The sequence below is a fragment of the Natranaerovirga pectinivora genome (assembly GCF_004342165.1).
In the GTDB taxonomy this organism is placed as follows: Bacteria; Bacillota; Clostridia; order Lachnospirales; family DSM-24629; genus Natranaerovirga; species Natranaerovirga pectinivora.
The window spans coordinates 57672-173014 of the sequence record NZ_SMAL01000003.1 but is presented as its reverse complement, the minus strand read 5'-3'; the positions used below and the strand labels follow the sequence as shown (position 1 = coordinate 173014).

Genomic DNA, 115343 nt, shown 5'->3' with positions numbered 1-115343 from the left:
TTTAGACATTATTAACTCCTTTATATAAGTTAGTGATAATAGTTAGTGTTAACAATTAATCAGTAATTATTACTTGTTTTGAGAAGAAAAAACTCTGCTTTTTAATTTGTAAGCAGCTAAACTTCCTAATAATCCAAGGAAGTATATAATAAATAAAAGAATTATTAATACTTTATAAGATATATAGCCAAACATATTTGATCCAGCTGTTAAATAGGTTGTAACATAAAAAGAAGTCAAAGTTGCATACACAGGATAAATAGAGGATGTTATCACAATTGTATATTCTTTATTTAGTTTTTTAAAGAGGACAAATCCAGTTAAATCAGTTAACAAACCAGATGAGATTATTGCTAATCCCATAAAAATACTTATATAAGACAATACTAAAGCGAAGACAACATTAATCTTAGTAAGCAATCCAAATTTCCTAATTTTTGCTAAAGGAAAATAAAAAACAAAAGATAAAAAGGGCGCAAGTAAAACAAATCGATTCCCAGGAATGGCTAATGCACTACTCAAAGAATAGAGGACAAAACCGCCAACAAATAGTATAGAAACAGTAATAGCTGAATAAGTAAGTGCAATAATTTTTTGGTTCATTTTTCACCTCTTAAATTTAGTTATGTATATTTAAAATACCATGGCATAATAAAGCTGTCAAAAGTAAATCTTTGTTACACAGATATAATATTAAGATAAGACATAAATTGTTCATTTGACAATAATTCTTTACAGGGGGATAATATACATGAAAGAAATGTAAAATTGTTGCCTTTAAGGAAAGAGTGGTAAGATGTCTTTAGGTATAGATAAAAATAATGTTAAAAAAGAACTTATAAAGGAATTGGGATTTGATAATTTAGAAGAAATTATAGAAGTGATTTTTGATATTTCTAATGTAGGAATATGTGTGACAAATGAAATAGGCATGTATGAACTTGTAAATGATCACTATCTTAATATATATGGTTATACTAGAGAAGAAATCATAGGGAAGTCTTTTACAATTGTAGCACCTTCAACTGAAAAAGAAAGACTTTTGATGGACCACAGAAAATTTATTAATGGATATGACATTAAAGAATCAGAGCTTAGATGTATCAAAAAAGATGGCACTTATGTAGATACTTTTATTAAATCAAAACGAGTGATACAAAAAAATGGGAAGAGATATAGAATTACAACTGTTACTGATATTACAACCAGCAAAAAGATTGAAGAAAGACTGGCTTTAGTTTCTAGTGTTTTAGAAAATGCAACAGAAGGGATTATTGTAACGGATAGAGACTATACAGAAATATTATATGTTAACGATGCCTATCTTAACATTACAGGATATACAAAAGATGAAGTTATAGGAAACAAGTCTACTTTACTCAAATCAGGAATGCAAGATGTACACTTTTATAAAAAAATGTGGGAACATATAAAAAAAGAAGGTTTCTGGCAAGGAGAGTTATGGGATAAAAAGAAAAACGGTGAATTAATAGCAGTTTCCCTTGTCATACTAGAAATAAAAGGTAAGGAAGATATTATTCATAATTATGTAGGGATATTAACTGAATTAACAGAACAAAAAAAGATTGAAGAAAGGGTTCAATATTTATCTTCACACAATATTTTAACCAATTTACCGAACAGATTTATATTTATTCAAAAAGTTAATGAAACAATCCAAGCAGTTAATTCAGGAGAAACATCAAAAGAGATTATTATAATCACTCTTGATATTGATAAACTCAAGTATGTAAACGATACCTATGGTTACAGTATGGGGGATGAATTATTAAAAGAAGTTGCCTATAGATTAAAGAAGAACTTAGATCAAAGGGTTCTAATTTCTCATTTTAATGAAGATACTTTTGGCTTGTTAGTTGTTCAAGAAAAAAATAATTGTGTAGAAATTTTGGTGAATAAAATTAAAGAAGTATTTACTAGACCCTACATTATTAATGGAAATGAAATAATTATCAGTTGTGGTATAGGCATTAATATATACCCTAAAACAAATCAAATGCCTAGGGATGTAGTAAATAATGCAGAAAAAGCTATGTTAGAAGGAAAAAAGCTTGGAAGGAATGGAAGTTGCTTTTTTACTAAAGAACTCAATGATAAACTTTCTAGAAGAATACAATTAGAAAATGATTTAAGATACTGTGTGGAAAAAAAAGAATTATTTCTTGAGTACCAGCCTCAAATAGATTTAACAACGGAAAAAATCGTTTCTGCAGAGGCATTAATTAGATGGAATCATCCTGTTTTTGGTCGTGTATCACCTGGAGAATTTATTCCGTTAGCTGAAAACACAGGAGATATTATAAAAATTGGTGAATGGATTTTTCAAGATGTCTCTAATACATTTCAAAAACATAAAAATGTACTAAAGGATTTGGTTATTGCCATTAATTTAAGTACACATCAGTTAAGAAAAAAAAGTTTGCTTACATTTATTGACCAGTTAATACTAGAAGAAAAAATTAACCCAACAAATATTGAACTAGAAATTACAGAAAGTGCTATGATGGATAATATGGAAGATAATATTAATAGACTTGAGAAAATACGACAGAGAGGTATTAAAGTTTCAGTAGATGACTTTGGAACAGGTTATTCTTCTCTAAGTTACTTATTAAAACTTCCCATTCATAAAATTAAAATAGATCGATCATTTATTAATGCATTGGATACGACACCGGAAAGTGGGATCATTATAAAAACAATTATTGATATGTCTCATAACTTAGGGTATAAAGTTATAGCAGAAGGTGTAGAAACGAAAGAACAAATTGAGTTTTTAAAGAAAAATAATTGTAATGAAGTTCAAGGATACTATTATAGCAAACCTATAAAAATAGAAGAATTAATGGGTCGTTTAACTTAGTTTAAAGATTTATTAACTTAATGAAGCTTATGCCTCTTGCTTTATCAGTGGCATAAGCTTCATTGAAAGTATGATTTTCAAATCCTTGCAAGCAAGTTTGAAAATCATACTTTCAAATGAACAACTGGATATCTGAGTCTAAGGCATCTTTTAAATAAGTGGTGGAGTCAGCTATAATTGCTTCTTCTATTAATTCATCTTGTGTTAATCCCATAACTTCTACAGATAATTTACAAGCATAGAATTTTACATCTTTTTTTCGGGCACCTTTTAAGAAAGCACTTAAAGGGGGTGCATCATCCTCCTCCATCATTTCTGTTAGCATTTTTTTACCAATGCCTGCAAAGTTCATTTTAGACAGTGGCAACTCATCAGGACCTTTTGGTGTCATTATGCCAAACATTTTTTCGTATAAAGACTTTTCTTCAACCTTTATTGAATCAGGTTTTCTAATTAGACATAATCCCCAAAAAGCGCAAAAAATGGTTACATCTAAGTTCAAATCTTTAGCACTATTGGCTAAGATAAGGGCAGCCAGTGCTTTATCATAATCCCCACTAAATAACAATAGATTCATTCTTTTTTTCAATTTTAATCAGCTCCATATATAGTCTGTTTGTTGTAAACAAAAACCTTATAACTTATAATGGTTGTATAAAGGTAAAAAAATACAAATAATAGGAGGTAAAATTATGGAAAAAAACAAAGAGTTACATCTAATAATCTATAATAAATTTGAACAAGACCCTATAATAAAGAAACTTATAACCTTAAGAAATGACGAATTAGATTATGAAAGTATTAAAATAACTTATTTTGAACTCTGCAGGGGGCTAATTGAAGAAGGTAATAAGAATAAATGGAATGGTAATCTATTGTATAAATATATAGCTTGGTGCTTATTAAATGAAGAAAATGTCTTCTCCCTAATGTATGAAAAGACGGAGAGAAAAGAAAAGGAACCTATTTTGGAGATGGTTCAAAATGATATAAATACCATAAAGGAATTGCTGAAGATAGATTATGTTGGGATAGATAAAAAATTAAATACAAACTTATTAAGTAGTTTGTTTCATTATAATTATAATGCAGAGATAAAAGAAGAAGATTATTTCAATAAAGTATATGAAGAATTGAAAAACGGTACAACTAAGTCAGTGGTACAGTCAATAATTGAATTTTATTATAATGTTGGTGTAGGTCAATTTGCTTGGTACAAAGGATTTAGATGGAGTGAAGAGGGCATTAGTCCAATTGAAGCAATAGAAGAACATAAATTTATTGATCTAATTGGTGTGGATCCTCAGAAAAAGAAGGTAATGAAAAACACTGAATCTTTTCTAGAAGGCAACAAAGGGAATAATGTATTATTATATGGAGATAGTGGAACAGGAAAATCTTCAATGATTAAAGCAGTCCTTAATGAATACCATGATAAAGGTCTAAGAATGATAGAAGTTTATAAATATCAGTTTAAAGAACTTCCAAATATTATACGTACAATTAGAGAAAGACCATATAAATGGATATTGTTTTTTGATGATTTATCTTTTGAAGATTTTGAAATTGAATACAAATATTTAAAAGCAATAATCGAAGGAAGTTTAGAAAAAAAATCCAATAACATTCTTATATATGCCACTTCAAATAGAAGACATCTTATAACAGAAAGTTGGAAAGACAGAGTAATGGGTGAAGATGAGGTTCATACGAATGATACTATGGAAGAAAAACTATCTTTATCTGAGAGATTCGGGTTATCCATTATGTTTTTGACAACAAACCAAAAACAGTATTTAGAGATTGTTAAAGCAAAGGCTTTGAAAGAAAAAATAGATATTGACGATGAAAAATTATTAAGATTAGCCCTGCAATGGGAATTACAACACGGCAGTTTTTCAGGTAGGGTTGCAGAGCAATTTATATATACCCTAAAAGGTAAAGAACATATTAATTATAAATATTAGAAAACATCTTAGTATAACGCCATCTGGAAATGAGGATAATAAATGTGATTCATAAAGAATATAAGGTTCAGTTTTAAGGTGAATTGCATAAATTGAGATTTTAGAGTAAGAAAAAAATTTGAATGGAGTATTAAAAGTTTAAGAATTACAAGAGGTATATAGGGATTCTTGTGTGTGGATATTCTTGCAAGTTTAATGAGCAGAAGTTTCAAATGAAAGATTTGAAAACTTATAAATTAATTTTTGCATAATTTGATAAAATATGGTAAAATGAATTTGTTATATTTAAATGGAGGAGGAACACAAATGAGCAAAATTAAAATTGGAATTGTTGGTTACGGTAATTTAGGTAAAGGCGTTGAAATGGCTATAAATCAAAATGATGATATGGAATTAGTAGCTATTTTCACAAGAAGACAACCAGAAGAAGTTAATGCAAGTTGTAAAGTTGAACATATGTCCGATATCAGAAAATATAAAGATGTTATCGATGTAATGTTACTTTGTGGTGGGTCTGCGACAGATTTACCAGAGCAAGGACCAGAATTAGCATCGGTATTTAATACCATTGATAGTTTTGATACACATGCCAAAATCCCAGAATACTTTGCAAGTGTTGACGATGCAGCTTCTAAAGCTGGTACATTAAGTCTTATTTCAACAGGTTGGGATCCAGGATTATTCTCTTTAAGTAGAGTATTAGCAGAGTCTATTTTGCCGGAAGGTAATGAATATACATTCTGGGGTAAAGGAGTTAGTCAAGGACACTCTGATGCCATCAGAAGAGTTGAAGGCGTTAAAAACGGTGTACAATACACAGTACCAATTGATAGTGCATTAGAAAAAGTAAGATCTGGATCAAACCCAGAGTTTACAACTAGAGAAAAGCATTTAAGAGTGTGCTATGTGGTTGCAGAGGATGGTGCAGATAAGGCTAAGATTGAAAATGAAATCAAAACTATGCCAAACTACTTCGCAGATTATGATACAGAAGTTAACTTCATTACAGAAGAAGAGTTAAAAGCAAATCATTCAGGAATTCCTCATGGTGGATTCGTTATTAGAACAGGAAAAACTGGAGAAAATACAAAACAAAAAATTGAATTCAGTTTAGAATTAGGAAGTAATCCAGAATTCACAGCAAGTGTTTTAGTTTGCTATGCAAGAGCAATCTATAGATTAGCAAAAGAAGGCAAAACTGGAGCTGTAACTGTATTTGATATTCCTTATGGATTATTATCACCAAAAAGTCCGGAAGAATTAAGAAAGCATTATCTATAATAAAGATACAGTCCTTTTGAATAAATCCTATATTCAAAAGGACTTTTTCATATACTAGGAAATTACTACTTTCCTAGTATATGAAAAAATTATGATTAGAAGGGCTGCATTTTTCTCACTTGTGAGAAAAAGCTTGATGCCCAAGAACAAATTGACTTCACTAAGTTGTAATCGGTTTTAGATGTGACGAAGTCACTTTGTTTTACCTTAGAATTAGCATATTTTTAATGTAGAATATAAAAAAATCATTCAACAATTTAAAGTATTTATTAAAAATGCACAGCTATTATATATTTTTAAGAAATGCATTAAAATCAAATGCTGAAATTAATCAAAAATGATTATCTAAATAACAAAAGAGTAGAAAGATCATTATAAGGTAAACATTGTTTTACAATATGTAGAGATAATACACAATTAGTTATTGAATATTTAGGGGATTAAAATTATGAAACTTATACTTGTGATTTTGTGATAATAATATTTAAAACCTATTGAAAAGACAATCTATTTATGATAGTTTAAAATTACAGGGAGATAATAATTTAGAGGAGTGATTATTATGAAAAAAGGCTTTTTTAGTTTTGTCCTAAGTTTAATTTTAATACTTAGTTTGAGTTTTTCTTCTTATGCATCTACAAATACAGAAAATGTAATTGATGATAATAGTTCTATCGTTCAGATTTATGAAGAAGGAATGGAAATAACTGAATTAGAAGAAGGTATATTTGAAGTTAAATTCCCATTAATAAAAACGGAAAAATCAGAAGATATTGTTAATCAAAGTGTTGCAGTTGGTTCGATAACATTTACATTATATGGATATACTAACAATATTCAGAATTTATATAATGTTGTTTATGTGATAAGAGCTAGTGAACCAGTTAATGGGATAATGGGAAATCTTACGATAACTAATACGAGTATTTTATTTCCTACAACTTATTTTCAACAGTCTATTAATAGATCTTTTCCAGCGACAACATTATATTATGGAGACGCAGGCAATGTAGTCATACCATATGAAGTTAAACAAGTACGATTAAATTTTAGAAATTCAAGAATGTATTTTTTATCTTATGGATGGACATCTGGAATTAATCTTTCAAGTTTGCACAATGTAAATTAGTTAATCAGATCTCCCTGTTTAATAGAAAGGATAGAAAAATGAAAGAAAGAAAAAAAAATGAGTATGAAGTATATTTGCTAAATAAGTATAAAAATAAGATTTCAAGCAATAAAAAAGGTATCTCTGAAATACTAAAATATTTGGAGTTGAAATTTTCCTTAAAAGAAATTGATAACCATTCTACAAAGTACAAAAGAATAGTAGAGAATACAAAAATGAATGCATTAAATTGTGAAAAAAACAAAATAAAAAAGAAATCATATAGTGAATTAAATATTATACCTTATGAAGTTATTCAAGATATTTCAAGTGAAAAGTATTATCAATCAATGATAAGCAACTCTAATAATGAACTTATATATATTATAATAGAAACACATACAGAATACATATATTGTAATTGTGATATGTTATTAAAAGAATTGTATGTTTATCAAGGGATTACAAATTTTGATATAGAAAATGCTACTACAAATTTATTTTTTTATTTACGTTTAGTAGATGAATTAAAAAAAGAAAGTTTCTAGTTAAAATGCACTGGTAGATTTATTCACTTCTATTTCATAAAAATATCTTCCTATCAGTAAGGAAAATACCAAATATGAGAAAATTGGAAGAGTACGGTTGTAAAAAATAGGAAGATTGTATATAATAATGTGAAGAATATAGTAAAATAGGAGTGTTTATATGAGCAAAACAGTTAGAACTCGATTTGCACCCAGTCCAACAGGAAAAATGCATGTAGGTAATCTAAGAACGGCTCTTTATGCCTACTTAATTGCCAAACATGAAGCGGGGGATTTTCTTCTTAGAATTGAAGATACAGATCAAGAAAGATATGTAGAAGGCGCAATTGATATTATTTATAACACATTAAAAAGAACTGGGTTAGTCCATGACGAAGGTCCAGACAAAGATGGTGGTGTAGGGCCTTACATTCAAAGTGACAGGCAAAAAGCTGGAATCTATACGGACTATGCCAATAAATTAATAGAAAAAAAAGAAGCCTATTACTGTTTTTGTACAAAAGAGCGTCTTGATGCCTTAAGAGAAGAAAAAGATGTAAAAAAAGAAACCTTTAGATACGATAAAAAATGTGTTGAATTAACAGCAGAAGAAGTACAAGAGAATATCAAAAAGGGTATACCATATGTTATTAGACAAGATAATCCTACAGATGGAACAACCACCTTTGAAGATGAAATTTATGGAAGGATTAAAGTAGATAATTCCGAATTAGATGATATGGTATTAATTAAATCAGATGGATTTCCAACATATAACTTTGCCAATGTAGTAGATGACTATTTAATGGGCATAACCCATATTGTTAGAGGGAATGAGTATTTGTCTTCATCCCCAAAGTACAATAGATTGTATGAAGCTTTTGGTTGGGAAGTGCCAACATATGTTCATTGTCCTTTAATTACCAATGAAGAACATCAAAAATTAAGTAAGAGAAGTGGACATTCTTCATATGAAGACTTATTAGAACAAGGATTCCTAACAGAAACCATTGTAAATTTTGTTGCATTATTAGGATGGAGCCCAGAAGGCAATGAAGAATTATTTTCATTAGTAGAACTTGTGAAAAGATTTGATTATAAAAAAATCAATAAGTCGCCTGCTGTTTTTGATATGAAAAAATTAAGATGGATGAATGGTGAATACATCAAAAAAATGGATTGTGAAGACTTTTATAAAATCGCATTGCCATATGTCAAATCAGTAGTTAAAAAAGATCTTAATTGTAGAGAAATATGTGATCTTGTTAAAATGAGAGTAGAAGTTTTAACTGAGATACCTGAGCTTTTAGATTTCTTAGATGAGTTACCAGATTATGAAATTGATTTATACATTCATAAAAAAATGAAAACAACACCGGAGTTATCCTTACAAGTGTTAAATGTCACCATTAATCTTTTAAAGGCTCAAGAATATTGGACAAAAGATTCCTTACATGATTTAATTATGGATTTTGCAAAAGAATCAGGAATGAAAAATGGACAAGTTCTTTGGCCACTTAGAACAGCCTTATCAGGAAAGCCAACATCACCAGGTGGCGCATTCGATTTAATGGAGATTCTTGGCAAAGAAGAATCTTTGTGTAGATTAGAAGTGGGTATAAAAAAATTACAAGCTGCAGTGGCGCAATAAAATAAGTATTTTGAGACAAAGTGTGCCTTGCACACTTTTCTTGAATTATAATATTTTTTCTTGTATAATGAATTAAGATTAAAACTTGTGATAGAAAAGGTGAAGAATAATGCCAATTAAAATACCTAATAACTTGCCTGCAAAAAAAATATTGCAGAATGAAAATATTTTTATAATGGATGAAAATAGAGCAATTCATCAAGATATTCGTGAATTACAAATCCTTATATTAAACCTTATGCCTTTAAAGCAGGAAACAGAATGTCAGTTATTAAGAGTTCTCTCTAATTCTCCATTACAAACAGAAGTTACTTTTATGAGTCCAAAAACATATACATCAAAAAATACATCACAAGAGCATTTATTTAGTTTCTATACTACTTTTGATAAAGTGTGTCATAAAAAATTTGATGGTATGATTATAACAGGGGCGCCAATTGAACATTTAGAATTTGAAGAAGTGAGTTATTGGGATGAATTAAAAGCCATTATGAAATGGTCAGAGCATAATGTAACTTCAACACTACATATTTGTTGGGGTGCTCAAGCAGGGTTATACTATCATTATGGCATAAAAAAACATTCAATAGATAAAAAAATGTTTGGCGTTTTTAATCACCAAGTATTAGATCCTCATACCCCTCTTGTTAGAGGATTTGATGAGGAATTTTTCGCACCTCATTCGAGACATACGACAGTAAAAAGAGAAGACATAATAAAGAATGAGAAGTTAGAAATAATAGCTGAATCTGAAGAAGCGGGCGTTCATATGGTTATAGGGGATGACGGTAAAAATATTTTTATCACAGGACATTCAGAGTATGATGCTCATACCCTTAAAAATGAATATCTTAGAGACGTTTCCAAAGGATTAGAAATTGAGATACCATTTAATTACTTTGATGGTGATGATGTTGAAATGAGGCCAAGAAATACTTGGAAAGCCCATGCCCATTTGTTGTTTAGCAATTGGCTAAATTACTATGTGTACCAAATGACGCCATACAAAATTGAAGAAGTTGGTGAATTTGAGTGAAATTGTTTATAAGTGCAGATATAGAAGGGGTAACAGGTGTTACAAGTTGGTCTGAAACGACTCTTGGAAAGTCTGATGCCACACCTTTTATAAAACAAATGGAAAAAGAAGTTAGTGCTGTAATAGAAAGTGCTTATGAAAAAGGATTTACTGAAGTGGTTATAAAAGATGCCCATGATACAGGTAGAAATTTAGATATCAATCTATTCCCTGAACATGTAAATGTAATAAGAGGATGGAGTGGACACCCGTTAAGTATGATTGAAGGTATCGATAACTCATTTGATGCAATTGCTTTTATAGGGTATCACTCAGCTGCATCGAAAGGTACTTCTCCATTATCCCATACATTACATGTAAGTAAATTAAATAGCATTATAATTAATGGTGAACTTGCAAGTGAATTTTTGATTTTTTATTATGCTGGTTTATATTTAGGAATTCCAACTGTTTTTGTATCTGGTGATAAAGGGTTGTGTGAAGAAGTAAATAGAGTTAATGACAATATCATTACTGTTTCCACAAAGGAAGGAATGGGTAAGGCAACAATTAATGAAAATCCAAAGAAAGTACTTAATAATGTGAAAGATGCTTTTGGAGGATTGGTATTTTCCAAGGATAGATTTATGGGTAAATTGCCAGAGTTTTTTGATGTTGAAATTAGCTTTAAGAATCCTTCACTTGCGTATTGGGCAGGATTTTATCCAGGTGCAGAACAAATAAATGATACGACTATAAAATATAATACAAAAAATTATATGGATGTACTAACATTATTTAGTTTTTTGGTTAAAGAGTAATTTTTCATTTTTTAATGGGATCCGTTACATGTATTTTAAATATATGTAGGGATCCTATTTGTTTTTTTATGTAAGTAATCTGTAATAGTAGAGGAAGGGTTATAAAGAATTGATGTTTGACGGCAAAAGGAACAAATGCTAGAATATTATTATAAATATTATTATTTGAATCAATTAATACATAATAATCAAGATGAAAAAACAATTCTAGTATTAGAAGATGTGAATATATTAAGGGGAGAGGATAAGGGATTTAAAATTAGAAAGCGGTCAAAATTTTAATTCGAACTCGATGATTGTATAAAGGAGGATTTTTATGGAAAACTTACGTACAATTAATAAGGTAGTAACAGGAAAGAATCAAGTAGATGGTGCAGGTGTAAAATTGGTTAGGGTTTTTGGTTATAACGATGTTAAGGACTTTGATCCTTTTTTAATGCTTGATGGTTTTGATTCTAATAATTTTCAAGATTATATCAAAGGGTTTCCTTGGCATCCACATCGAGGAATAGAAACAGTTACATATCTAATCGAAGGAAAAATAGAGCATGGAGATAGTTTAGGGAATGAAGGGGTTATCTATAGTGGCGATTGCCAGTGGATGACTGCTGGAAGTGGCATAATTCATCAAGAAATGCCACAACCAAGTGAGAGAATGCTAGGTGTGCAGTTATGGTTAAATTTGCCTAAAAAGGATAAGATGACCCAGCCTGAGTATAGAGACATTACTGCTGATCAAATTCCAGTTCTCGAAGAAGAGGGAAGTACTGTTCGAATCATATCTGGAGAATACAAGAAAACAGAAGGTGCCATTCAAGGAGACTATGTAAAAACACTATTTCTACACATTGATATTGATAGTAATAAAGAATGGTCTATAAATATCTCTAAAGATAATACTGTTTTTATTTATATTGTAGAAGGGGAATGTTCTTTTGATAAAGATAATAATTTTATAGATGAAAAAAGTGCAGTTCTACTTAATTATGATAGTGAAAAACTTTATATAAAAGCAGGAGAAAAAGGGGCAAGAGTACTAGTTTTATCAGCAAAACCATTAAATGAACCTATTGCATGGGGCGGTCCCATAGTGATGAATACAAAAGAGGAATTAAAACAGGCATTTAAAGAGATAGATGAAGGAACTTTTATTAAAAAGTAAGAAAATAAGGGGATAGTATATGAAGCGGAAACTTGTTATTTTTTTGATATTAATTTTAACCATTACATCATTTTCAGCTACCTTTGCTCATAAGGGTACCACAGAGATAAATATTAGCATTGATGGCAAAACAGTTCTATTTCCTGATGAAAAACCTTTTATTAATGCAGATTCAAGGGTCTTAACACCAGTAAGATTTGTTGCAGAAGCATTAGGTGGAGAGGTAAAGTGGTTAGAAGATACAAGCACAGTAGTATTAACCATAGGTTCAACAGAAATACGGTTTAATATTGGAGAAAGTATAGCAACAGTGAATGATGTAGAAATATCTTTTGATACATCAGCACAAATTATTAATAGAAGGACTTATGTACCTGTCAGATTCATAAGTGAAGTATTAGGAAATGAAGTAGAGTGGGAGCCTAGTACTGATACTGTGTTAATTTTTACTAAAGAACATAAGACATTCCTTAGTGATAGTGAACTTGAAATATATCATAATTTAAATGAGTATCTGCGAGCATTAGAGAGCAATAGAAACTTTAATGGTTCTGTTTTAGTTGCACAGAATGACAATATCATTTTATCCAAAGGGTATGGAAAATCAAACATTGAAAAGAACATAAGCAATACATCAACTACCAAACATCCAATTGGCTCTATCACTAAACAATTTACTGCTTTTGCAATAATGCAATTGTATGAAGAAGGTAAGATAGGGTTAGATGATACACTTTCAATGTACTTTCCTGAGTATGGAAGGGGAGATGAAATAACGATAGAACATTTATTGGTGCATTCTTCTGGAATAATCAATTACACAGATTATCCAAGTTTTTATTCTTTGAAGCCTGAAGAGATGGACATAGAAAACATTATGGCTCTTTTTGAATTAGCACCATTAAAATTCGAACCAGGTACAAATTGGAGTTATAGTAATTCTGGGTATTTATTACTTGGGTATATTGTTGAAATGGTAAGTGGAATGTCTTTGGATATTTATTTTGATGAAAAAATATTTAAACCATTAAATATGGCAAATACAGGTATTGCATATAAAAACAGTGAGAAAATGTTTGATTCTATTGGTTATACAGGTAATTTAACATTATCACCAATTAGTGATCGTGGTGTTTTATCAGGGGCTTATGGGGCAGGTTATCTAATTTCAACAGTAGAGGACCTTTATCTATGGGATAGATCTCTAAATACAGAGGAACTTATTAGTAATGAAATTAATGAGATGATTTTTCATTCCTATATGCCTATACAAAATGATATAGGATATGGTTTAGGATGGTTTATTCAAGATCATAATGAATTAGGAAAAGTAGCTTTTCACGGTGGTAATGTTCCAGGTTTTTCAGCTTTTATTAGCAGATTTTTTGATATAGACTTGGTAATTATTATTACAACGAATCAGAATGCATATGAGGTTGAAGCTCTTTTTAATCAATTGTTTCTTATTGTTTCTGGGGTAGAAGTTCCATTGCCAGAAAAAAAACAAAATTTGCTAATAGAACCCACAAAAATCTTTGAGCGCCTATAGGTTTTAAAAGGCTCATTTGAAAATGTTATAAAAGTGAATTGGTTTAATAAAGTTGGCATATTTTTTTATAATTTACAAGAAAATTGTATTGACAAAAAGAGATGTCAGTTGTAATCTATAATTAGTATTACAATGGTAATATTAAATTAAGGAGGTCAATTATGAAAGCAATACCACAGATTTCAGAATCTGAATTAGAAGTTATGAAAATATTATGGGAAGTTGGGGATAGTACTAGCGCTAACATAGTAGAAGTACTAACAAATCGAACAGATTGGAAAGACAAAACAGTTTATACACTGATCAATAGGTTGGTTGCAAAAGGAGCTATAAAAGCAGAAAAGACAGATGGAAAAGCTTATATATATTCTCCTAGTATATCAGAAATTGACTATCAAGAATTTGCTAACAACTCATTTATACAAAAAGTTTATAATGGTTCGGTAAAGATGATGCTAACAAGTTTTGTGAAAGAGCATAAGATAACAAAAGAAGATATAGATAACTTAAAAAGGATCCTTGACGAGGAGGATTAATATTGGTAAATATATTAAACAATATATTTAATTTAGTCATAACAACGTCCCTATATGCAACAGTTGTAGGTATAGTAATAATTTTATCTAAGACCATCCTCAAAGACAAATTAAGTGGTAGATGGCATTATTTCCTATGGGCAATTTTAATATTTAAAATAATTATCCCATATGGACCAGAGAGCCAATTGAGTATTTTTAATCATCTCAATTGGCCTAATATAGAAAATAGCATAAATATTACATTGCTAGATAATGAAAAAGTCCAACAAAGGAATCCTATTCAAATCACAAATCTTGAAAATAGCATACAAAACAATTCGACAGTAGATCTCTTACAAGAACATAATAAATCGGATGATATCTTAAAGGAACCTATAGTTTTTAATAATATTAATAATACATATGATGGAGGTACGGATGTATATTATGTACCTGATGCGAAAAGTATTTTTATTTTTATTTGGTTATTAGGAGTCTTTTCTTTTATATTGTGGATTATTTATACTTACTTTGCATTGCACAAAAAGATTTCAATGGGTTATGTATTAGAAGACGATAGAGTAAATGTAATTCTTGAACATTGCAAGAAAAAAGTAAGAATTAAAAAAAATATAAATATATTTATACAAGATGTAGTGAATACGCCATCTTTATTTGGTGTATTTAAACCTAGAATACTATTAAAATTAGATGTGCTAACATTATCAGATAAAGAAATTGAATATATTTTCCTACATGAATTGGCACATTATAAAAGAAAAGATTTACTAGTTAATTATATATTGTTAATACTTCAAAGTTTACATTGGTTTAATCCTATTATTTGGCATTGTTTTAAGTTAATAAGACAAGATATGGAAATAGCTACAGATGATAATGTTATTGATGTTCTTACAAACAATGAGTATAGGGATTATGGGAAAACCCTTCTAGTAGTCCTTGAAAAATTCTCAATGGATAAATTTATTCCTAATGTAGTAGGGGTAGTTGACAATAGAAGAAGTATTAAAAGAAGAATTAAGATGATTAAGGCATCGGAAATCTCTAAGAGAAAAAAAGGGCTCTGTTTTATTGTAGGGATAATTTGTATTACCCTCTTAGGAAGTGTTTTATTAACTAGTCCAATTTCTAGTTTTAGTGTAGATAAAGAGCGTAATTGGTCACTGGATATTGAGCAAATAATGGAATTTGTAGATTCAAATAATTATGATTTAGTAGCCCTTGTAGAATCATTATATTATGGTGAAAATGTTCAATCATTAGAAGTCAATGAGGAGAGCATACGAATAGATTACTATTTTGAAGAAAACATTGAGTTAGATATAATTAATATAAAAGAAACGCTCAAAAAAAATGCGACGATTTTATATGCATTTCCATTAATAAAAAACCAAGAAGTTATATTTTTTAACATACTTACAAATGATGAAGACATTGCTTTGAATTATCATGTAGAAGATATAGCTCAAGATTTTGATATTCAATTAAGTGAGTATTTAAAAAGTGAAGATACACTAAAAGAGCTGTTAAAATTAATGAATGAAGATTTTATTATTAATTATCACAGCAATTACCCATTAGAGTACCAAACAGGAATAGTATTGTCTTCACAATACAATGGTGAGCTAGATAGAGTTATATATTCTACGGACTATGGTTTTTTTTCAATAATTGATAATCATACAGAAAAAGCAAATTTTATTGGTAAAAAAGCTGAAGTATCAACAGACACTATATTATGTTGGAAACCTTATAATGATGAGAACATAATAATTGAAGAGCAAAAAGTCAAGATAAATGTAAGTATATTAGATTCTGATAATGTTGTATTTAAAGAAAGAGAATTCTATATTTATATTAGTGATTCACAAGTGAAATTATCTAAGATGCCTTTTATTAAATCCAGCCCAATATATCCAAGTGTAGAAGTGTATGATTCTTTACTTGACATGGAAAGGAAATCACCAAGTAGAGTTTTTTTAGCTGAGGAAAAAATAAGTATTGTAGATGGATTAATAGAAAATGCAACAAAATTAGATCCTAATGTGTTTATGGTAGAAAGACCTAGTTATTATTTTAAAATTAATGATGTAAATGGAGAAAGCATAACAGTTATATTATGGAAAGATATCGTTGGTGCCCTTGTATTTGAAAATAGTAATGAGCCAGTGCATTATGTAACCTATAATGATATAAAAAAACTAAACAGTATATTATATTCATCTACTAATTAATCAAAATAATAACTTCCATTTTTTGATCAACCTATAAAAGATTATAGGTTGATTTTTTTTATGAAAAAAATAAATTCATTTTTGTAAACATTGCAAAAAAACCTTGACAATATAATATTACGATTGTAATATATAGATAAGTATTACATATGTAATAATTTATTTGTATTCAAAGCATCTCAATTATTGCTAAAAATACTTTTAAAAATATCAAATAATGCTAATGAATACAGTCCATTTTTATGAGTTAAATTAAACTACAATGGGCAATGAAAAGGCAAGGAAATTCACTGAATCAATACTGTTAAGTATTATAATTTTTGTAATAACAATTAATGGAGGGGTTATACATGAAAGAGATTAAAAATGGCAGAAAAGTAAAGAAGAAGCAATCTATTAGAAAAATTTTTTTGATCGTAATAAGTATAATTATAGTACCAATATTAATGTTCGTTGGACTGTTTCATAATGAAATTGCAACCATTGCATCTATTAAAAAAGTAGGAAACTTGCCATTTTATGAGATGAAGTATTATGGTGGGTATTCTTTTGATAAATACATTGAGAAAGGGGCATCTAGTGAAGAAGAATTAGAAAGCTTTATAAAAAATAACCTAGCTTATGGATTATTAGATGGTTGGGATGAAATTTATGATTTTCAAGGCTGTGCTGTTTTTACAGCAACTACTCCCGAAGGGGATAGAATTTTTGCAAAAAACTTTGATTATCCTTATACCATTCCAGTGGTAATTGAAACAAACCCTAAAAATAGCTATCAATCTATTGCAATGGGAAGTTATGCTTTTTTTGGTTGGAATAATGATACAGATGATACTAAAATGAAGTCAAAACTTACGACATTGGCTGCACCATACCTAATCGTTGACGGTATGAATGAAAAAGGTTTAGCAGTGTCTACATTAACATTAGAGGGTTCAAAAGCCCCTGTTGATAAAGATAAAAAAACATTTTTTGATATAACAATTTTACGATATATTTTAGATAAAGCTGGAACCGTTGAAGAAGCACTTGAAATCATATCTCAATATAATATTGCATTATATAAAAATTATCCATCCCACTTTATATTTGCTGATGCGACAGGAGATTCCATAATTATAGAATTTGTTAATAAGGAAATGAAAGTTATTGATCAAGAAAAAGATTATCAAATAATAACCAATCATCAACTGTATAATAACCCGAACCCAAGGAGAGGGTGCAAACGTTATAGTTATTTTGAAAGAACTTTAACTGCATCAAATGGTATATTAACTGTCGAAGAGGCACTTGAATTACTACATTCCCAAGCAAATCGTCAATTCTGGTCTGTCGTATACAATTTAACCCAAAGAACCGTTGCAGTAACTTTTCATAACGACTTAGAAACAGTGTACTATTATGAAATTTAATACAGATAAGACTGAAAGTTATTGCAACAACAAGTGATTAAAGAAGGAGAGGCTTGGTCTGTAGTTTATAATCTAACTAAAAAAACTATGTCCCTTACAGTTTACGGAGACTACAATACAGTGCATTTATATAAAAGTAATTAATAAAGGAAAGAATTTTTAACCAAGCTTTGTGTAATTTATTTATACAAAGCTTTTTCCTTTTCATTTATTTACAAAATAACTGAAAAATTGCATGCTTTATTTATTGACTAGAATGTAGTATAATTATAATACGATAGTGTAAATATATAAAGCTATACATATCTCTAAATACATTTTCGTATCACGTGTTTTTTGACACGTCTTATGGGAACTGGGATTTTTGTTTCTTTCTATTAACAACTCTGTACTTAAAACAAAGCCTTATACCTACGATTAAATTAGATATGTTTTTGTATATATAAAGTAAAAAAGGAAAATAAAAAGATAAAAGATAAGATAATTAGGAGGGATTATTATGAGCAAAAAGAAATTTCTCGATCAAATTGAGAGTCCAAGATTAAATGAATTAAGCGATCTAGCAGAAAAATGTAGCTATATAAATCCAGAATTGTATACAAAATATGAAGTAAAAAGAGGCCTTAGAGATATAAACGGCAGAGGTGTCATGGCTGGATTAACAGAAATTGGTGAAGTACACTCATACATTATAGATGAAAATGAAACCATACCAGTACCAGGTAGATTAAGATATAGAGGAATAGACATAAATGATTTGGTAAATGGGTTTGTTTCAGATAATCGTTATGGATTTGAAGAAACAACGTATCTACTAATGTTTGGCAAGCTTCCAAACAGAAATGAATTAATAGAATTTCAACAAATGTTAGGAACTTTTAGAGAATTACCAGGTTCTTTTGTTAGAGATATAATAATGAAAGCACCGAGTAAAAATATGATGAATGTGCTTGCACGAAGTGTTCTTTCTATGTACAGTTATGATGAAAAAGCTGATGATAATAGTGTTCAAAATGTAGTAAGACAATCTTTAAGAATGATAGCCTATTTTCCATTAATTGCGGTATATGGGTATCAAGCTTATGACCATTATTATAATAAAAACAGTTTAATTATCCATAGTCCAAAACCTGAATTAAGTACAGCGGAGAACATTCTCCATATGCTTAGGCCAGATAGTAAGTATACTGAGCTAGAAGCAACTTTATTAGATTTAGCTTTGGTATTACATGCAGAACATGGTGGTGGTAATAATTCAACTTTCACAACCCATGTTGTTACATCTTCTGGAACAGATACTTACTCAGCTATTGCAGCTGCATTAGGTTCCTTAAAAGGTTTTAGGCATGGAGGCGCTAATATAAAAGTTGTTCAAATGTTTGATGATATTAAAGAGAACATCAAAGATTGGAAAGACGAAGATGAGATATTTGCTTATTTAGAAAAAATATTAACAAAACAAGCATTTGATAAATCAGGACTTGTATATGGAATAGGACATGCAGTTTATTCCGTTTCAGATCCTAGAGCAGTAATATTCAAAGAATATGTTGAAAAACTTGCTAAAGATAAAGGATTAGAAGATGAGTTTTTACTATATTCTAAAGTAGAAGAAGTTGCGCCACAAGTAATTGCACATTTAAGAAAAATGTATAAAGGCGTAAGTGCTAATGTAGATTTTTACTCTGGATTTGTGTATAGAATGTTAGGAATACCAGAAGAATTATATACGCCATTATTTGCAATTTCAAGAATTGTTGGATGGAGTGCTCATAGAATTGAAGAGATTGTTAATAACGGAAAGATTATAAGACCAGCATACAAGAGTATATCAAAAAAACAAGAGTATGAAGAACTAGATAATAGATAGTAAGTTAAAAAACGCATAATGATAATTTATCATTATGTGTTTTTTAATGTGTAAAATTAAACACAATAAGTAGAAAGATGATATTGACATTCATTATCAATATTTGGTAAAATATACAAGGTGGTAAAAGTATAAATATTATTATAAAAGGAGGATATTTATGAAAATTATAACAATAATTTATTGGAGTGGTACTGGTAATACTAAAATTATGGCAGATGCAATTGCAGAAGGTGCAAAAGAAGGTGGCACAATTGTTGAAGTATTAGATGTTAATAAAGCTTCTGTTGATAAAGTTTTAAACTCTGATGTTGTTGCTTTTGGATGCCCATCTATGGGAGATGAAGTTTTAGAAGAATATGAGATGGAGCCTTTTATGGAATCATTAGAGAAAGTAGATTTAAATGAAAAAGCAGTAGCCCTATTCGGCTCATATGATTGGGGCGATGGTCAGTGGATGAGAGATTGGGAAGAGCGTATCAAAAATATGGGTGTTAATTTGTTATCAGAAGGGTTGATTATTCAAAACACACCTGATGATGATGGTTTAGAAGAATGTAGAGTTTTTGGAAGGAATCTTAAGTAAAAAGGATGTGGCTATATTGGATAATACAATGAAATTAAAATATTACACTTTACTTAAAAATTTAGAAGGAAAAGAATTTTTGTCATCTTTAATCGCATATAACGCTGCACCAACAATTGAAGATGAAAAACCTTCATCTCTGATTAGCTTTAATGCCAGTAAAAAAAATCTTTTAACATTATGGCAAAAGTATAAATTTCAAGTATGCGATGAATTAGGTTTGAATTTTTATGAAATTAAAGGCGATCACAATAAAAAACTTGTTCTATTCTTTAAAGAAGATTTTTTAGAAGAACATTTGTATAAAAGGGACTCTTTAAAGTTTTTAAAAAACATTGGATATAAAGAAAAAATGTCTTTAATAGAGATGTTAAATATATTAAGGAACAGATTTGAAGTTGAAAGTTGCCCACATGAGGTTGGTATTTTTTTAGGAATCCCAATAGAAGATGTTGAGGCTTTTATTGAGAATAAGGGTGAAGGATATTTATTTTATAAATACTGGAAAGTATATCACAATCCAGAAGAAGCATCAGAGATATTTAATCGATATGATAACTCAAAAGAAGTTATAATTAATTTCATTGAAAGAGAATATTGTCCAATATAAACAAAAGGGATACTTAGTTGAATTAAGTATCCTTATTTTTACCCTTTTTTACTATAGCATAGAACTTCGATATTTCTTTGGAGACATATTGGTATGTTTTTTGAATTGTGAAGAAAAATAGCTTTGGCTACTAAAACCGAGGGAAATGGCTATATCCAAAATGCTTTTATCAGAATGTTTTAAGAGGAATTTACTTCTTTCAATTCTTATATGGGTTAAGTAATTAGAAAAAGTCATTTTTGTTTCTTTTTTAAACTGGCTGCAAAAATAACATTTACTTAAACAAACTTCATTAGCAACCTCATCAAGAGTTATATCCTCTCCTAAGTGATTATGTATATAATTAAGTGCTTTTTTTATACATTCATCTTCTACTTTAACGAGGGAAGAGACTTGTTTGCTATAGGCTGTTATGATATCTTTTCCTATAGCAGTTAATTCTATAATAGAGGAAGTTTTTTCAACAAGACTTATAAAAGCTTTTGTTTTCGCTTTAGCTGTATATGGTGAAACACCCCTCACAATTACATTATGACATAATAAAGAACAAAGACCAATCATATGGTTTTTTAATGAGCGTATGGTGTCTTTGTTACCTGATATATCATAAAAAAACCCTTTATTTATCAGGTCGTCCCATATATTTAAAGCCTCGTCTAATTCATTTGTACATATCTTATTTATAAGTGATATTTCCATCTTATAATTCTTATAATACTCATCTATATTTTCTCTAGGATAATGTATATTAATATCCATAACACACCCCTCTTTTTAAAATGATAATCATTATCAATAATAACATTTTATTTTAAAAGTGTAAATACAAATTAACATTAAACAGAAGTTCAAAAGATATTATAAAAAATCAAAATATAGTGATGTAAAGAAAAGGAAAAATAGTGTATTATTTGAGATGCAAGTTCAATTGAGAAACATTATCATTTAGGGGGATTGAAATGAGTTCTGTAATTATTTATTCATCAGCTACAGGTAATACAAAAAAGGTAGCCTATGAAATACTAAAAACTATGCCTGAAGATACTAAAATATATGATCTACAAGAGTTTCAAGGTGATGTAATAGAAGAAAATTTAATTCTTGGTTACTGGGTTGATAGGGCAAAACCAAATAAAGAAATGTTACACTTTATGGAAACCTTATCAGATAAAAAAGTAATCACCTTTGGAACATTAGGTGCTTATCCAGATTCAGAGCATGGAGAAACAACTAAGAAAAATGTAACAGAAATTCTAGAAAAACACAATACAGTCTTAGGTAATTTCTTATGTCAGGGGAAAATTAATCCTAGAATTACTGAAATGTTTAAACAAGCCAGTACTGATTCACCTCATCAAATGACTGAGGAAAGATTAAAAAGACATCAAGAAGCTGCCTTACATCCAAATGAAGAGGATTTTGAAGCAGCTAGAGCCTTTATTAACGGTATACTAGAAATTTAAGTGAGGAGTTTGTAATGAAAAAGATAGCAATATACGGAAAAGGTGGTATAGGTAAATCTACCACTGTATCTAACTTATCAGCAGCTTTATCAACCTTAGGGTATAAAGTCATGCAAGTAGGTTGTGACCCTAAAGCAGATTCCACAAAGAATTTAATGAAAGGTGCGTTTATCCCAACAGTACTTGATGTATTGAAAGGAAAAGAAGATATTGAGTTAGAAGATATCATATTTGAGGGATACAATGGTGTTCTTTGTGCAGAAGCAGGAGGTCCAACGCCTGGAATAGGATGTGCAGGTAGAGGTATTATCACTGCTTTTGAAAAACTAGAAGAACTAGAAGCCTTTGAAAATTACAATCCTGATATCGTTATTTATGATGTATTAGGAGATGTTGTTTGTGGGGGGTTTGCAATGCCAATTAGAAATCAATATGCTAACGAAGTTTACATTGTTACATCAGGAGAAATGATGTCAATGTATGCAGCATCTAACATATCAAGTGCTGTAAAGCAATTTAAATCTAAAGGCTATGCAAAGTTAAAAGGATTAATCCTAAATGCTAAAAATGTAGAAAATGAAGTGAACTTAGTAGAGAGATTATGTACAGAAATAGATACAAATATATTTCATTACATACCAAGAAATCCTTTAGTACAAGAAGCAGAAAATGATGGAAAAACAGTAGTGGAAGCTTTTAAAGAAAGTGAAATGAGCAATATTTATATTGATTTAGCTAAGAAAATAATGGAGGAATAAGAAAGATGAAAAAAATATTAAGTGTTTTATTAATCATAAGTTTAGGGTTATTAGTAATAGGTTGTTCAAAAAAAGATGAAGTTGCTCCAACAATTGTTGTAAGCGATGGGATTCAAGAAGTTGTAACTAATGAGGAACCTGAAGAAGTAGAAACATTAAGAGTAATAGCTGGAACTGTTGCATCAGCAGAGTTTTTAGACTTATTAGATATTACACCTATTGGTGTTGTTTCTACAGCTCATAAATTACCAAGTAGATATGATAACATCCCACAAATAGGAACGGCAATGAGTCCTGATTTAGAATTCATTGTATCGTTAAATGCAGATCTTTATATTTCAGATAATGGTTTAAAAGAAAACATTGAAGCATTATTAGAAGGTCAAAACTTAGAAACTATGTTTTTAATAAACAATTCTTTTGATGATGTTATGAGAAACTTTGAAGAGTTAGGTTCTTTTTTTAGAAAAGAAGATAGAGCTGGTGAATTGGTTAAGGAAATGAAAGACAAAGAAGAAGAAATTTTAGCATCTATAAAAAATAAAGAAGTTTCAAGGGTAATGATAATATTTGGTACACCTGAAAGCTTTATGTTAGCAACAGAAAGATCTTATGCAGGAGGTATCGTAAAAAAACTTGGCGGGATTAATGTGACAGACGACATAAAAAATGCACCACCTAGTCCATATATTCCATTTAGCTTAGAAACAGTAGCAGATCTTAATCCAGATGTAATATTAAGATTATCTCATGCTGCACCAGAAGCAACTAGAGCCGCATTTGAAAGAGAGTTCGCACAAGGATTCTGGGTGAATTTAGATGCAGTTAAAAACAATAGAGTATACGATTTAGATAATAATTATTTTGGTGTTACAGCAAATGTTAGAGCGAAAGACTCTTTAGAAAAGATGGCAGAAATTCTTTATAAATAGGAGAAGTTAAATGTTTGATAAAATAAGGGAAAAAAAACACTATGTTATTATAGCTTCAATGCTTCTTCTCATATTTTTTATACTACTATCTATTAGAATGGGAAGTGTACAGTATAGTTACAATAGAATATTTCAAGCATTTATAAATAGTGATATGACTTCCGATAGAAACATTCTTATAAACATTAGGCTACCAAGAATACTAGTAGCTATAATGGTTGGTGCCAATCTTGCTGTTGCAGGTGCATTGCTCCAAGCCGTTATGCAAAATCCTTTAGCAGACCCTGGTTTAACTGGGGTCTCTGCAGGAGCAAGCTTAGTAGCCATTATCATATTGCTTTTATTTCCCCAATACAGCTATTTGGTTCCTATTGCAGCATTTGTTGGTGGAGGGATTGCTTGTTTTGCAGTTTACATATTGGCTTGGAAAGATGGAATAAAGCCTTTAAGAATCATCTTAGCAGGGGTTGCTATAAATGCTATCTTAGGAGGTGGAACTTCACTATTATCTATTTTATATAGTGATAGAATTCAAGGGGTTTTACTTTGGGTCAATGGTAGTATGGCAGGAAAAAAATGGGGAGATGTAAAGGTATTAGCCATCTATAGTTTTATTGGGCTAATTTTATCTCTTTTTTGTATTAGAAAGGCAAATATTTTGCAATTAGGAGATGAAATGTCATCTAATCTAGGGGTAGATACCAATAAATATAGAGTACTTTTGTCATTAGTGGCGGTATTTTTAGCAGGGATTTCTACTGCTGTTGTTGGTATTATTGGATTTGTTGGTTTGATTGTTCCCCATATAGCAAGATTGCTTATTGGTTCGGATTATAAATATTTATTGCCTTTTAGTATTTTGCTAGGAAGCTCCATCCTTTTAATGGGGGATACCTTTGCAAGAACAGTTATGAAACCTATTGAATTACCAGTTGGTGTGATTATGGCCGTTATTGGAGGACCGTTTTTCTTGTATTTATTAAGGAGGGGTAGAGCATAATGATAGAAACAAAAAATTTATGTATAGGATATGATCATAAAATTATAGTGAATGATTTTTCTTTTGGTGTAGAAGAAGGGAACATTGTATCCATTATTGGACCAAATGGCTCAGGAAAATCCACTATATTAAAAACAATTTCTAGATTTCTTAAACAAAGGGACGGTGCTGTTTTCTTAGATAAGGAAGATATGAGTCTTTTGAATGTGAAAAAAGTAGCTAAAAAAATGGCTTCGCTTTCTCAATACAATAGAACACCTGAAGATGTAACGGTAGAAGATTTAATTTATTATGGAAGAATGCCACATAAAAAATGGTATGAAACCAGGAACAAAGAAGATCAAGAGATTATCCAATGGGCTATGGATCAAACCTCCATTAATAAATTTAGAAATAAAAGAGTTGTAGAATTATCAGGTGGAGAAAAACAAAGGGTATGGGTTGCAATGGCACTAGCTCAGCAACCTAAAATACTTTTATTAGATGAGCCTACAACATATTTAGATATCTGTCATCAATTAGAGGTTATGGAACTGGTTAAGAAATTAAATAAAGAGTTAAAGCTTACTGTTATTATGGTTTTACATGATTTAAGCCAAGCAGCAAAATATAGTGATAAAGTAGTGGTCCTTAAAGATGGGAACTTAGTTGTAGAAGGTGAACCATCAAAGGTTCTAACAAGGGAACTCATTAGAGATGTTTATAATGTGGATGTTTTTATAAAAAAAGATGTAACAGATGAATTTATCATTCATCCTGTTGGTGTTTGTAAAGAATGTGAAATGAGGTGTATTAATAATGAACACAAAATTGCAGTTGTCTAAAATCTCAACATTAAATGATATTAATAAAACAGAAGATATAAGCGCATTGTCCCATGCTATTTTTCCAGGGACACACTGTCCATTATTCGGGGTGGCAATGATTGCTTCTTTTATAGAGGATTTAGTCGTTTTAGTAGCAGGTACACAAGAATGTACTTATTATGTTAAGAATTTTGCCCATCATAGACAAAAAGGAAAAGATAATTTTTACTCAGTAGTGACCAATAAACACGATATTACATTTGGTTGTGAGAAAAAACTAAGAGAAGTGATAAAAGAAATAGATACAAAGATCAAACCCAATGCCATAATGGTTGTAACAACCTGTGTTTTAGAATTAATTGGTGAAGATGTTGAAGGTTTAGGAAGAGAACTAGAGAATGAAGTGAATGCAAAAATTCTAGTAGTGCCAACAGAACATTTTAAATGTAATAGCCATATTCCAGGTATGGAAAGAAGTTTAGAGAAGTTGATTACATTAATGGAAAAATGTGAGATAGATAAAAAAGCCATTAATATATTAGGACATAGACAATCAGGGGTAGAAGATACAGAATTAATGAAAGTTTTACTAGAAGAAGGCATAACCATTAATTCAGTTATTCCTTCAAAGTGTACAATTGAGGAATTAAAAACAGTACCAAAAGCAGGTTTAAATATTGTGACTGATTTTATTGCCTTATCATTGGCTAGAAAGATGGAAGAGACATTTGGTACACCATATGTTTTCTTTGGTAAGCACTTATCTGTTGAGAGAATTAGAGAGAAGTACTCTAAGATTGAAGAAATTTTAGGTATATCCATTTTAGATCAATTGGTAGAGAAGGAAAATGAATTAAATGGATTAATTGAAACAGTAAAAGAGGAACTAGAAGGCAAAACATTTATTTATGGAAATACACCAATGATGGCTTTTGAGGTATCTAGTTTTCTATGTGATTTAGGGTTAGAGCCAGCATTAATTCAAGTAAGAGAATTATATGAAAATGATGACATCTTTATAGATGAAATAAAGGCACATCATTACAATCCATACATAAGTAAAATAGCCAATATTGCGCCTATGGGAAAAGTCTATGATACATTAAAGCCTAATTTTTATATAGGTCATGAAAACCCTATGAATTTAATGAAAAGAGATATTGTTCAAGTAACATTAGATGACTCTACAAAACAAATAGGATATGAAGTACCAATTTATACTCTGAATAAAATATTAGTATCTTATAGACAACAAGAAGAATTGAAAAGAAAAATGACAGCAATGATGTCAGGACGAGGAGGTGCAGCCCATGGAGCTGTATAAATATTTTCCTACCCCATCAGATAGAATGGGTACATTATGGACGTTAACCTCTATAGAGGATGTGTATATCATAGAGTTTGGTCCTGCTGGAACAACTCACTTTGCTATTGAAGGGACTATGGGCCTTAATGGGGAACATAATGCCAATGTTTTTACAACACATATCAATGAAACAGATATCTCTTTTGGGGATCAAGAACGATTAGAAAAAGCAATAGAAGAAATAGATGCTGGACATAATCCAAAGTACATCTTTATAATGGCTTCTTCAATATCTGCCATTATAGGAACGGATATAGAAAGTGTTTGCTTTGAAATGCAGCCTAAAATAAATGCAAAACTCATTCCTGTAACTACAGGTGGTTTTAGCGGAGATTATGCTTTAGGTGTAGAGAATACAATGCATTTATTATGCAAAGAAATAGTTCAAGAAACAGAAGTTAAGAAATTAAGAAGTTATAACATTATTGGTAACAATATAGACAGCTATAACTTTTTATCAGATGTAGAAGAAATAAAAAGCATCATGAAGGAGGCTTTTGGATTCGAATCCAATACTATTTTTACAGCTTATACTTCAGTTGATGATATTGAGAATACTGCCTGTAGCGAATTCAACCTAGTATTAAGAGGAGAAGGCATAAAAGCAGCTGATTATCTTGAAAAAGAACATAACTTGCCTTATTACTACGGTAAGCCATATGGTTTAGAAGGCACTATGGAATGGATTAACCAAATTAAAGAAAAATTCCAATTAAAATTAGACCAACAATATATTGGAAAGCAGATGACACTCCTTAGAAAATATTTAATGAATTATAAATTTATGACTAGAGCTTTGGATAATAAAAAAGTGGTTTTAGTTGGAGATTATGATATCGTTGTAGGTTTAGCATCCCTAGTAGAAGAATTGGGATTAGAAGTTGAAAAGATTATTGTAAAACATAAAATGTGTAAAAAAATTAAAGATCTAATACCACCAAGGTATGCTACTAGAATAGACTTTGACAAAAGTGAAGCTGAAATAGAAGAATACCTTAGTGAAACACCAGTTTACTTAATATTAGCAGATGGGTCTACTTTAGAATTAGCAAATCAAAGTGAAATCAGCCTTCAAATAGGTAATCCTAATATCGTAAAACGCAATATATATCCATATACACCTTTTGTAGGGTTTAAAGGCTTATTATTTATGATACAAAACTTAATAGAACTAGAAAACAAAAAAGGGATAGCTTAGGCTATCCCTTTTCTAATCAGTAGGGACGGCTCTTCTTGATTAATTCTTGTATAATAAATAATGGTTTGTTATGATAAGGTTAAGATGAAATAGAATGATAATGAATGATGATAATCAAAAGGACCGTCTCTTTTGATTGAAGATGGAGGAGAAATGGCTGAGAACTTATTATGGAAAGCAGATTTAGGAAATGGTAAATATAGAAATCCAATACTTTTTACGGATTATTCTGATCCAGATGTCATAAGAGTAGAGGATACTTTTTATATGACAGCATCTAGTTTTAATTGTGTACCTGGATTACCTATCCTTGTATCAAAAGACTTAGTGAATTGGGAAATAAAAAATTATGCAGTAAAAGAATTACCCTTTGATACATATAACCAACCTGCATATGGTAAGGGGATATGGGCACCTAGTATTCGTTATCACAATAATATGTTTTGGATTTTTGTTGGAATGCCAGATGAAGGCATATTTATGACTAGTACAAAAGATCCTTTAGGAGAATGGTCGTCTTTAACATGTGTATGGTCTGGAAAAGGTTTTATTGATCCTTGTCCTTTTTGGGATGACGATGGAAAGGCTTATATCATCCATGGTTATGCGAAGAGTAGAATTGGTTTTAATAGTAAACTTGGGATATTTCCTATGTCAATGGACGGAACGATTTGTTTAGGTGAAGATATAATCATTTTTGATGGAACAATCACACAACCTACTATTGAAGGGCCTAAAGTATATAAAAGAGAAGGTTACTATTATATCTTTGCACCAGCTGGTGGAGTGGAAGATGGATGGCAAACGGTTTTAAGGTCAACTCATATTTTAGGGCCTTACGAAGAAAAAATAGTCATGCATCAAGGAAGTACAAATATTAATGGACCTCATCAAGGTGGTTTGGTGGATACGCCAAGTCATGAAGAATGGTTTATACATTTTCAAGACAAAGGGGTATATGGAAGAATTGTTCATTTGCAACCTGTGACTTGGGAAAATCATTGGCCAATAATAGGGGTGAATCCTAATGAAGAAGGTGTTGGAGAACCTGTATTAAAATATAGAAAACCATCAGGTTGTCCTGATGTAATGCCTACAGAACCAGAATCAAGTGATTATTTTAGCAATGGCAGATTAGGATTATCTTGGCAATGGATTGGGAATGTAAAAGAAGGGTTTTACTCTACATCAGAAAGACCAGGACATCTAAGACTATTCCCTATTAATCCAACGAAAAAACCTAATGAGATTCTTTGGAACTGTGCCAATATACTGACTCAGAAAATACCAGTACCAGAATTTATAATGGAAGTAAAAATGGATGTTTTTGGTCTAGAAGAAGGGCAAAAGACAGGTGTCATTGCTTTGGGAGGAAAATACGCATATCTAGGAATAAAAAAGATAAAAGAAGAGCTATATCTTCAATATGTTATGTCAAAAGTAATTGATGGTGTATTACAAGAAGAAGTACAATGGGAGAAACATCTAAATGTAAAGGATAATGAAAAAATTGTTTGGTTACAAATTCAATTCTATGATACAGGTGAGTGCAAGTTTAGTATTAGTTTAGATGGAGAAGAAGATGAAGTGGTAACAGAGTATTTTTCACCAGAAAAGGCAATGTGGGTAGGTGCAAAAGTAGGCATATTTGCAATAGATGAGGAAGTTCCTGGAGCTAAAGGTTATGTGGATATAGAATATGTAGAATTTAAAAAGTAATATATAAAACTTCCAAGGTTTTAAAGTTGCAGTTGAGTTAACATAATAAAAGGTGAGGAGGATTTTATGAAAAAAACGATTATTATTTGTATACTTATTACAATGGTTGGAACGGTTACGGGATGTGGCAATAATGAACCTATTGCTTTACAAGAAAGAGACAATAGTCAGGCAAAAGAAATGTCTCTAAGTGAGGGAGAAGGTTATATAGTAGGTGTAGCAATCCCAGCAGGCAGATATGAAATCACCGGAGATGGGATTGGTACATTTACAATCATTGATACAAGTTTTGGATTGGCTGTATTTGATGAAACTTTTGATGATATGGAAGGTATTGAATCAATAACAACAGACTTAGAAGAGGGGAATGAAATAAGAATTACAGGACTCTCAAAGGTGAATTTTATTCCTATTGAAACGTATATAAGAAGTGAGTTAACAACGGGTACTTGGATTGTAGGTTTAGATATTGAAAAAGGTGATTATGTTTTCCAACCAGCTGAAGGTAAAGGAGATTTTCTCCTTTATAGAGAAGGCAGATTAATCGTTAATGAAAGAATGGATGCGAATAGTGAAGATGGGGTAAAGGAGATTATATTTAATCCAGAATTGGGAGATGAAATACACATTAAAGGTTTAAAAAGAGTAGGCTTTACTTATAATTCATAATAAATAGATATATAGAATTTATAAAAATATTGATTTATAAGTAAATATACGGTATAATACACAAGGATTTAAGTAGTAAATTAAACTAATAAATAGTATAAGAGAGGTTTTTGAGTAAAAATCAAAAACCTTGAAGACAGTTCGAAACCATCCTGTCTATAAACAAAACTAGGACTAATAATATAGTATTTAACAGTAAAGCATTATGTTTTATTGTTAAATGCTATGTTTTCCTAGTCTAGTTATGTTTAAGGACAAAAGTGTCCTTTTTTTTGTGTTTAATTTTAGGATAGTAAGGAGTCATTATGAAAAAAATAGGGATTACAACAACAGTTCCTGTGGAAGTACTTATTGCAGCAGGGTATGAGCCAGTGGATTTGAATAATATTTTTGTAACTTCAACTGAGTATGAAAATTATATAGATATTGCTGAAAGAGATGGATTTCCTAAAAGTTCTTGTGCTTGGATAAAAGGTATTTATGGGGTTTGTATTCAAGAGGGCATTGATGAAATCATTGGTGTTGTTGAAGGAGATTGTTCTAATACAAAGTCATTATTAGAAGTTTTAAGCCTTCATAATATAAAAATACATTCTTTTTCTTTTCCTCATAGTCATAGGTTAGAAGATGTTAAAAAAGAGATACAAAAATTTATGAATATCTTTAATGTCTCCGAAAAAGTGGTTGAAGAAGTAAGAATTCAATTAAATACTATTCGAGAAAAAGTGAAAGAAATAGATGAATTAACCTACATAGATGGTAAAATTACAGGCTTTGAAAACCATCTGTATCAAGTTAGTCTAAGCGATTTTAATGGGTCTCCAGAGGCCTTTAGTAATGAATTGGATAATGTAATTGCTTCTGGGAAGAATAGAGAATCCGTTAATAAAGCTATTCGGTTGGGGTATATTGGTGTGCCACCAATGACAGGGGATATTTATGACTATGTAGAAAACCATAACGCCCATTTTGTTTATAATGAAGTTCAGAGGGAGTTTGCTTTTCCTAGATATAAGAAAGCAGCTAATATTTATGAGCAATATTATGATTATACTTATCCTTATGATAATGAGTATAGATTGAAAGAATTAAAAAAACAGATTGAAGATCGTCAATTAGATGCGTTAGTTCATTATACACAAGCTTTTTGTCATAGGGCTATTGAAGACATTTATCTAAAAAGTCAGTTGGATATTCCTATTTTGCATATTGAAGGGGATAAGATTAATCGGTTGGATGCTCGGACGAAGCTTCGCATTGAGGCGTTTTTGGATATGGTTTATGATCGCTGCCCCTCAAACATTTAAGGCTTTTTACGGAATATTAACCTAACCTTCACTAAGAATTTCTAGTAAGATATTTAAGAGGGTACATAATCACAAAGATATTATCATACTTTGACGTTGTTTAGTAAGTTGCTTACTTAGCTTATTATAGTTTTTTCGTGGTTTCTTTGAAACCTACTTTTACTTTAATGATTGTTTGGTTTTGTGAGGAGAATTATTTATGCGTGTTTTAGGGATTGATTTAGGGAGTCGTGAAGTTAAGATTGCTATGTTTGATGGGGATGGGCTTGTTTTTAAGGACAAGATGAGTACCATGTCCTTTTATAAAGAATGCTGTTCGTTTGATGGTATTTTGAAGGTGGATGTTTCGAAGATTGGGATTGATGGCTTCGATGTTGGGATCTCCACTGGATATGGTCGTAATAATACGGATTTGAGTAGGTTTAAGGCCATTAATGAGATTAAGGCCCATGTTTATGGGGCGCGCTTTCAGACTGGATTGGATGATTTTATTCTTTTGGATATTGGTGGGCAGGATATTAAGGTTGTCAAAGTTGAAAAGGGGATTATGACAGATCTTGAGTTGAATGAGAAATGTGCGGCTTCTTGTGGTCGTTATTTAGAGAATATGGCTAGTGTATTGGAAGTTTCTCTTGATGAGATGAGTGGGTTTTATGAGAATCCTGTGACTTTAAATTCTACTTGTGCCGTTTTTTCTGAGTCTGAATTGATTGGGAAGATTGCAGAAGGGGTTTCTTTAGAGGCGATGTGTGCTGGGATCAATTTTTCCCTTTATCAGAGGTTAAGGCCTATGCTTACTAAGTTTAAGGGGAAGAAGTTGGTTGTTTCTGGTGGTGTTGCTAATAATAAGGCAATTCATAAGTTTTTAAAGAGGGATTATGAAGAGGTTGTAACTCTTGCTGAGCCACAGTGGAATGGGGCTATAGGGTGTTGTTATTATGGGTTGAAGTTTTTTTAATTTGTGTTCGTGGGAGTTTCCGTATGAGAATGCTTATGTAAAACAGTTCCGTTAAATATTTTAATAAAATCTAAGTTCGTTACAATCATTATTCCTAAGCCTTAAAAACTTCCTTCGGTCAAACAGTTAAGGCTTTTTACGGAATATTGATTTTCTCTTCACTAAGATTTTATGGAAAATATTTAAAAGTCACTTTATTTCCATAAGTATTCTCATACTGATGTCGTGGAAGTCACTTAAACCCATATTGTATTTAGTGGTGAAGTAAGTTAAGTAAATTATTTTTTTTGATAGGAGATTGGTTATGTATTTATTGAAGACATTGCATAGTTTTGATAGTGCTCATTTTCTTGCAGGGTATGATGGGAAGTGCAAGAATATTCATGGGCATCGATGGACTGTTGAGGTTGAGGTTCAGTCTGAGACTTTGATAGAGGAAGGTCAACGTAAAGGGATGGTTGTTGATTTTTCTGATTTGAAGAAGGATTTGAAGGTTTTGTTGGATGGTTTTGACCATGCTCTTATTATTGAAAGAGGGACTATGCGAAAAGAGACGCTAAGTTGTTTGTTAGAAGATGATTTTTATGTTATAGAGGTGGATTTTAGGCCTACTGCTGAGAATTTTTCTGCTTACTTTTTTAAGGAATTAGAAAAAAAAGGATATAATGTAAGAAGAGTTGTTGTCTATGAAACACCAAATAATAGTGCTATTTTTGAGAAATAGGAAAGGGTGTTGTTATGAGTTACAAGGTTGTTGAAACATTTGTTAGTATTAATGGAGAAGGTAGGAAAGCTGGACAATTGGCTGTTTTTATTCGATTGGCTGGTTGTAATTTAGAGTGTAGTTATTGTGATACGATGTGGGCCAATAATACAGATGTAAAGTATACAGAAATGTCTTCAGAGGACATTTATTCCTATATTAAAAGTACGAATATAAAAAATATAACCATTACTGGTGGAGAGCCTTTGCTACAAGATAATATTATAGATTTATTAAACCTTTTATCTTCTGATAATGAGTTAAGTGTAGAGATTGAAACTAATGGAAGCGTTCCATTAGAGCCTTTTCATAAAGGTATGGATCGTCCACCATCATTTACAATGGATTATAAATTAGGTAGCAGTAAGATGGAAGGGCATATGGAACTAGACAATTTACAGTTCCTAACCAAATACGATACTCTAAAATTTGTGGTTGGTAATTTGGAAGATTTAGAGAGGGCGAGAGGGTTAATTAATGATTATGATTTAACAAATAAAACCAACATTTTCTTAAGTCCAGTATTTAATGTAATTAATTATGAAGATATTGTAGAGTATATGAAAGCAAATCATTTAAATGACGTTTCATTACAGTTGCAGTTACACAAAATTATTTGGAACCCTGATGAAAGAGGCGTTTAGAAAGGTGGAAGGTAGATGACTACAGAAAGAGCAGTTGTTGTTTTTAGTGGTGGACAAGATAGTACAACTTGTTTGTTTTGGGCAAAGGAAAGGTTTAAAGAAGTTGTTGCCGTAACCTTTGATTACAATCAAAAACATAGTTTAGAAATCGATTGTGCAAAAGATATTTGTAAGAAATATAATGTTGAGCATCATATTTTAGATTTAAGTTTATTGAATCAATTGGCACCTAATGCTTTAACACGAGATGATATACAGGTGGATAAAGATGCGCCAATAGAAGGAACACCCAATACTTTTGTTGATGGTCGTAATATGATTTTTTTAACTTATGCAGCAGTTATTGCTAAGCAAAAAGGCATTAATAATATTGTTACTGGCGTATCACAAAGCGATTTTAGTGGTTATCCCGATTGTAGAGACGTTTTTATTAAGTCTTTAAATGTTACATTAAACTTGGCAATGGGCTATGAATTTAATATACATACACCTTTAATGTGGATTGATAAAGCTGAAACGTGGAAACTCGCAGATGATTTAGGGGTATTAGAGGTAATTGAAAATGAAACATTAACTTGCTATAATGGGATAAAAGGAACGGGTTGCAAGGAATGTCCAGCTTGTGAGTTAAGAAATAAAGGGTTTCTAAATTTTATGGCATTAAAAAGAAATTTGTATTAGGGAACTATTGACTTAATTACTAAATGAATATAAAATAGTTAATGCATTAACTATTTTATATTCATTTTTTGTAGTAGAAAAAATTCTTTTCAGCATATAAAATTTTGAAGGGAAGTCACTAAAAGCTTTTAGAGGTGACTAAGTCCCTTTATTATTTGATAAAAAATTAGTTAAAGCATTAATTATTTAATAATAATTACACTAAGGAGGATAATAATTGAGTGAAGAGAAATGTAATGTTAGTATAGGGTATCTTTTAAATAAGGCTGCAAGAATGACAAGGTACCACTTGGAAGGTCAACTAACAGAAATAGGGTTAACAGTACAGCAATTTGCAGTCATTAGAGATATTGATAGATATAATAAATGTGAAGAAAAAGAGGAATACCTTACACCAGCTTTGATTGCAAAGAGATTAGGATTTAATAGACCTACCATAACAGGTGTTTTAGAGCGTTTAGAAACGAGTGGGTGGATTACTAGAGAGACCAATCCAAAGGATAGAAGGTCTCAATTCATTATATTAACAGACAAAGCTGGAGAAAAATTGCCACTATTAGAAACGTGCAGCAAGACAACAATGAATGATACATTAAAAGGATTATCTGAGAATGAGATTAGTGATCTAAGTAGATACTTAAATATAATCATTAAAAATATTGAAAAAAACTAGGACATTAAATTGATACGGAGGATACATATGACTAAAGGCGTTAATTTTAGGCAAAAAAGAAGCCTTGGAGAAGAAAAAATTAGTAGATTACTATTTAATTTAGCATTTCCTTCTATTTTTGCAATGACAGTAAATGCATTATATAATATTGTTGATACAATTTTTATTGGAAAATGGGTAGGCGATTTAGGGATAGCTGGTTTGGCTATAGCATTTCCTATTCAGATGTTAATAATGGGATTTGGTCAATTAATTGGTATAGGAGCAGCCTCAGCTATATCTAGGAGCCTAGGTGCAGGTGATAAAGAAAGAGCTGAAAAGGTTTTAGGGAACTCTTTTACTTCTTTATTGTTTTTAAGTGGTATTTTTGCTATTATTGGATTGGTTTTTACAGACTTTATTTTAGTGTTATTTGGTGCAACAGAAACAATTTTACCTTATGCTAAAGATTATGTGACAATTATTTTTATGGGGAGTGTATTTTTTGCATTTGCAGTAAATCTTAATAATATAGTAAGAGCAGAAGGAAAAGCTGTTATTGCAATGTTTTCTATGGTAATCGGTGCAGTATTAAATATTGCCTTAGACCCAATTTTTATTTACTTTTTAGATATGGGCATTAAAGGGGCTGCTTTGGCTACAATAATTTCTCAATTTGTTTCTTTTCTTTTTGTTATGACTTATATTCTAAGTGGAAAAAGTGCTTTAAAACTAAAGCTACAGCATCTTAAAGCAGATTTTAAAATTATGAAAGAAATTGTTTCTGTTGGATTCTCTGCTTTTGCAAAACAATCTACCAATAGTTTTTTTGCTATTATTGTAAATAATACATTAAGAGTGTTTGGTGGTGATGTTGCTATTACTATTTTTGGAATTGTAAATAGAATTATAATGTTTTTATTCTTACCAATGATTGGAATTGTACATGGTATGCAGCCTATAGTTGGTTACAACTATGGGGCTAATAAGATAAAAAGGGTTAAACAAACAATTAATTTAACTTTAATTGTAGCCACTGTTTTCGCAGTAATTGGTTGGATAAATGGAATGGTATTTGGCGGATTTATAGTACGTGCTTTTACAGAGGATCCATATTTAATAAGTGAAGGAGCAAGGGTATTTAGGATTGTAATCCTTATGCTTCCATTAGTAGGTATTCAATTTGTTGGAGCAACTTTATTTCAATCATTAGGAAAAGCTATACCAGCTTTGATACTATCTATGTTAAGACAGTTTATTGTATTAGCACCTTTAGTAATCATATTGCCTAGAATATTTGGTCTAGAGTTGTTAGGTGTTTGGATTGCCTTTCCAATATCAGATATTATAGCATCTGGAATAACAATTTTCTTGATTACGAGACAGCTTAAATTAATATATAGTCAAATTGATGAAGAAGAAGGGTTAAAACCAAACGAGGAGAATTAATCTCCTCGTTTATAATTTAAAAAGACATATATTAGAATATACCTTCATATAGTTTTTCATTTAATGGTTCATCATCAGAAAATAGATCAGGATTGACTTTTAACATGCGAGTTAGGATATCTGTTACTTTAACAGTATCACAGATACGAACAAAGGCATCCCCAAAGGTACCATAATACATAGCACCTTGTTCTTGTAATATATCATTCACCTTCCAAAAATGTAGAGACCAAGATTTGCCACAATGCCTTCTGGATGGAACAGAAATTTTTGTACCATCACCAAGAATGGTGTATAGTTGCTCATGGTCATCTGTAAGCCTGCCTGGAATATCCAACCATTCTTCAATTCCATGAATAAAAGTATTTCTTCTTAAATCTACCCCTAATAACATAATAGTACCTTTTCTATCTAACAATTTACCATAGGATGATCCTCTTGCACATGGTGTATCATATTTATGATCATCTTTAATAAAATCCCTTGCATCCTTACCAAGGGCTGCAACTGAATGGGTTGGATGAAAAGAACGATAGACATTAGGTCGTTTTCTAAAAAGCTCTGGCAAAATACCAATACAAGATTCAGATTTCTCTACATAAAAATTAGGGTTCTCAGCATTTATATAGGACCAAGTGTGAGTTGGTAATACGAGCAAACCATTTTCCATGTATTCTGATAAAGCATTAAGAACTGTAGCTGCATTACCGTCTACATTGCCAATACCTTTCATTGATGAGTGGACAAGTAAAGTACCATTTTTATCTATATTTAATCTCTCTAAATCATTGATAAGATTTGTTTTTGTATACATAAGAATCTCCTTTTTATTTAGTTTGCATTGAAAAATTATTAAACGTTTATCTTTATAATAACATAAAAAGATTATTTTTTGAGGTTAAATTTTAATAAATAAAAGAAACATTTAGAGTATTTGTTTGTAACTAAAAATTTATTAACCTGTAATATAATAGTAAGTTGAAATAAAATACCTTATTTGATAAGATAAAAGGAAGAGAAATTAATGAGGAGGGGTTGATATTAATAATAAGAAACAGCCAATAGCTTTATTTAATGGTGTTGTGGTTACAACCAATGGGTTATATTCAGTAGAAGATATTGATGTTGAGACAGCTAAGGTATACGTGAAAGAAAATGGGTTTATTTCAGCTGTAGGACATGAGGCTACTGCAGAGATCCTATCAGAAATACTTGAATCTAGTATACCAATGAATAGAATACAATTCCAACAAGAAGTAGGACAAATTGCAATTATATTCAAATTGAATATAAGGCCAGATGAAGGTGTTATATTAAACAAAGAGGAAATACATAAAGTTGGTTTTTCATTAAAAAAAATGCTTAGAATTGAATAAAAATTAATAGATATATAAGTATTTATGTGGTTTGAAATTTATCACAAAGGATGATGGTATGAAAAACAACAATTTATCAGTTATACTAATTGGGGTTTTAACTCTTGTTATAGTGGTCTTAGGAAGTTTGGTATATGTATTTCAAAAAGACAGTGTTATGTTAACATCTAATATATATAATGAAGTAGATAGTCAATTGAATTGGGTAAATGATAGTGCTATAGTAATTGAAAAAAGATTAGAAAGTGTAAATGACAACAAAAAATATAAAATAAAAATCAAATTACCAACAATAAATATATATAAATGGATTGAAGTATCTTGGGTAGAATATAAAATTATAAGTGAAGAGGACAAGATAAAAGTACATTATATCTATGATAATAATGGTATTGAGTATTTCCAACTCATTAGAGATGATATAGGAAAATTAATTTTTGATGATACAAGACCTATAATTGTATTAGATGCAGGACATGGAGGAATGGATCGAGGTGGAGGATCCAATAATCTATGGGATGAAAAAGATATGGTATTAAAAATTACACTAAAACAACGGGATTTATTAAAAGACAGTGATATCAGAGTGATACTTACTCGAGATGAAGATGAGTATATAACTTTATTTGATAGATGTGCTATAATTAATTATATAGAACCTGAAATTTTAATTAGCAATCATATTAATAGGTTTAATGGGACTGCCAAAGGTATAGAGGTTATTTATAACAGAACAGCAAATGTTGAGTTTGCATGGGATCTAGCTAATGCCCTTTCTACACATGGCATTGATGTTTTTAGAGTCTGGAATAGAAAAGATGATAGTTTCACTTCAATGGATTATTATGCCTTACATAAATATACCTATACCAATAGTTATATCCTTGAATATGGTTTTGCAGATAATGAAAGAGATGCAAAAATCATTACAGACAAATGGGAAGACATGGCAAAGACAGTTGTCAAAATGATAGAAAACTATTTTGAATAATATGAAAGTCTAATTATAAAGGCGTATCTTTAAGATGCGTCTTTTTTTATTGTATACGAATACATATTTTTAGATAAATATCACAAAATAACTAGATGAAAAATTTTCTACTTCATAACAAAAGGAGGAGATTACTATTAAACCAATAAAAGGTATTATAATGGCAGGTGGCAAAGGAACTAGATTAAAGCCTCTTACTTGTGGCATTCCAAAACCTATGGTTCCCATATTAAATAAACCTGTAATGGAATATTCAATAGAGCTATTTAAAAAATATAATATAAATGATATAGGCGTAACATTAGCATATTTACCAACAGTTATTACGGATTATTTTCATACAGGAGCTGAATGGGGGGTAAATCTAAATTATTATATAGAAGATACGCCGCTAGGAACCGGAGGAAGTGTTAAAAATGCAGAAGATTTACTTGATAATACCTTTGTAGTCATAAGTGGTGATGCTTTAACAGATATCAATTTAGATAAAGCAATTCAATATCATAAAGAAAAAAAATCTAAAGCCACATTGGTTCTAAAAAAAGAAGAAATGCCTTTAGAGTATGGCGTTGTTATTACAGATGAAGATGGTAGGATTATTCGGTTTTTAGAAAAACCAAGTTGGTCTGAGGTTTTTAGCAACACAGTAAATACAGGAATATATATTTTAGAGCCAGAAGTTCTTAATTACTATAGTAAAGGAGATCAATTTGACTTTAGTAAAGATTTATTTCCACAGTTACTAAAAGATAATATCCCTTTATATGGTTATATAACAGAGGATTATTGGAATGACATTGGGGACTTGGATTCTTATATGAAAACCCAATTTGACATTTTAGATAAAAAAGTCAATGTTCCAATACAATGCAAAGAAATAAAAGAAGGCATTTGGATAGATGAAGGGACAAAAATAAAAGAAAATGTAACATTATTACCCCCTATTTATATAAGTAAAAATTGTACCATTGAGAGCTTTGCTGAAATAAACCCTTACACTTATGTGGGAGAAAACTGTGTGATAGGTGAAGGGGTGAATTTAAAGAGAAGTATTATTTGGAAAAATACAAAGATAGAAACGAATGCTCATCTTAGTGGCACAACTGTATGTGGTGATGTACAAATCAAAGAAAATGTTAATATATACGAACATACTTCTATTGGTAATGGTTGTGAAATTTCAAAAAATGCCACGGTAAAACCTAATACATTAATATGGCCAGATAAGTTGGTTGAAGAAAATATGATAGTAAATCAACATATTATATGGGGAACAAAATGTTCCAAAACTATATTTGGGAATAGGGATATATCAGGAGAAATTAATATAGATATCACGCCTGAATTTTCTTCAAGGTTAGGCTCAGCTTTTGCTTCAAACCTTGATACAGATTCTACTATTGTTGTTACAAGTGATAAATCCTATAGTTGTAATATCATAAAAAACTCTATAATATCTGGTGTTTTATCAACAGGATCTAGTACCATTGATATTAAAAATGCAACAATGGGGATGAATAGATATGCTGTGAGATACTATAACGCTGATGGTGGTATTCATATTAGAGTGAGTCCATTTAATAAAAATATAATTCATATTGAGTTTACAGATAAAAATGGTAGCAATATTGATAGAAACACAGAAAGAAAAATAGAGAATTTATTTGTAAGAGATGACTTTAGAAGATGTAGTGGCGAAAAAATAAAAGATAATGTGGATATAGCAAATTTCTCAGCCCTTTATATAAAAAATGGCTCAAATCTAATAAGTGATATTTCACAAATAAAAAGAAGAAATCCAAAGGTTATTATAAGCTCTATGAATAAAAATGTTATGGATATTGCCTTTGAATTTTTAGAGTATATAGGTTGTCAGGTTCAATGTGAGTACAGTTCAAAGAAATATAATAATATAAGTTCGTTAGTACAAGAAATTTCAAATACTGTTATTAAAGAAAAAGCAGAGCTAGGTATTGTTTATAGTGATGATGGTGAAAAATTCATATTAATTGATGAGCAAGGTAGAATTATTAATGAAGAAATGTATATCAGTTTGTCTACTTTAATATTGTTGAAATTAGGCTACAGAAAAATCATTGTGCCTTATACAGCAACCTATACCATTGAGAATTTAGCAAAAAACTATAGTGGAGAGATTATTAGAACCAAAACATCTCCAGCTGACGTTATGAATGAAATGTTTAAGTACGATGATAAAATAGCATTTCTACAATATGTACTTCAGTATGACGGCATATTAGCAGTAGGTAAAATCATTGATTTTATTACCAGTAAGGACATTAATATAGGGGACTTAATTAGAGAAATACCAAAGTTCTATATGATTAAGAAAGAAATTCAATGTGAGTGGAGAGACAAAGGCCGTGTTATAAAGGAAATGATCATCAACCATGGAGATTGTGGATTAGAGTTGTTTGAAGGGGTTAAGATAAACAATGATAAGGGGTGGGCATTGATATTACCTGATAATGAACGTTCCATATTTAATATATTTACAGAAGGTGATTCTGAAGAATATGCAAGTGAGTTATCCACTCAATTCATTGATAAAGTCAAAAAAATACTAAAGACAAAGGAATAAACACTTTGTGCAAATAATGTTGAAGGGATGGAAACTATGTTACTTAATAGAATGACTACACTGAATAGTTATGATAAAGTTGATATAGAAGCCATAAAGTTAAATGAAGATTATCTATATGACTTAGCAAAAGAACTAGCTAAAAATCATAATATCACAAATGAACTTGGAAATCTTAAGTCTTTGATAAAAAGACTTAAGTATAACTTCTGTTTAATTACTACAGTTTATCAAGGGTTAAATAATGAGAATAAAAAGGGATATGAATTATGCCCTGCTTCAGAATGGCTTTTAGATAATTATTATAAAGTAGAGGAACAGTACAAATCTATCATTAACCAATGTAAAGTGGATAAAAACTTAAATTTAAAACTATTAAGTAGCGGCTATTTAAAAGGATACCCTAGGGTCTATTCAATTGCTCTAGAAATTGTTTCCCATACAGATGCATCTTTACAAGAAGATATCATTATTAATTTTATAAATGAATATCAAAGCTATAAAAAGCTTTCCATTGGAGAGATTTGGTCTTTAGGTCTAATATTTAAAATATCTTTAATAGAAAAAATAAGGAATATTTGTGAGTATATTAAAGAGAATCAAGAACAAAGAAAGAAGGTTGAAGAACTAGATTTTAATAATGACAATAATGGGTTAGTAAATAAAATTACTAATGAAATAATTCATAAGAATGAAATCAATAGTTCTTATATTGAATTTTTATTAAAACGACTTAGAAAGGAAGATAATGATTCAGGAAAAGCCATTCATTTTATAGAATGCAAACTAGGAGAATTCAATACCACGATTGAAGAAGTAATAAACTATGAACATAAAATTCAAGCGTTAAGTAAAAATTCTATAGGGAATGCCATCATTAGTTTAAATACAATAGCCCGTTTAGATTGGAATCATATATTTGAAGCCCTATCAACAATTGAAAAAATATTGGTGGAAGATCCAATGGGCATATATTCTAAAATGGATTTTGAAACAAGGGATTATTATAGAAGAAAAATTGAAAGACTTTCTTTAAAATATAAAGTTACAGAGATTCAATTGGCTAAAAAAGCCATTGAACTAGCTAAAGCAGGACAAAATTATAAGGAACAACATGTTGGCTATTATATAATTGATAAAGGTAGAAACCTACTATTACAGGATTTTTATAAAGGAGCAATAAAAGAAAAGAAGAGTATTTCTGTATACATTTGGGCAATCACTATTTGTACTATTTTAATATCTTTATTATTTAGTAGATATACTTTCAATGTTTCTCAAAATTTGTGGATAAGTGCATTGGTTTTTCTAATAACATTTATACCAGCTAGTGAAATTGTGATTACTTTTCTTAATTGGATTTACATCAATAATGTAGAACCAACTTTTTTACCCAAACTAGACTTGGACAATGGTATATTAGAGGAAAATAGCACCGTTATTATTATTCCAGCACTGCTGACAAGTATTGCAGCTGTTGATGAGTTAATAAAAAAGTTGGAAGTATATTATTTGGGCAATAAAAGTGATCATCTTTACTATGCTGTGGCAGGAGACTTTAAAGATAGTAAGGATAAGGTTCAAGAAAAAGATGGAGAAATCGTAAAAGCTGCATTAACAGCCATTGATGAGCTTAATAAAAAGTATTCCATAGATAAAAATATATTTTTCTTTTTCATTAGAGAAAGACAATTTAATGAAAAAGAAAACAAATGGATGGGATGGGAACGAAAAAGAGGTGCTGTTGTAGAATTTAATCAACTTCTATTAGGTTCAGACCACACATCTTTTAAAACCATATCTAGTGATATAACTTGTCTTATTAATAAGATTAAATATGTTATAACATTAGATGCAGACACCTATTTGCCTTTAGAAACGGCAAAAAAACTCATTGGAACCATTGCGCATCCTCTAAATAGAGGCATATTAGATAAGGACAAAAAAATAGTAAAAGAGGGTTATGGCATTATCCAGCCTAGAATTGCCCTTGATATAGAAAGTGTCAATGCAACAAAGTTTACCAATCTTTATGGAGGACAAGGTGGCGTAGATGCTTACTCTACAGCGTCTTCTGATTTATACCAAGATTCATTTAAGGAAGGTATTTTTACGGGGAAAGGGATATATGACTTAAAACTTTTTGATGAAGTCTTAAGCCAGACAATACCAGACAATGCCGTATTAAGTCACGATTTATTAGAAGGCAGTTATCTAAGAACTGGACTTGCTTCAGATATTGAATTACTTGATGGATATCCATCTAAATACAGCAACTATATAATGAGATTACATAGATGGATACGAGGTGACTGGCAACTTGTAAGATGGCTATGTAATAAAGTGAAAAACAAAGAAGGAACCATTGTCAATAATCCAATTTCAAAATTATCAAAGTGGAAAATCATAGATAACCTACGAAGAAGTTTGGTATCAGTGAGTACTTTACTACTTATTGTTTTAGGTTTATCCATATTTCCAGGAAATACTGGGGGTTGGCTGGGATTTGCATTATTCACAATATTATTTCCTTTGGTGATAGAAATTCTCAATGGCATTAATAATAAAGGGTACAAACATATAACTAGGAGAATGAATTGTAAAGTAGCATGTGGCTTTAAAGGTGTTTTATATCAGCGGGTTTTAGCTTTTATATTTTTGCCATATGAGGGCTATATGATGTTAGAAGGTATTATGCGCACATTATACCGTGTCTACATTTCTAAGAAAAATTTATTAGAATGGACAACAGCAGCAGAAACAGAGAAAAAAATAAACAATGACCTTATAAGTTTTATTATCAGAATGAAATCTGCAGTAATCATTGCCCTACTATTTGTTGTTGGTGTTGCATTAGGTAACAATGCAAGTGTTTATTATGTTTTACCAATTGCTTTATTATGGTTGATTTCACCTTTTGTTGCGTATGCCATTAGTAAAGAAAATGTGTCAAGCAATAGAATTGAAGATAATGACAAAACAATCTTAAAAAGACTGGCAAGAAAAACTTGGGATTTCTATGAAGATTATTCTAATGAAGCCAATAACTATTTACCACCGGACAATTTGCAAATAGATCCCCCTAATGGTGTTGCCAATAGAACATCTCCTACGAATATTGGATTTCATTTATTGGCTATTTTATCCGCTAGGGATTTTGGGTTTATTACATTAACAAAATTAAATCACTATGTGAAGAATACAATAGAAACCATAGAAAAACTACCAAAATGGAATGGGCATTTGTATAACTGGTACAATATCAATACATTAGAAAAATTAAGACCTCATTATATCTCTACAGTAGATAGTGGGAACTTTGTAGGTTTTCTTATTGCTTTAAAAGAAGGGTTATTAGAGTTTGTAGAAAAACCTATTTTAGATCAAAACATCTTAAATGGGTTAAAAGATACAATCCTATTGTATGATCCAGATGCCAGTGTTGAATTTATTGATGTTTTAATAAAAAAAGAAAAAGTAACGATAGAGGATTGGAGAACTTTAGTAGATAGTCTTAATAATATAAAATCTAATAAAGGTAAGAATTTATTAAAAGATGTAGAAAGAGAAATAAATCAATACTTTATAGAAAGTGATTTATCCATAGTAAGGATCAATATTAATGAGTTAAATGAGTATTCTTTTAGTCAGTTAAAAGATAAATACAAAGAGATGATTTATACCATTGACAAGGAGATTAAAAGCAATCAAAGACAAAAAGCTGATTTAGAAAGTCTAAAAAATAGTATTAATAGAAAGCAAAAGAAAATAGAAGAACAGATAACCTCGATAAAAGATTTGGTAACGAGATTAGAAAAATTAATAGATGATACAGACTTTTACCCATTGTATGATAAAAAGCAAAATCTTTTTTCAATAGGATACAATGAAGATGAACAAAAACTAACCAATTCTTGTTATGACTTGTTGGCTTCAGAGGCTAGACTAGCAAGTTATATTGCTATCTCTAAAAAGCAAATACCTAAAAAACATTGGGGTAAGCTTGGTAGAGCATTAACAAAAATAGATGGCTACAAGGCTTTAGTGTCTTGGACAGGTACAATGTTTGAATACTTGATGCCTCTTCTGGTAATGAAGAATTATAATAATACTTTACTAGATGAAACTTATATTACTGCAGTTAAAGCACAACAAAAATATGGTAGAAAAAGAAATGTTCCTTGGGGTGTTTCTGAATCAGGGTATTATGGGTTTGATATGCATTTTAATTATCAATACCGAGCCTTTGGTGTGCCAGATTTAGGGCTTAAAAGAGGCTTGGAAAACGATATGGTTATATCTCCTTATTCTACACTTTTAGCACTCCCTGTAGATGCAGAGCATTCAATGATTAATATTAAAAGATTGATTAAAGATGGCGTAGAGGGGGAATATGGTTTTTACGAAGCCATTGACTATACACCTGAAAGAGTACCACAAGGCAAAAACAAAGGTGTTGTAAAAAGTTATATGGCACATCATCAAGGTATGGGACTTATCTCTATTGATAATTATTTAAACAATAATATAATGCAAACAAGATTTCATTCAGATCCCTTTATGAAATCAGCAGAAACCTTATTGCAAGAAAAAATACCTCTAAGAGCCATTATTACAAAAGAAATAAAAGAAGAAATAGAACCATTAGGAAATATGACAAAAGAGAATATTTACTATACAAGAGCGTTTAATAATACATCAGAGGTATTACCTAGATGTCATATGTTATCCAACGGCAATTATTCTTTAATGGTTACAGATAGAGGCACTGGGTTTAGTAAAAAAGGAGATTTATTACTATATAGATGGAGAGATGATGCTCTATCAGGTAACTTTGGTAATTTTATATTTATAAGAAATGTTAATGAAAATAGAATTTGGTCAGCAACGTCAGATCCTTTAAATAATAAAGGAAACAAATACACTGTAAGGTTTTCACCTGATAAAGCAGAATATATAAGAAAAGATGGTGACATAGAAACCCATACTCAAATTATAATGACCCCAGAAGATAATGGGGAAATGAGAAAAGTAACCCTGATCAATCATTCTGATGAATCAGTAGTATTAGAGGTTACAAGTTATTTTGAAATTGTATTATCCACTCAAGCAGCAGATATTGCTCATATGGCATTTAGTAATTTATTTATAAAAACAAAAGCATTGCCGGAGTATAATAGTCTAATTGCATCAAGACGCCCACGGGTAGATGAGAAAAATCATATTTGGATGTCCCATAGTATTGTAGTAGATGGCAATATTATAGGACCATTAGAATATGAAACCAATAGAGAAAAATTCATAGGTAGGGGAAAGAATATTGCAGAACCAGTGGCATTAAACAATAGTTTGACCAATACAACTGGACCTGTATTAGATCCAATTATGAGTCTTAGAAGACGTGTTAGGATAGAACCAGGACAATCAGCGGATGTCACTTATATTACATCTATAGTAGACTCAAAAGAAGAAGCAATAGACGTGGTAAAAAAATATCAAGAAGTATCCTTTGAACAATCAGCTAGTTTAGCACTTACTCGTAGCTCTATAGAAGCCTCTTACTTGGGATTGACGGCAAAACAAATCACAACTTATCAAGAAATGATTAAACATATTTTGTTTTTAAGTCCTACAAAGGAAAAATATGAAGAGGTCATAAAGAAAAATACAAAAGGACAACCAGGATTATGGGCTTATGGTATCTCAGGAGATTTGCCAATTGTTCTTGTTGTTATTAAGAGTGAAGAAGATATTGATATTATAAAAGAAATGTTATCCGCCCATGAATTTTTTAGAATGAAAGGTTTAAATATTGATCTATTGATTCTAAATGAGGATGAAGGAAGTTATTTACAACCTTTACAAGATAAAATACAAGACACCATATTCTCAAAAGTTGGACACGATATGAGAGGTATATATGTACGTAATGCCTCTATAATCCCTGAAGAGGATAGGATCTTATTCTATGCTGTAGCAAGAATGATTATAAACAAAGAAAATGGATCATTACAAAAGCAAATAGAAATGGAAGAAGTGGAGTATCCAGCAAATATTGTTTATAAAGAATTAGACAGCTATAAGTATAAGATTGAAAAAGAAATACCAATAGAACTTATTTATGACAATGGCTATGGTGGTTTTAATAGCCAAGGGGATCAATATATTATCAAACTTACTGAAAGTAAAAACACGCCTGCCCCTTGGACCAATATTGTAGCCAACGAAAAATTTGGTTTTACTGTTACAGAAAGAGGTTCAGGATTCACTTGGGCGGATAACAGTAGAGAAAATAAATTAACACCTTGGTCTAATGATCCGGTTATTGACCCTATTAATGAAGTTGTTTATTTAAGAGATGATGATTATAGAGAGGTGTGGAGCATAACACCATCACCTATAAGAGAAACAGAGGATTATATTGTGACCCATGGTATTGGTTATTCTAGTTTTGATAGTTATAGCCATGGTATAAAACAAAAGCAAACGATGTTTGTGCCAAAAGATGACTCTATAAAAATAAGTTTGATACACTTAAAAAATGAATCCGATGTAAAAAGAAACATTACATTAACTTACTATGTAAGACCAGTAATAGGGGTTAATGAACAAGTAACCAAACAATTTATTGAGACTTATATGAATAATGAAGGCTGTCTATGCATAAAAAACAGTTACAATATGGATTTTGAAAATCAGATTATGTATTTATCAACATCAGAAAAAATCAAGTCCTATACAGGAGATAGAAGAGAGTTTCTAGGTGAAAATGGCGATGCGAAAAGTCCAAAAGCTTTAGACAGAGTAAGTTTATCCAATAGAGTGGGAGCAGCTTTAGACCCTTGTGGTGCCATTCAAGTAAGTATAGAAATAGATGTTAATGAAGAAAAAGAACTTGTTTTCTTATTAGGTAGGGAAATGTCAGAAGAAGAAGTGGCTAGAGTAAGCAAGGCTTATAAAGATATAAAATATTGTAAGAATGCTTTAGTTTCTGTGACAGACAGATGGAAAGAACTATTAGATACTGTACAAGTTAAAACACCAGATAAATCTATGGATTTATTAATTAATAATTGGCTCATTTATCAAACCCTTGGTTGTAGAATATGGGCAAGATCAGCTTTCTATCAATCAGGTGGTGCATATGGGTATAGAGACCAATTACAAGATTCCATGAATGTAATGGCAGTTATACCTGAAGCTACTAGAAAGCAAATATTGCTTCATTGTGCTCATCAGTATGTAGAAGGAGATGTACAACATTGGTGGCATCCAGTACCAGGAGACAAAGGCATTAGAACACGTTTTTCAGATGACTTATTATGGTTGCCATTTGTAACCACAGAGTATGTCAACTATACAGGAGATCAAAGTATCTTAGATGAAGTTGTTCACTTCCTAGAAGAACCATTATTAGAAGAAGGTGAAGATGAACGATATGGTATACCGAGTATTTCAGAAGAAAAAGGGACAGTTTATGACCATTGTATTAGAGCCATTGAAAGAGGTATAAAAGTTGGTAAACATGGCATTCCACTTATGGGCTCAGGTGACTGGAATGATGGTATGAACACCGTCGGTAATAAAGGCAAAGGGGAAAGTATATGGCTTGGTTGGTTTATATACTATATCCTAAACAAATTTGATTCCATTTGCAAAATAATGAAGGATGAAGAAAGAGGCAAAAGGTACAAAGAAATTGCTAAAGAAATTGGCAAATCTATTGAAGAACATGCTTGGGATGGTAAATGGTATCGAAGAGCTTACTTCGATGATGGTACACCATTAGGTTCTATTGAAAACTCAGAATGTACCATAGACTCCTTAGCCCAATCTTGGGCAGTAATCTCAGGAGCAGGTTCAGAAGATAGACAAAAAATGGCAATGGAATCTGTTGAAAAGCACCTTGTTAAAAAAGATGAAGGGATGATTCTATTATTTACACCACCATTTAACAACAGTAACTTAAGCCCAGGGTATATCAAATCCTATGTACCAGGTGTAAGAGAAAATGGTGGACAATATACCCATGCAGCAACTTGGGTTATCAATGCCTTTGCAGCAATGGGTGATGGGGATAAAGCACAAAAACTATACAATTTAATCAATCCTATTAACCATACAAGTACTGCAATAGAAAGTTTTAATTATAAAGTAGAACCTTATCTTATAGCTGCAGATGTCTATTCAACACCACATCATATGCGAAGAGGTGGATGGACTGGGTATACAGGTGCATCAGGTTGGATGTATCGAGTAGGATTAGAAGAGATTTTAGGATTAAAGAAAAAAGGCAATCGATTGGTAATAGACCCTTGCATTCCAAAAGACTGGAAGGAATATGAGATGCGATACAGATTCAACAATACCTATTATCATATCACCATTAAAAACCCTAAAGGGGTTCATAAGAAGATTGATTATATTATTGTAGATGGTGTGAAGATTGATGAGAAGAGTATTGAATTGGATAATAAAAAAGAGCGTTATGATGTAGAAGTGTATTTAGGATAGTTCAACAGGGATAGCTTAAAAGAATTAAGCTATCCCTGTTGAGGCTCTCCACCATATAATAAATCTTATTACCTAGTCTTTTTTACTTTAGTAGAGTAATAAATCAATTGTTCAAAAAAAGTATAAAGGCCAGATGTTATAAAGTAGATACCGATTATAACAGGAACCTGGGACACAAAAATACCGTTTATTAATAGTGTGATCATAAGCATAGATTTATTTGATTTTGGTAATGGAATATCTTTAAATATTTTAATATGACCGAACACATTGGGTAACAGTTGGATGATACAAGCTATAACTGGTATAATGAAATAAGTATCAGGGCTTTTTAAATCACTAATCCAAGGTAATAAAAGAGTTGTCGGAATCTCCATAGGCATACTAATAATGGCTCTATAAAGAGATAACATTATTGGCAATTGTATAAAGGACAAAAAACACCCCATCATACCACTTGCATATTGACCGCTTAATTTGTACAATTCTCGATCAAGTATTTCTTTTTGATCCTTATATTTTTCTTTGAGTCGATTCATCTCAGTAGCCATTTCTTTTTGAGAATCCATGCTGTTTTTTTGTTTGATAGAAAGTGGCATTAAAATAATTTTTATAAATAAAGTGATTAACACAATTGTTAGTCCAACATCACCAATTGATAGATTGATAAAAGCAATTAGATTTTGTAATATATTCATTATAGTGTTCATTATTTAACCTCCAGTATGATTTGTTATTCTTGAGTTTAAATGAACACTGTTTTTGTTTTCTCTATAAATCTCCAAATATCATATTTATGGAAAGAAAAGATATCTTCCTTTTGTAGTTTTTCTTTGTACTTTAGAACATCACTAAAGAGCATACTCTCTACGACGAGAATAAAATTATATTTTTGGATATGGACGGCTTTAATTGTAAAATGATATAAACTTAAGATGATGATTGTTAAAAATAATAAATGAAACAATAACATATAATCAAAATTCATCCAATCCCTCCTTAATGAGACTCTCATATAATTATATCTTTCTTACATAATTTTGTATATAAAAATCTACCAAGTATTGTTAAAGTATAATTGGAACCAAATTCGATTGATCCCCGTCAAAGTATTGTAAAAGAAATTAAAGGGGGGATAGCTTAGTATTATAAAAGGGAAATAAAATGTGAAGAAGTTTATGTAACATAACAATTGTTCATATATAAAAACATAATCTTAAGGAGGAAATAAATATGATGAATAAAAAATTAATAAAAACAGTTTTACTAGGTGTATCTCTATTGGTAATGTCTTCTGGTGCATCCTTTGCTAATGAAGGGAATGGAAGTTCTGGTTCTATGTCAGGCCAAGAGCCTGCATATATCTATGATGTTGGCGATAGAGCATTATTAATAGCACCTGACTCACCGGACAGGCCAGTTTCTCACCAGTGCAAGATAGAAAAATTGATGAGAGTATACTTCAAAGACAACGAGAGTTAGATATAGTCTTATTTAAAGAAAAAAGCGAGGATATAAGCAAGCAAGGATTTATGGTAACCCATACAGGACCATTTGATAATTATGTTGAAGTAGGTATTACGCCATTCACTGAAGAAAATGCAAAATATATATATAGTATTATAGGAAATGATAAAGTAAAAGTAGTAGAAGGTTTTATGGCTACAACTATGATGGAGCCAACAGTCACAGATCCGGCAAGAGACCTTATACCTACAACAGATGATATAGTATTTGAGTTTGCAGAAGGAGAACTCCCTTATGCTACTACAGTGGCAGATATAACTACTGTTTCAGATGGTGTAGAAGGTGAGATGATTATTACACGTGTTAGTGAAGATACATTATCACAAGCAGAAGAAAAAGAATCAAAAAATAATATGATATACTTCTTATTAGGTGGTTTAGTTGTTGTAGGTGGGGGTATTGGTAGTTATTTAACCAGAAAAAAATAAATGAGTACTTAAGGGGTAAATAGATTTTCTATTTATCCCTTTTTATTATGTAATAGGAAAGTTTTATTTCCTATTACGTAATAAGTTGATGAAAAGCGCTGCATTTTTCTAACAAAGTTAGAAAAAGCTTGATGCGCAAGAACAAAGGTGACTTCAGATAAGAAGTTAGCAAATCTGTTTTAGAGTGAAGAAGTCACTTTGTTCTGAGGATTTATTGACAAATGAAATATACTTATACATAATTAATATAACAAATAAACCTACTGAGAAATTAGGAGATATAAATGAAAAGGTTAAGTGAGATATTTAAGTTCTCTAAAAAGGATAAAGAACTTGCAATGATTAAATCAGACCTAAAAAATACAGAAGCTTTAATAGATCTTTTGCGTCAACAAGGTCATGATCACATCAATCATATTCAGACAGTAACGTCAATGTTAATCTTAGAAGAGGTTGAAGTGGCAAAAGAGTATCTTCAAGGCATAGCAAATAATTATCGTTTTACTGGACATTTTTTACGTCTTGGGAACCCAAGTTTAACAGCCTTAGTCAATACAAAAAAAGAACTGGCCAATCAAAAAGGGATAGAATTTATTGTAGAAAAATATTGTAGAGTGAATCTAAAAAATATAACACCTTGGGATATTGCTAGTATTATAGGAAATTTATTAGAAAATGCAATAGAATATATTCTTACCCACAATCACTTACCACAAAGAATTTACTTTCACTTAGAGCATAGGGAAAAATTAGATGGATATATTTTTAAAATTACTAACCCCTATGAAGAAAACGGAGAAAACGTGGATGATTTTTTCACTCAAGGGGTTTCTACAAAAGCCTCGAGTGGGAGGGGATATGGTCTTAGTATTGTCAAAGACTTAGTAGAACAATACAAAGGAAAAATTCAAGTTTATAAAAATGGAGACAATATAACTTTTGAAGTAGAATTGAGGGATTAATTTTGATTAATGTTTTGATTTGTGATGATGACCAATATACAGTTAAAGTGTTAAAAAAAGTCATAGAAGAAAATCCACAAGTAAAAGAGATACATATGGCGAAAGATGGAGAGGAAGCCCTTTCTATTGTGAAGAAAAACGATATTGATGTGGCCTTTTTAGATATCGATATGCCTATTATGGATGGCTTGGAAGCTGCCAAACTTATGATGTCTTTTAATAGTGATATTAAGATTATTTTTGTAACAGCCTTCCAAGATTATGCTTTTAACTCTTATGAGATGAGAGCTTATGATTATATTTTAAAACCTATTGATTTTTCTAGAGTAAGTGAAAATGTGGAGAGAATCATTCAAGAATCCCATAGTGATAAATTTGAAGCTTCGTTAAAAGACAATGATATATTAATGATTAAGGAGAAGCAGGATTATATTTTTGTTAATATGGCAGAAATCAATTATATTGAAAAGGATAATAAAGATCTTCTTGTTCATACCTATGACAAGAGTTATACAACCCGTTCTAATCTAGGAGAGATTGAAAGTAAGCTTCCTAAGAATTTCTTTAGAACCCATAAGTCTTATATTGTGAATTTGAAAAATGTGAGTAAAATTGAACCTTATGGAGATTCTTCTTACATTATTTATTTTAAAGAAACGGATGAGAGTAAGAATGCTCTTATTACTAAGGATAAAATTCATTTGTTAAAGGGTTAGTCTGTCTTTTTTATTAGGCAGACTTTTTTATACGCTCTTCTTTGTTATCCGTTGTTTATTTAAGAGATAAGCACTTAATTTGGCTGCCTTTCCTTTCAGCCGGTCGACGCCAAATTAAGTACTTATCTCTTAAATAAACTTGAAGATACGTGAGTGTGCCTTAGATTGGTTTCTTGGAATATAAATAGGTATTTGGGGTCTAAACACTCTGTTTTGAGGTGTGAAAAATCTTAACGAATATCATTTATAATGGTAGGATATAGGTAAGATATTTAATTGATTTTAGTAAAGGGGAGATTCTTATGATTAAAGAGATGATTAAAGTTCGTGGACTAACCAAGAGATTTAAAGACAAAGTTGCTTTAGATAATATTTCTTTTGATGTGAATATGGGAGAGATTATTGGGATTGTAGGACATAATGGTGCAGGAAAGAGCACTTTAATAAATTCAATGGTTGATATTTATAAGCCAGATGCAGGGGCTGTTGAATTTGTTTTTGATCACAAAAGTTTGTATGACCATATTGGGGTACAGATGCAAAAGAGTTTTTATGAAAGCAAAGCTAAAGTGATTGATCTTTGTAAATTATATAAAAAGTTAACCAATAGTGATGTGGATATTGATTTAATGTTAGAGGAATATGAGTTGATAGAAGAAAAAAACAATTATGTAAAGTTTTTATCAGGAGGTAAGGCCCAGAGGCTTTCTATATTATTAACTTTAATTCATCAACCAGAAGTTGTCTTTTTAGATGAACTTACTTCAGGGCTAGATCCTGTTGCTAGGAGAAAGGTTTGGGAAGTATTAAAAGAAATCAATCAAAAGAAAAATGTAACCATTATACTAACCAGTCATTTTTTAGATGAAATAGAGTATTTAGCAGATCGAATTATTATTTTAGATAAAGGTAAAATGGCATATATGGGCGGTGTTAGTGCTGCAATAGAGCAATATTCTAATGGTGAAAAGATCATAGAGTTTCAAATTAAGGATGATAAAGCCAGCTTTAAATTAATGAAATACAATGCCATTACATTAACAGATGGAAGATATCAAATTAGAACGAGAGAGGAAGAAAAAGTTCTAACTGAATTGATTAATGAGGTAGGCATTAACAATTTAGTGGTTAAATCTCCAACTTTAGAAGATGTTTTTTTAAGAATTGCAGGGTATAAATTAGATGAAGAAGGGAGAATTGTCCATGAGTAGATTAAGAGCTTTAATGATATATCAATTTAAATTACAAATAAGAGAGTATTTAAATATATTTTTTATTGTGGCATTTCCAGTTCTAATGTATTTGTTCTTTAGCAATATGTTAGAAGGAGAATTGTTTTATGATGGGAGTTTTGATGCAGTTTATTTTTTATTACCTGCGTATATCCCAATTGTTATCACCAACACCATTGTATTGGTTTTTGGTCAAATGCTTGTAAGTCATAAAGAGCATAACTTTTTTATAAAATATAAATTAATGGGGTATAAACCCGTTCAAGTAGCAGGAACACTATTTGTAGCTGTATTAATATTTCAATTTATAGGTATAATGGCTCTAATCGTTACTGCTGTTATAACAACAGGTGTGACCTTGCCCTATAACAATCTTATCAATGTTATTATTATAATTCTAATAATAAATATATTTCAGTTTGCGCTTGCTTTCTTTTTAAGTAGTGTCTTTAACAAAAGCAGTATTTATCAATCAGTTGCATTAATAGTATTTTATATTCAAATGTTCTTAGGTGGTATGGCTTTACCTCCTGAAATGTTTCCAGAAAGAATAAAAACCTTAGCTGAAATATTTAATCCAATCATTCATGGCTTATATGTTATGAGAGGGGTTTGGATTTCAGGAAAAAGCATCTTCGAATTTCCTATGGAAATAATTCTTTTATTAGGCGTTAGCATTGTTTTATTTTTATTAGGGACAAAAATGTTTAAGTGGTATGATTTACAGAGTTAGTAATATAATAATTAGAAATGATAGCGTTGGTATAAGCTATCATTTTTTTGTATAAAGTTTCTTTCTTAAGCAAGGGCACACTTTATTATATAGAACATAGTATATATAGAAGATGTTAAGAAATTGTAAAATTAGATATTTGCATTGACAGTACATAGATAATTATCTATAATATACATAGATGGTTGTCTATATAAGAGGTGAATTATGGAAAAAGATTATACAATAAATGCTAAGATATTTAAGGCATTATCTGATACAAATAGACTAAAAATAATTGATATATTATCTTGTGGCGAAAAATGCGCTTGTGATATTTTACAAGAGTTTGATTTTACACAACCTACATTATCTCACCATATGAAAGTTCTTATGGAATGTGGGTTAGTGAAATGTAGAAAGGATGGTTTATGGTGTCATTATTCACTAGATCATACCAATGCCAATAAACTGGTGTTGTTTTTAATGAATACCATAACCAATACAGAGGATTGTATCTGTAAAGATGAATGTCAATGTAAATAAAAATATTAATTATATAAATAAAGGAGATTATAAAAATGAAAAAAATAAGTATTTTTGATCCAGCAATGTGTTGTTCAACAGGTGTATGTGGTCCTTCAGTGGATTCGGAGTTATTAAGAGTTTCTACAGTTATTAATAATTTAGATAAAAAAGGCATTAAAGTAGAAAGAAATGGTCTTAGTACCAATCCAGAAATATTTATTACCAATAAAACCGTAAATGATTTATTAAACAAAGAAGGTATAGATGTTCTTCCAATTACTTTAGTTGATGGTGAAGTGGTTAAAACAAAGGAATACTTAACCAATGTAGAATTTTCAAAAATTTTAGATATACCAGTGGATCAATTACAAGGGCAAGTTGAAGAAAGTTGCTGTGATGATGAAGAGTGTTGTGACGACGATGATAGTTGTGGATGTGGATGTGGTTGTGATGATGAAGATGATGACCCAGGATGTTCTTGCGGAGATGGATGTTGTTAGGAAGAGGTGTTTTTTTGAGAAAATCATTTAGTATAAGCGAAATGAATCTAACAAAATATTTGTTTTATACAGGTAAGGGTGGTGTAGGTAAAACATCAACTGCTTGTGCTACAGCTGTCAATTTAGCTGACCAAGGCAAAAAGATTATGCTTGTAAGTACGGACCCTGCTTCTAATTTACAAGATGTATTTGAAACAGAGCTTAATAATAAAGGGGTTGAAATAGAAGCTATCCCAAATTTGGTAGTTGCTAACTTTGATCCAGAAGAAGCAGCAAGAGAATATAGAGAAAGTGTTATTTCGCCTTATCGTGGTAAGTTGCCAGATGCAGTAATCAATAATATGGAAGAACAACTTTCTGGTTCTTGTACTGTTGAAATAGCAGCTTTCAATGAATTTTCAAATTTTATCACTGATAAAAAAGTGCAAGAAAAATTTGACCATATCATATTTGATACAGCGCCTACGGGACATACATTAAGAATGCTACAATTGCCATCTGCATGGACGAATTTTATTAGCGAAAGCAGTCATGGTGCATCTTGTTTAGGCCAATTAGCAGGATTAGAAGACAAAAAAGAAATGTATAAAAAGGCTGTAGAAACATTAGCTGATGGTTCTAAAACAACTTTGGTTCTTGTGTCTAGACCAGAGAATTCACCAATAAAAGAAGCAGAAAGAGCATCAAAAGAATTATATGAGATAGGCGTTAAAAACCAAGTTCTCATTATAAATGGGGTTTTAACATCCCATGACGATAGCTTATCTAAAAATATTTTTAATAAACAACAAATGGCATTAGAAACGATACCAGAGCATCTTAAAAATATAAAAACCTATGAAATACCATTAAGACCTTACAATGTGACTGGTTTAGAGAATATCAGATCATTTTTAACGAAAGATACAATTGTATATAGTGATGATCAATTAGATGTTGATAATATACCAGCATTAAAAGATGTTATTGAAGATTTATATGAGACAGATAAAAAAGTAATTTTTACAATGGGTAAAGGTGGCGTAGGAAAAACAACTATAGCCGCTGCCATTGCTTTAGGTTTAGCCAAAAAGGGTAAGAAAGTACATTTAACAACTACGGATCCAGCTGCACATCTTAAATTCGTTCTTGAAGAAGCAGAAGGTATCACTTTAAGTCGTATTGATGAAAAAGAAGAATTGGAAAAATACAAAAAAGATGTTTTAAGTAAAGCAAGTAAAACAATGAGTAAAGAAGATTTAGAGTATATAGAAGAAGATTTAAGATCTCCTTGTACTCAAGAAATAGCTGTTTTTAGGGCTTTTGCTGAAATTGTAGATAAATCTCAAAATGAAGTTGTTGTCATTGATACTGCACCAACGGGTCATACTTTATTGTTACTAGACTCTACTCAAAGCTATCATAAAGAGATAGAACGCTCTCAAGGAGATATTCCAGAATCTATTAAAAAATTACTTCCCACTTTAAGGGATCACAATGAAACGGAAGTTATCATAGTAACCCTTGCTGAAACCACGCCAGTTTTTGAAGCTAAAAGATTAGAAGATGATTTAGCAAGAGCAGGCATTAGTAGTAAGTGGTGGGTAATCAATCAAAGTTTATATGCAACAAATACTACTAATGAAATTCTTAAGGCAAAAGCTAGTAATGAAATTAACTGGATTAATAAAGTGAATGACATATCAGATGGAAATCTTGCCATTATAGAATGGAAACCAGAAGAAGTAAAAGGCGAAGTACTAGAAGAAATCTTAAAGTAAAAGGATTGATAAAGATGAAATTTGCAGTAATAGGTGATATACACGGTAACAAATTTGCTTTAGAAAGTACTTTAAAAGATATTAAAGATAAAAATGTAGATTTTATAGTTTCAACAGGAGATTTAGTAGGCTATCTGCCTTTCCCAAATGAAGTCATTGAGATGATTAAAAGTAATAATATTATTACCATTCAAGGGAATCATGATGAAAAGATTGCCTTGGGGTCAAAACCAACTGAAGAGAGTATTGGTAAAATGTCTGAAAGTGAAATTCAAGGAAGTGCTTCAGGTGTTTTTACGAATTTAACCATTACAGATGAGAATAGAGAATATTTAAAAAGATTGCCTAAAAAAATGGTTATAGTGGCAGAGGCATTGAAAGTAATGTTGGTTCATGGTAGCCCTAGAAGCAATAAAGAGTATATGAAGGAAGATTCTGAGATATTAGATCTTTTAGCAAAGGAAAGCCACGCAGATGTTATTATTAGTGGTCATACCCATTTGCCTTATTATAAAAAGGTGGAAGATAAGCATTTTATAAATGCGGGTTCTACAGGTAAGCCAAAGCAAGGCAATGCTAATGGGGTGTATGTTATTGTTGATATTGATCATAATGAGGTTACGTGTGACATTGTAGAAGTGCCTTATGATGTGGAAAATATGGTTGCTGCAATTGAAGGTAATGATATGATTTCTAATGAGTTGATTGATAATTTGAGAAAAGGATATTAGAAATGAAAAGTGCTTTGAATTATGGAATTCATAGCACTTTTTTTGAGTTATTTGTGTTATTGTTTGAGAAAGTCGTACTTCAAGAAATATATAATATAGTTGGCTGCCTTACCTTTCAGCCGGTCGACGCCAACTATATTATATATTCCTTGAAGTACTTTGTGTCGGCTACGGGTTAAACTAAAAGCAAGTTAGTTCTTTGTACATGCTTGTTTATGATGATTGTGGAAGTTTAGCAATTTGTTCAGGTATTTTATTGTTGACACTGGTTTTGATGAGTGTCAGTAAGGTTGCGATTAATAGTAATACGCCTGAAAGAATATAGGATAAGGTGTAAGCGCCTGTTGCGTCTAGTATGGAGCCTGCTAGTAATGGTCCTATGATTCCTGCAACACCGAAGGATGTAAAGAGTAGTCCGTAGTTAACACCAAGGTTTTTTGTACCATAGTGGTCAGCAATGATTGCTGGGAAGATAGAGAATAAAGCGCCATAGCCTAGCCCTGCAATGGCCGTTCCTATGCCTAAAGTAATTGTATTGACGAATTGACTAAATAGGAACATATTGAGAGCTTGAATGATTAAAACTATTTGCAAGGATCTTGTGTAGCCAATCTTATCTGAGAGGATACCTGCCATTACTCTTCCCCCTGTGTTTCCTAATGCCAGTATAACGACCAAATAAAACCCTTTTTCCCAGTTTGCTTGTGCCACTGCGATTGGAGAGATATGACCAATGAGCATAAGACCTGCAGAAGCGGCAAAGGTATAAATAATCCAATATTTATAAAAAGCTAAGGTTTTTAGCATCTCATTCCAATCAAATTGTTTTAAACCTGAGGAGGTACCTTTTGAAGTTTGTGATTTATATGGATTATAATCAGATGGTGGATTAACAAGAAAAATAGAAAGTGTCCAGATAATTACTAAAGAGCCAACACCTAAAATCATAAATGTTGTAGATAATGGAAATAACGTCAATAACCAATTGGTAAGAGGAGAAATATAAACAGCAGCAAAGCCGACACCGCCAACAACGATGCCAGAGATTAACCCTTTTTTGTTAAGTGGAAACCATTTTACAGCTGGTGGTGTAGTTGCAGCATAACAAACACCAATACCTGAGCCACCCATTACGCCGTAAGTAAGTACCATTAGAAAGGGGCTTTCAATGACTAATCCAGAAAGAATTAATCCTGTACCCAGTAAAAAGCCACCAAGCAATGCACTAAGTTGAGGCCCCTTTTTATCTTGTAATCGACCAGCAAAAATCATTATAAAAGCAAAAACAACGATACAGACAGAATAGGGTAGTGATGCTTCAGTGCTAGACCAGTTATAGTTAGAAACCAAATTTTTGTTCATAATACTCCAAATATAAAGCATCCCTAAAACCAAATTAATACCTGTAGCAGCAAAAGTAACAAGCCAACCCTTTTTAATACCATTCATAAAAATACCTCCCTATTATATACAATTTATCACTTTCATACACTGTAAGTTTAAAGTGATAAAACACCCCTCTTAATTCTAGCATTCTATAGAATTTTTGTAAATATCATAAAGTTTAATTTATTTGTTTTTCTAAAGCAAGTTAAAAGTTAAATTCAGACTTGACAAATAATCTAGTTATGTTAAAATAATGATAATGATAATCATTATTAAGATGAGGAGGAAATGTTATGAGTATAGTAATTGTAGGTGGGCATGATAGAATGCATAAGGAATATAAGGGTATAGCCTCTAAATATGGTCATAAGGCAAAAGTTTATACACAGATGCCAAAAGGCTTTAATAAAATGATTGGGAGTCCAGATGGCATTATATTGTTTACAAATGCAGTATCCCATAATATGGTACATATTGCATTAAAAGAGGCAAAAAAGAAAAATATTCCAGTTGTTCGCTGTCATAATAGTAGTTGTGTTGCTATGGAAGAAATTTTAAAAGAACTTCAAAGTGTTGTAAGAAATGATACAGCTTTAGTAGCTCATTAAGCAAAATAAATAGAATAATAATCTCCTACACTTAATATAATTTAAAGAACTATACGTATTAGGACAAACTAAACTTTCTTTAAATTAGAATATAGGTATGATTACCTATGTAAGAGGAAGGTGTGAAGAAAATCAGGAGATATTTATTTCTATTTATTTTTTTGTGGGGTATAATGACGTTCCAAGCCTATGGTACGGAAAACAATCAAAGTATATTTATTCAAGGAACAGTTATAGAAATTTTAGATGACCATACAGATACCAATAATTACTTTAGATATCAAAAAGTCTTAGTTACATTAACGGATAAAGAGTATAGCAGTATGGAAATACTTATTAATCATTCTATTAATCTTGCAACGCTACATCATTTGATTTTAGAAGAAGGAGATAAAGTAATTGTATGGGCTAATGGTAATGAATCTAATTTCGATAATGCAAGAATTTATTCCTATTCTAGGGATAGTTACTTACTTTATTTGGTCATAGGATTTATTTCATTAGTGATTATAATTGGTGGGAAAAAAGGATTTTCTGCTATTATATCTCTTGGAATAACCCTTGGTTTAGTATTCATTGGTTTCTTTCCCATGATTATTAATGGTGTAAATCCAATTTTATCAGCATTACTAGTTTGTGGTATTTCTGCCATTTTAACTTTAATAATTATTGGTGATTTTAAAGGTAAAACTTATGCAGCAATAATAGGCACTCTTGGAGGCATTAGTGTTGCTATAATACTTACATATGTTTTTGGATATCTAACCAAAATACAAGGTATAGGGGATGAAAATGTTGAAATGTTAGCTTATATACCCAATTCAGCAAACTATAATTTTAGAGATTTACTATATGCAGGTATTATTATTGGTACTTTAGGTGGGGTTATGGATATATGTATGTCTATTTCATCTGCAATGGATGAAATACATCAAGCAAATAAAAGATCAACGAACTTGAACTTATTTTTATCAGGAATGAGAATTGGAAAAGATATCCTAGGAACCATGACGAATACACTAATTCTAGCATATGTAGGCAGTTCAATTAATTTAATTCTTGTGTTTTATACATATGGGTTAACCATTACTCAGTTTATAAATAGCGATCAAATTGCATCAGAAATTATTAGGGCTTTTGCTGGGAGCATAGGATTGGTATTTGCAATTCCAATAACAGCAGTAGCATATTTGGCTTTTAGAGATAAGAATAAAAACCATATGAGAATATAAATCTGTTAATTATAGAAAACTCGAACTTTGTTCGAGTTTTTGTAATTTAAAGGGTTTAAATATTCAATAATAAAATATATTTACAAAATAATAAAAAAAGCTTCAAAATCTGAGCCAATGCTGTTAAAATTACTATATACCTTTTTAAATAGATAGGTATCATAAAGGAAGTGATCCCATGGAAAAAGTATTGTCGAATAACTTGGACTTTGCGCCTATTGGTTATGCCTATCATAAGATTATATGTGATGAGAATAATGAACCAATCGATTTTATATTTCTTGATATTAATAAATACTATGAAAAGATTATTGGCATTAGTAAAGAAAATATTATTGGTAAGAAAGCAACAGAGGTATTTAAAAACATACCTCACGATTGGATTAAAATCTATGGAGCAGTAGCTTTAACCAGTAAAAGTATAGAGTTTGAAGAATTTTTTGGACAAGAAGATAAATGGTACAAGGTAAAAGTTAGTTCTCATGAAAAACATTATTTTATGACAATTTTGTATGATTTATCCAAGGAAATGATTCAATTAAGAGAATTAGAAAGATTTTTTTCAGTTAATCTTGATTTATTATGTATTGCTGACTTCAATAGTCAATTTATTAAACTTAATAAATCTTGGGAAAATATTTTAGGATATTCTATTGAAGAGTTAAAGGATAGAAGTTATTTAAGTTTTGTGCATCCAGATGATTTAGAAATCACCATTCAAATGGCCAAAGAATTGTCAGAGCAAAAAGAAGTGGTTAATTTTATTAATAGGTATTGTTGTAAAGATGGCAAATACAAATATTTGGAATGGCGTGCTAAACCTTTTGGAAATAATATTTATGCATCTGCAAGAGATGTTACAACTAGAGTTAAATCGGATGAGAAACTTATAAAATTAGCAAAAGAGTATGAAAAGGTGTTTAATGGGACTCAAGATGCTATGTTTTTAGTAGAGGTAATAGATGATAACACATTTAGATACATAAGAAATAATATAAAGCATGAAGAATATACAAGTGTATCTAATGAAATTATTCGGGGTAAAACACCGAGAGAATTATTTGGAGATGAAATTGGTAATGAAATAGTTTCAAACTATAAAAAATGTATTCAATTTAACAATGTTTATTCTTATGAGGAAACTTTCGATTTTTCAAAAGGCAAAAACACATGGTATACCACTTTAACCCCAGTGTACTCAAATAATAAAATTATTTATTTAGTAGGGTCATCTCAGGATATTACAGAGAGAAAAAAATTGGAAGAAGCTTTACATAATGAAAAAGAACATATAAGAATTACTTTAAAATCAATTGGTGATGGCGTTATTTCTACTGATTTAAGAGGCAACGTAACAATGATGAATGAAAGGGCGGAAGAATTTTGTTGCTGGGATGAGAAAGATGCAATTGGTAAAAAAATTAGTGAAATATTAACGATTACTAATGAAAATACTGAGGATATGGTATTTAAAGCGTTACAACTTCAAGAAGGTAGTTATGTCCTTGATGATACTATGTTAATATCAAAGAAATGTAAAAAAATGTCTATTGCACTGAATGTTTCTCCAATACAAGATCAAAATAATAATAATAAAGGTATCGTTTTTATTTTTAGAGATATAAGTTCTCAAAAAGAACAAAACAAAAGAATTGAGTTTTTAAGTTTTAATGATGCCCTTACAGGACTTTACAATAGAAGGTATTTTGAAGCTAAGTTAAAAGAGTTAGATAATGAAGATCAATATCCATTATCTATTATAATAGGAGATGTTAATGGGTTAAAGTTAACCAATGATGTTTTTGGTCATATCGAAGGCGATAGGTTATTAAAATCTGCAGCTGGCTTAATCAAAGACAATTGTAGAGAAAAAGATATTATTTCTCGTTGGGGTGGTGATGAGTTTATTGTATTACTACCTAAAACGGAAAAAAAAGAAGCACGACAGATTTATAATACGTTAGTAGAAGAAAGTGAAAAAACAAAGAAAAGTACAAAAGTCATTTCCATTTCTTTCGGATTTGCTACAAAAGAAAAAGAAAATGATGATATGATGCAGGTAATAAAAATTGCCGAAGATAAAATGTACAAAGAAAAATTAACAAATAGCAAACGTTTTAAAAATATGATTATTAAATCTATAAGAAATCAATTTGATAAAGCCAATCCAATAGAAAAAAAGCACACTAAAAATATTAATGAAATTACAAAAAGTTTTATTAATTATTTGGAATTACCCCCTTTAGACAAAGAGAAATTAGAGTTGTTAAGCAAGGTGCATGACATAGGAAAAATTGCAATTAACAAGGATTTATTAAATAAAAAAGAAAAACTTTCTATGGATGAATGGGAAGAAATAAAAAGACATAGTGAAATAGGTTATCATATAGCAAAAGCGTCATCAGAATTAGATTGTGTTGCAGAATATATTCTTTGTCACCATGAAAGATATGATGGGAAAGGTTATCCTAGAGGACTAAAGGGTGAAGAAATACCATTATTATCAAGGATTATTACAGTAGTAGATGCCTATGAAGCAATGACAAATGATCGTACATATAGAAAAGCAATGACAAAAGATAAAGCGATTAATGAATTACTAAAGAATGCTGGAACACAATTTGATCCTCAAATTGTAAATCAATTTATTATAATGCTAAATGAAGTGTAAAAGAAGCTCTTAGTTAAGTAGAGCTTCTTTTTAGTTAATAATAAATAAAGCGAATATCTGAATGATATAATCGTTTGTATAATTTATACTCTTTTTGTAATTCTCTTTTAGAAATAAATACGTTAGTAAAGAACTCCCATAAAAAAACCCATCCACCTATAAATATACCCTCTTGAAGTATTTTAAAGAACAAATTAACTTCACGAAAGAAAAAGCCTCCCGTTAGAAAGAAAACAGACAAAACTAAATATAAAAAGTTTTTTCTATTTAAGTTGGATTTAGATTTATTTAACCGACTTAAAGCATAGCTATAAAAGTTTTTATAAGCTGCTACTAAAGCAGTTTCTTTGTCTGTGTTTTTTTTCCCTTCGGGAATATAAAGATTTAACATTATACTATATTTAAAAGGAATATCTTCAGAAGAATTAACAATAAATTCATTAAATTCATCTTCTATATCTCTCTTTTTAAAAGGACTAGGGTCCCAATCATCATAAACATCATTATAATCATCTAGAGAGACTTCTATAACGAAAGCTTCCTTTTTATCATCGAATTTATATGCTTTTTGAAAATATGTTTTTGCCATAGATATCACCTTATTAGTTTATATTTAATAATATTACCAAATGTGTTCAATAATAATATATCATTTTATTTATAAAAATAATATAAGACTTACTAAAAATATGGTATAATATTTTTAGAATGCAAAGGCGCAGGGAATTCCAGCGCCTTTTTTACATGTTTGGAAGAAAGGAAGAAAAAACAATGAAAATTGCAATTGCAAGTACTGATGGAAAAGTTATTAATGCTCACTTTGGTCGAACGCCACAATTTTTAATATTTGAAATAGTAGATAAAGAATTTATACTTGTTGATGTTAGGATGAATCAACCAGCTTGTAGTAATTTAGTTCATCCTAAAGGAACCATGGAAGACACTATGGAACTAATTAGTGATTGCTCTTATGTGATAGCAAGTCAAATTGGCCCAGGAATGATTGAGAAATTAAAAGAAAAAAATATAGTAGGCGTTATTAATCCTAATTTTATCCAGGTAGGAATGGAAGAATTACTATTACAAATAACATAGAATACTGGTATAAAATAGAAATAGTCAAAATATAATTTCTAGATATTGTAGATGTACCAAATTATGGGTATAATAGTAAGGATGTATAATATTTTTTAAAAAATGGAGGGTTTAAATGAAAAAAAGAGGGTTAATATCACTATTAATTATAGTTTCGATGATGTTATTGTTAGCTGGTTGCAATAATACAGCTGCAATTGGTTACTATAATTTAACAAAAGAAGTACTTGAATTACAGACAAACAATATTGTTGAGAGCGAAGCAGAGATATCTTTTGAATTTAAAGATGTGCCTAATGAAATTTTTCAAGAGGAATTCTTTAAAACGGTACATTATTTACTAAAAGAGTTCTCTTTGATAGTAAATGTTAAGTCTGACTTGCAGAATGAATCCATGGTTACTGAATTACTATTAAAAAACAAGGTCAATGATCAAAAGCAAAGCTTGATCCAAATAATTAATAAACATGATGTTATGTATTTTAAGTTTGATGACTTAGTTGAGTTTATTAAAGCATTTAACATACAAGAGTTAAATGAATTAATAACTTTTATCCCAGAAGGTGTTAAGTATCTAAGACTTTCTCAAGGGGAATTAATTGAGCAGTATTCAATGGTGGTTCCTGAAATATCTGAATTAAATTATCAAATAGATACTTTAAGCTTACAACAAAAGACAATTGAATTATATGAAGGCATAATAGAAGCTTATTCAGAGTATGTATTTGATTATATTACTGAAGAAAATGGCAAATACACTATTAGTATTAATGCGGAGGAATTTATTCCTATAGCCTATTCCTTTATTAAGTATTCAATTACTAATATAGAAACCATAGGGATAAAACTAACAGATTTTGTTGATAGTTTCCAAGACGAAGAAGCTAAAGCATTATTTGGCTTTGATAAAGAAACTGTTATAAATGGTTTAGGATTTGTAATTAATGATGTTAAGGAGAATGAAAAAGAATATATAGCAGCTTTAACAGAATTTACAGAGATTGAATCTATGGCAATTGAGTTATTAGGTAATAGTAAGCTAGAATTTTCATTAGAAAAACTAGAAAAGGATATTTTTAAAGAAGTGATTAATCTTTTTGTAGATATTAATGCTGAAGGAGAAAACCTTAGCTTTAATCTAGATATAACTCAAACTACTAAAAAAATTGATTCATTAGATTTAGAGATTCCAACAGAAGGTATTTTAGACTTTATAGACGTTATGGAAAATCTTATGGATATTATTGGCGTTAATGATATTACTGTTATGTATGTAAGTCTAGATACAGGAGAATATATATTAAATAAAAATAATGAATTCCAACAAGATCAAGTAAATGTTATTTTGAAAGATCATAGATCTTATTTACCTTTACGTAAAGTTGCAGAGACATTTGATGAATACGTTGATTGGGATGAAGAATTAAGAAAACCTTATGTTGCAAGAAATGGCCATAAGATTTACATGGAAGGATTTATAGTAGATGGAAGAGCCTATGTAAAGGTTAGAGATTTTGAGACATATTTAGGATATTTTGTTGATTGGGAAGCAGAAACTAATGTAGCAACAATAATTAAATTATAAGAAATTGATAAAAGTGACATCAAACTTTTCTTTGATGTCACTTTGAATTTTTATTGAAAAGATAATAGATTTTATGATACATTTATTATTATAAATTTATCAAAATAAGCGTAATATATTAGATGAGTACAATAAAGATGTAATTTGCTTAATAGATGAGGGAGTTGATTGATATATGCCTATAAACTATGGCGTTTTTAAAGGAGTACCATTAGAGCCTATAAAACTAGGTAAAGATGAGAGGCATTTAGAAATATGTGCATTAAACTTAAAGGGAAATGAAAAATACTTTCGCACTTCTATTAATATTAAATCATATGGTTTTCCTTCTGAAGTATTATATTATGTAGAGGATAATTTTACATCTCCCCATATATCTTCTTTGCCACAGTTGCCTTTTGGGTATACAGAGATCAACCAAGAAAACAGGAAATTTGCCCTTGACTATGTTAGGGGAAGACTTTTTACACCATCTTTAATGAAACCATTACCTAATATAGAACCTGGTCCTGATAATGATTTAAATGAAAAATTATCTCAAGTTCTAAATGAAGCAATTAAAAGAAAAGGGATTTTATACGCATTTGGCGAAAGATGGGGGCCCATAGATAGACCAGATGAATATTTTAAGTTTTTACCCAGTAATGGAATACATAATATTCATATGAATCAAGGCAGTGTTGAGCCGTGGCGCAAGGATAATGGTATTTGGCAAGATGGAGGGTTATTAATTCATTTTGAAGAACAACGAAGGTGGGTTGGCATATTTTTAGCTTTTCAATCCCAATCTTGGTGTACAGATGACGAAGGACATGACACAGTCTATTGCAGTCATAATCAAAACGGAAATATTAAAAAATAGTATAAAAGTAGCGTATTAGATTAAAGTCTATTACGCTATTTATAAACTAATATTTAACAAGTTCTAGATATCTTTCACCTAATGCTTTTAACCCATCAACAATTAAACCTGCAACTGTAATAGCTCCTTCATAATTTAAATGGGTATCATCCTCTTTACCTTCTGGGTAGTTTTTATACGTACCCTTTTTTAAATGCATAAATAGTTTTCTTGATTCAGCATCTCCTATTAATTCAAATAAATTTTTGCTTTTATTACATAAATCAATAATAGGGACACCAAAGTCTTTTGCTAAAGCTTCCATGGCATCTGGAAAATCTAAATGTACTTTATCCTTTATATTACCCTTATCATCAAAATGACGTCTATATAATGGTGTAATAAAAATAGGATAAGCATTATGATTAATAGCAACATCGATATACTGTGATAAGTAATATTGATAAGTTGTAAAAGGTTCAGTACGCCTATGCTCTTCTTCTTTTTGATCGTTATGACCAAATTGAATCAATAAGAAATCATTTTCACTTATTTCATTTTCTATTTCATCTAATAACCCTTCATGTATAAAGCTTTTACTACTTCTACCATTTTTTGCATAGTTAACTACTTGAACATTATCTTTAAGGTACATTTGTAATACTTGACCCCAACCCGTTTGAGGGTATGTAGAAATGTCGTTATAGGCAACAGTAGAATCGCCTGCAAGAAAAACTTTTGTTTTAGCCATAAAATCATCCTCCATAGAGCCTATAAATACAATAGGTTATCTTTTGTTATAATTATATAAAATATTATTGTTAATATTATTATGGTAAAAGATTAAAGTAATATTAGTATATATTTTACCATAAAAATCAAATAGCATAAAAGTATTTATTTTACAATAATATATACTAATTAGGTTTCTGAGGTGTTTTATGTCTAAAAAAAAGGTTGATATCAGTGAAGTAATCATGGTTATTCTTGCTATTATTCTTATTCTAACCACAATCCCATTATTAATAAATCAAAATGAAACGGTACCTGCTAGTGTTAACAATAGTAATAATAGTTGGGGTTTAGGATATGGTGCAAACGGTCAACAACCAACAGGCAATTCAGATAAAGAATATCTTAAAAAATATAATGCCTACTATGTTGGTAACCCAGAAGATAAAGTACTATATTTGACTTTTGATGCTGGATATGAGAATGGGTACACGAGCACTTTACTTGATGTTTTAAAAAAACATAGTGTTCCTGCGGCTTTCTTTTTAGTAGGCCATTACTTAGAAGAGAACCCAGATCTGGTAAAGAGAATGGTTGAAGAAGGACATATAGTAGGCAATCATACAACAAAACATCCTGATATGACTCAAATTACAAGTATAGAAGGCTTTAAAAAAGAATTAGAGGGCATTGAAAACTTGTATAAAGAATTAATTGGTGAAGATATGCCAAAATACTACAGACCACCAGCAGGTAAATACAATGAGAGCAACTTAAAACACGCAAAAGAATTAGGTTATTATACAATGTTTTGGAGTTTAGCCTATGTGGATTGGGAAAATAATAATCAGCCGTCTAAAGAGCTGGCCTTTTCAAAACTATTACCAAGGTCCCATCCAGGAGCAATGATATTATTGCACAGCACTTCTAAGACAAACGCAGAAATATTAGATGACCTTTTAACAAAATGGAAAGATGACGGGTATACTTTTAAAAGTTTGGATTATTTTATTGAGAATAATTAAAAACAGTAACTATAATATATTAGATTTGCCAACGTCAGTTCAATATGGACTGACGTTTGTTTTGTAGATTAAAAATAAGCAATAGTGATATTTGTTTTATAAAAAAGTTGACAAAAAAACAAATATGTAATATATTACATATATAAAGGTAATACATTACGTATTGAGGTGAAAAAATGAATGAGTTAACAATAGAGGATAGACAAAAATTTATTTTTGGAAGTATATTTTTCTTATCCAACAAATTACAAGCATTAGGGGATCAGTATTTACTTAGTCGAGATATGACCACAAGACAATGGTTATTAATCGTTGCAATTTCTCAGTTCGGAAACGAATCGCCAACACTAAGTGAGGTTGCTGTGATGCTAAGTAGTACCCATCAGAATATTAAGCAAATAGCTTTAAAACTTGAGAAAAAAGGTTTTCTTAATATTGAAAAAGATAAAAAAGATAAAAGAGCACTTAGACTAAAATTAACTCAAAAAAGCAATGTTTTTTGGGAAGAGAGTCAACAAGAAGATACTTTATTTATTAAGGACTTATTTAAACATTTATCAGAAGAAGAAATTAACGGGATGTGTAGTGGTATAGACAAGTTAATGACAAGAATTTTTAAAATGGGAGAATCATATAGAAAGGAGTAAAAAAATGAAAGTTTTAAAATGTATTTTAATTGGATTTTTAGTATTAATCTTAATAGGCGTAGGGGGAATTGCTTACTTATCCAGGGACTTATCAGAAGCAGATCAATTAGTAATCAACAATGTTGATATAACTGATATGGCTGATGGCATATATTATGGTGAGTATGAAAGTGGTAGATTTTCTAATGAGGTTGAAGTCATTATAGAGAATAAAAGGATACAGAATGTAAATTGGATTAAAGATGTAACTTTTAAACGCTCGGATGTTACTAAAGAGCTTACACAAAAGATACTAGAGGAACAAAGTATTAATATTGACGGGATAACTGGAGCTACGGTAACAAGTAATGCTTATTTAAAAGCAATTGAAAATGCACTGACCAAATAATTTAATAGGAGGGCGTAGTGTGAAAGAAAAAACAGTCATTTTATATAAAACAAAGTATGGTAGTTCAAAAAAATATGCCCAGTGGATTTCAGAAGAAGTTAATTGTGAAGTATATGAGGTGACAGATATAAGTACAGATCAACTCATAAAGTATAATACAATTGTCTTTGTAGGGCCATTATACGCAGTGGGGATTCTAGGGTTTTCTAAAATTAAGAAAAAGTATAGCACAATTAAAAATAAAAAAGTTATTGTTGTATCAGTGGGGGCATCACCTGCTCATCCAGAAGCAGTTAATGATATAATAAATGGTAATTTTACAAATGAAATGAAAGAAAGAGTGGAATTTTTTCATTTAAGAGGGGCATTCAATTTTAATAAGTTAAATAGGATTGATAAATTTATGATGGCATTATTAAAAATAAAGTTAAAAAGAAAAAGAGAAGAGGATTTAACTAATGATGAGAAAGGGATGTTGGCTTCTTACAGTCGTCCTGTAGACTGGACGAATAAAAAAGCTATAATACCTATTATTGAATCTATAATGAGAAATTAAGGAGATGAGGGTTATGAATTTAATTGTATATGGAACTAAGTATGGAAGTGCAGAAAAATGTGTTGATAAATTATTAGGGGCATTAAAGGATCCTACGGATGTTTGCAATATTCAGAAAATGAGTGGTATAGATTTAGGAAAGTACGATACAGTAATAATCGGTGGGTCTATATATATGGGAAACATTCAAAAGGAAATTAAGACATTTTGTAGTCAAAATCTAGAAGTATTAAAAAGTAAAAAAATTGCACTCTTTATATGTTGTATGCAAACAGGAGAGAATGCATACAAACAATTGGAAAATGCTTATCCTAAAGAGCTAATTGAAGTGGCAAAAGATAAAAAAGTTTTTGGTGGAGAGATCAATACGAAAAAATTAGGGTTTTTTGATCGATTTATTACAAAAATGGTATCTAAAGCATCTAATAGTGGATTACCATCTTTAGATAAAGAGGGTAAAGCAAGTTTGATTTTACATGATAATATAGAGCATTTGGCAAGTGCTGTTAATAGTTAACACTTAAAAAGGGTATAGCCCTTTTTTGCTTTATAGGAAAATTCTAAAATTGACTGAATATATTGCAAATGATATACTTAATAGATACAGGAATAGAAGGAGAAATTTAATGATTAATGTATCTGGACTAGAATTTAATTATGAGAAAAGTAATAAAAAGGCAATACAAGGCATTGATTTTAATATTCAAAAAGGCGAAATATTTGGATTTTTAGGTCCTAGTGGTGCAGGTAAAACCACTACCCAAAGAATTATTATTGGTTTGCTTAGAGGGTATAAGGGTAATGTGGAAATTATGGGAAAGGAAAGAAGTCATTGGGGTAAGGATTTTTTTGAGAACATTGGTGTAGCTTTTGACTTTCCTAACCTGTATATAAAATTAACAGCAAAAGAAAATTTAGATTTAATAGGTTCTTATTATAAGAACCAATCAACTAATATCGAAGCATTGCTAGATACAGTAGGATTGTTAAAAGATAAAGATAAAAAAGTTGAGGGTTTTTCAAAAGGGATGAAGATGCGTCTTAATTTTATCCGTTCAATAATGCATAACCCAGAAATTTTCTTTTTTGATGAACCAACATCAGGTCTTGATCCTATTAACGGAAAAATAATTAAAGACATCATTTTAGACTTAAAGAATAAAGGTAAAACAATTTTCTTAACCACCCATAATATGAATGTAGCAGAGCAATTATGTGACAAAGTTGCTTTTATAGTAGATGGAAAAATCCCTACAATAGATACTCCAAAAGAATTAATGATAAGGCATGGGACTCAAACTTTAAAAATAGATTATTATGATGAAGATAATGAAATTTCTAGAGAATTTTCATTAGATAAAATTAAAAACAACATAGAATTTATGGACATTATAAATAATAAAGACATTAGAAGAATACATACTCAAGAAGCTACCTTAGAAGATATTTTTATTAAATTAACTGGGAGGGAGCTTAAATGAGAGTCGCCAATGCTTTGAAAGCTGATATCAAGTTTCAAGTTAAACAAGGATTTTACGGTGTATATATTGTATTAACTATAGTTTATATGGTTATTCTTAGTGCTATTCCTGAAGAGATAAGAAAGATTCTAATACCTTTAATTGTATTTTCAGACCCATCCATCGTAGGGTTTTTCTTTATTGGAGGTATTATAATGTTGGAAAAAGGGCAGGGGATTCTACAGTATCTGGCAGTTACCCCCCTTAGATTAAAAGAGTATATTTTAGGGAAGGTAATATCATTGTCTATTCTCGCTGTGTTAGCTGGATTTATGATTACAGCTGTTACCTATAGAGGGAGTGTAAACTGGATATTATTATTTCTAGGTGTATTTTTATCCTCTGCCTTTTGTACGCTACTAGGCTTTGGGGTGGGATTAAGGTCTAAAACGATAAACGAATATTTTATAAAGATGATACCAGGAATGCTTTTAATTGCAGTACCTTGTTTTTCTTTATTAATAAGTCATCCATATGGTATCGTTTTTAATATATTTCCAAGTGTATCAGGCTTAAAACTTGTATATGGTGCTTATCAAGGAATTGCTCCTTTAGAATTAGTAGGCAATAGTATTGTTCTAATGTTTTTTACGATAATAGCGTTAAATTGGATTGAAAAATTAATGATTAGAGGTGAAAGTCAGTGATGAAGAGTACCTCTTTTAAAGCAGATATGAAAATGATAGTAAGAGAGCCAATGCTGATTTTATTTATGATAATGCCTTTGTTTATATACATAATATTTAAACTTATTATTAGTTTTGGAGAGCCTTTATTTTTAGATTTAGGTGTTGATTTATATGATTATTATGTTTATATTTTAGGCTTAAGCTTTTTAATGGCGCCTATGACATTAGGAACAGTTGCAGGGTTTTTAATGATAGATGAAAAAGATGCTAGAATATATGAACTCATTTCCATAACACCTGTAGGGTATTTTAACTATATGGTAAATAGACTTTTATTACCTGTGGTAGGATGTTTTCTATATACATTTATTGCTTACTACATATTAAATATTTACGACATAAGCCAAGGTCTATTGCTTTTTATTGCTTTGTTAACATCCATTAATTCTATTATTATGGGATTATTATTATTTTCTCTTGCAGATAACAAAGTAAAAGGCCTAACTTACTCTAAGGGGTTTAGTATGTTTAATATATTAGCCCTAGCAGATATTCTCAACAATAAATGGTTTGCTATAATTGCTGCTGTATCTCCCTTTTATTGGGTGGTAAGGATTATAAAATTCAATGATTTTAGTACTGTTTTAATGGCCATAGGCGTGCATTTGGTTTGGTTGTTTAGTATTATAAGGTATAGTAGCACTAGAAATCAAAGTTAAGGCTATCAATAATAAAGGAGAAGCTAAATGACAGAAAAAACATATAATAAACTGGTAAGAGATGATATTCCAAAGGTTATTGAAAATAGCAGTAAACAGTGTTTCATTAGTGTGGTTAAAGGAGAAGAATTAAACCAATTGCTCAATGAAAAACTTAGAGAAGAAGTGGAAGAATATATTGAATCAGAAGAATTAGAAGAATTGGCGGATATTTTAGAAGTAATTCACGGTATTTTACATTTTAAAAACATAGATATAAAAGAACTGGAAGAAATTAGATTTAAAAAAGCAAAAGAAAGAGGTGGCTTTAGAGAAGGGGTAAAGTTAATCAAAGTAATAGAGAGAAAGTAGAGTTTTTAAATGTAACCATAATGTAATAGAAAACCTATTTATTTATAGAGAAATACAGTGTATCATTAAGAGGTAAGAAATGGACAACTTAGTAAGTACATACATAGGAGTGATAAAGTGGAAAAAGGAATCATTTTAGTTAGAAAAATGTTTTTAGTGATGATGAGTTTGGTTTTGTTCGCGATTAACATAGAATTCACTCATAGTGCTGAAATAGGCAGGTATGTTAACTATGCAGAATCACTTAAAAACTTAGGACTTTTTTGGGGAACGAATAATGGATTTGAATTAACAAGAAATTCAACTCGTGCAGAAGCTGCTGCAATGTTGGTTAGGCTACTAGGGGCTGAAAGCGAAGCTTTTAGTAATATTAAAGCTCATCCTTTTAAAGATGTACCACAATGGGCTGATCCCTATATTGGTTTTCTATATAATGAAGGATTAACAGTTGGTATTTCTGATATAAATTATGGGTCGCAGCAAATGATTTCTGCTAGTGAATATACCACTTTTTTACTTAGGGCATTAGGGTATAGTGATAGAGATGGGGATTTCTATTGGAAGGATTCATTAGAATTTGCTCAGTCAATTCATATGGTATCAGTAGAAGAGGCGAATAGTATTAAAGGGTTAAATGGGTTCACAAGAGATTATATGGTTAAATTCTCTTATAATAGCCTTTATACGTTGGGAAAAGATTCTAATGAGTTTTTAATTGATTCTTTATATAAAAAAGGTGCTATTTCTAATAATACGGAAAATGAAAAAAGAGAATTTAATATAGATAATGAAATGAGAGCTGTTTGGATTAGCTATTTAGACTTACAACCCATTTTTAGATCTAATGGCAAGGACGGTTTTACACAAGAAGTAAGAATGATGTATAAAAATATAAAAGACCTTGGGTTGAATACAGTTATTGTACAAGTAAGACCTTTTGGAGATGCAATATATCCTTCTAGTTACTTTCCATGGTCTCATATTATAACTGGTGAAGAAGGTAAAGACCCAGGTTATGATCCATTAAGTATTCTAGTTAAAGAAGCACACAACCAAGGGCTTAAAATTGAAGCTTGGTTAAATCCTTATCGACTTAGATCGAATAAAAGTGCTTTGTCTAACAACAATATAGGTTTAAAATGGCTTAATGATGGAAGCAACAGAGCCATACAGATAAAAGAAGGTATCTTTTTTAATCCAGGAAGTAAGGATGCTCAGAATTTAATTGTTGAAGGCATTAAAGAAATTATAAAAAAGTATGATGTGGATGGTATTCACTTTGACGATTACTTTTATCCAAGCATAGATTTATCTTATGATTATAATGATTTTCAAGAATACTTAGCAGCAGGTGGTACATTATCTCAAGGTGAGTGGAGAAGAGAAAATGTCAATTCCCTTATAAGAGGTGTATACAAAGTTATAAAGGAGATTAATCCAAATATATCATTTGGTATCAGCCCACAAAATGATATTCAAAAAAATTATGATCAATTGTATATAGATATTGAAAAATGGGTGAATACCCCGGGTTATATCGATTACATAGTTCCACAAATATATTTTGGTTTTGAACACAGTAAGTACCCTTTTGAAATAGAAGTGAAAGAATGGAATCATTTTATGAAGAATAGTAATGTACGTCTTTATATTGGACTATCTGCATATAAAATAGGTATAGAAGATAAATGGGCGGGTTCAGCAAAGTTGGAGTGGACGACGGAGTTGGAAATGTTAAAGAGAATGGTTATGATGAGTAGAGAGAACATTAATTATGATGGCTTTATGATATTTAGATATGATTCATTATGGAAACCAGGTAGAGGTGTTAGAGAAATGGTTGAAAATGAAAGAATAGCATTAAGAACCATTCTAACCTTTTAAAAGGCCTTTCCTTGTGCTAAAGAAGGTTTCAATGAAAGAGAATACTGGATAGGTGGTATTCTCTTTTGCGTATAAATAAAAATGAGGTGGTTTATATGTATACAATAGGAATTGATTTAGGTGGGACCAATATTGCAATTGCAATTACAAAAGAGGGGAAGATTCTTATAAAAAAATCTATACCTACATTTAATAAAAGAGATTATAAGGATATAGTCAAAGATATGGGTGATACTTCTTTGGCATTAATTAATGAAGTAGGGTTGTCCAAAGATGAAATCCAATCTGTAGGAATAGGGAGTACAGGTTTATGTGACTCCAATAGTGGAACTATAATTTATTCAAGTAATCTCAATTTTAATAATGCACCTATTAGAGAGGCATTTCAAAAATATCTCAATGTACCTGTATATATAGAGAATGATGCCAATGTTGCAGCTTTTGGTGAATACCACTATGGTGCAGGTAAAAAATACAAAGATTTAGTAGCCATTACTTTAGGCACAGGTGTAGGCGGAGGAATAATCCTTGATGGAAGGCTTATTACTGGAAGTTTTAACGGTGGAGGAGAAATAGGGCATATGGTTATAGAAGCCAAAGGCGAACAATGCAGTTGTGGAAGAAAAGGGTGTTGGGAAGCTTATTCTTCAGCAACAGCTTTAATAAGGGATACAAAAAAAGCGGCCTTGCAATTCCCACACTCAATGATTAATAAATTGGTTGAGAATGACCTTAATAAAATAAATGGTAAGACACCATTTGATGCAGCAGAATTAGGGGATGAAATAGGAAAAAAAGTCATCAAACAATACATAGAGTATTTGTCTATTGGAATGGCAAATATAATCAATATATTTCAACCTGAAGTTATTGTAATTAGTGGAGGAATATCCAATCAAAGAGATAAATTGATAGAACCTCTTAAAGAAAGAATATCTAAAAAAATTTATGGAGGCATTAAATACTTTAAAACCGATATAAGAGTAGCAGAGTTAGGCGATGAAGCAGGTGTTTTAGGTGCATCTATCTTAAATATAATGCATAATTCGTAATATTAGGTAATATAAATATTATGGTTTAAAAAATATTTAAATAGGTGAGGAGAAAACAATGAAGTCAATGAAAAAAATAGGGGTATTAAGTACAATAACAATTATATTCTTTGCATTCACATTATTTGTAAATGCTAGTAATGTATTTGAGACAATTAATGCAACTTTAAGAAAAGACATTAAGATTTTGATCAATGGCCACGTATTTCAACCAAGAGATCAAAGTGGAAAAGATATAGCACCTGTTATAATCAACGGATCTACTTATTTACCAGTTAGAGCAGTGGCAGAAGCCATTAATTTACCAGTGGATTGGGATGGAGAAACCAATTCTGTCATATTAGGCGCTCGAGTGAAAAGTAAAAATCTAATAGATTTTCAGATGAGAGGGTCATCGTCCGCTAATAAAATAGTAGATCAATATTCTTTAAGATTTCAAGTAGGCGATATTATAAAGGAAGAAAAGCAATTTGAGTATGGCATTGAAATTAGAGGCATAAACTCAGCTAGTAGGGATATTAGATTTACTTTAGATGGTGGATATACTTATTTTTCAGGGGTAATTGGGAATCCAGACCCTCATAGAACAAGTTTTCGTATTAGAGATTATGATAAAGATACTGTTCTTTACCAAAAGGTTTTAGAGCCAGGGGAATTCTTAGTATTAGAGGATATAGAACTTTATAATGTGAGAACAATTGAATTTACAGTTGTAAGTTCAGTAGGTGCAAATAATCACATTTATATATTAGAACCAACTATTAGATAAGATCATAGTAAAGAAGAAAGTGTATGATATTTCATATACTTTCTTCTTTTTTTTTGCTAATTAAATTGTATAAAGTACTTTTTAAATAATTAATTTCTTCAATAGATAGTTCAGTGCGACAAAATAATTTATAAGGTATGTCAACAGCCTTATCTTTTAATCGAAGGCCATATTCTGTTAAAGTAATAATGACACTTCTTTCATCAGTGACATCTCTTTGTTTAGTAACCAAATGCATTTTTTCTAATTTTTTTAAAAGAGGCGTTAACGTACCAGAGTCTAATAACAGTTTGATGCCCAGTTCTTTTACTGAGATTTTCTCATGCTCCCATATGACTAACATTGTAATATATTGGGTATAGGTAAGCCCAAGTTCTTTTAAATAGGGTGTATATACTTTTGTTATTTCCTTAGAGGCTGCATATATTGCAAAACAAAGCTGATTATCTAATTTTAAAGCATCATAATTATCCATATAAACTCCTATAATAACTTTTCTATATCGTCAGTAATCTTTTCAGGAGATGTAGTTGGCGCATAACGATGAATAACTTTTCCATTTCTGTCTATGAGAAATTTTGTGAAATTCCATTTTATCGATTTACTTAAAAGGCCAGGTGCTTCCTTTTTCAAATAAACAAAAAGGGGATGAGCTTCATCTCCATTTACATCTACTTTCTCCATTATAGTAAAAGAAACACCATAATTCAAGGCACAAAAAGATTCTATGTCGTCATTGCTACCAGGTTCTTGATTTCCAAATTGATTACAAGGGAAGCCAAGTATTTCAAGACCTTTTTCTTGATATGTTTTATAGAGGTATTCTAAACCTTCATATTGTGGTGTTAAGCCACATTTGCTTGCTGTGTTAGCAATGAGCAATACCTTTCCTTTATAATTTTCTAAAGACACTTCTTCACCTCTAATATTTTTACATGTAAAATCATAAATACTCATAATTTGTCCTCCTAAATAAATTTTATAAAATTTAATTGCATACAATTAAAATAACATCTTTTGCAGTTTATGTCAATAAAAAAATAAAATGTTAAGGAAATTTTAATTTTTAGTTAAAAAATATTTTTTAATCATTTATTTTATTAGACCAGAATAGAATAGAAACTGTATGAAAATTACTTTCACCTTCAAAGTGTTATTTGAGAGGCGAAAAACAAAAGTCAATATGAGAATGTAATTTACAAACTTGCTCGCAAGGATTTGGAAAATATATTTTCAACGAGGATTGTGTCTCTTACCAAGGGAGGCATAAGCTGAGTTAAAATGAAATGAGGGGAAGTCTACGATGAAAAGTTTTAGTGATTACGATTTACATCTATTTCACGAAGGTAGTCATTATAAAGCTTATGAGTTTTTAGGGTCACGTCCTTTTGAAGTTAATAAGAAAAAAGGGATATTGTTTTCACTATGGGCTCCTAATGCGAAAGAAGTTAGTGTTATAGGGGATTTTAATAATTGGGATGGGAATTCCCATAAAATGAAAAAAGAAATGAATCAGGAAGTTTGGACGCTGTTCATACCAGGAATGTTAGTAGGTGACTTATATAAATATGAGGTTGTAACAGAAGATAATCAAATCCGTGTAAAGGCTGATCCATATGCTTTTTATTCAGAGTTAAGACCCAAGACAGCTTCTATAGTATATGACTTATCAGGATATAAATGGGAAGATGAAAATTGGATAAAAGCAAAAAGCATAAAAAATGTCTATGAAGAGCCTACAAATATTTATGAAGTACATTTAGGTTCTTGGAAAAAAGACGGTGAAGAATTTTTAAATTATGGTCAATTAGCTGAAGAATTAATACCATATGTAAAAGAAATGGGGTATACCCATATAGAGTTATTACCTATTACTGAACATCCTTTTGATGGCTCTTGGGGGTATCAATCAACAGGTTATTATTCAGTAACGAGTAGATATGGAACACCACATGATTTTATGTCTTTTATTGATCAATGTCATCAAAGAAACATTGGTGTTATTTTGGACTGGGTGCCTGGACATTTTTGCAAAGATGATTTTGGGCTAGCTAATTTTGATGGTACTAAACTATATGAATATAAAGATGTAAATAGAAGTGAAAACTATGGTTGGGGAACCTTAAATTTTGATTTAGGTAGGCCAGAAGTCCTAAGCTTCTTAATATCAAATGCGTTATTTTGGTTGGATAAATATCATATAGATGGTATTAGGGTAGATGCTGTGGCAGCTATGCTTTATTTAGATTATTGTAAAGAGCCAAATCAATGGGTACCTAATAAATTTGGAGGCAGAGAAAATTTAGAAGCCATTCAATTTATGAAAAAGTTAAATGAAGCTATTTTTAAATACCATAGTAATTGTTTAGTGATAGCAGAAGAATCAACCGCTTGGCCACTTGTTACAATGCCTACTTATTTAGGTGGTTTAGGTTATAACTATAAATGGAATATGGGTTGGATGAATGATATTTTATCATATATGAAAAAAGATCCAATACACAAAAAGTATAATCATAATATGTTAACATTTTCTCTTACCTATGCATTTTCAGAAAACTTTGTATTGCCATTATCCCATGATGAAGTAGTGCACGGCAAATGTTCCTTAATTAATAAAATGCCTGGAGACTATTGGCAAAAATTTGCAAATCTTCGCCTTATGTATATGTATATGACAGGCCATCCAGGTAAAAAGTTGTTATTTATGGGAAGTGAATTTGGTCAATTTATTGAATGGGATTATAAAAAAGAATTAGACTGGTTTTTATTAGAATATGATATGCATAAAAACACCCAAAGTTTTGTTAAGGATTTGAATCATTTTTACCTCGAGGATTCTTCTTTATGGGAACAAGATCAGGGATGGGATGGATTTGAGTGGATTGATCCTAATGACTATAGTCAGAGTGTCATAAGTTTTATAAGAAAAGGAAGAGAAAAATCTAATTTTACTATTGCCATTTATAATTTTACACCTGTTGTAAGAGAGAATTATAGAATCGGTGTACCCTACATAGGGGAGTATATTGAAGTTTTAAATAGTGACAATAGTCAATATGGAGGTTCTAATCAAACAAACAATTTAATAATATCATCAGAGGCTATTCCTTGGCATGGGAAAGAAAATTCTATTGAAATAAAACTACCTCCTCTCGGGAGCGTATTTATAAAAATGGTAAATCAAACTAGAAAATTAAAAGGGGCGTTATAAATGAAGAAAGAGATTTTAGCAATGATCCTAGCGGGTGGTCAAGGAAGTAGATTAGGAATACTAACAAAAACACTAGCTAAGCCAGCAGTTTATTTTGGCGGCAAATATAGAATTATAGATTTTTCCTTAAGCAATTGTAAAAACTCAGGGATAGATACTGTAGGGGTGTTAACTCAATATAAACCTCTTCTGTTAAATAATTATATTGGGAAAGGTGAAGCTTGGGGGCTTAATCGTAAAGATGGAGGTGCTACCATATTGCCACCCTATATGACAGAAGAAGGGGGAGAATGGTATAAGGGTACTGCAAATGCAATATTTCAAAATATTGGTTATGTAGATATGTATGACCCAGAATATGTGCTCATTCTATCAGGGGACCATATCTATACGATGGATTATTCTTTAATGCTTAAATACCATAAGGAAAAAGGTGCAGATGCGACAATAGCTGTAATGGAAGTTCCTATTGAAGAAGCTAGTAGATTCGGCATAATGAATACTAGAAGTGATGGGCGAATAAAAGAATTTGAAGAAAAACCTAATGTACCTAAAAGCAATCTAGCATCCATGGGTGTGTATATTTTTACTTGGAAGGTATTAAAAGAACATTTACAAAAAGATGAATATAATCCATATTCTAATAATGATTTTGGGAAAAATATTATACCTCAAATGCTTAGAAATAATAATAAAATGTTTGCATACTCATTTGATGGCTATTGGAAAGATGTTGGCACAGTTCACAGTTTATGGGAAGGGAATATGGATCTTCTAAAAGAGACACCAGAATTAGATTTATATGATTCAAAATGGAGAATTTACTCCGAGGAAACTAATGAATCACCTTCTTTTATTGCTAAAGATGCAGTTATAAAACAATCTATGATTAATGATGGATGCACTATTTATGGGAATGTTGAGAATTCTATCATATTTGAAGGAGTTTATATTGGTAAAAATACAAAAGTAAGAAATTCTGTATTAATGCCTAATGTTCGAATTGAAGAAGATGTGGTAATTGATAAAGCTATTATCGGAGAAGATGCAATCATTAAAAGCGGTTGTTATATCGGCAGTTTTGATCAAGATAGCCTTGAATATAATATAGATGTAACGAATAAAGATGTTGTTTTAATTGGTGAAAAAACAATAATTGATGAAGCATTAAAAATAAGTATCAATTCTATTATTTGTGAATATGATGAGGATGAAATTATAAAAGAAACATTAATGAAAAAGAAAGGGGTAGCAATTTAAATGGATGTAATGGGGATTATAGACCTGAATGAAGAAATAGGGGATTTAAAAGAATTATCAGAAGGAAGAGCTATGGCAGCTATTCCAGTTGGTAGCAAATATCGAGTGATAGACTTTGTATTATCAAATATGGTCAATTCTGGAATAAAGAATATTGGGTTACTAAAAAACACCTTGTGCAGATCTTTAATGGATCATATTTACTCAAAAAAAGAGTGGGGTTTAGATAAGAAAGATGAAAGGTTACATTTTTTAAATGGTATTTATGAAGGTAATTCTAGAAAAAAAGATAAAGGTGTTTTAGAAGCATTACAAATTAATTTAGATTATCTTATAAAGAGCAAAGAAAAATATGTTGTTATTTCAGGAAGTAAAGTTATTTGTAATATAAATTATTCTGAGTTAAAGGACTTTCATATTAAAAACAATGCTGATATTACAGTGGTGTACAAGGAAATGGGAAATGAAGACTGTAAACTTAATAAGTTTAATGTCCTTATATTAGATGAAGGTAAAAATATTAATAAAGTACAAATAAAAAGTAAGCACAATCAATCTAACAAAGTATTAATGGGGATGTACTTTTTAGAGAAGACATTGTTAATAGATATTATTAATAAATGTAATTCCAAACATAAAGATTTTCTTGTGAATGGTGTCATTAATAATATTGGGAAACTTAAAGTGTTAGGTTTTGAATTTAATGGTTATATGAAAAAAATAAGTTGTATTGATAGTTATTATAACTTTAATTTTGATCTACTCAAAGAGGATACAATAAAAGAACTTTTATATGATAATGGTTCTATTATAACAAAATCTAAAAGCGATGCCCCTACAAAGTATAAAGAAGGTGCAGAAGTTTCTAACTCTTTAATTGCTAATGGATGCATTATAGAGGGAAAAGTAGAAAACTGCATCATATTCAGGGGGGTTAATGTGAAAAAAGGTGCATATATTAAAAATAGCATTATAATGCAAAATACTATTATTAATGAAGAAGCAGTTGTTGAAAATATAATCTTAGACAAAGAAGTAAAAATACAAAAAGGTACAACTCTAATTGGAAATTTAGAAGCGAAAAGCATAGTACCTAAGAAAACTGTTGTTTAAGCGGGGGATAAATATGAATGTTTTATTTGTAGCTTCTGAAGGGGTACCCTTTTCAAAAAGTGGTGGGTTAGGAGATGTAATAGGCTCCTTACCCATAGAGCTTTTGAAAAATGGCACTGATGTAAGAGTGATATTGCCTAAGTATGATTCTATACCAATTCACTTAAAAGAAAAGATGCATAAAAAAGCAGAATTTTATGTTCAACTAGGTTGGCGCAATCAGTATTGCGGCATTGAAGAACTAGAATACAGGGGCGTAAAATTTTATTTTATAGACAATGAATATTATTTTAAAAGAGACGTTCTTTATGGATATTATGATGAGGCTGAAAGATATGCCTTTTTTTCAAAGGCGGTTCTAGAGGGACTTTTGTATTTAGAATTTGATATAGATATCATTCATTGTCATGATTGGCATTCTGGAATGATTGGTTTTCTTTTGAAGACAAAGTACAAAGACAATCCTTTATACAATAAGATTAAAACCGTATATACAATACATAACTTAAAATTCCAAGGAATATATTCAAAAGAGATATATGAAGATTTTTTTGAAATGGAAGACAAATATTATAACTCAGAGGAACTTGAATTTAACGGCTGTGTCAATTCTATGAAGGGAGGATTAGTATTCTCCGATGCCATAACGACAGTAAGTGAAAGTTATGCATTAGAAATACAATATCCTTTTTTTGGTGAAGGCTTAGATGGGGTTTTAAGAAAAAGAGAGAGAGATGTATTTGGAATAATTAATGGAATAGATTACGAGGAATTCAATCCAAGTATAGATGATAGAATTTATAAAACCTATGACAGTGAAAATATATATTTTAAAAAGGATAACAAAGAGAAATTACAAAAGGAATTAGGTTTGGAAGTAAACAACAATATACCTATTATTGGTATTGTTTCAAGGTTGACGGACCAAAAAGGAATGAATTTAATAGAATGTGTATTAGAAGAATTATTAAATAAAGAAGTACAAATGATTGTCCTAGGTACAGGCGATTACAAATATGAATCATTATTTCATTATATGTCTGGTAAGTACCCAGGTAAAATCTCAGCCAATATAATGTTTAATGAAGATCTTGCACATAAAATATATGCAGGAGCAGATTTTTTATTAATGCCATCTTTATTTGAACCTTGTGGTTTATCTCAATTAATTGCTTTAAAATATGGAACAATTCCAATTGTAAGAGAAACAGGAGGGTTGCGAGATACGATCACACCTTACAATGAATTCACTGGAGAAGGCAATGGATTTAGTTTTGCCAATTATAATGCCCATGAGATGCTTTATACAATAAACAGAGCCATTATGTTTTATAACGATAAAAATATACTGTCAACTATTAGAAGAGCTGGAATGGAAAAAGATTTTAGTTGGAGTAGCTCAGCAAAAAAATATATTGAGTTATATAATAAATTATAGGGATGGTTCTTAATAACAAGTAAAAGGGTGGTTGTGTGAAAGATATAAAAAGCGATATAAAAGAAAATTTTATTGAAAAGTTAAAGAGTTTTCAAGGCAAAAGTCTTGAAGATGCCAATAATATAGATAAATATAGAGCATTAAGTGGAATGGTTAGAGACGAGTTAGGAAAAAGATGGGTTGAGACCAATAGTCAATATAATAAAGAAAAGATTAAACAAGTGTATTATCTTTCTATTGAATTTTTATTAGGCAAACTATTAATATCGAATCTAATCAATCTAGATTTATACCATAATTATAAAGAAGCACTAGAAGAGTTGGGTATAAATATTGATGAAATAGAAGAAATAGAACCAGATGCAGGGTTAGGAAATGGTGGTTTAGGACGATTAGCAGCCTGTTTTCTTGATTCAATGGCTACGTTAGGCATTCCAGGTCATGGATGTGGTATTCGATATAAATATGGATTATTTGATCAAAGAATTGTGGATGGTCAACAAGTTGAATACCCTGATAATTGGCTAAAAGATGGTAGTATGTGGGAATATAGAAAACAAGAAAAAGAAGTAGAGGTCAAATTCTACGGTAATTTTTGGGCAGAAAAAAAAGATGATGGCTATGAAACTCATTTTGAAGACTATCAAAGTATACTAGCAGTACCGTATGATATACCGATTGCAGGGTATAAAAATAACACGGTCAATACATTAAGGCTATGGAGTGCAGAAGTTGCAGAAAATGAATTTGACTTTTCAGAGTTTAACAAAGGGGATTATCTAAAAGCTGTTGAATACAGTCGCTCAGTAGAGGCCATCTCTGAGATTCTTTATCCGGATGACAATCATTACCAAGGAAAAGAATTAAGATTAAAACAACAATACTTTTTTGTTTCTGCTAGTATTCAAAGTATTATTAATAGATGTAAAAAAAAGAATCAATCCATTGCACATATTGATGAATTGGTAGCCATCCATATTAATGATACTCACCCTGCAATAGCAATTGCAGAACTTATGAGAATACTTATGGATGATGAAGGGTTTGAGTGGAATGATGCTTGGAGGGTTACTACAAACACCATTTCTTATACCAATCACACAATAATGCCTGAAGCATTAGAAAAATGGCCAATCGATTTATTTAAAAACTTATTACCAAGAATTTATCATATTATTGAAGAAATCAATAAAAGATTTATTGAAATGATATCCATTAAATATCCTGATGATTTAAGAAAAATAAAGGCAATGTCTATTATTGAAGATGGTCAAGTAAAAATGGCTAATCTAGCAATTATCGGTAGTAATAGCGTTAATGGCGTAGCTAAAATACACAGTGAAATTCTTAAAAAACAGGTTTTTAAGGATTTTTATGACTGGTGTCCTTTTTTATTTAATAATAAAACCAATGGTATAACCCATAGAAGATGGTTAATAAAATCTAATCCAGAATTAAGCGATTTAATTACCCGTACAATAGGTAACGGTTGGATAGACCATCCAATAGACTTAGGAAAAATATTAAAATATGAAAAAGACTCAAAATTTCAAAAAGAAATTTCTAGTATTAAATACAATAATAAAGTTATATTAGCAAAATTAATAGAAGAAGAAATGGGGATTAAAGTAAACCCTAAAGCAATTTTTGATGTTCATATTAAAAGAATACATTCTTACAAAAGACAATTGTTAAATCTTTTTCATATAATAGATTTATACAATAGGTTAAAAGAAAATCCTAATTTAGAGATCCATCCTAGAGTGTTTATATTTGGCGGAAAAGCTGCACAAAGTTACTATATTGCTAAAGAAACCATAAAACTCATTCACTCTGTGGCAGAAGTGATTAATAATGATGAGGAAATTGAAGATAAAATTAAAGTTATATTTTTAGAAAATTATAGAGTATCATTAGCTGAAAAACTATTTCCAGCGGCAGATGTAAGTGAGCAGATTTCCACAGCAAGTAAAGAGGCATCCGGAACTGGTAATATGAAATTTATGATGAATGGTGCAGTAACCATAGGAACAATGGATGGGGCAAATATAGAGATCCTAGAGGAAGTTGGTGAGGACAATATCATTATATTTGGTTTGTCTGCTAATGAAGTTATGGACTATTATCATAATGGTGGCTATAATGCTTGGGAAGTGTACAATAGTGATATTAGAATAAAAAGAATAATGGATAGTTTAGTAGATGGCACATTTTCAAAAGGACAAAAAGACAAATATAGAAACCTATTTAATTATTTATTAATTAATAATGATGAGTATTTTGTATTAAAAGATTTCGATTCATATATAAAAGCACAAAACAAAGTAGAGGCCTTATTTAAAGATAGAAATACTTGGAATAAGATGTGTATTAATAATATTGCAAGATCAGGTAAATTTTCTAGTGATAGAACCATTAATGAGTATAGTGTTGGCATTTGGAAGGTAGCACCCTTTGTTGTGAAAAATTAATTTGAGTATAGTAAAATTGTTGGAAGGTGTTCTATGATTAATCTGATTTATTATAATTCACAAGATAAATATTATAAAGACCCTTTTGGTGCAGTAGAATGTGGTACAGTTATGAAGTTAAGAATCAAAATTAACACAAAAAATGTACCAGATTCAGTGTATTTAAGATTATGGGAAGATAATGAAGAGAAAAGATATAAGATGACACTTGATAAAGAATATGAAGATTCTAAGGAATACGTAATACAGATTAAAGCCCCTAAAAAACCTTCCTTAATTTGGTATTACTTTATAGTCATACTATCAGGAGAAATTTTTTACTATGGCAATAATGACAATAATTTTGGAGGTGTTGGATTGGTTGGAAAAACCAATCCAAAATCTTATCAAATAACAGTGTACAAGACTAACTCAACGACACCTAATTGGTTTAAAGAGGCTATTATGTACCAGATATTTGTAGACAGGTTTTATAATGGCAATGAAAACAATAGAATCTCAAATCCCAAAAAAGAGTCTTTAATACACCCTAATTGGAACGACACGCCCATATACATAAAGGATCAAGAAGGTGGTATCTTAAGATGGGATTTTTTCGGTGGTAATCTGTTAGGCATTATAAAAAAACTCAAGTATCTTAAAGAATTAGGTATTAGTGTAATTTATCTTAATCCTATATTTGAGGCAGAAAGCAATCATAAATATGATACAGGTGATTATAAAAAGGTTGATCCAATGTTCGGAGACGATGACATCTTAAAAGAATTATGTGTAAAAGCAGATGCATTAGGTATAAAAGTCATTCTAGATGGTGTTTTTAGTCATACAGGGAGCAATAGCATCTATTTTAACAAAGAAGGACAATATGATTCTATTGGTGCGTACCAATCAAAGGAATCCAAATATTATAAATGGTATCGATTTAATAAATACCCTGATCACTATGATTGTTGGTGGGGGGTTCATAACCTGCCCAATGTAAATGAGATGGAAGATTCCTATTTAGATTACATCATTAGAGATAAAGACAGTGTGCTGAAAAAGTGGGTGAATTTAGGGATTAAAGGTTGGCGTTTAGATGTTGCGGATGAATTGCCAGAGGGCTTTTTAAAACTTTTTTATAAGACATTGAAAGAAGTAGATGAAGAAAGTATCCTTATAGGCGAGGTATGGGAAGATGCTTCTAATAAAGAAAGCTATGGTGAAACGAGAGAGTACTTACTAGGAGATGATTTGGATTCTGTAATGAATTATCCTTTAAGAAATGCTGTGATTGATTTTGCTTTGGGTAAAAACCCTGGTGATTATACAATGTCCTCAATAATGAGTTTAATTGAGAATTATCCTATTCATAATTTATATGCCGCTATGAATCATATTAGCAATCATGATTTGCCAAGAATTATTACTGTTATAAAAAAGCATATAAGCAATCAAGACATTGAGTTTAAAATATTGAAATTGATTACTTTGTTTCAATTGACTTTTCCTGGTATTCCAAGCATTTATTATGGCGATGAAGCAGGTGTTGAAGGCGGAACAGATCCTGAGAATAGAAAAACATTTCCTTGGGGGAATGAGGACTTAGATATTTACAATTGGTACAAAAACATTATAGCCTTAAGAAATGGCAATGATGTTTTAAAAACAGGGGGATTTAAACCTCTCTATTCACAAGGTAATGTATTAAGTTACATGAGATTTATTGAAAATGAAAAAGATCCCTTTGGAAATATAAAAGAGAATGGAAAGATTATTATAATTTTAAATAGAGCCATTAATAATGTAGAAGAATTTGAATTAGAAATTGATTCTAATAAGGAATTTGTGGATGTATTTACTAAAAATAGATTTAAGTTTTTTGATAATAAAGCTAAGATCATACTTCAACCTTTAGAGTATAAAGTTTTAAAAGAAGAGTGTTAGTAAAAGGGGAGATACAATGATTTTTAATAAGTCTAGTGGTATTCTTTTGCATATTACTTCATTGCCTTCTAGGTATGGAATAGGAGATTTTGGTGATGCAGCACATCGGTTTATTGATTTATTAAAAAAAAGCAAGCAAAGTGTATGGCAAATTCTTCCTTTAAATCCCATTGGATTTGGTAATTCGCCATATCAGTCGTATTCTGCATTTGCAGGAAACCATTTACTTATTAGCATAGATGAACTTATCAATGAAAAACTTTTAGATCCTAATGATATTATTGATTTACCTGCTTTTAATGATAAGCAGGTAAATTTTCTAGAAGTTAAAAAATACAAGGAAAAACTATTGGAAAGAGCATTCCAATCATTTGAAAAGAATAACCAGGATTATAATAGATTTAACCAGGAAAATAATGAATGGTTAGAGAATTATGCCTTATTTATGGCTTTGAAAACTTACTTTAATCATCTTCCTTGGAACAAGTGGGAAAAGGGTATAGCATTTAGAAATGAAAAGGTTATTAAGTTGTATAGAGAGAAGTTAAAAAAGTCTATTGAGTATGAAAAATTCATTCAATATATCTTTTTTAAACAATGGGCTAAATTAAAGAAATATGCCAATTCAAATGGCATAAAAATCATTGGCGATGTGCCTATTTTTGTTTCTTATGACAGTTGTGATGCTTGGTCAAATCCTGATTTATTTAAGTTAGATGAACTTGGGAATCCTATTGTGGTTGCAGGAGTACCGCCTGATTATTTTAGTGAAAAGGGACAATTATGGGGAAATCCTCTGTATAAATGGGATCTTATGAAATCAGATGGGTATAAATGGTGGGTAGAGCGTATAAATTTAAATCTAAGGTGTTTTGATAGTATTAGATTAGATCATTTTAGGGGATTTGAAGCCTATTGGGAGATACTTGGAGATGCTGATAATGCAATGAAAGGAAAGTGGGTTAAAGGTCCAGGAGAAGATTTTTTTAATAGGGTGATTAATGCATTAGGGGATGTATCTATTATTGCTGAGGATTTGGGAATTATTACTGATGATGTTATTAAGTTAAAAGATAAGTTTGGATTTCCTGGTATGAAAGTCCTTCAGTTTACTTTGGAAGATTTGGATTCAGATGATTTTTATCCAGAAAAGTTTGATGAAAATACTTTTGTTTATACAGGGACCCATGATAATGATACCATTCTTAGTTGGTATGGTTCTGTTGACGCGGTTGTAAAAGAGTGTATTGAGATGTGTTATGGTATTAGTGAAGATATGGTTGAGGAAGAAGTAGTTTGGCGGTTTATTGAGCTGGCTTTTGGAAGTAATGGGAGTGTGGTTGTTATTCCACTTCAGGATGTTTTGTGTCTTGGAGGGGAGGGGAGGATGAATACGCCTGGGACTGTTGGGGGGAACTGGGAGTGGCGGTTTTCTTTTGAAGAGTTAAGTTGTGATCGGGTTAAGCGGTTAAGAGTTTTGACTGAGAGGTATAATAGAGTGGTGGAGTGAATGAATGTGGGCGGTTAGGAAGTGGTTTATATAAGATTTATTGACCCTTGCCCATCCTTGGGCAATAGGGTCAAGATACGCCATCCGTGGCTACGCTGTATAATCTTATATAAATCACTTCCTAACCTTTGTCGTGGCGTTTTTCAGGTTTCAAATTTAAAATCAAAATCCAAAATCCAAAATTTCAGAATCTCAGAATCTCAGAATCTCAGGCATAAAATAGGGACGGTTCCACAAAATTTGATTGTTTAATATTAAAAGAGAGATAACATTATTTTTGTTATCTCTCTTTTTTAGGAAAAGTCCTCTTTATTATATTTTATAATCTACTTCTTAAGTACGTGTTACCCATTAGGTATTCGTCTATATATTTTGCTGCTGAGCGGCCTTCGCTTATTGCGTGTACGACTAGGGATTGGCCTTTTCTCATATCGCCAGCTGAGAATATGCCTTCTATACTTGTCATAAATTTGTTATTTGCAGCTACATTGCCTCTTTGGTCGTATTCTACACCTAGGTTTTCTAACATGCCTTTATGCTCTGGGTGAAGAAATCCCATTGCGAATAGTACTAAGTCAGCTTTGATAACGAATTCACTACCTGGAACTTCTTCCATGTTCATTCTTCCATTTTCGTCTTTAGTCCATTTTAGTTTTACACAATGAAGTTCTTTTACTTTTCCATTTTCCCCTGAGAAATGTTTTGTAGCGATACTGTATTGTCTTGGGTCGTCACCATATACAGCAGCAGCTTCCTCTTGGGAGCTAGAAGTTCTAAGGACCATAGGGTATGTTGGCCAAGGGCAGGCATCTGTTCTTTCTGTAGAAGGCATTGGCAATAGTTCTAATTGAACCACATTTTTAGCCCCTTGTCTTACAGATGTACCCACGCAGTCAGATCCAGTATCTCCACCACCAATTACAACCACATTTTTATCTTTAGCCGTTAAGCCAATGCTTTCATCAATGGTTTTGCCAGCAACTCTTTTATTTTGTTGTGGAAGAAAGTCCATAGCAAAATGGATACCATCCAAATCTCTACCTGATACCACTAAATCTCTTGGTTGAGTAGAGCCACCTGTTAATAAGAGGATATCAAATTCATTTTTCAATTGGTTAACATCAACATTAACACCAACATTGGCATTGGTTTTAAATGTAACCCCTTCTTTTTTCATTTGATCCACTCTGTTGTCTATTAATGATTTTGGCAGTTTGAAATCAGGGATACCATATCTAAGCAGACCACCGATTTCATCAGCTCTTTCAAATACAGTAACAGTATGACCTACTCGAGCCAATTGTTGTGCAGCAGCTAAGCCTGCTGGACCAGATCCAATTATGGCAATTTTTTTATGTGTTTTTACAGCTGGTGGCTGAGGTTTTACCCACCCCTCAGACCAGCCTTTTTCAATAATAGCCAATTCCATCTGTTTAATTGTTACTGCTGGTTGGTTAATGCCTAGTACACATCCTGATTCACAAGGAGCAGGGCACACTTTTCCTGTAAATTCAGGAAAGTTATTGGTTACATGGAGTACTTCTAAGGCTTTTTTCCATTGGTCTTGATAGACAAGATCATTAAAGTCAGGGATGATATTCCCTAAAGGACAACTGTAATTACAAAATGGAACACCACAATCCATACAACGAGATGCCTGTGTTTGTATTTCTTTTTCATCTAAAGGAATATAAATATCATCATAGTTTTTTATACGTTCCTCTATAGGTTTATAGCTTCCTACTTTTCTTTCATATTCTAAAAATCCAGTATCTTTTCCCATAGCGAAACCTCCTAATTAGCTACAGCTACTTCATTAGCAGCTCTTTTTTGTTCTAATATTTGTTTGTATGCTGGTGAGATGACTTTTACGAACTTTTCAACATATGAATCCCACTGCTCTAAGATTGCTTTAGCTTTAGGACTATTAGTGTATTTAGCATGGTTGCTAATTAATGTTTTTAATAGTTCTATATCATCATTTTCTTCAACTTTTTCAGTTATAACTATTTGAGTGTTACATCTATCGGCAATAAAATCTTCACTTTCATCTAAAACGTAAGCAACACCACCGCTCATACCAGCAGCAAAGTTTCTACCTGTTGCACCAAGTATGACAGCAACACCGCCAGTCATGTATTCACAACCATGATCCCCTACACCTTCAACAACTGCAGTAGCACCAGAGTTACGAACAGCAAAACGTTCTCCAGCAAGACCATTAATATAAACTTCACCAGAGGTAGCACCGTATAATAGTGTATTACCTACGATGATGTTTTCTTCAGCTTTAAATGGTGAGTTAGCTGGTGGATAAACAATTACTTTTGAACCAGACAGCCCTTTTCCAAGGTAATCATTACAATCTCCTTCTAATTCAAAGGTTATCCCTTTCATACCAAAGCAAGCAAAACTTTGTCCAGCTGTTCCAAAAAATTTGTAGTGAATTGTATCCTCTTCAAGACCATCAGCACCATATCTTTTTGCCACTTCACCACTTAACATGGTTCCTACAGTACGATCAACATTTTTAATAGAATATGTTTTTTCTACTTTAAATCTATTATCTAATGCTGGCATAGCATCTTTAATTAATTGTTGATCAAGAACTTTTTCTAAACCATGATCTTGAGAAAAAATTTGTCTTGGTTTTATTCTTGATGGAAGTTCTGGCTTGTATATTATAGAACTTAAGTCAAGGGTTTTTGCTTTCCAGTGTAAGTTATCATCTGTTACATCTAATAAATCTACACGGCCAACCATTTCATCAATAGTACGAACACCAATTTCTGCCATAATTTCTCTTAAATCATTTGCTAAGAATGTAAAGAAATTAATAAGATCTTCAGGTTTTCCTTGATAATATTTTCTAAGTTCAGGATCTTGTGTTGCAACGCCTACAGGGCAAGTGTTTTTATGACATTTTCTCATCATAATACACCCACAAACAACTAGAGCAGCAGTAGCGAATCCAAACTCTTCAGCACCAAGTAATGCTGCTATTGCAATATCTCTACCCGTTTTTAATTGGCCATCTGTTTGGACAACAACACGGCTTCTTAAATCATTTAATAGCAATGTTTGTTGTGTTTCAGCTAAACCAAGCTCCCAAGGAAGTCCAGCGTATTTAATAGAACTAATTGGAGAAGCGCCTGTACCGCCGTCATGACCACTGATTAAGATAACGTCTGCATGGCCTTTAGCAACACCAGCTGCTACTGTACCAACCCCTACTTCAGAAACTAATTTTACATTTATTCTAGCACTTGGATTAACATTTTTTAAATCAAATATTAATTGTGCCAAATCTTCAATAGAATAAATATCATGGTGTGGAGGTGGTGAGATTAAATCAATTCCTGGTGTAGAATGACGCACTTTAGCTATAGCTTCAGTTACTTTATGACCAGGTAAATGACCACCTTCTCCTGGTTTTGCGCCTTGAGCCATTTTAATTTGTAATTCCTCAGCATTTACAAGATATTCTGTTGTAACACCAAAACGTCCTGATGCAATTTGTTTGATGGCACTTTTTTTGTTGTCTCCATTAATATCGATTTCGTATCTTGTAGCATCCTCTCCACCTTCACCAGAGTTGCTTTTACCACCAATTCTGTTCATTGCAACGGCTAAAGTTTCATGAACTTCTTTGCTTAATGATCCAAATGACATAGCACCAGTAGCAAATCGTCTAACCATGTTTTCTACAGGTTCTACTTCATCAATTGAAATAGGGGAGTGGTTTTTTAATTTTAACATACCTCGGATCGTTCCAAGCTTTACGGATTGGTCATTGATTATATTTGCATATTCTTTATATAAATTATAATCATTTGTTTTACACGCATGCTGTAATTTATGGATAGAATCAGGGTTGAATAGGTGATTCTCCCTATTTGCACGCCAGTGGACATTGCCACCTTCTAGTAGATTTTTATATGGATTTCTTAATTGTTTAAAAGCCAATTCATGTCGAAGCATCACTTCTCTAGCTATGATTTCTAAGTCAATACCTTCAATACGAGAAGGTGTTCCAGTAAAATACCTATCAATCACTTTCTTACTAATACCAACGGCTTCAAAAATTTGAGCCCCTTGATAGCTTTGTAGTGTACAAATACCCATTTTTGAGAGTATTTTTAGAATACCATTTGATAGAGCTTTAATATAGTTTTTGTAAGCATCTTCTGGTGTAATGTCCTTAGTAACATATAGTTTGTTTTTTACTAAATGTGTAATGCTATCTAAAGCCACATATGGATTAATGGCATTGGCGCCATAGCCAATAAGTAATGCCATATGCATAACATCTCTTGCATCACCAGATTCAACAATTAAATCTACTTTTGTTCTTAATTTCTTTTTGATTAAATGTTGATGAACACAACTTAGTGCAAGTAAACTTGGTATTGGTGCATTGTATTTATCCACATTTCTATCAGTAAGAATAATGATGTTATAACCATCTTCAATACTTTGAACAACTCTTTGGCAAAGTGCATCTAATGCATTTTTAAGACATCTTCCACTGTTGTTAACTGGAAAGAGCATAGGTATTTTAGTGGTTCTAAAATCTGTATGATCAATATGACGGATTTTTTCAAAACTTGCATTATCTAATATAGGCGATTTAAGTTCAATAAAATTATGGTTAATTTCAGGATTTAAATCATTAAGTAAATTGCCTCGATCACCTAAAAATTGTATTAAAGACATTACCAGTTCCTCACGAATTGGATCAATAGGAGGGTTTGTTACCTGGGCAAATAGTTGTCTAAAGTAGCTAAATAATAATTGAGATTCATCAGACAAAACGGCAAAAGGTGCATCATTACCCATTGAACCAAGGGCTTCCTTACCATTTTCAGCCATTGGTGCAATAATACGTTTTAATTCTTCTTCAGTATAATTAAATAGAGTTTGATGATTTAGCAATAAATCAGCACTAAGGACTGAAATCTCATGTGGTAATGGAAGGTCATCAATCGTTAAACGGTTATTAGCAATCCATTGTTTATACGGTTTTTGTTGAGATAATGTCTGTTTGATTTCATCATCTGAAATAATTCTACCTTCTTTGGTATCAATTAAAAACATTTTCCCAGGCTCTAAACGCCCTTTTTTAACGATGTTTTGTGATTCAAAAGAAAGAACGCCAGTTTCCGATGCCATAACAACAATATCATCTTCTGTAACCAAATATCTAGCAGGTCTTAAACCGTTACGATCAAGGGTTGCTCCGATCTGAATACCATCAGTAAAAGCAATAGCTGCTGGACCATCCCAAGGTTCCATTAAACCAGCATGGTATTCATAAAACCCTTTTTTATCTTCATCCATTATATCGTTTTTTTGCCAAGCTTCAGGAATTAACATACAAACAGCGTGAGCTAATGATTTACCACTTGCTAATAATAACTCAAGAGCATTATCAAGATTGGCTGAGTCTGAACCATTTGGCGTGATGATAGGATAGATTTTTTTAATATCATCACCAAAAACATCTGACTCTAAAATACCTTCTCTTGCATTCATCCAATTAACATTTCCTCGTAATGTATTAATCTCGCCATTATGAGCTAAATATCTAAAAGGTTGAGCACGGTCCCAAGATGGGAATGTATTCGTGGAATATCTTTGATGTACTAATGCAATAGCACTTTCCATATCTTCATCCTTTAAATCAGGGAAGAATTCTGGAATTTGGTGTGCCAGTAATTGTCCTTTATAGGTCATTGTTTGACTTGATAAACTACAAACATAGAATGATTCCATATATGGTTTGTTAGATGATTCAATGGCTTTTTCTACTAATTTTCTTACTATATATAATTTGCGTTCAAAGGTTATACTATCATAATCATCTTTTGCAATAAATATTTGATGAACAACTGGTTGTGTACCGCGAGCAGTTATACCAGTAGCACTTTCAACGATAGGAACATTTCTCCAGCCTATTAGACGAAGATTTTCTTCTAACATAATTTTTTCAAAGATTCCTTCGCAATAAATTCTTGCATTTGGTTCTTGAGGTAAAAAAATCATACCAACCCCATATTCCCCTTCGTTTGGAAGTGTAAAACCAAGTTCAATAGCTTTTTTTGAAAGAAACTTGTGAGGAATTTGTATTAATATACCAGCGCCATCACCGCTATCGGCATCGGAGCCAACAGCGCCTCTATGGGTTAAGTTAACTAATACTTCTAAACCTTGACTTACTATGCTATGAGATTTTTTGCCTTTCATATGAGAAACAAAACCGACACCGCAACTATCTTTTTCTTGTGAAGGGCTATAAAGGCCTTGTTGTGTTGGAAGACCGTAATTTTTTTGTGACATATGATGTGCCTCCTATCTTAAAATCAATTTGGTTTTTTTATTATACCACCAATTATTAGATAATTCAATACAATGAAAGAAAAAATATTAAAACATTCATATAAAAATATTTCCTTTTAATTATCATATTTTGCAAATGCCTCAAAATCCTGGTAAATGCGCTATTGATTTATTGTCCGTAAAACAAAACTAATTTTAAGAGTCATATGATGCAAAGGAATAAAAAACATTCATCAAAACTCAAGTATTAAGAGATGCGTAAGAAAATAACATTCTATTAACAAAGTATGTTTAAAACCTTTATCATAGAAGAAAAGAGTAATAGTTTATGAAAGTAATAAAAAATTAATAATGAAAGTTAGCAAATACTAGTATAATAATAAAGTGGGATATAAATATAAAGTCTGCATTGTTATATCACAAATACAAAGGTATAAAAATACAAGACTTGCTAAGGAAGGATTGAAAGTATGAAAAAAATATTTTTTATATTAGGAGTAATTTTGTTGTTAGTGGGATGTTCAACAAGAATAGGTGAAGAAAAAAAGAATGATAACTTTCAAGAAAAGGAAGAAGAAAAGATCATTGAAATACCGAATAATGATGGTGGTCTTAGAGTAATTGAAGGTGATAAACCAATAAGCCGGGCGTTAGCAGCTAAAATGGTTGCCCTTGGAAGATATTCTAGAACAGAAGTTAGTCACTTTGATAGAGAAATCCCTTATCAAGACACAGATGCTTCATTATGGTATGACAAGTACATAAATGTAGTTACTATTTATAATTGGTTTGGTGACGAGGGTGATTTTTTCAGACCTTTAGAGTTATTAACTTATAGTGAAGCTTTAGAGATAGCAGATAGAATAGAAGTTTCTTTAGAAGAACTTAATATGGAAGTAAGGGATGATACGTTAAATACACCAATAAAATATAAAGATTGGTTTAGTATTTACTCAAAACTGTTGGAAGAACTAGATATTGATGAACAAGTACGAAGGGATAGCTTGGTAGTGGTAGGCACACCAGCTAATATTAGTAGTTTGAATGCTTGGGAACTAGTTTCTGATAAAGGGAAATATGCTTTTGAAGGGCTTACCATGGATCAATTTATTGATAATGAAATAAGAGTATTAAGAAGAGAAAATGATATAATAGGTGTTATTGATATAATAACCAATGAACCTGTTATTACAAATGTTTGGATTGAAAAAATAGACGATGTAGAAGGACTAATTTTTGTTGGAGGAGAGTATAGAACTTATAATATAAATAAAGAGGTAGATTCAGAAGTAATTGGATTGATTGGGGATATACACATTAAAGATCGACAAATCGTTGACTTTGCGTTAAAAGAGGAAACAATATCAGGTAAAGTGTTAAGGATTAATAATAATGAAGTTCTATTAGAGGGATTAGGGAGTTTTCCCGTGGCATCAGATAGAAAAATATATAGTAACATCAATAATAATTTACAATGGCGTACTATAAGTCAAGTTCTTGTAGGATATAATTCTGCTGATTTTGTTATTCAGGATGGTGAAGTTCAAGGTATTGTAATTAGGAAAAGAGTAGAAATTGAAAACATAAGAGTAGCCATAAGGACTACAGGTTTTAACGCATTGGTTCATAATGAAATTCAGTTGACAAGTGATGTAGATTTTACTATTAAATATGGTAATGAGATTGCAGTTTATGAAAAAAATAAAGTTGTAAGGATAGATAGTCAACATCCTGTTTTGGAAGATTATATAACCATAACACCAAATGATCCAAAGGGAAAAATAGAAATTTTATCTATAGAAAGAGCTTATGGAACGCCTCGTTATAGAGGGGTTATGGAAATTGCTAGAGCAAGTAATGGCTTATATTTAATCAATGAGCTGCCAATGGAAGAATATCTTTATTCTGTTGTTCCAAGTGAAATGCCTACCTCCTATGGTTTGGAAGCTGCTAAGGTGCAAGCAATTTGTGCAAGAAGTTATGCATATTCACAATTTTATTCTAATAGATATAGTAGCTATGGTGGGCATGTAGATGATAGTGTTTCTAGTCAGGTTTATAATAATTATAGAGAAAATGAAATATCAATACAGGCTGTAAATGAAACCAGTAAATTAGGTATAACCTATAATGATAATGTGGTTTCAGCATTCTTTTTTTCTACATCAAGTGGTCACACGGCAGATTCAGGAGATGTGTGGGCGAATTGGAGCACAAGAAGTTTTCCAACAACTACACCTGTATATTCTAGAGGGAAACCTCAATTTAATGGAGAATTTAACTTAGATTTAACGGTTGAAGAGGATTTTGCTGCTTTTATAAAAAATGATAATTATAATGCTTATGATAGAAATATATCATGGTATAGATGGCAAGTTACAATGACTAGAGAGCAATTAACGAAAAGTATCAATAACAATCTGGTTTCTCGATTTGAAGCTTCTCCACATTCTATAAAAGTATTAGGGGAAGACAATTATTTCAGAACTAGACCTATTGAGACTATAGGAGAGTTAATAGATATAAGAGTATATAGTAGAGGTAACAGTGGCGTATTAACAGAAGTTTTGATTATAGGAACAGAAAATACAATAAAAGTTGCAACAGAATATAATATTAGATTTTTATTAGCACCTAAAAGATACTCAGAAAATGAAGAAAATATTATAATTACAAGAAAAGATGGTAGTACCGTTAGTAATTATAATTTATTGCCCAGTGCCTTCTTCACTATGGATAAAAAATTCACTCCTCAAAATAATTTAGCAGAAATAACTTTTTATGGAGGAGGATTTGGTCATGGTGTTGGGATGAGTCAAAATGGTGTTAAAGGAATGGTAGACTTAGGGTATTCATATGATGAAGTCTTAAAACATTTTTATACTGGAGTTGAAATAAAAAAAATATATTAAAGAAAAAAAAGTACCTTTTAAGTATGAAAAACTATAAAGGTACTTTTTTAAATGAAATTATATCCAAAGTAAGTATTAACAATTAAAAAAGATGATTAGTTGACTTGAAAATATTTCAATTTGAGGAAATAGTTTTCTTGTTATTTCTTTTTTCTTTGTGCTCCACAAGTAAAGCGTTAATTTCTCCACCGATCATAATTATATTAGAACAAATATATAACCACAGTAAAAGAACGATTACACCAGCTAGGCTGCCGTACATATAAGAAAAGTTACCAAAATTATCCACATAAAAAGAAAAGGATATGGACAAGGCAATCCAACCAACTGAAGAAAAAAGGGCTCCAGGTATAGCTTCTGAAAGGGAAATTTTTCTGTTTGGTATAGCATTATATATAACAGTAAAGAAGATTAATAAAATAAATATAATGAAAATGTATCTAATGAGTTGTAATAAGCCAACAATATTTAAGGTTGCTGGAAAATACGTTACTAATAATGATAAGAGATTATTTCCAAAGATAACCAATATAAATGTTAGTAATATTATAGTGGCAAAGATTATTGTGTAGAAACAAGAGATAATCTTTAAATGTACAAATGAACGCGTTTCATCAATTCTATATGCTATGTTTAAAGATCTTACTATTGCAAGGACTCCTTTAGAGGCAGACCAAATTGTAAGGATAACAGTTATGGATAATAGAGCATTACTTTTGTTGATGGCTATTTCGTTTAATATGGCAACTATAATATTACCGATATCCCCAGGAAAAATCTCTCCAATACTTAAAACTACTTCTTGTTGAGTGATGGGTGTGTAACTTAATATTGTTAGTAAAAACATTACAAAGGGAAAAAAAGATAGTAGTAAAAAGTATGTTAATTGAGCAGAAAGGGCTGAAATATTATCCTCTGTAACTCTCCTTTGTAACTGAAAAATAAAACTTATTAACTTTCTAATCATTAAACCCCTCCAATATATATATATAGAAATATTACATAATTAGTATACTATTAAATCTAGATAAATTATACAGTCAAATTTAAATTGCATAAAAGGGAGTGGTGTATTTATTGTGAAAGTTAGAAGTGTCAAATTTACTTGTAAAAATTTGGAAATTACATTTTCAAAGAAGCTTCTGACTCAGAAAGGAAAAGGTGTAGGTTTCGTTAACATGCTAGTTTATAAAATAGTACATTGGTAATTTATACTAAATTTTTTTGACGTTATATTTTAAACAAACCTAAAAAAAGGCTGTATAAGGAAAAAACATATCTAGTATTAAAGTCTTATCTACAAAATTTATTTTGATAATTATGTAAATAATAGTAAAACAAACTAAAAATACGATTTAATGTTCAAATGTATTGACAAAATAGCACAACTTATACATAATTATATTAAATAAACCGAACAGTTAAATAATTCAGTAATAATATTGAATCGTCTTTCAAGTGATTGTGGTAAAAAAAACTATTATTCTTAAAAACCTATCTTGAATAAAATCCTAAAAACAATACAAATATGCATCTCAATAAGAAAATCCATCAACATTACTAAAATGTTATTAAGAATTAAATATAAATGATTTTTTACAAAATCATTATATTATATATTGTAAAGATTTTTTCTTTACCGTTAAATTTCCCTAGAGGTTGGTGATGCCTATGTTGTAATATGTATGGAACTTGTAAGTTGTTTAATTTTAAGGAGGGTTTTTAATGAGGAAAGGTATTAGTTTTATAAGTGTTTTATCATTATTTTTTACTTTATTGTTAGGGTTTAATTACACAACCACATTAGGGTCAACAATGATTTATAGTGATGATTTCTTAGGTGTAACTTCTGGCAATTTGTTTACAACATCTTATAAATCACTCCCCAATGATCCATCTAAGCCGATGTATCTAAAAACAGGTGGAACAGTAATAGCAGGTTCAAGTACTGTAACATTAGATGGTGGAAGAATGACTATAGGGGCTTTATCAACGAGTTCAACCTCTTCTAGTTCTACGCCAGGAGGTGTTTTTGACCTTAGTGGGAATTATAGGATAGTCCTAAACGTATCTAGTAAAGGTGGAACATCAAGTAAAAAGTTTCAAGTATACGTTGATAATAATACAACGTCACAATCCAATTCAATACACGGTGGTGCATCAAAAGTTTATGAAGAAACAATAGGAAACTTAAGCACAGGTAATATTATAATAGACTCCAATATAGGGACTCAAAACTCCTTTATTCAAATTAGAACTGAAAGTGGTGGGTCTGTAACAATTAATGAAGTAAGAATAGAAACACAAGGAGGAAGTTCGCCACCGCCCTCCCAACCAGGTTTTTCTCCTAATGATGAATTCAGAATTATAAGTAGATTTAGTGGAAAGGCATTAGATGTTATAAATGCTTCACAAGAAAATGGTGCAGAAATAGTACAGTGGGACTTTAATGGCTCTAGTAATCAAGTATGGCATTTAATTCCTGATGGACAAGGGTATTACTCAATTGCAAACAAAAATAGTGGAAGAGTTATTGATGTTTATAATTGGTCAACAGCTAATGGGGGTCAAATTGTTCAGTGGGATAGTTGGGGTGGAGATTGCCAACTTTGGTCAGTGAACGATCTTGGGAATGGATACTATTCAATCATAAACAAGTTTAGCGGAAAATCTTTAGATGTTTATAATTTTTCTCAACAGAATGGTGGAATAATAGCTCAATGGGAATATTTGAATGGACATAATCAACATTGGGCAATAGAAAAGATAAGTGGAGGATCAAATCCACCTTCAAATCCAACGCCACCTCCTAGCGGCAGTATGTTTGATCTTGTGGGTTATGCAGCTCTTAATGGAGGCACCACTGGTGGAGCAGGTGGAGATGTAATTTATGTTGATAACGGTGCTGATTTATATCAAGCATTAAGACAAAAAAGAAATAATAACACACCATTAACCATTTATATAACGGGTACAATCACACAAGCAAATTCATCTCACAGTAAAATAGATGTAAAAGATGTATCGGATGTATCTATTATTGGTGTTGGTACAAGTGGTGAGTTAGATGGTGTTGGAATAACCATATCTAGAGCCAATAATATTATCATTAGAAACTTATCTATTCATCATGTTCGACAAGGGTCTGGAACAGCTATAGAAATAACGGAGTCAAGCCATAATATATGGATTGATCATAATGATTTCTACAGTCAAACGGATGTTCATAAAGATTATTATGATGGATTAGTAGACATAAAAAGAAATGCAGAATATATCACAGTTTCTTGGAATAAATTCTATGACCATCACAAAGGAATGTTAGTGGGTCATACAGATAATGAAAGTCTAAAAGCAGATAAAATTACTTACCATCATAATTATTTTTACAATATTGGTACAAGACTTCCATTAATTAGATATGCAGATGTCCATATGTTTAATAATTATTTTAAAGACATTTTTGGTTCTGCTATTAATGCAAGAATGGGAGCGAGAGTTAGAGTAGAAAATAATTATTTTGATAATGTAGGTTCAGGTCAGGTAGATACCCATGCTGGCTATATTCAAGGGCCAATCGGGTGGTTCTACGGAAGTTCACAAACAGGATACTGGCATGTTATTGGTAATAAATTTGTTAACTGTCCAGTAAGTAATTACACTTCAACAACTACATTTAATGTACCCTATAATTATTCTAGTGTGCTTCATACAGCAGATGAAGCTAAAGATTTGGTTTTACAATATGCAGGCGTTGGCATAATTAATTAATAATTCAATAGGTAAAATTATCTACAGGTATAAGTTCCAGGGAATTGTTGAAAAATCTTTACAATTCCCTGGATCTAAAATTAATCTAGAGAAAAAGCAAACATAATTTAGTTAAAATTATACAAAGATGATTTAGATATAAGAATTGTTAGTTAAAAAAAACTGAAATAAGCACAAAAAAATAATTAAAAATACATAAAATATGTATAATATTTAAACTGTAACTAGAAATAAGTTGACAAAATATGGCAAAAAACACATAATCTAATTAATGAAATTAAACACATTAACTTTTTAAAAAAATATTTTCTAATCTTCTCAGCAAATAGTCTTAGTAAGATACCAATCTAAAAATAATGCATATACACACTAGTTATCTCTATTAATATTTCACTAATTACTCTAAATAATATTTAGCAAAGTAATGTTTTTTATAAGCTAAGAAAGCATTGTTTTCCCACCTTATAAAAAAATTATATTTAAATGGGCTACTTTTTTCTCACGTGGGTGAAGAAGATAGATGTCCAAGAACAAGTGACTTTACCAAATGCTGTTGCAATGAATTTTAAATGGCGTACAGGTCCTTGTTCAATAAATTACATTATTTTGGTTCCCTTAATACATTTATTTAAATGTATTCAAAAAATGTATTCCAAATAATTTTAAAAGGAGGGTTAGGCAAGAAATTAACACTTAATAAAATAGAATAATGGAGGTATTTTGCGATGAAAAAATTAATTAATTGTTTTTTAAGTATGGTATTAACAATTGTAATGGTATTAGGAAGTGTATCAATTGTATCAGCTGGAGGTAGCGAGATATTTTTTGAAAGTTTTAATGGTGCTACATCTAATAATCTATTTACTACTGGATACAGATCATTACCAAATGATTCAAGTAAACCAATGTATATTCGAACTGGTGGAACAGTAACAGCTGGTTCTAATAGAGTTACATTAAATGGTGGTAGAATGACTATTGGTGCTTTATCTAGCTCATCAACAACAGGTAGTTTTACACCAGGGGGAGTTTTTAATCTAAGTAATCCATATAGAATAATCATAAATATTGCAAGTAAAAGTGGTGATTCTTCTAAGAATTTTCAAGTTTATGTAGATAATAATACTACAGGAATGAATAATTCTATCCATGGAGGAGCATCAAGGGTTTACTCCCAGACAATTGGAAATCTAGGTACAGGTGATTTGGTGATTGAGCCTTCTGTTGGGACGAGTAATTCATTTATACAGATTCGTACAGAAAGTAATGCTACGGTTACAATAAACAGTATAAGAATAGAATATTTAGATGGTTCTGGACCAGTGCCGCCAACTGGACCAACACCAACGCCACCAGGAATTCCAAGTGGTGATAGAACATTCTATGTAGCACCAAATGGTAACAACAATAATAGTGGTACACAAGGTTCTCCATTTGCAACCCTTAATAAAGCAATTAGCGTCTCTCGTGCAGGAGATGTTATTGTAATGAGGGGTGGAACTTATAACCACAATGCAAGAATTGATATTAATAATAGTGGTACAGCGAGTAAACCAATTATTATTGTGAATTATCCAGGAGAAACACCTGTATTAGATTTTTCTGCTCAAGAGGAATTAGCAGGAAGAGATGGTTTAAGATTAAATGGAAATTATTGGCATATAATAGGAATACATCTAAGAAGAGCAGGTGGTAATGGATTTAGAATCCATGGTAGCCATAATAGAATCGAAAGATGTGTAGCTTATGAAAACCGTTTAACAGGTATTCATTTAGAGGATGGTTCTCATAACTTAATTTTAAACAATGATAGTTATAGAAACTTTAACCTAAGAGGAAGAGTAGGGAATATGGCAGATGGGTTTGCTGCAAAATACGAAGCCCTTGGACCAGGTAATGTTTTCTATGGAAACCGCTCTTGGGAGAACTCTGATGATGGATTTGATTTCTGGATGGTAAGAAATACTCTTGTTGTGGAAAACAACTGGTCTTTTGGTAACGGTAATCCACAATTTTGGAATCATCCTGAGTTTGATGGTGGAGGAAATGGTTTCAAACTTGGTGGAAATCATATCCCAGGAAATCATATTGTAAAAAGAAATATGTCATTTGACAATCATGGAAAAGGTTTTGATCATAACAATAATACTGGTGCATTAACATTAATTCATAATACAGGTTATAACAATGGTATAAGAATAAATGGTCGTAACTTTGATTTTCCAAATAATCCATCAAGTGGGCAACATACATTTATAAATAATATAAGTGCTATGGCGCCAGTACAAGACAGATTTGGTAGCAATTCTATTCTACAAGGAAATAGCTGGCAAATTGGTAATGTAACATCAAGTATGTTTTATAGTGTAAATACAGCATTAGCAAAAAGCCCACGTCAAGCAGATGGGTCACTTCCAAATATTAATTTATTTATGCCGCGCCCAACCAGCTTCTTAGTTAATGGGGGAGTTAATATTGGAGAACCATTTAACGGAAGTGCACCTGATATTGGTGCAAGAGAATATGGTAATTAAATAACACTCACAAAAAAGAAATTAGGCTTTATCCCTGAAGCCTAGTTTCTTTTTTTGGAACTTTCTAATTTTCAAGGATATAAATAATGAGTTTTTTTAACAAGACTCTTGTTTTATAAAAGTAAATATAGTACTATATAAAATATATGTAAATAAAGGCAATGAAAGTGTTAGTAGATAATTGTTTTCTATAAGAGAGAGAATGTCAAAGGCTGAAAACATTCTTTAGTTCAAACAATTATTGAATTTCCCACTGGAGCTGCATCCTTGAAGTAATAGTAGAGGATGACGTTTTGGCACGTTACGCTATCTAAGTGCTTCTTTTTATAAAAAGAAGAATTAGGGTGGTACCGCGGATAACTCCGTCCCTTTTGTGGGATGGAGTTTTTTTATTGCAAAGAAATCGAAAGGAGTTATATTTATGAAAGAAATATTACAAAACATTAAAGAAAAAGCTATAACGTCTATAAATGAAACAACGAATTTAAATGATCTTAACGACATTAGAGTAGCTTATTTAGGGAAAAAGGGAGAATTAACTGCAATTCTAAAAGGAATGAAGGATTTAAGCCAAGAAGAACGCCCAGTAGTGGGGCAAATTGTTAATGAGGTTAGAGAGATTATTGAGGAAGCTCTTGAGTCCAAAAAGGTAAAATTATCTAAGGAATTGAGAGAAAGTCAATTACAAAATGAAACCATTGACGTAACTTTACCAGCTAAAAAGGTTGAGATTGGTCACCGTCATCCTATGAATATTGTCTTAGAAGATATTAAAAGAATTTTCATTGGAATGGGATATGAAATTGTTGAAGGACCTGAAGTTGAAAAAGACTATTATAATTTTGAGGCTTTAAATATCCCGGCGAATCATCCAGCAAAAGATGAACAAGACACTTTCTATATAAATGGTGAGTACTTACTAAGAACACAAACATCACCAGTACAGATTAGAGAAATGGAGAAGAAAACACCTCCAATTAGAGTTTTAGCACCAGGAAGAGTATTTCGTTCAGATGAAGTAGATGCAACCCACTCACCTGTTTTTCATCAAATAGAAGGATTGGTAATTGATAAAAACATTACTATGGCGGATTTAAAAGGTGCTTTAGCAGTTTTTGCTAAAGAGTTATATGGAGAAAAAACCCGTGTAAAATTTAGACCACATCATTTCCCATTTACAGAACCTAGTGCAGAAGTTGATGTTTCTTGTGTAATGTGTGAAGGAAAAGGCTGCCGTATGTGTAAAGGAACAGGCTGGATTGAAATTCTTGGTTGTGGAATGGTTCATCCTAAGGTTCTTGAAATGTGTGGGATAGATCCTAATGAGTATAGTGGCTTTGCCTTTGGAATGGGATTAGAGAGAATTACGTTGCTTAGATATGAGATTGAGGATATGAGATTGTTGTTTGAGAATGATGTGCGTTTCTTGAAGCAATTTTAGGTTGTTGCAGACCTTCCGTATGAGAAGATCTATTCAAAACAGTTCCATTAAATACTTTAAGAAAAACTAAGTTCGTGCCTAGCCATATTTCTAAACCTTAATAAACACCCTTTGGTCAAACAATTAAGGTTTTTAACGAAATATGGATAGTCCCGAACTAAGGTTTTCTATTGAAGGATTTAAAAGTCACTTTATTTGTATAGAGCCTCACATACTAAGTAGTGCAAATTCGTATATATAGCTTGCCTACGCGTTGCTTGGCAAATTTTTAAGAAATTTAAGGAGGAAGATGTATGTTAACACCGATTTCTTGGTTAAGAGATTATGTAGAAATAGATTGTGATATTAAAACATTTATTGATGAAATGACGATGTCAGGCTCTAATGTTGAGGGTTATGAAGAGCTTGGTAAAGAGATAGATAAGGTAGTTGTAGGAAAGATATTGACTATTGATAAGCATCCTGATGCGGATAAATTAGTTGTTACCACTGTTGATGTTGGTAGTGAAGTTGTTCAGATTGTTACAGGTGCTAATAATATTAATGTTGGTGATTATATTCCAGTTGCTTTGGTAGGGGCTACGTTGCCTAATGATTTGAAAATTAAAAAAGGTAAATTAAGAGGTATTGAATCTAATGGAATGATGTGTTCCGTTGAAGAGTTAGGTTTTGATGCAGAAGATTTTCCAGATGCACCTGAGCACGGTATTTATATTCTTGATAAAGAATATGAGCTAGGAATGGATGCTAAAAAAATATTTGGATTAGATGACACGGTTGTTGAATTTGAAATCACATCTAATCGACCAGATTGTTTTAGTATAATTGGAATGGCGAGAGAAGTTGGGGCCACTTTTAGGAAGACTTTTAACTATCCACAAATTCAATATAACGAAGTAAGTGGTAATGTTAATGAGGCAAAAGTAAGTATTGTAGATAAAGATTTATGTAAAAGATATGCTGCAAAAATTGTGAAAAATGTAAAAATAGAACAATCTCCAAAATGGATGCGTCAAAGACTTTTAGCTTGTGGTGTAAGGCCTATTAATAATATAGTTGATATTACAAATTATGTCATGCTTGAGATGGGCCAACCAATGCATGCTTTTGATTTAGATAAACTTGATAACAGTGAGATTATAGTAAGACGTGCTAAAACGGGAGAAAAGATTCAAACATTAGATGGAGAAGTAAGGGCATTAGATGATTCTATATTGGTCATTGCGGACTCTAATAAACCTGTGGCTATTGCTGGGATTATGGGTGGAGACGAAACAAAGGTAACTGAAGAAACAAGAACACTATTATTCGAGTCTGCTAACTTTGATGGCACTAATATAAGGTTATCCTCAAAAAAACTGGGAGTAAGAACAGATTCATCCTCAAAGTTTGAAAAAAATCTTGACCCTAATAATGTTGAAGAAGCAATGAATAGAGCTTGTCAACTTATAAGCGAATTAGGAGCAGGAGAAGTTGTTGAAGGGATGATAGATGTTTATGAAAACAAACGTTTATCAAAAGAAATACCATTTAATTCAGAAGATATCAATAAATTACTAGGTACAAATATTGATAAAGATGAAATGATTAAATACCTTAATAGTGTGGAATGTGTTGTTGACACAACTAAAAATATAGTTACTATACCTACTTTTAGACCTGATGTTGTAAGAATGGCTGATTTATCTGAAGAAGTTGCAAGGTTATATGGTTATAACAATATACCAACAACTTTACCAGCAGGGACAACGGTGGGTAAGAAAAATTTCAAACAATCTATTGAAGATGTTACAAGAACAATCATTGAACAATATGGTTTTAATGAATCTATGAATTATTCATTTGAAAGTCCGAAAGTGTTTGATAAGTTAAAGATTGAGGAAGATAGCCATTTAAGAAATGCTATCACTATAATGAATCCTCTTGGGGAAGACTTTAGTATTATGCGTACCACTACTTTAAATGGATTGCTTAATTCATTGTCAACAAATTATAATAGAAGAAATAAAAAGGTAAAACTATACGAATTAGCAAATGTCTATATACCAAAAGCATTGCCATTAACAGAGTTGCCAGACGAAAGAATGCAATTAACATTAGGTATGTACGATGCTGGTGATTTTTATGATATGAAGGGTGTTATAGAAATTTTATTTGAGAAATTAGGATTAACAAGTGATATAGAGTATAATCCAAACGCTTCATTACCATGGTTGCATCCAGGTAGAAAAACTGAAATTATTTACGATGGTGACGTTATTGGTTACCTTGGAGAAGTGCATCCAGATATATGTGACGCATATGATATTGAAGAACGTGTATATGTTTCTGTTCTTGATATGCCATTATTGACTAAATATGCTACTCTAGACAGAATATATGAATCTCTTGCAAAATATCCTGCTATGTCAAGAGACTTAAGTATTGTTGTTAAAGAAGATATTTTAGTTGGGCAAATTGAAAAGATTATCAAACAATTTGGTGGGAATATATTAGAGTCTATAGAAATATTTGATGTTTACCAAGGAGAGCAAATAGAAAAAGGATACAAATCCGTTGCATTCTCAATAACTTTCAGAGCTAAAGATAAAACCCTTAAAGAAAAAGAAGTAAACAAAGTAATGGATAAAGTCTTAACCACATTAGAAAAAGAATTAAATGCTCAATTAAGGAAATAATCTTAAGTAGATAAGAAGAACTATAGGTTTATTTGTAATTTTAAGTAGATTTTTAGATAAAACCCCCTTATAATATGTTATAAGGGGGTTTTATTGTGAAGAAAAAATTTTTACTATTGATACTTATAACTTCTTTATTTATTATTCCATCATCCTATGCTACAAGTAGTGAAGATATTATACTTAGAGTGGGGTTAAAGGCTTTATATGAAAGAGTACCTATGATTCAAATTAATAATACAACTTTAGTTGTTGGGTATATGGTGGAAGACCAGTGGAGAAAAGAAGTTTTACTCAATAGTGCTAGTGGTTTTAAATTTACTCCAGCCAATAGAAGCTACCTTATATCTATAGAGTTCTTTAATAACTACGAAGCTGCTAAAGAAGTAGTAAGACATTTGGGTCTTGAAGGTATTAAAGCTTATCCAGGTTCTATTTCTCTAGGAATGTGGAAGATTTTTGTAGAGAATGATAATGAGACAGTAATGGATCAGGTGAATAATCGATTTGGTCTAACATATCATCAAATAGAAGACAATGAATTAAGAGTAGTTATGGAAGCTGATGAATATGGCGTAATATTTGATAATGGATTTATCCATCCTGTTTTTGAAACCATAGATACGATAAATGGCATAAGAGTATTTGATTTGGGCGAAAGAAAATATAGAGGTAGGATTGAAATAGGTAGATACAAAAGTACAGAGATAACAGCAATAAACATTGTTACCCTGGAGGAGTATTTATATGGTGTTTTACCTGGTGAAATGAGTCCTAATTGGCCAATGGAAGCATTAAAGGCCCAGGCAGTTGCTGCCCGGACATATGCAAGATATTATAGGGATGTTGCGCCCAAATATAGATTTGAGCCGTATGATGTATGTGATACAACGAATTCACAAGTTTATAAAGGTTTTAGTGTTGAGCATGAAAGAAGTAATTTGGCAATAGATTCAACTAAAGGTGTAATGGTGTATTATGGTAATAACTTAATCCCTACGTATTTCTTTTCTACTAGCGGTGGTCATACAGAAAATAGTGAAGATGTATGGTCAGCAGCAGTTCCTTATTTAAAAGGTGTACCAGATATATATGAAACAGACCCCAGTCGTAGACCTTGGGTTACAGTTTTAACACCAGAATCTATTAAAGATTCTTTAAATAGACGTAATGTAAATATTGGTGATATATTAGACGTAAATGTTGTAGGATATACAGATGCTGGAAGAGTAACTAGCTTGAGAATAATAGGTACTGGTGGAGAATATGTTGTTAATAATGAAACCACCCGGATTTGGTTTGGATTGTATAGTAGAAAGTTTAAATTAATTAAAGAAGACTCTCAATTACAACAAGTGTTTAATGTAATTAATAGAACCAACACAACAGTACAACCCGTAGATGATTTATATATGATTAATGGTGATGGTGTTACAAAAAAGGTAATGGATGCAAAGGATCAATTCATTGTTCTAAGTGCCAATAATATTAATAACTACCCAACTATTAAAGGCGTTAAAGATCAGTATATTGTTGTTGGACAAGGTTTTGGTCATGGAGTTGGAATGAGTCAATCTGGAGCTAAAGGAATGGCTCAAAATGGCTATACATATGATCAAATTATTGAGTATTATTATACAGGTGTAAAAGTGAGATAGTATAAAACCCTAACAAACAATCGTTTGTTAGGGTTTTATGATGAAGTTGGTCTTTTTTATAAATACATACTTGATTCTTTTAATGATGTAAAGTATTATTGTACAGAGAAATAATAGATAAAATAAGCATAAATGAAAAACAATATATGAAATCAAAGGAGTTTATTTATGAAAGTTGAAGATTTTAACTTTGAGCTACCAGAAGAATTAATAGCTCAAGATCCTATAAAAGAGCGTACAGATTCAAGATTATTAGTGCTTAACAAAAAAACAGGGAAAGTTGATCATAAAATATTTAAAGATATTATAGAGTGTTTAAATCCTAATGATTGTTTGGTGTTAAATAATACAAAGGTTATACCAGCAAGGCTAATAGGTATTAGAGAGAAAACAGGGGCAAAAATTGAGTTTTTACTTTTAAATAGACAAGAAAATGATCAATGGGAAGTAATGGTTAAACCAGGGAAAAAAGTTGTTATTGGTGAGAGAATAATATTTGGTGAAGGTTTATTAATTGCCAATATTTTAGAGAAACTAGAAAATGGCAATAGGATTATTCAGTTTGAATACAAAGGTATTTTTGAACAAATTCTTGATGAGTTAGGAGAAATGCCTTTACCCCCATATATATCCCACCAACTGGAAGATAAGGACAGATATCAGACGGTGTACGCAAAACATGCAGGGTCAGCAGCTGCACCCACAGCAGGGCTGCATTTTACCAATGAATTATTAGAGAAAATTAAAGGTAAAGGTGTAGAAATTGCATATATAACTTTACATGTAGGGATTGGAACTTTTAGACCTGTAAAAGTAGACAATATTGAGGAACATGATATGCATTCTGAATTTTATTGGATTACAGAAGAAGAGGCAAGTAAGATAAATAATGCCAAGGCAAAGGGTGGAAGAGTCATTGCTGTTGGGACAACAAGTTGTAGAACACTTGAAACCGTTGCAAATGACAATGGTACAATTAATGAATCCAAAGGATGGACAGATATATTTATTTATCCTGGATATAAATATAAAATGGTTGATGCATTGATAACAAATTTCCATTTACCGGAGTCAACATTAATAATGTTAGTATCTGCATTAGCAGGAAAAGAAAATGTAATGGGAGCCTATCAAGTTGCTATTGAAAATAAATATAGATTTTATAGCTTCGGTGATGCTATGATGATTTTGTAAAGATAGAGAACAAAAAAAGGGCTATGCCCTTTTT

The 115343-nt window shown here is 30.9% G+C and carries 94 protein-coding genes and 1 other annotated feature (2 of these 95 cut by a window edge); of the genes, 78 read left to right on the top strand and 16 right to left on the bottom strand.

Annotated elements, in window-relative coordinates:
* Together EDC18_RS05550 and EDC18_RS05545 are read right to left on the bottom strand one after the other, a co-directional pair.
* Nucleotides 1-9, bottom strand: the 5' portion of a protein-coding gene (locus tag EDC18_RS05550) for an MFS transporter (RefSeq protein ID WP_132251148.1). The gene continues 1182 nt to the left of window position 1, outside the view; the window shows 9 of its 1191 coding nt (coding positions 1-9); the start codon lies at nucleotides 7-9; the stop codon falls past the left edge of the window.
* A gap of 60 nt (nucleotides 10-69) precedes the next feature.
* A complete protein-coding gene (locus EDC18_RS05545) occupies nucleotides 70-603 on the bottom strand; it encodes a hypothetical protein (protein WP_132251146.1) in 534 nt (177 codons plus the stop codon).
* A 193-nt stretch (nucleotides 604-796) separates the two neighbouring features.
* Here EDC18_RS05545 and EDC18_RS05540 point away from each other — a divergent pair, with 193 nt between their 5' ends.
* Nucleotides 797-2884 carry a sensor domain-containing protein gene (locus tag EDC18_RS05540; protein ID WP_132251144.1) on the top strand — a complete coding sequence of 696 codons (2088 nt, stop codon included), beginning with the start codon at nucleotides 797-799 and terminating at the stop codon, nucleotides 2882-2884.
* Nucleotides 2885-2996: 112 nt separating this feature from the next.
* Here the strand turns inward: EDC18_RS05540 and EDC18_RS05535 are convergent, their stop codons facing one another.
* Entirely contained in the window at nucleotides 2997-3473 is a 477-nt protein-coding gene (locus tag EDC18_RS05535; RefSeq protein WP_132251142.1) for a DsrE/DsrF/DrsH-like family protein, read from the bottom strand.
* 103 nt (nucleotides 3474-3576) lie between these two features.
* Here EDC18_RS05535 and EDC18_RS05530 point away from each other — a divergent pair, with 103 nt between their 5' ends.
* From EDC18_RS05530 to EDC18_RS05460, 15 genes are all read left to right on the top strand, one after another.
* Complete coding sequence (locus tag EDC18_RS05530) at nucleotides 3577-4851, top strand: ATP-binding protein (protein WP_132251140.1); 1275 nt, start codon at nucleotides 3577-3579, stop codon at nucleotides 4849-4851.
* Nucleotides 4852-5157: 306 nt separating this feature from the next.
* Nucleotides 5158-6132 (top strand): diaminopimelate dehydrogenase, encoded by a 975-nt coding sequence (locus EDC18_RS05525; protein ID WP_132251138.1) that lies wholly within the window; start codon nucleotides 5158-5160, stop codon nucleotides 6130-6132.
* Between the two features lie 562 nt (nucleotides 6133-6694).
* Nucleotides 6695-7261, top strand: a complete 567-nt coding sequence (locus EDC18_RS05520; protein WP_132251136.1) for a hypothetical protein — start codon at nucleotides 6695-6697, stop codon at nucleotides 7259-7261.
* Nucleotides 7262-7299: 38 nt separating this feature from the next.
* Entirely contained in the window at nucleotides 7300-7788 is a 489-nt protein-coding gene (locus EDC18_RS05515) for a hypothetical protein (protein ID WP_132251134.1), read from the top strand.
* Between the two features lie 160 nt (nucleotides 7789-7948).
* Nucleotides 7949-9418: a glutamate--tRNA ligase gene (gltX, locus tag EDC18_RS05510; protein WP_132251132.1), complete on the top strand. Its 1470-nt coding sequence runs from the start codon at nucleotides 7949-7951 to the stop codon at nucleotides 9416-9418.
* A gap of 109 nt (nucleotides 9419-9527) precedes the next feature.
* Nucleotides 9528-10454, top strand: a complete 927-nt coding sequence (gene metA, locus EDC18_RS05505) for a homoserine O-acetyltransferase MetA (RefSeq protein ID WP_132251130.1) — start codon at nucleotides 9528-9530, stop codon at nucleotides 10452-10454.
* The gene (locus EDC18_RS05500; RefSeq protein ID WP_132251128.1) at nucleotides 10451-11254 is read left to right on the top strand and encodes a M55 family metallopeptidase; all 804 of its coding nucleotides are present in this window, start codon (nucleotides 10451-10453) and stop codon (nucleotides 11252-11254) included. The genes metA and EDC18_RS05500 overlap by 4 nt, the downstream gene beginning before the upstream one ends.
* Before the next feature lie 316 nt (nucleotides 11255-11570).
* The gene (locus EDC18_RS05495) at nucleotides 11571-12416 is read left to right on the top strand and encodes a pirin family protein (protein ID WP_132251126.1); all 846 of its coding nucleotides are present in this window, start codon (nucleotides 11571-11573) and stop codon (nucleotides 12414-12416) included.
* A 19-nt stretch (nucleotides 12417-12435) separates the two neighbouring features.
* Nucleotides 12436-13965, top strand: a complete 1530-nt coding sequence (locus tag EDC18_RS05490; protein ID WP_132251124.1) for a serine hydrolase domain-containing protein — start codon at nucleotides 12436-12438, stop codon at nucleotides 13963-13965.
* 161 nt (nucleotides 13966-14126) lie between these two features.
* The gene (locus EDC18_RS05485; RefSeq protein WP_132251122.1) at nucleotides 14127-14501 is read left to right on the top strand and encodes a BlaI/MecI/CopY family transcriptional regulator; all 375 of its coding nucleotides are present in this window, start codon (nucleotides 14127-14129) and stop codon (nucleotides 14499-14501) included.
* Between the two features lie 2 nt (nucleotides 14502-14503).
* Complete coding sequence (locus EDC18_RS05480; RefSeq protein ID WP_165878490.1) at nucleotides 14504-16738, top strand: M56 family metallopeptidase; 2235 nt, start codon at nucleotides 14504-14506, stop codon at nucleotides 16736-16738.
* 350 nt (nucleotides 16739-17088) lie between these two features.
* Nucleotides 17089-18150, top strand: a complete 1062-nt coding sequence (locus tag EDC18_RS05475) for a linear amide C-N hydrolase (protein WP_165878489.1) — start codon at nucleotides 17089-17091, stop codon at nucleotides 18148-18150.
* Between the two features lie 499 nt (nucleotides 18151-18649).
* Nucleotides 18650-20020 (top strand): citrate/2-methylcitrate synthase, encoded by a 1371-nt coding sequence (locus EDC18_RS05470; protein WP_132251110.1) that lies wholly within the window; start codon nucleotides 18650-18652, stop codon nucleotides 20018-20020.
* A 160-nt stretch (nucleotides 20021-20180) separates the two neighbouring features.
* The gene (locus EDC18_RS05465) at nucleotides 20181-20606 is read left to right on the top strand and encodes a flavodoxin (RefSeq protein WP_132251108.1); all 426 of its coding nucleotides are present in this window, start codon (nucleotides 20181-20183) and stop codon (nucleotides 20604-20606) included.
* 16 nt (nucleotides 20607-20622) lie between these two features.
* Complete coding sequence (locus EDC18_RS05460) at nucleotides 20623-21216, top strand: DUF3793 family protein (RefSeq protein ID WP_165878488.1); 594 nt, start codon at nucleotides 20623-20625, stop codon at nucleotides 21214-21216.
* Between the two features lie 51 nt (nucleotides 21217-21267).
* Here EDC18_RS05460 and EDC18_RS05455 read toward each other — a convergent pair whose 3' ends face one another.
* A complete protein-coding gene (locus EDC18_RS05455; RefSeq protein WP_132251104.1) occupies nucleotides 21268-21975 on the bottom strand; it encodes a helix-turn-helix domain-containing protein in 708 nt (235 codons plus the stop codon).
* A 200-nt stretch (nucleotides 21976-22175) separates the two neighbouring features.
* On the opposite strand from EDC18_RS05455, the gene EDC18_RS05450 reads away from it, so the two are divergent.
* From EDC18_RS05450 to EDC18_RS05375, 16 genes are all read left to right on the top strand, one after another.
* Entirely contained in the window at nucleotides 22176-22679 is a 504-nt protein-coding gene (locus tag EDC18_RS05450; RefSeq protein WP_132251102.1) for a flavodoxin family protein, read from the top strand.
* A 14-nt stretch (nucleotides 22680-22693) separates the two neighbouring features.
* Nucleotides 22694-23437: a nucleotide-binding protein gene (locus EDC18_RS05445; RefSeq protein ID WP_132251100.1), complete on the top strand. Its 744-nt coding sequence runs from the start codon at nucleotides 22694-22696 to the stop codon at nucleotides 23435-23437.
* A 5-nt stretch (nucleotides 23438-23442) separates the two neighbouring features.
* Nucleotides 23443-24369, top strand: coding sequence for an ABC transporter substrate-binding protein (locus tag EDC18_RS05440; RefSeq protein ID WP_132251098.1), 927 nt, complete (start codon nucleotides 23443-23445; stop codon nucleotides 24367-24369).
* A gap of 10 nt (nucleotides 24370-24379) precedes the next feature.
* Nucleotides 24380-25369, top strand: a complete 990-nt coding sequence (locus EDC18_RS05435) for a FecCD family ABC transporter permease (protein ID WP_132251096.1) — start codon at nucleotides 24380-24382, stop codon at nucleotides 25367-25369.
* Nucleotides 25369-26193, top strand: coding sequence for an ABC transporter ATP-binding protein (locus tag EDC18_RS05430; protein ID WP_132251094.1), 825 nt, complete (start codon nucleotides 25369-25371; stop codon nucleotides 26191-26193). Before EDC18_RS05435 ends, EDC18_RS05430 begins: the two co-directional genes overlap by 1 nt.
* A complete protein-coding gene (locus tag EDC18_RS05425; RefSeq protein ID WP_132251092.1) occupies nucleotides 26168-27499 on the top strand; it encodes a nitrogenase component 1 in 1332 nt (443 codons plus the stop codon). The genes EDC18_RS05430 and EDC18_RS05425 overlap by 26 nt, the downstream gene beginning before the upstream one ends.
* Nucleotides 27486-28739, top strand: coding sequence for a nitrogenase component 1 (locus EDC18_RS05420; RefSeq protein WP_132251090.1), 1254 nt, complete (start codon nucleotides 27486-27488; stop codon nucleotides 28737-28739). Before EDC18_RS05425 ends, EDC18_RS05420 begins: the two co-directional genes overlap by 14 nt.
* A gap of 153 nt (nucleotides 28740-28892) precedes the next feature.
* On the top strand, nucleotides 28893-30458 hold the full coding sequence (locus EDC18_RS05415; protein ID WP_132251088.1) for a glycoside hydrolase family 43 protein: 1566 nt from the start codon (nucleotides 28893-28895) through the stop codon (nucleotides 30456-30458).
* A 66-nt stretch (nucleotides 30459-30524) separates the two neighbouring features.
* Nucleotides 30525-31127: a hypothetical protein gene (locus EDC18_RS05410; protein WP_132251086.1), complete on the top strand. Its 603-nt coding sequence runs from the start codon at nucleotides 30525-30527 to the stop codon at nucleotides 31125-31127.
* A 305-nt stretch (nucleotides 31128-31432) separates the two neighbouring features.
* Nucleotides 31433-32434, top strand: a complete 1002-nt coding sequence (locus EDC18_RS05405; protein ID WP_132251085.1) for a 2-hydroxyacyl-CoA dehydratase family protein — start codon at nucleotides 31433-31435, stop codon at nucleotides 32432-32434.
* A 199-nt stretch (nucleotides 32435-32633) separates the two neighbouring features.
* Nucleotides 32634-33392, top strand: coding sequence for an acyl-CoA dehydratase activase (locus EDC18_RS05400; protein ID WP_132251083.1), 759 nt, complete (start codon nucleotides 32634-32636; stop codon nucleotides 33390-33392).
* A 304-nt stretch (nucleotides 33393-33696) separates the two neighbouring features.
* Nucleotides 33697-34116, top strand: coding sequence for a 6-carboxytetrahydropterin synthase QueD (gene queD / locus EDC18_RS05395; protein ID WP_132251081.1), 420 nt, complete (start codon nucleotides 33697-33699; stop codon nucleotides 34114-34116).
* A 14-nt stretch (nucleotides 34117-34130) separates the two neighbouring features.
* Nucleotides 34131-34799: a putative 7-carboxy-7-deazaguanine synthase QueE gene (queE, locus tag EDC18_RS05390; RefSeq protein WP_132251080.1), complete on the top strand. Its 669-nt coding sequence runs from the start codon at nucleotides 34131-34133 to the stop codon at nucleotides 34797-34799.
* A 15-nt stretch (nucleotides 34800-34814) separates the two neighbouring features.
* On the top strand, nucleotides 34815-35480 hold the full coding sequence (gene queC / locus EDC18_RS05385; RefSeq protein WP_132251078.1) for a 7-cyano-7-deazaguanine synthase QueC: 666 nt from the start codon (nucleotides 34815-34817) through the stop codon (nucleotides 35478-35480).
* Between the two features lie 217 nt (nucleotides 35481-35697).
* Nucleotides 35698-36153 carry a MarR family winged helix-turn-helix transcriptional regulator gene (locus EDC18_RS05380; RefSeq protein WP_132251076.1) on the top strand — a complete coding sequence of 152 codons (456 nt, stop codon included), beginning with the start codon at nucleotides 35698-35700 and terminating at the stop codon, nucleotides 36151-36153.
* Between the two features lie 27 nt (nucleotides 36154-36180).
* Nucleotides 36181-37581 carry an MATE family efflux transporter gene (locus EDC18_RS05375; RefSeq protein WP_132251074.1) on the top strand — a complete coding sequence of 467 codons (1401 nt, stop codon included), beginning with the start codon at nucleotides 36181-36183 and terminating at the stop codon, nucleotides 37579-37581.
* A 31-nt stretch (nucleotides 37582-37612) separates the two neighbouring features.
* On the opposite strand, the gene EDC18_RS05370 is transcribed toward EDC18_RS05375, so the two are convergent.
* Nucleotides 37613-38395 carry an AAC(3) family N-acetyltransferase gene (locus tag EDC18_RS05370; RefSeq protein WP_132251072.1) on the bottom strand — a complete coding sequence of 261 codons (783 nt, stop codon included), beginning with the start codon at nucleotides 38393-38395 and terminating at the stop codon, nucleotides 37613-37615.
* Nucleotides 38396-38621: 226 nt separating this feature from the next.
* Here EDC18_RS05370 and EDC18_RS05365 point away from each other — a divergent pair, with 226 nt between their 5' ends.
* The 4 genes from EDC18_RS05365 (at nucleotide 38622) to EDC18_RS05350 (ending at nucleotide 51064) form a co-directional block, all read left to right on the top strand.
* A complete protein-coding gene (locus EDC18_RS05365; RefSeq protein WP_132251070.1) occupies nucleotides 38622-38957 on the top strand; it encodes a YddF family protein in 336 nt (111 codons plus the stop codon).
* Between the two features lie 58 nt (nucleotides 38958-39015).
* On the top strand, nucleotides 39016-39948 hold the full coding sequence (locus EDC18_RS05360; RefSeq protein WP_132251068.1) for an N-acetylmuramoyl-L-alanine amidase family protein: 933 nt from the start codon (nucleotides 39016-39018) through the stop codon (nucleotides 39946-39948).
* A 160-nt stretch (nucleotides 39949-40108) separates the two neighbouring features.
* Nucleotides 40109-42550 (top strand): sugar phosphate nucleotidyltransferase, encoded by a 2442-nt coding sequence (locus EDC18_RS05355; RefSeq protein ID WP_243115067.1) that lies wholly within the window; start codon nucleotides 40109-40111, stop codon nucleotides 42548-42550.
* A gap of 36 nt (nucleotides 42551-42586) precedes the next feature.
* The gene (locus tag EDC18_RS05350) at nucleotides 42587-51064 is read left to right on the top strand and encodes a glycoside hydrolase family 94 protein (RefSeq protein ID WP_243115066.1); all 8478 of its coding nucleotides are present in this window, start codon (nucleotides 42587-42589) and stop codon (nucleotides 51062-51064) included.
* Between the two features lie 68 nt (nucleotides 51065-51132).
* Here EDC18_RS05350 and EDC18_RS05345 read toward each other — a convergent pair whose 3' ends face one another.
* Nucleotides 51133-51774: a YidC/Oxa1 family membrane protein insertase gene (locus EDC18_RS05345; RefSeq protein WP_132251064.1), complete on the bottom strand. Its 642-nt coding sequence runs from the start codon at nucleotides 51772-51774 to the stop codon at nucleotides 51133-51135.
* Between the two features lie 35 nt (nucleotides 51775-51809).
* Nucleotides 51810-52052, bottom strand: a complete 243-nt coding sequence (locus tag EDC18_RS05340) for a hypothetical protein (RefSeq protein ID WP_132251062.1) — start codon at nucleotides 52050-52052, stop codon at nucleotides 51810-51812.
* A gap of 245 nt (nucleotides 52053-52297) precedes the next feature.
* Here EDC18_RS05340 and EDC18_RS05335 point away from each other — a divergent pair, with 245 nt between their 5' ends.
* From EDC18_RS05335 to EDC18_RS05290, 10 genes are all read left to right on the top strand, one after another.
* Nucleotides 52298-52546: a hypothetical protein gene (locus tag EDC18_RS05335; protein WP_132251060.1), complete on the top strand. Its 249-nt coding sequence runs from the start codon at nucleotides 52298-52300 to the stop codon at nucleotides 52544-52546.
* Nucleotides 52495-53019 (top strand): hypothetical protein, encoded by a 525-nt coding sequence (locus tag EDC18_RS05330; protein ID WP_132251058.1) that lies wholly within the window; start codon nucleotides 52495-52497, stop codon nucleotides 53017-53019. Before EDC18_RS05335 ends, EDC18_RS05330 begins: the two co-directional genes overlap by 52 nt.
* A gap of 284 nt (nucleotides 53020-53303) precedes the next feature.
* Nucleotides 53304-53981, top strand: coding sequence for a sensor histidine kinase (locus EDC18_RS05325; RefSeq protein WP_132251056.1), 678 nt, complete (start codon nucleotides 53304-53306; stop codon nucleotides 53979-53981).
* A 2-nt stretch (nucleotides 53982-53983) separates the two neighbouring features.
* Nucleotides 53984-54697 carry a LytR/AlgR family response regulator transcription factor gene (locus tag EDC18_RS05320; RefSeq protein ID WP_132251054.1) on the top strand — a complete coding sequence of 238 codons (714 nt, stop codon included), beginning with the start codon at nucleotides 53984-53986 and terminating at the stop codon, nucleotides 54695-54697.
* Between the two features lie 302 nt (nucleotides 54698-54999).
* On the top strand, nucleotides 55000-55908 hold the full coding sequence (locus tag EDC18_RS05315; protein ID WP_132251052.1) for an ABC transporter ATP-binding protein: 909 nt from the start codon (nucleotides 55000-55002) through the stop codon (nucleotides 55906-55908).
* Nucleotides 55901-56662, top strand: coding sequence for an ABC transporter permease (locus EDC18_RS05310; RefSeq protein WP_165878487.1), 762 nt, complete (start codon nucleotides 55901-55903; stop codon nucleotides 56660-56662). The genes EDC18_RS05315 and EDC18_RS05310 overlap by 8 nt, the downstream gene beginning before the upstream one ends.
* Before the next feature lie 207 nt (nucleotides 56663-56869).
* The gene (locus EDC18_RS05305) at nucleotides 56870-57187 is read left to right on the top strand and encodes an ArsR/SmtB family transcription factor (RefSeq protein WP_132251048.1); all 318 of its coding nucleotides are present in this window, start codon (nucleotides 56870-56872) and stop codon (nucleotides 57185-57187) included.
* Nucleotides 57188-57222: 35 nt separating this feature from the next.
* Complete coding sequence (gene arsD, locus EDC18_RS05300; RefSeq protein ID WP_132251046.1) at nucleotides 57223-57669, top strand: arsenite efflux transporter metallochaperone ArsD; 447 nt, start codon at nucleotides 57223-57225, stop codon at nucleotides 57667-57669.
* Between the two features lie 14 nt (nucleotides 57670-57683).
* Nucleotides 57684-59429 carry an arsenical pump-driving ATPase gene (arsA, locus tag EDC18_RS05295; protein WP_132251044.1) on the top strand — a complete coding sequence of 582 codons (1746 nt, stop codon included), beginning with the start codon at nucleotides 57684-57686 and terminating at the stop codon, nucleotides 59427-59429.
* Nucleotides 59430-59443: 14 nt separating this feature from the next.
* The gene (locus EDC18_RS05290; protein ID WP_165878486.1) at nucleotides 59444-60160 is read left to right on the top strand and encodes a metallophosphoesterase family protein; all 717 of its coding nucleotides are present in this window, start codon (nucleotides 59444-59446) and stop codon (nucleotides 60158-60160) included.
* Between the two features lie 213 nt (nucleotides 60161-60373).
* On the opposite strand, the gene EDC18_RS05285 is transcribed toward EDC18_RS05290, so the two are convergent.
* Nucleotides 60374-61609, bottom strand: coding sequence for an L-lactate MFS transporter (locus EDC18_RS05285; RefSeq protein WP_132251040.1), 1236 nt, complete (start codon nucleotides 61607-61609; stop codon nucleotides 60374-60376).
* A gap of 230 nt (nucleotides 61610-61839) precedes the next feature.
* Here EDC18_RS05285 and EDC18_RS05280 point away from each other — a divergent pair, with 230 nt between their 5' ends.
* The 3 genes from EDC18_RS05280 to EDC18_RS05270 all read left to right on the top strand — a co-directional run bounded on the left by EDC18_RS05280 (nucleotide 61840) and on the right by EDC18_RS05270 (nucleotide 66057).
* Nucleotides 61840-62154: a DUF2325 domain-containing protein gene (locus EDC18_RS05280; RefSeq protein ID WP_132251038.1), complete on the top strand. Its 315-nt coding sequence runs from the start codon at nucleotides 61840-61842 to the stop codon at nucleotides 62152-62154.
* Nucleotides 62155-62276: 122 nt separating this feature from the next.
* Nucleotides 62277-63386, top strand: a complete 1110-nt coding sequence (locus EDC18_RS05275) for a YibE/F family protein (RefSeq protein WP_132251036.1) — start codon at nucleotides 62277-62279, stop codon at nucleotides 63384-63386.
* Between the two features lie 178 nt (nucleotides 63387-63564).
* A complete protein-coding gene (locus EDC18_RS05270; RefSeq protein ID WP_132251034.1) occupies nucleotides 63565-66057 on the top strand; it encodes a PAS domain S-box protein in 2493 nt (830 codons plus the stop codon).
* Nucleotides 66058-66091: 34 nt separating this feature from the next.
* Here EDC18_RS05270 and EDC18_RS05265 read toward each other — a convergent pair whose 3' ends face one another.
* Nucleotides 66092-66646 carry a hypothetical protein gene (locus EDC18_RS05265; RefSeq protein WP_132251032.1) on the bottom strand — a complete coding sequence of 185 codons (555 nt, stop codon included), beginning with the start codon at nucleotides 66644-66646 and terminating at the stop codon, nucleotides 66092-66094.
* A gap of 182 nt (nucleotides 66647-66828) precedes the next feature.
* On the opposite strand from EDC18_RS05265, the gene EDC18_RS05260 reads away from it, so the two are divergent.
* From EDC18_RS05260 to EDC18_RS05250, 3 genes are all read left to right on the top strand, one after another.
* The gene (locus EDC18_RS05260) at nucleotides 66829-67152 is read left to right on the top strand and encodes a NifB/NifX family molybdenum-iron cluster-binding protein (RefSeq protein ID WP_165878485.1); all 324 of its coding nucleotides are present in this window, start codon (nucleotides 66829-66831) and stop codon (nucleotides 67150-67152) included.
* 115 nt (nucleotides 67153-67267) lie between these two features.
* Nucleotides 67268-68737 (top strand): stalk domain-containing protein, encoded by a 1470-nt coding sequence (locus tag EDC18_RS05255; RefSeq protein WP_132251028.1) that lies wholly within the window; start codon nucleotides 67268-67270, stop codon nucleotides 68735-68737.
* A gap of 175 nt (nucleotides 68738-68912) precedes the next feature.
* The gene (locus EDC18_RS05250; protein WP_132251026.1) at nucleotides 68913-69599 is read left to right on the top strand and encodes a YukJ family protein; all 687 of its coding nucleotides are present in this window, start codon (nucleotides 68913-68915) and stop codon (nucleotides 69597-69599) included.
* 46 nt (nucleotides 69600-69645) lie between these two features.
* Here EDC18_RS05250 and EDC18_RS05245 read toward each other — a convergent pair whose 3' ends face one another.
* On the bottom strand, nucleotides 69646-70329 hold the full coding sequence (locus tag EDC18_RS05245) for a rhamnogalacturonan acetylesterase (protein WP_132251024.1): 684 nt from the start codon (nucleotides 70327-70329) through the stop codon (nucleotides 69646-69648).
* Nucleotides 70330-70519: 190 nt separating this feature from the next.
* Between EDC18_RS05245 and pdaA the strand changes: the two genes are divergently transcribed.
* From pdaA to EDC18_RS05185, 12 genes are all read left to right on the top strand, one after another.
* Entirely contained in the window at nucleotides 70520-71335 is an 816-nt protein-coding gene (gene pdaA, locus EDC18_RS05240) for a delta-lactam-biosynthetic de-N-acetylase (RefSeq protein ID WP_132251022.1), read from the top strand.
* Between the two features lie 176 nt (nucleotides 71336-71511).
* Nucleotides 71512-71982 carry a MarR family winged helix-turn-helix transcriptional regulator gene (locus tag EDC18_RS05235; protein WP_132251020.1) on the top strand — a complete coding sequence of 157 codons (471 nt, stop codon included), beginning with the start codon at nucleotides 71512-71514 and terminating at the stop codon, nucleotides 71980-71982.
* A 4-nt stretch (nucleotides 71983-71986) separates the two neighbouring features.
* Nucleotides 71987-72370, top strand: coding sequence for an FMN-binding protein (locus tag EDC18_RS05230; RefSeq protein ID WP_132251018.1), 384 nt, complete (start codon nucleotides 71987-71989; stop codon nucleotides 72368-72370).
* Between the two features lie 19 nt (nucleotides 72371-72389).
* Nucleotides 72390-72926 (top strand): flavodoxin domain-containing protein, encoded by a 537-nt coding sequence (locus tag EDC18_RS05225; RefSeq protein WP_132251016.1) that lies wholly within the window; start codon nucleotides 72390-72392, stop codon nucleotides 72924-72926.
* A gap of 13 nt (nucleotides 72927-72939) precedes the next feature.
* On the top strand, nucleotides 72940-73443 hold the full coding sequence (locus EDC18_RS05220; RefSeq protein ID WP_165878484.1) for a flavodoxin domain-containing protein: 504 nt from the start codon (nucleotides 72940-72942) through the stop codon (nucleotides 73441-73443).
* A gap of 109 nt (nucleotides 73444-73552) precedes the next feature.
* Nucleotides 73553-74407: an ABC transporter ATP-binding protein gene (locus tag EDC18_RS05215; RefSeq protein ID WP_132251012.1), complete on the top strand. Its 855-nt coding sequence runs from the start codon at nucleotides 73553-73555 to the stop codon at nucleotides 74405-74407.
* The gene (locus EDC18_RS05210) at nucleotides 74404-75093 is read left to right on the top strand and encodes a fluoroquinolone export ABC transporter permease subunit (RefSeq protein WP_132251010.1); all 690 of its coding nucleotides are present in this window, start codon (nucleotides 74404-74406) and stop codon (nucleotides 75091-75093) included. Before EDC18_RS05215 ends, EDC18_RS05210 begins: the two co-directional genes overlap by 4 nt.
* Nucleotides 75093-75794 carry an Rv2686c family ABC transporter permease subunit gene (locus tag EDC18_RS05205; RefSeq protein WP_132251008.1) on the top strand — a complete coding sequence of 234 codons (702 nt, stop codon included), beginning with the start codon at nucleotides 75093-75095 and terminating at the stop codon, nucleotides 75792-75794. The genes EDC18_RS05210 and EDC18_RS05205 overlap by 1 nt, the downstream gene beginning before the upstream one ends.
* Nucleotides 75795-75821: 27 nt before the next feature.
* Nucleotides 75822-76145: a nucleoside triphosphate pyrophosphohydrolase gene (locus EDC18_RS05200; RefSeq protein ID WP_132251006.1), complete on the top strand. Its 324-nt coding sequence runs from the start codon at nucleotides 75822-75824 to the stop codon at nucleotides 76143-76145.
* A 117-nt stretch (nucleotides 76146-76262) separates the two neighbouring features.
* The gene (locus EDC18_RS05195; RefSeq protein ID WP_132251004.1) at nucleotides 76263-78029 is read left to right on the top strand and encodes a glycoside hydrolase family 10-like protein; all 1767 of its coding nucleotides are present in this window, start codon (nucleotides 76263-76265) and stop codon (nucleotides 78027-78029) included.
* Nucleotides 78030-78124: 95 nt separating this feature from the next.
* The gene (locus EDC18_RS05190; protein WP_132251002.1) at nucleotides 78125-79081 is read left to right on the top strand and encodes an ROK family protein; all 957 of its coding nucleotides are present in this window, start codon (nucleotides 78125-78127) and stop codon (nucleotides 79079-79081) included.
* Between the two features lie 58 nt (nucleotides 79082-79139).
* Nucleotides 79140-79850, top strand: a complete 711-nt coding sequence (locus tag EDC18_RS05185) for a stalk domain-containing protein (RefSeq protein WP_132251000.1) — start codon at nucleotides 79140-79142, stop codon at nucleotides 79848-79850.
* 31 nt (nucleotides 79851-79881) lie between these two features.
* On the opposite strand, the gene EDC18_RS05180 is transcribed toward EDC18_RS05185, so the two are convergent.
* On the bottom strand, nucleotides 79882-80325 hold the full coding sequence (locus EDC18_RS05180) for a MarR family winged helix-turn-helix transcriptional regulator (protein ID WP_132250998.1): 444 nt from the start codon (nucleotides 80323-80325) through the stop codon (nucleotides 79882-79884).
* Nucleotides 80326-80333: 8 nt separating this feature from the next.
* Entirely contained in the window at nucleotides 80334-80807 is a 474-nt protein-coding gene (locus tag EDC18_RS05175) for a glutathione peroxidase (RefSeq protein WP_132250996.1), read from the bottom strand.
* 346 nt (nucleotides 80808-81153) lie between these two features.
* Between EDC18_RS05175 and glgB the strand changes: the two genes are divergently transcribed.
* Genes glgB through malQ form a run of 7 tightly spaced genes read left to right on the top strand, consistent with a single transcriptional unit; the run spans nucleotide 81154 to nucleotide 92782 of the window.
* A complete protein-coding gene (glgB, locus tag EDC18_RS14675; protein WP_207669170.1) occupies nucleotides 81154-83064 on the top strand; it encodes a 1,4-alpha-glucan branching protein GlgB in 1911 nt (636 codons plus the stop codon).
* Nucleotides 83065-84324, top strand: coding sequence for a glucose-1-phosphate adenylyltransferase (locus EDC18_RS14670; RefSeq protein WP_207669169.1), 1260 nt, complete (start codon nucleotides 83065-83067; stop codon nucleotides 84322-84324). It begins immediately after the preceding gene.
* Nucleotides 84325-85437 (top strand): glucose-1-phosphate adenylyltransferase subunit GlgD, encoded by a 1113-nt coding sequence (glgD, locus tag EDC18_RS05165; protein WP_132250994.1) that lies wholly within the window; start codon nucleotides 84325-84327, stop codon nucleotides 85435-85437.
* 13 nt (nucleotides 85438-85450) lie between these two features.
* Nucleotides 85451-86875, top strand: a complete 1425-nt coding sequence (glgA, locus tag EDC18_RS05160; RefSeq protein WP_132250993.1) for a glycogen synthase GlgA — start codon at nucleotides 85451-85453, stop codon at nucleotides 86873-86875.
* Between the two features lie 35 nt (nucleotides 86876-86910).
* On the top strand, nucleotides 86911-89346 hold the full coding sequence (locus EDC18_RS05155; RefSeq protein ID WP_132250991.1) for a glycogen/starch/alpha-glucan phosphorylase: 2436 nt from the start codon (nucleotides 86911-86913) through the stop codon (nucleotides 89344-89346).
* Between the two features lie 33 nt (nucleotides 89347-89379).
* Entirely contained in the window at nucleotides 89380-91272 is a 1893-nt protein-coding gene (locus EDC18_RS05150) for a glycoside hydrolase family 13 protein (protein ID WP_132250989.1), read from the top strand.
* A gap of 16 nt (nucleotides 91273-91288) precedes the next feature.
* Nucleotides 91289-92782: a 4-alpha-glucanotransferase gene (malQ, locus tag EDC18_RS05145; protein WP_132250987.1), complete on the top strand. Its 1494-nt coding sequence runs from the start codon at nucleotides 91289-91291 to the stop codon at nucleotides 92780-92782.
* A gap of 319 nt (nucleotides 92783-93101) precedes the next feature.
* Here the strand turns inward: malQ and EDC18_RS05140 are convergent, their stop codons facing one another.
* Both EDC18_RS05140 and gltB read right to left on the bottom strand, forming a co-directional pair.
* Nucleotides 93102-94565: a glutamate synthase subunit beta gene (locus EDC18_RS05140; protein ID WP_132250985.1), complete on the bottom strand. Its 1464-nt coding sequence runs from the start codon at nucleotides 94563-94565 to the stop codon at nucleotides 93102-93104.
* A gap of 11 nt (nucleotides 94566-94576) precedes the next feature.
* The gene (gene gltB, locus EDC18_RS05135; RefSeq protein WP_132250983.1) at nucleotides 94577-99121 is read right to left on the bottom strand and encodes a glutamate synthase large subunit; all 4545 of its coding nucleotides are present in this window, start codon (nucleotides 99119-99121) and stop codon (nucleotides 94577-94579) included.
* Between the two features lie 470 nt (nucleotides 99122-99591).
* Between gltB and EDC18_RS05130 the strand changes: the two genes are divergently transcribed.
* Entirely contained in the window at nucleotides 99592-102033 is a 2442-nt protein-coding gene (locus EDC18_RS05130; RefSeq protein ID WP_132250981.1) for a SpoIID/LytB domain-containing protein, read from the top strand.
* Between the two features lie 115 nt (nucleotides 102034-102148).
* Here the strand turns inward: EDC18_RS05130 and EDC18_RS05125 are convergent, their stop codons facing one another.
* Nucleotides 102149-103000: a YihY/virulence factor BrkB family protein gene (locus EDC18_RS05125; protein WP_132250979.1), complete on the bottom strand. Its 852-nt coding sequence runs from the start codon at nucleotides 102998-103000 to the stop codon at nucleotides 102149-102151.
* Nucleotides 103001-103758: 758 nt separating this feature from the next.
* Between EDC18_RS05125 and EDC18_RS05120 the strand changes: the two genes are divergently transcribed.
* The 6 genes from EDC18_RS05120 (at nucleotide 103759) to queA (ending at nucleotide 115309) form a co-directional block, all read left to right on the top strand.
* Complete coding sequence (locus EDC18_RS05120; protein ID WP_132250978.1) at nucleotides 103759-105804, top strand: pectate lyase family protein; 2046 nt, start codon at nucleotides 103759-103761, stop codon at nucleotides 105802-105804.
* A 725-nt stretch (nucleotides 105805-106529) separates the two neighbouring features.
* Nucleotides 106530-108338, top strand: coding sequence for a right-handed parallel beta-helix repeat-containing protein (locus EDC18_RS05115; RefSeq protein WP_132250976.1), 1809 nt, complete (start codon nucleotides 106530-106532; stop codon nucleotides 108336-108338).
* Between the two features lie 152 nt (nucleotides 108339-108490).
* Nucleotides 108491-108711, top strand: a binding site (T-box leader).
* 48 nt (nucleotides 108712-108759) lie between these two features.
* Nucleotides 108760-109779: a phenylalanine--tRNA ligase subunit alpha gene (gene pheS / locus EDC18_RS05110; RefSeq protein WP_132250974.1), complete on the top strand. Its 1020-nt coding sequence runs from the start codon at nucleotides 108760-108762 to the stop codon at nucleotides 109777-109779.
* A gap of 293 nt (nucleotides 109780-110072) precedes the next feature.
* On the top strand, nucleotides 110073-112457 hold the full coding sequence (gene pheT, locus EDC18_RS05105) for a phenylalanine--tRNA ligase subunit beta (RefSeq protein WP_132250972.1): 2385 nt from the start codon (nucleotides 110073-110075) through the stop codon (nucleotides 112455-112457).
* A 95-nt stretch (nucleotides 112458-112552) separates the two neighbouring features.
* On the top strand, nucleotides 112553-114115 hold the full coding sequence (locus tag EDC18_RS05100; protein ID WP_132250970.1) for a SpoIID/LytB domain-containing protein: 1563 nt from the start codon (nucleotides 112553-112555) through the stop codon (nucleotides 114113-114115).
* A gap of 168 nt (nucleotides 114116-114283) precedes the next feature.
* On the top strand, nucleotides 114284-115309 hold the full coding sequence (queA, locus tag EDC18_RS05095) for a tRNA preQ1(34) S-adenosylmethionine ribosyltransferase-isomerase QueA (RefSeq protein WP_132250968.1): 1026 nt from the start codon (nucleotides 114284-114286) through the stop codon (nucleotides 115307-115309).
* Nucleotides 115310-115330: 21 nt separating this feature from the next.
* On the opposite strand, the gene EDC18_RS05090 is transcribed toward queA, so the two are convergent.
* On the bottom strand, nucleotides 115331-115343 hold the final stretch of the coding sequence (locus EDC18_RS05090; RefSeq protein ID WP_132250966.1) for an SGNH/GDSL hydrolase family protein. The gene runs 650 nt beyond the window's last position; only the last 13 of its 663 coding nucleotides appear in the window; the start codon falls outside the window, past its right edge; it ends in the stop codon at nucleotides 115331-115333.

Excerpts from the sequence above, each read along its gene's own strand:
- EDC18_RS05545 (WP_132251146.1), bottom strand. The coding sequence starts at position 603 with ATGAACCAAAAAATTATTGCACTTACTTATTCAGCTATTACTGTTTCT.
- EDC18_RS05540 (WP_132251144.1), top strand. The coding sequence starts at position 797 with ATGTCTTTAGGTATAGATAAAAATAATGTTAAAAAAGAACTTATAAAG.
- EDC18_RS05530 (WP_132251140.1), top strand. The coding sequence starts at position 3,577 with ATGGAAAAAAACAAAGAGTTACATCTAATAATCTATAATAAATTTGAA.
- EDC18_RS05525 (WP_132251138.1), top strand. The coding sequence starts at position 5,158 with ATGAGCAAAATTAAAATTGGAATTGTTGGTTACGGTAATTTAGGTAAA.
- EDC18_RS05520 (WP_132251136.1), top strand. The coding sequence starts at position 6,695 with ATGAAAAAAGGCTTTTTTAGTTTTGTCCTAAGTTTAATTTTAATACTT.
- EDC18_RS05515 (WP_132251134.1), top strand. The coding sequence starts at position 7,300 with ATGAAAGAAAGAAAAAAAAATGAGTATGAAGTATATTTGCTAAATAAG.
- gltX (WP_132251132.1), top strand. The coding sequence starts at position 7,949 with ATGAGCAAAACAGTTAGAACTCGATTTGCACCCAGTCCAACAGGAAAA.
- metA (WP_132251130.1), top strand. The coding sequence starts at position 9,528 with ATGCCAATTAAAATACCTAATAACTTGCCTGCAAAAAAAATATTGCAG.
- EDC18_RS05495 (WP_132251126.1), top strand. The coding sequence starts at position 11,571 with ATGGAAAACTTACGTACAATTAATAAGGTAGTAACAGGAAAGAATCAA.
- EDC18_RS05490 (WP_132251124.1), top strand. The coding sequence starts at position 12,436 with ATGAAGCGGAAACTTGTTATTTTTTTGATATTAATTTTAACCATTACA.
- EDC18_RS05485 (WP_132251122.1), top strand. The coding sequence starts at position 14,127 with ATGAAAGCAATACCACAGATTTCAGAATCTGAATTAGAAGTTATGAAA.
- EDC18_RS05475 (WP_165878489.1), top strand. The coding sequence starts at position 17,089 with ATGAAAGAGATTAAAAATGGCAGAAAAGTAAAGAAGAAGCAATCTATT.
- EDC18_RS05470 (WP_132251110.1), top strand. The coding sequence starts at position 18,650 with ATGAGCAAAAAGAAATTTCTCGATCAAATTGAGAGTCCAAGATTAAAT.
- EDC18_RS05465 (WP_132251108.1), top strand. The coding sequence starts at position 20,181 with ATGAAAATTATAACAATAATTTATTGGAGTGGTACTGGTAATACTAAA.
- EDC18_RS05455 (WP_132251104.1), bottom strand. The coding sequence starts at position 21,975 with ATGGATATTAATATACATTATCCTAGAGAAAATATAGATGAGTATTAT.
- EDC18_RS05450 (WP_132251102.1), top strand. The coding sequence starts at position 22,176 with ATGAGTTCTGTAATTATTTATTCATCAGCTACAGGTAATACAAAAAAG.
- EDC18_RS05445 (WP_132251100.1), top strand. The coding sequence starts at position 22,694 with ATGAAAAAGATAGCAATATACGGAAAAGGTGGTATAGGTAAATCTACC.
- EDC18_RS05440 (WP_132251098.1), top strand. The coding sequence starts at position 23,443 with ATGAAAAAAATATTAAGTGTTTTATTAATCATAAGTTTAGGGTTATTA.
- EDC18_RS05435 (WP_132251096.1), top strand. The coding sequence starts at position 24,380 with ATGTTTGATAAAATAAGGGAAAAAAAACACTATGTTATTATAGCTTCA.
- EDC18_RS05430 (WP_132251094.1), top strand. The coding sequence starts at position 25,369 with ATGATAGAAACAAAAAATTTATGTATAGGATATGATCATAAAATTATA.
- EDC18_RS05425 (WP_132251092.1), top strand. The coding sequence starts at position 26,168 with ATGAACACAAAATTGCAGTTGTCTAAAATCTCAACATTAAATGATATT.
- EDC18_RS05420 (WP_132251090.1), top strand. The coding sequence starts at position 27,486 with ATGGAGCTGTATAAATATTTTCCTACCCCATCAGATAGAATGGGTACA.
- EDC18_RS05415 (WP_132251088.1), top strand. The coding sequence starts at position 28,893 with ATGGCTGAGAACTTATTATGGAAAGCAGATTTAGGAAATGGTAAATAT.
- EDC18_RS05410 (WP_132251086.1), top strand. The coding sequence starts at position 30,525 with ATGAAAAAAACGATTATTATTTGTATACTTATTACAATGGTTGGAACG.
- EDC18_RS05405 (WP_132251085.1), top strand. The coding sequence starts at position 31,433 with ATGAAAAAAATAGGGATTACAACAACAGTTCCTGTGGAAGTACTTATT.
- EDC18_RS05400 (WP_132251083.1), top strand. The coding sequence starts at position 32,634 with ATGCGTGTTTTAGGGATTGATTTAGGGAGTCGTGAAGTTAAGATTGCT.
- queD (WP_132251081.1), top strand. The coding sequence starts at position 33,697 with ATGTATTTATTGAAGACATTGCATAGTTTTGATAGTGCTCATTTTCTT.
- queE (WP_132251080.1), top strand. The coding sequence starts at position 34,131 with ATGAGTTACAAGGTTGTTGAAACATTTGTTAGTATTAATGGAGAAGGT.
- queC (WP_132251078.1), top strand. The coding sequence starts at position 34,815 with ATGACTACAGAAAGAGCAGTTGTTGTTTTTAGTGGTGGACAAGATAGT.
- EDC18_RS05375 (WP_132251074.1), top strand. The coding sequence starts at position 36,181 with ATGACTAAAGGCGTTAATTTTAGGCAAAAAAGAAGCCTTGGAGAAGAA.
- EDC18_RS05370 (WP_132251072.1), bottom strand. The coding sequence starts at position 38,395 with ATGTATACAAAAACAAATCTTATCAATGATTTAGAGAGATTAAATATA.
- EDC18_RS05360 (WP_132251068.1), top strand. The coding sequence starts at position 39,016 with ATGAAAAACAACAATTTATCAGTTATACTAATTGGGGTTTTAACTCTT.
- EDC18_RS05355 (WP_243115067.1), top strand. The coding sequence starts at position 40,109 with ATGGCAGGTGGCAAAGGAACTAGATTAAAGCCTCTTACTTGTGGCATT.
- EDC18_RS05350 (WP_243115066.1), top strand. The coding sequence starts at position 42,587 with ATGTTACTTAATAGAATGACTACACTGAATAGTTATGATAAAGTTGAT.
- EDC18_RS05345 (WP_132251064.1), bottom strand. The coding sequence starts at position 51,774 with ATGAACACTATAATGAATATATTACAAAATCTAATTGCTTTTATCAAT.
- EDC18_RS05340 (WP_132251062.1), bottom strand. The coding sequence starts at position 52,052 with ATGAATTTTGATTATATGTTATTGTTTCATTTATTATTTTTAACAATC.
- EDC18_RS05335 (WP_132251060.1), top strand. The coding sequence starts at position 52,298 with ATGATGAATAAAAAATTAATAAAAACAGTTTTACTAGGTGTATCTCTA.
- EDC18_RS05325 (WP_132251056.1), top strand. The coding sequence starts at position 53,304 with ATGAAAAGGTTAAGTGAGATATTTAAGTTCTCTAAAAAGGATAAAGAA.
- EDC18_RS05315 (WP_132251052.1), top strand. The coding sequence starts at position 55,000 with ATGATTAAAGAGATGATTAAAGTTCGTGGACTAACCAAGAGATTTAAA.
- EDC18_RS05310 (WP_165878487.1), top strand. The coding sequence starts at position 55,901 with ATGAGTAGATTAAGAGCTTTAATGATATATCAATTTAAATTACAAATA.
- EDC18_RS05305 (WP_132251048.1), top strand. The coding sequence starts at position 56,870 with ATGGAAAAAGATTATACAATAAATGCTAAGATATTTAAGGCATTATCT.
- arsD (WP_132251046.1), top strand. The coding sequence starts at position 57,223 with ATGAAAAAAATAAGTATTTTTGATCCAGCAATGTGTTGTTCAACAGGT.
- EDC18_RS05290 (WP_165878486.1), top strand. The coding sequence starts at position 59,444 with ATGAAATTTGCAGTAATAGGTGATATACACGGTAACAAATTTGCTTTA.
- EDC18_RS05285 (WP_132251040.1), bottom strand. The coding sequence starts at position 61,609 with ATGAATGGTATTAAAAAGGGTTGGCTTGTTACTTTTGCTGCTACAGGT.
- EDC18_RS05280 (WP_132251038.1), top strand. The coding sequence starts at position 61,840 with ATGAGTATAGTAATTGTAGGTGGGCATGATAGAATGCATAAGGAATAT.
- EDC18_RS05270 (WP_132251034.1), top strand. The coding sequence starts at position 63,565 with ATGGAAAAAGTATTGTCGAATAACTTGGACTTTGCGCCTATTGGTTAT.
- EDC18_RS05265 (WP_132251032.1), bottom strand. The coding sequence starts at position 66,646 with ATGGCAAAAACATATTTTCAAAAAGCATATAAATTCGATGATAAAAAG.
- EDC18_RS05260 (WP_165878485.1), top strand. The coding sequence starts at position 66,829 with ATGAAAATTGCAATTGCAAGTACTGATGGAAAAGTTATTAATGCTCAC.
- EDC18_RS05255 (WP_132251028.1), top strand. The coding sequence starts at position 67,268 with ATGAAAAAAAGAGGGTTAATATCACTATTAATTATAGTTTCGATGATG.
- EDC18_RS05250 (WP_132251026.1), top strand. The coding sequence starts at position 68,913 with ATGCCTATAAACTATGGCGTTTTTAAAGGAGTACCATTAGAGCCTATA.
- EDC18_RS05245 (WP_132251024.1), bottom strand. The coding sequence starts at position 70,329 with ATGGCTAAAACAAAAGTTTTTCTTGCAGGCGATTCTACTGTTGCCTAT.
- pdaA (WP_132251022.1), top strand. The coding sequence starts at position 70,520 with ATGTCTAAAAAAAAGGTTGATATCAGTGAAGTAATCATGGTTATTCTT.
- EDC18_RS05235 (WP_132251020.1), top strand. The coding sequence starts at position 71,512 with ATGAATGAGTTAACAATAGAGGATAGACAAAAATTTATTTTTGGAAGT.
- EDC18_RS05230 (WP_132251018.1), top strand. The coding sequence starts at position 71,987 with ATGAAAGTTTTAAAATGTATTTTAATTGGATTTTTAGTATTAATCTTA.
- EDC18_RS05220 (WP_165878484.1), top strand. The coding sequence starts at position 72,940 with ATGAATTTAATTGTATATGGAACTAAGTATGGAAGTGCAGAAAAATGT.
- EDC18_RS05215 (WP_132251012.1), top strand. The coding sequence starts at position 73,553 with ATGATTAATGTATCTGGACTAGAATTTAATTATGAGAAAAGTAATAAA.
- EDC18_RS05210 (WP_132251010.1), top strand. The coding sequence starts at position 74,404 with ATGAGAGTCGCCAATGCTTTGAAAGCTGATATCAAGTTTCAAGTTAAA.
- EDC18_RS05205 (WP_132251008.1), top strand. The coding sequence starts at position 75,093 with ATGAAGAGTACCTCTTTTAAAGCAGATATGAAAATGATAGTAAGAGAG.
- EDC18_RS05200 (WP_132251006.1), top strand. The coding sequence starts at position 75,822 with ATGACAGAAAAAACATATAATAAACTGGTAAGAGATGATATTCCAAAG.
- EDC18_RS05190 (WP_132251002.1), top strand. The coding sequence starts at position 78,125 with ATGTATACAATAGGAATTGATTTAGGTGGGACCAATATTGCAATTGCA.
- EDC18_RS05185 (WP_132251000.1), top strand. The coding sequence starts at position 79,140 with ATGAAGTCAATGAAAAAAATAGGGGTATTAAGTACAATAACAATTATA.
- EDC18_RS05180 (WP_132250998.1), bottom strand. The coding sequence starts at position 80,325 with ATGGATAATTATGATGCTTTAAAATTAGATAATCAGCTTTGTTTTGCA.
- EDC18_RS05175 (WP_132250996.1), bottom strand. The coding sequence starts at position 80,807 with ATGAGTATTTATGATTTTACATGTAAAAATATTAGAGGTGAAGAAGTG.
- glgB (WP_207669170.1), top strand. The coding sequence starts at position 81,154 with ATGAAAAGTTTTAGTGATTACGATTTACATCTATTTCACGAAGGTAGT.
- EDC18_RS14670 (WP_207669169.1), top strand. The coding sequence starts at position 83,065 with ATGAAGAAAGAGATTTTAGCAATGATCCTAGCGGGTGGTCAAGGAAGT.
- glgD (WP_132250994.1), top strand. The coding sequence starts at position 84,325 with ATGGATGTAATGGGGATTATAGACCTGAATGAAGAAATAGGGGATTTA.
- glgA (WP_132250993.1), top strand. The coding sequence starts at position 85,451 with ATGAATGTTTTATTTGTAGCTTCTGAAGGGGTACCCTTTTCAAAAAGT.
- EDC18_RS05150 (WP_132250989.1), top strand. The coding sequence starts at position 89,380 with ATGATTAATCTGATTTATTATAATTCACAAGATAAATATTATAAAGAC.
- malQ (WP_132250987.1), top strand. The coding sequence starts at position 91,289 with ATGATTTTTAATAAGTCTAGTGGTATTCTTTTGCATATTACTTCATTG.
- EDC18_RS05140 (WP_132250985.1), bottom strand. The coding sequence starts at position 94,565 with ATGGGAAAAGATACTGGATTTTTAGAATATGAAAGAAAAGTAGGAAGC.
- gltB (WP_132250983.1), bottom strand. The coding sequence starts at position 99,121 with ATGTCACAAAAAAATTACGGTCTTCCAACACAACAAGGCCTTTATAGC.
- EDC18_RS05130 (WP_132250981.1), top strand. The coding sequence starts at position 99,592 with ATGAAAAAAATATTTTTTATATTAGGAGTAATTTTGTTGTTAGTGGGA.
- EDC18_RS05125 (WP_132250979.1), bottom strand. The coding sequence starts at position 103,000 with ATGATTAGAAAGTTAATAAGTTTTATTTTTCAGTTACAAAGGAGAGTT.
- EDC18_RS05120 (WP_132250978.1), top strand. The coding sequence starts at position 103,759 with ATGAGGAAAGGTATTAGTTTTATAAGTGTTTTATCATTATTTTTTACT.
- EDC18_RS05115 (WP_132250976.1), top strand. The coding sequence starts at position 106,530 with ATGAAAAAATTAATTAATTGTTTTTTAAGTATGGTATTAACAATTGTA.
- pheS (WP_132250974.1), top strand. The coding sequence starts at position 108,760 with ATGAAAGAAATATTACAAAACATTAAAGAAAAAGCTATAACGTCTATA.
- pheT (WP_132250972.1), top strand. The coding sequence starts at position 110,073 with ATGTTAACACCGATTTCTTGGTTAAGAGATTATGTAGAAATAGATTGT.
- queA (WP_132250968.1), top strand. The coding sequence starts at position 114,284 with ATGAAAGTTGAAGATTTTAACTTTGAGCTACCAGAAGAATTAATAGCT.